This window comes from Cellulosimicrobium sp. NPDC030954, from assembly GCF_055571305.1.
The window spans coordinates 1-112638 of sequence record NZ_JBVIFN010000006.1 but is presented as its reverse complement, the minus strand read 5'-3'; the positions used below and the strand labels follow the sequence as shown (position 1 = coordinate 112638).

Here is a 112638-nt window from a genome sequence, read left to right as displayed (position 1 = left end):
CGCTCGGCGACGAGACCTGCACCGTCGGAGCGCCGTGCAGGCGGCGGGTTGCAGAACCGCCGCGCCGGACTAGAGTCCGGGTCTGAGTCTGGACCTGGCTCACGACCCGCTGAACCACGACGGAGACGACCCATGTCCCTGGAGGATCACGCAACGCTGCACCCGCTGTCCCTCGGCGACGACACGACCCTGGGGCAGTACCGGGTCGACCTCGCGACCGACACCTGGTGGTGGTCGGCCGAGACGTACCGCCTGCACGGCTTCGAGCCGGGCGACGTCGTGCCGACGACGTCGCTCGTGCTCGCCCACAAGCACCCCGACGACCGCGACCGCGTCCGCGACGTGCTGGAGCGCGCACGGCGGGACGGCGCGCCCTTCTCGAGCCTGCACCGCATCATGGACGCGCGCGGCAGGGAGCGTGTGCTCGTCGTCGTCGGCCAGGGCCGGCGCGACCGCGACACGGGGCAGGTCGTCGAGCTGCTCGGGTACTTCGTCGACGTGACGCGACCGGTCCGTGCGCAGGCCGGACGGCAGGCGCAGCGCGACATCGCCGCTGCGGCCGACAGCCGGGGCCCGATCGAGCAGGCGAAGGGGGTCGTGGCCGCGGCGTTCGGCGTCCGGCCGGAGCAGGCGTTCGCGCTCCTCAGGCGCGCGTCGAACGAGCGCAACGTCCGACTGCGCGAGCTCGCGCGGCAGGTCGTCGAGGAGGGCACCCGGGCCGACGACGACCGCGTCGATCGGGTCGCCGTGCTGCTGTCGTAGGCGCGGCCGTCGAGTCGCGGACGCGACGTCCGACGGCCGCCAGACGTCGCGTGCGCCCGCGGCGAGGCTGGGTCCATGACCACCACCTCGGCCCGACCCGCCCCGTCGCACGTCGTGATCGACCCCGGGATCCTGTACTTCGGCACGCCCGTCGCGCTGCGCAGCACGGTCGGTACGGACGGTCGCGCGAACCTCGCCCCGATGTCGTCGGTGTTCTGGCTCGGCCGGACGGCGGTGCTCGGCCTCGGCGCGCGCTCCCAGACGGCGCTCGACCTCCTCGCGACGCGCGAGGTCGTGGTGAAGCTGCCCTCGACGGCCGAGGTCGACGCCGTCGACCGCCTCGCCGTGACGACCGGGCGGGACCCGGTCCCGGAGCGCAAGGCGTCCGTCGGCTACACCTACGAGCCGGACAAGTTCGCGCGCGCGCGGGGCTGACGCCCGTCGCGTCGGACACCGTCGAGCCGCCACGCGCCGGTACGCGAGATCGGCCCGAGCGTCCGAGATCGACCCTCAGGAGGTCGACGTCGTGACGGACGGGTCGATCTCGCGGAGGGGACGCCGGCCGAGCGCCCGCACCACCGCTGCGACGTCGGCCGGGGACTCCTCGGCCATGAAGTGCCCGGCCGTCGTCGTGAGGTGCTCCAGGTCTGGTGCCCAGCGGCGCCAGACGCCCGCGGCGTCGTACCCGAGCTGCGCGCCCCAGTCCTGCTGGACCACGGTGACGGGCATGGCGAGCCGGTCGCCGGCGTCGAGCGACGCCTGGTCGTGCACGACGTCGATCGTGGCGGTCGCGCGGTAGTCGGCCACGATCGAGTCGACGGCGTCCCGGCTCGCCTCCAGGTAGTGGGCCCTGACGTCGGCGGGGATTGACGCGGGGTTCCGGGTCCACGCGTCGAGGAAGTGCCCGAAGAACGCGTCGGCGCTGCGGCGGATCATCGCCTCGGGCAGGCCCGGCGGCTGGGCCATGAGGTAGAGGTGGAACGCGACCGCCGCGTCCACGCCGTGGAGCACGCCCCACGTGTCGAGCGTGGGCACCACGTCGAGGACGCCGAGGTGGCTCACGCGGTCCGGGTGGTCGAGCGCGGCACGGAACGCGACGAGCGCGCCCCGGTCGTGGCCGACGAGGACGAACCGGTCGACGTCCATCGCGTCGGCGAGCGCGACGACGTCGTTCCCCATCGTGCGCTTGGCGTAGACGTCGGGCGTGGTCGCCGCGGGCTTCGCGCTGTCGCCGTAGCCGCGCAGGTCGGGCACGACGACGCGGTGGTCGCGCGCGAGGTCGGCGGCGACGTGCCGCCACATGTGGCGCGTCTGGGGGAAGCCGTGCAGCAGGACGACGGGTGTGCCCTCGCCCGCGGTCTCCGCGCGCAGCGCGACGCCGGGCGCGACCTCGACGGTGCGGGTCTCGAAGCCGGGGATGTGCATGGGGTGGGTCCTCTCTCGGGGCGGTGCGGGCCGCCGCAGGTCGTGCCCGGACGGCTGTGACCATCCTCGGAGCGGCGGATCAGCGTCCGATCAGTGCCGCGGGCCGCCGTTCCGCGCGCACGCGCCGTCGCCTTCGTCGCCGCGGCGCGGCCCAGCGAGAATGGCCGGGTGGTGGAGCTGCGCGTCGAGGTGCTCGGGCCCGTCCGGCTGCTGCGCGATGGCGCGGAGGTCGACCCGGGCGGGCCTCGTCAGCGCGAGCTCCTGGCGCGGCTGGCCGCCGCACGCGGTCGCCCGGTCTCGTTCGAGCGGCTCGCGGCGGACCTGTGGGACGACGACGCGGAGCACGACCCCCGCGCCCGGCGCGGTGCCCTCGCGACGTTCGTCGGCGACCTGCGCCGCCGCCTCGAACCCGAGCGGGCACCGCGCACGCGGCCGCGCGTGCTCGTCACCGAGCACGGCGGCTACGCGTTGCGGCTCCCGGACGGCGCGCTCGACGCGGCGCGGCTGGAGTCGGCCGTCGCCCCGGTGGGTGGACCGACGACGCACGGTCCGGACGCCCCCGCGCCCGGCGCCACGCCGGGGATCGGGGCCGGGGACGCGCCGTCGGGCACGCGTGCTCTGCGCGACGCGGTCGCGGCGTGGCGCGGCGAGCCGTACGCCGACCTGCCGGACAAGGAGTGGGTACGGTCCGAACGGCGGCACCTCGCCGAGGTGCACGCGCGGGCGGTCGAGCTGCTCGCGGAGGCGCTGCTCGCGGACGGACGCCCGGCCGAGGCGGTCGCGGCGCTCGACGCGCACGCCGCCGCGCACCCGTGGCGCGAGCACGCGTGGGCGCTGCTCGCGCTCGCGCTGTACCGCGAGGGGCGCCAGACGGACGCGCTCGCCGTCGTGCGCGGCGCGCGTCGCCGGCTCGCCGACGAGCTCGGCCTCGACCCGGGACCGGAGCTCGCGCGTCTCGAGCGCGACGTGCTCGACCAGGCTCCGTCGCTCGACGGCCCGACGCCGGGGCCCCGCCTCGCGGTGACGGCCCCGACCTCGCGCACGCAGCTGCGGTCCACGGTCGACGTCGCGCGCACGCTCGCGATCGCCGGGGGAGACCACCTCGCGACCGCGCAGCAGCAGCGGGTCGCCGCGGCGCTCGCCGCCGAGGCGACGGGCGACCCGGTGCTCACCGCCCGCACGGTCACGGCGTACGACGTCCCCGCCGTCTGGACGCGCAGCGACGACCCCGAGGCGGCCGGCGCGCTCGTCGGCGTCGCGCGGCGCACGCTGCGCCGCCTGGGCCCCGACGCGGCGCCGGTCCTGCGGGCGCGGCTGCTCGCCGTCGTCGGGATCGAGCACCGGGGGACGCGCGACGCGTGGGCGTGGGCCGCGGCCCAGGACGCGGTGGGCGTCGCGCGCGACGTCGGCGACCCGGGGACGCTCGCGCTCGCGCTCAACGCCCGGTTCCTCCAGTCGTTCCAACGCCCGGGCGCGGGCGCGGAGCGGGAGACGACGGGTGCCGAGCTCGTCGCGCTCGCCGCCGCCCACGACCTGCCGACGTTCGCGATCCTCGGGCACCTCGTCCGGATGCAGGCCGCCGCGGGGGCCGGGCGGTTCGGCGACGCCGACGCCCACGCCGCCGCGGCGGAGGACGTCGCGGCCGGGTACGAGTCGCCCGTGGTTCCCATGCTCACGGCCTGGTACCGGGCGATGCGCGACGCCGAGACCGCGCCGCCCGACGCCGCGGCGCGCGCGTACCGGGCCGCCGACGACCTGCTGGCCGGGGTGCGCATGCCGGGCGTGCGTGACGGGCTGCTCCCGCTCGCGCTGCTCACGGTCCGGCTCCGCCACGGCCGCCCGCTCGCCGGGCTCGGCGACCCGGGGCCGTACGCGCCGTGGGTCGAGCCGCTGCTCGCGCTCGACGCCGGCGACCGTCGCGGCGCCGCCGACCTGGCCCGCGCGGTCCCGGAACCCCCGGCGGACCACCTGTGCGAGCTGCGGTGGACGCTCGTGGCCGAGACCGCCGTTCGGCTCGGGGACGCGGGCCTGGCGGGGCGTGCCCGTCACGCGCTCGCGCGCGTGCCGGACGAGCTCGCCGGGGCGGGCTCGGGGCTCGTGTCCGCGGGCCCGGTCCGGGCGTGGCTCGACCGCCTCGACGGTCGCCGCGCGTAGGGTTGTCATCGCCGCCGGGGGTTCGCCCGATCAACGCTCCGGGAGCAGCCCTGCCACGAGTGCGTCGATGACGTCGTCGGCCGCGACGCCGGGGTCGATCGGGGTCGTGAGCAGGTCGAGGAGCAGCCCGTCGATCGCGTAGTGGAACAGGGCGATCTCGCGGGGCCCTCCAGGCAGGCCGGCCGACCGGTTGAACTCGACGTCGGCCTCGAACCCCGCGCGCAGCCACGGCCCGAGCAGGGCTGCGAGCTCGGGACGGCGGCCGGACTCGAGCCGCAGCTCGAACAGGGCCCGCGTGACGTCGGCGTCCGCCGACAGCCGGCGCACGATGTCGCGGAGGTAGTCCGCGAAGAGCGCGCGGTCCGGCTTCTGGGCGGCGCGTCGCTCCAGGTCGTCCGGTGTGGGCGCGAGGCGTGCGCCGATGCGCTCGAAGAGCCCCGCGACGAGGGCGTCCCGGCTCCGGAAGTAGTTCGACGTCGTGCCCGTCGGGACGCCCGCCTCCTCGTCGACCGCGCGATGCGTCAGGCCGCGCGACCCCTCGCGTGCGAGCACGGCGATGCCCGCGTCCGCCAGGGCGCTCCGCCGTGTGGAGTTCTTCGCCATGCGCTGACGGTATCGCAACCACTGCACCTGTTGTAGTCTCGTACCGACCACTTCACCTGTAGTAGTTGGAGAGATGATGCGAGAACTGACCTACTACGTCGCCGTCAGCCTCGACGGGTACATCGCGGGTCCGGACGGCGAGTTCGACGCGTTCCTCGCCGAGGGCGACCACATGCAGCCGATCTGGGCGCGGTACGGCGGCACCGCGCCGACGGACCTGGCCGCCGCCGCGGGGCTCCCGCTCGTCGACAGCCCCTTCGACACGGTCCTCATGGGGTGGAACACCTATGCCGTCGGGCTCCCCGACCACCACCTGACGAACCCCTACCGCCACCTGCGGCAGGTGGTCTTCACCCGGTCGCACGAGGCGCCGAGCGGGAGCGAGGGGGTCGAGTTCACGGGCTCCGACCCGGTCGAGACGGTGCGAGCGCTGAAGCGCGAGGACGGCAAGGGCATCTGGCTGTGCGGCGGAGGCGCGCTGGCCGCGGTGCTCGTCGACGAGATCGACCGGCTCGCGCTCAAGGTCAACCCGGTGATGCTCGGAGCCGGGATCCCGCTGTTCGGCGAGCGGACCTACGCACCCCTGTCCTGGCGGTCGACGAGCACGCAGACGTTCCGCTCCGGCGTGACGTTCGCGGAGTACGAGCGGGCGTGAGGCCCGGCGTGGTGCGGGCGCGAGGCTAGACGTCGAGCGGTCCCCGCACGACGGAGTCGCCCGAGTGCGCGGGGTCGCCGTCGAAGTGCTCCTCCGAGACGTCGACGACGGGGAACTGCGTGAGGTCCAGGCCGTCGGGCAGGTCGAACCGGCCCTCCGCGCCGTCGAGCACGCCGAGGCTCACGAGGCCGCTGAGGTCCTCGGCGAGGAGCCACACCTCGCGATACGTGCCCTCGGGCACCGGCGCATCGACCGTCACGACGACCTGGCGCCGCCCGTCGGGCTGCTCCTCGACACGCGCGTCGCCGCTCGCGTCCTCCCAGTCGGGCAGCGGGTCGAGCGTCGCGCTGGCCACCGTCGTCTCGGGCGGCTCGGCCTCGCGCCGCTCCCACAGGACGCCGCCCGCGACGCCCACGAGGAGCGCGGCCGAGGCCGCCGCGACCGGTACCCAGACCCGTCGGCGACGCGGTGCGAGCGGCACGACGACGGCCCCCGCGCGCTCGCCGTCCGGCGCGTCGGCACGGGACGGGGTGACGGCGGCGGGCTCGTCGAGGTCCGTGCTCGCCGTAGGCAGGTCGAGCTCGGCACGGATCGCGGACCACACCGCCGGGGGCGGCTCGACGAGCTCGTCGGGCGCGTCGGCGCCGTCGAACGCGTCGGCCACGCGCGCGAGCCGGGCGGCGGCGTCGGCGCACTCCGCGCAGGAGGCGAGGTGCGCGCGCGCGTCGTCGTCGAGCACGTCCTCGCCGAGCGCGAGGAGCGCGAGGGTCTCGTCATCGATGTGCTGCACCGTCCACCTCCAATCGGTCGCGCAGCCGGATCAGGCTCCGTCGTACGTGGCTCTTGACCGTACCCAGCGGGAGGCCGAGCTCCTCGGCGATCTGCACGTGCGTCAGGTCGCGGAAGAACGCGAGCTCGAGGATCGTCCGGCCGGGATCGCCGAGCCGCCGCAGCTCGTCGGAGAGGAGCACGCGGTCGGCGACGCGTCCGACGTCGGCGTCCTCGTCCACGGCGGGCCGCGGCTCCGTCGCGGCCGCCTGCTCGGACCGTCGCACCCGGGCGCGGGCCTCGTGCGCGTCGGCGACGGTGTGCCGCGTGATCCCGACGAGCCACGCGGGCAGCCGCGCGCGGTCGGGGTCGAACCGCGACCGGCCGCGCCAGGCCGCGACGAACACCTGCTGCGTCACGTCCTCCGCGTCGGCGCGCGTGCCGAGCGACCGCAGGGCCAGGGTGTGCACGAGCGCGGACCACCGCCGGTAGGCCTCCGCGAGGGCGCCCTCGTCGCCGTCCGCGAACGCGCGGCCGAGTCGCCACAGGTCCGGGTCGGGCGTCCCGGTCTCGGTCACGTTCAGGGCGGGTCCTCGAGGGTCGGCGCCGACCGCGCGGGCGGCAGCGGCGAGCGGGTAGCAGCGATCGTAGCGCCGGGGCGGTCGTACGCTCGCGGGGCGCCCCGCGGGCGCCTGCCGACGAGGGGCGTCACCGGACGGGCGTCGCCGTCACGACGACGTTGTCCGAGTACGAGCGCCGGTTGCGGTCCCACGCGCCCCCGCACGTCACGAGCACGAGGCGGCGCTCGCCCGTGCGGTCGAAGAGCTCGTCGAGCGGGACGTCGGGCTTGGGGACGCTCCGCACGTCCGTCACTGTGTAGGTGTACGAGGCGCCCGTCGCGTCGACGACGTCGACGCGCGCTCCCGTCGTGATCTCCGCGAGCCGGGCGAACGGCCCGACGCCGTCGGGGTCGTCCACGTGGGCCGCGACGACCGTCGTGCCGGCGGGGCTCGCGGGTGCCGGGCCGAACCGGTACCACGCGGCGACGTCCCCGCTGCCCGGCAGGGCCATCCGGCCCTCGGGGTCGACGCCCGCCGGCTCGACGGGGAGGTCGACGTCGAGGTCGGCGACGACGACGCGCGTGGGCGCGGGCGGCGCGGGGTCGGGCACGTCCTGGGCTGGTCGGACGGGCACGTCCCGGGTGGGCCCGGACGGGCCTGCGGTCCCCGCCCCGCCCCGGCCGGGGGCCGGGACGGGCGGGGTGTCGGCCGTCGGTCCGAGGAGTCCGTCGGCCGGCTCGTCGGCGGACGGCGGGGAACATCCGCCGACGACCGCTGCGGTGACGAGCACCGCCCCCAGGAGGGTCAGGAGCCGGTCCCGCGCACCCCGGGCGGGGCGCACGGGACCGGGGTTCGTGCGCTGCGTCATGCGTCCCGGTCGCTCCGGACGGGGTGCGTGGCGTGCGCGTGCTGCTCGCGCCATGCGCGCGCGAGCATGACGACCGCCGCGACGAGCAGCAGCCCGAACAGGGACGCGCCGAACGCGATCACGATGCCCGTGGCGGTGCTGCTCGGTGCCTCGGCCGCGAGGCCGGAGAGGCCCGCGGGCACGCCGGACGGCGACGAGTGGAGCCCCTCGACCGTCTGCGTGGCGAGCGCGAGGTTGCCCGCCTCGAGGCTGCCCCACGCGTAGGCGATCGTGTTGACGCCCTCGGCGACCGTGAGGTCGGCCGGCCCGAGCACCGGGTCCGTCGTGCCCGCGGCGGCGATCGACGCCGACACCGTGCCGGCCGGCAGGTCGAGCACGGCCTCCTTCGGGTTCTCGAGCCCCGTGACGACCGCGGTGCCGCCCGCGAGCACGTCGACCGCGGGCGCCGCCGCGACGTGGCGCACGGTCAGGCGGCCCTGGCCGGCCGCCGTCGGCTCGGTCGAGTTGGTGAAGAGCGTCGCGGTCGGATCGCCACCCGCGTCGAGGTGCGCGACGGCGGTGTAGCTCGTCCCGGCCGCGAGCTCGAGGTCGACCGGGCCGATGACCGGGGAGCTCGTGTCGGTCGCGTCCGGCGCGGTGATCGCGACGCTGTAGGACCCGGCCGGGAGGTCGAGCGGGCCGGCGAGGTCGCCCGGCTGGAAGTCGTCGAGCGTGAGCTCGTCGTTCACCCAGACGTCGACGGGGGTGTCGGGCACGCCGTGGAGGACGGAGAGGGAGGCGCCGTCGGCGGTGGCGGCGTGGGCCGGGAGCGCGAGAGCTCCCACCCCGGCGAGGGTGGTGACGAGGGTGGCTGCGCCTGCGAGCGCGGCGCTGCGTCGTGCGGTGCGGTGCATGGTGTCCTCCGGTTGCGGGGCCCGGTCGGGACCGGGCGCTCGGGCTGTTGACACCCCCTCTTCCGGCGGGGAGGCCCGCGCGGATGCAGCGTCTCGGCACGAGTTCTCGGACGGCCGCGGGCGCTCGGCAGACCGGTGTCGGGGCAGGGAACCGCGCCCGTCGGGCAGGTGAACTTCGCGGACGGGGTCTTGAGGCGGCCCGGTCCGGCACGTACCGTGGGCGCGGCGAGGCGGAGCAGCCTCGGCACGACCCCCCAAGGAGAGCTTTCGTGGCCAGACCATCTGCCGCGCGTCTTGACAGCGCTGTCGGACGACGCGGGGCCAGCCCGACGTCCGACCCCCACCCCCGACGAGGCCGCCGCAGCCGGCTCGGCGGAGCCCTCGCCGGGGCGCTCGCCGCGGCCCTCGCGGTCGGCGTCCTGCCGCCCGCCGCCGCGGTCGCAGCCCCCGCGGCGCCCTCCGCCGAGAGCGACCTCGCATCGCTCGTCGACGTGTTCGTCGGCACCGAGGGCGACTTCGGCAACGACATGCCCGCCGCGCAGGCACCGAACGGCCTCGCCAAGGTGAACCCGCGCACGACCCCGGGCCGCAACAACACCGGCTACGACTACGCGCAGTCGAAGATCTCGGGCTTCACGCACACCAACCTCGACGGGGTGGGGGGCTCCGGCGGCGGCGGTGACATCCTCGTGGTCCCGACCTCCGGGTCGTACACCGCGCGGCCGGGCACGGGCACCTACGCGCACACCTTCTCGCACGACGACGAGCAGGCCGGCCCGGGCTTCTACTCCGTCGGGCTCGGCAACACCGCGGGCAAGGACGGCGCCATCGCGGCCGCGCCGGGCACCATCGAGGCCGAGGTCGCCGCGACCACGCGCTCGGGCGTGCACCGCTACGCGTTCCCCGAGGGCTCGACGCCGAGCCTCGTCGTCGACCTGGAGACGAACAACACGAGCCGCCGGTCGTCCTCGGTGCAGGTCGAGACGCGCGCGGACGGCACCGTGGAGCTGTCCGGGCAGGTCACGGGCTACTTCTACAACGCCGCGTACACGCTGTACTACACCGCGCGCACGCTCCAGCCCGCGACGGTGCAGACCTGGGGCGACGACGACAAGCTCGTCGACGCCACGGCCCAGGACGGCGTCGACACCGGCGCGGTCCTCACGTTCGACCCGGCCGACGCGGGGGACGTCGGCCTGCAGGTCACGCTGTCGCCGGTGAGCGTCGAGCAGGCGCGGATCGACCAGCAGGTCGAGCTCGGGGAGCTGTCCTTCGACGCGATCCGTGACCGCACGCGGGCCGAGTGGAACGCGACGCTCGGGCGGGTCGCGATCGACGCCTCGACGGCGACGGACCCGACGGGCGAGCTCCAGCAGCTCTTCTACACGCACCTCTACCGCATGTTCGCCATGCCGATGAACGCGACGAGCACGTCGGGCACGTACCGCGGCGTCGACGGCGCGGTGCACGCGGCGCAGGGCTTCACGTACTACGACTCGTGGGCCACGTGGGACGACTTCCGCAAGTTCTCCGTCATCGCCTACATCGACCCGGCGCTGTACCGCGACATGGTGCAGTCGCTCGTCTACCTCTTCGCGGACGCCGAGGCGACCGGCACGGGCAGCGGCCTCGGCGGGTTCGTGCACTCGGTCCCGACCGTCCGCTGGGAGCGGTCGTCCGTCGTGGTCGCCGACGCGATCGCCAAGGGCTTCGACGGGTTCGACCGCCTCGACGAGGCATACCCGGCGCTCAAGCGGCTCGCCGGGCAGTACAGCGCGGACGAGCTCCAGCGCGGCTACGTGGCGGGCAACCCCGGCGCGTCGGTCCAGCGCGGCTACGACCAGTACGGCCTCTCCGTGATCGCGGACGAGCTCGGCCTGACGGACGAGGCGCAGTCGATGCGCGAGCAGGCGTCGTGGCCCATCGAGAAGCTCACCAAGCCGGGCGCGTGGACCGCGGCCGACGGCACGCAGGTCGGCCTGCTCACGCCGCGCGCCGCCGACGGCTCGTGGCAGACCGCGGACTACGCGAAGTTCGAGGCCGCGAGCCTCTACCAGGGCACGCTCTGGCAGTACCACTGGTACGACGCGTACGACATGGACGCGCTGATCGAGGCGATGGGCGGCCCCGAGGCGGCCCGCCTCGCGATGCGCCACATGTTCGGCGAGCACGCGCCGGACGACGGCAAGGCCATGCTCCACTCGAACGCCAACGAGATCGACCTGCAGGCGCCGTACCTGTTCAACTACACGGGCGAGCCGAGCCTCACCCAGAAGTGGGCGCGCGCGATCTACACGAAGGAGACCTGGAACCGGTACATCGCGACCGGCTCCTCCAGCGCGGTCCCGAGCGGCGGCGGCGAGTTCACGCCGCCCGTGAAGACGAAGGTCTACCAGCTCGACCCGCGCGGCATGCTCCCCACGATGGACAACGACGCCGGCACGATGTCGACGATGTTCGTCGCCGCGGCGGTCGGCCTGTTCCCGGTGACCGCCGGGTCGGACGAGTTCCAGATCGGGTCGCCGTTCTTCGACTCCACGACCATCACGTACGACGACGGCAGCGCCTTCACGGTGACGGCCGACGGCGTCTCCGAGGACGCGTTCTACGTCCAGTCCGCGACGCTCGACGGCGCACCGTTCGGCAACACGTGGGTCGACTACGCGACCGTCATCGGTGGCGCGGACCTCGCGTTCCGCATGGGCGAGCAGCCGAGCGACTGGGGCACGGACACCGAGCCCGCGTTCTCGATGAGCACCGCCTCCGACGAGCCCGCCGAGGGGCCGCGCGTCAGCGCCGACCCGACGACCGTGCAGACCGGCGACGGCGGCGCGCTCGACGCGACCGTGACGCTCACGCTCGACGGCGCGCGGTTCGCCGCGTCCGTCGGCACGGACCTCGTCGCGAGCGGGGCGGCGAGCGTCGTCGGGCTGCCCGACGGCGTCACGGCGGCCGTGACGGTCACGTCACCGACCGCGCTCACCGTCTCCCTGACCGGGACGGCGTCTGCCGACGCGCGCTTCTACGTCCACCTGGGCGACGGCGCGCTCGCCGACGGCGTCGCCGCGTCGTCGCTCCGCGGCCAGGGCGTCTCCGTGCTCTCCCCGCTGCGCCTGTCCGCCGCGTCCGCCGAGCGCGACGCGCTCGCCGGTCTCGTCGACGACGCCGTGCTCGTGCGGCACGGGAACTACTCCTCGGTGACGTTCGACCGGTTCTCCACCGCGCTGACCCAGGCGCAGGACGCCCTCGCGGACGAGGCCGCGACGAGCATCGCGCTGCGGTTCGCCGCCGACCGGCTGGGCGCGGCGATCGACGCGCTCGACCTCACGGGCGGCGGCTACCGCACGCTCGAGGCCGAGCAGTCCGAGGCGTGGTCGGGCGGGGAGCTGAAGAACGAGGCGAACAGCTCGTCCGGCAACCTCGGCGGCGTGCGCTCCGGGTCGTGGGTGCAGTACCGCGACATGACCTTCGAGACGGCCGCCGGGGACACCCCGCCGCGCTTCCTCACGGTCCGGTACGACACGAACTTCGCCCCGACGGACACGCCGAGCACCGTGCGCGTGCACGCGGGGGAGGTCGACGGCCCCGTGGTCGCGACCGTGGACCTGAAGGGCACGAGCGGCTGGGGCAAGTACACCGAGGTGACGGCGGAGCTCGGCGACGTGCAGGCGCTCGTCGACGCGAAGGCCGTCACGTTCGAGCTGCTCGCGCCGTCGGGCCGGAGCTGGGTCGGCAACTTCGACTGGTTCCGGTTCAGCACCGAGGACCCGGCGGCCCCGGGCCAGCCGGGCGAGTCGCCGACGGTGACGATCGAGGCCGAGGACTGGACCGCGAACTCCGGTCGCGGGCTCAAGAAGGAGTCCTCGACGTGGACGAGCGGGCCGGTGACGAACGTCGGCGGGACCGCGGACGGCGACTGGATCGCCTACGGCGAGGTCGACCTCGGTGAGCTCCCGCTCGGCGAGCTGTCGGTCCACTACGTGCACAACTCGAACCGGTCCGGGAACAGCTCGGCGCTGTCGGTGTACCTCGACGCGTTCGACCCGGAGAACCCGGGCGAGCCGTTCGTCACCGTGCCGCTGCCGACCACCGGGTCGAGCTGGACCGCCGACGGGACGGCGACCGTCGTCCTGCCGGAGACGGTGCAGGGGACGCACGAGGTGTTCGTGCGCCTGACGACCGAGGCGTACGCCGACCACCCGTACGTCGCGAACCTCGACAGCCTGACGTTCGCGCCGGGCGGCCCGACGTCGGTCGTCGTCGAGTCCGAGGCCTGGACCTCGAACTCGGGCCGCGGGCTCAAGAACGAGAGCTCGACCTGGACGAGCGGGCCGGTGACGAACGTCGGCGGGACCGCGGACGGCGACTGGCTCGCGTACGGCGAGATCGACCTCGGCTCCGCCGCGCTCGACCAGCTCTCCGTGCACTACGTGCACAACTCCAACCGGTCGGGGCGCAACTCCGCGCTGTCGGTGTACCTCGACGCGTTCGACCCGGCGAACCCGGGCGAGCCGTTCGTCACCGTCCCGCTGGCCAACACCGGGTCGAGCTGGACGACGGACGGCACGGCCGTCGTCGACCTGCCGAGCACGGTGCGCGGCACGCACCAGGTATGGGTGCGCCTGTCCACCGAGGCGTACGCCGACCACCCGTACGTCGCGAACCTCGACAGCATGCGGTTCTTCACCGACGCCTACGAGGTCGAGGTCCCGCCGACCGACACGGCCGCGCTCGCGGCGTCGATCGAGGGCGCCGAGGCGTTCGAGGCGGAGATCGAGCGGTACGGCCGCATCGACGCGGGTGTCTTCTCGCGCGAGCTCGCCGCAGCGCGGTCGTTGCTCGCCGACGCCGGTGCCGCCCAGGCGCAGGTCGACGAGCGGGCGCGCCGTCTCGGGCTGGCGACCGACCAGCTCGTGCCGGCCGAGCGTCGTCGGCTCGAGAACCTCGTGACGAGCGCGGAGGCCCTGACCGACGAGGGGTACAGCCCCGAGTCGTGGCAGGCGTTCCGCACGGCGCTCGCCGCGGCGACCGAGACCCGGGACGACGCCGCGGCGTCGGACGCGGCGCTGCGCGACGCACGCCTCGCGCTCCAGGGCGCGATCGACGCCCTGGAGGAGCCGGCCGACGTCGAGCTCGTCGAGGTCACGCTCAGCCCGCGCTGCCTCGCCGGGAAGCCGTACATCGCGGTCCGCGCGGTGAACGTCTCCGACGCCGCGGTGGACGTCGAGCTCGCCTCGGCGCTCGGGGCCAAGACGTTCTCGGACGTCGCGCCCGGGGCGAACGCCTACCAGTCGTTCGCCGCGCGCGGCGCGACCGGTGACCTCGTGGTCACCGTGACCGCCACCGGCCCGGACGGCGAGCAGACGGTCGAGCAGACGGTCACGATCCCGACCTGCTGACCCGCGCCCGACGTGCCCGCGTCACGGCCTCGTGCCGTGACGCGGGCACGCGCGTCTCCGCGGACGGGCGGGTCCTGGCGTGCGGCAGAATGCGCGGAGGTCGGTCCCGGTCCGGGGCCAGGCGACGGGGAGGCGTGCGATGACGGTCGTCGAGGTCAGGACGCCGGGGCTCGCTCCGGTGCGGGTCGGGGAGGGTCGCCCGTGAGCCCGCGCGGAGGACGGTGGCCGTTCGGCGGGCGCGGCGCGCGACGACCCGCCGCCGACGAGTCGCCTGCTGCTGACGCTCAGATGCGTCTGGTGACGGTGCTGGTGCAGGAGCTGGCGGCGGCCCAGACAGAGCATTGGGACGAGCTGTCGTATCGCGCGTCCGTCGTGGCCGACCGGACGCAGGCGCACGTGTCGCTCGTCGGCGGGTGGCCACCGGGTCGCGCGCAGGAGCCGACGTCCCCGGCTTTCCAGGAGGCCCTCGCGAAACTGCGGTCCGCTACCGCGCCGGCCGGCCTGGGCGCCTGGTTCACGATCTCGCTAACGGTGCGCGCCGACGGCGAGGTCGGCGTGTCGTACGACTTCGACACCGAGCCGTGGTTCCTGCCGCCCCCGGGCCCCGAGGACTACGCGAGGGACTTCGAACGGTTCCCGCGGTCGGTCGAGACGCAGCCGTCCTGGCTGCGCGAACGCCTCTCGTGGGCGCGCCTGACGCCAGAGCAGACGGTGCGGGCGAACAGAGGTGCATATGCGCTCCGGCCGTACCCGCCGGCACCGGGGGGCCAGCGGCACATGTTCACCGTCACGGTGACCCCGGAGGACGACGTCGAGGTGTACGACCACGCGTCCGGCGGCCGGGCGTTCGTCGACCGGCACGGCGCCGTCCGGCTCGCCGATCCGGACCGACCGATCCGTCCGGACTGACCGCGCCTACCGCGCGAGTGCCCACACCGCGTCGATCGTGTCGGCCTCGGTGGCGGTCTTGTCGTCGCGGTATCGGAGCACGCGCGCGAACCGGAGCGCGAGGCCGCCGGGGTAGCGGGTGGACCGCTGGAGTCCGTCGAACGCGATCTCGACGACCTGCTCGGGTCGCACGTGCACGACGTATCCGTCGTCGGAGGTCTCCAGCTCCCGGAAGCGGCGTGTCTGCCACTCCAGCATCTCGTCCGTCATGCCCTTGAACGTCTTGCCGAGCATGACGAACCCGCCGTCGGGGTCGCGCGCGCCGAGCCAGATGTTCGACAGCCACCCGCGGCGGCGACCCGAGCCCTGCTCGACCGCGAGCACGACGAGGTCGAGCGTGTGCCGCGGCTTGACCTTGACCCACCCCGCGCCGCGCCGCCCGGCCGCATAGGGGGTGTCGAGCGACTTCACGACGACGCCCTCCTGACCCTCGGCCACGGCGCCCTCGAAGAACGCGGCCGCGTCGGCGGGGTCGTCGGTGACGAGGCGCCGCACGGCGTGGGGGCCCGCGACGTCGTCGAGCACCGCGAGCCGGTCGCGCAGCGGCTCGTCGAGCAGGTCGCGGCCGTCGACGTGCAACACGTCGAAGAAGAACGGCGAGAGCTCGAGCGACGCCGCGAGCTCGGCCTCCTCGGCGGCGCTGCGCTCGCCCTGGGTCGCGGAGCGGGCGGCGGTCTCCTGGAACGGGCGCGGGACGCCGTCGGGCCCGACGACGAGCGCCTCGCCGTCGAGCACGAGCGCCCGGGCCGGGAGGGACCGCGTCGCGGCGACGATCTCCGGGACGCGCTCGGTGATGTCGTCGAGCGAGCGCGTGAAGACGCGCACGTCGTCGCCGTCGCGGTGCACCTGGATGCGGATCCCGTCGAGCTTCACGTCCACGGCCACCGCGGTGCCCGACGGCGGGTGCTCGCCCTCGGCGTCGCCCTCGCCGTCGCCACCGGGTCCCGCGCCGAGCTTCTCGAGCGCGGCGGCGACGTCGGGCGCGGACTGCGCGAGCATCGGCCGCACGGGACGGCCCACCGTGAGCCGGAACGTCGCGAGGGCCTCGGTCGCGGCCTCGGGGCTCCCGGCCGTCAGCGCGGCACGCGCGACCGGCCCCGTCGCGCCCGCGAGCATGACCGCGCGGCGCACCGTGTCGGCGGGCACCCCGGCGGCCTCGGCGACGGCGTCGACCACGACCGAGTCGAGCGCGCCCTGCCGCAGCTCGCCCGAGACGAGCCCCGCGAGGAGCGACTGCTCGCGCGCCGTCGCGGCACCGAACAGCGCCGCGGCCTCGGCCTGGCGGGCCGTCGCCGAGCCAGGGCCGGAGAGGTCGGCCATGCGGGCGAACGCGGCGTCGACCGCGGTCAGGGTGAGGCTCGGCTCCTCGGCCGGGGTGGGCAGGTCGCGCAGCGAGCGCCACCCGAGTCCCGTGCGCCGCTGCCGCAGCTCGCCCGCGAGGTACGCGACGGCGATCTCCACCTCGTCGCGCGCGCTCCGGCCGTCGGTACCGTCGGCGTTGCCGGCGGTGCCGGCCGTGCCGACGTCGGCGGCGACGCGGCGCAGCAGGTCCGCGATGGCCGCGCGCTTGGCGAGGCGCGAGCGGGTGGCGGCGACGGCGTCGGACGTGGCGGCGACCTCGGCGAGCAGCATGCTCCATCCTCACGCCGACCACCCACGCCCGCCCGCGCTCCCTCAGGCGCCGAACCCGGGGTCGCTCCCGACGATCGAGGTCCCGTGGGGAGCAACCCCGGGTTCGGCGGCACCCGGCGCGTGGCCGGTCAGCGAGTGGGCGCCACCACGACGTCGACCGTCCCGACCGACGGCAGTGCGCGTCGCAGCGCCGTGTCGGCGGCGGCCGTGACCTGGTCGGCGGTGGCGACCGGCGTCTGCGGCGGCACGAGGACGCGCGCCTGGACGGCGAGGCGGTGCCCCGACCAGCGCAGCCGGACGTCGTCCACGCCCTCCAGCCCGTCCACGCCGTCGAGCGCGTGGCGCGCGCGGTCCGTGAGGTCCGGGTCGACGCCGTCGAGGAGCCGGCGCCCGACGTCGCGCGCGGTGCCCCACAGGAGCACGAGGATCGCGACGGTGATGAGCAGGCCGACGAGCGGGTCCGCGAGGGGGAGACCCGCGAGGACGCCCAGCGCGCCGAGCACGACCGCGAGGGACGTGATCCCGTCGGTGCGCGCGTGCACGCCGTCCGCGACGAGCGCCGCCGAGCCGATGCGGCGCCCCACCCGGATGCGGTACACGGCGACCGCCTCGTTGCCCGCGAACCCGACGACCCCCGCGGCGATCACCCAGCCGAGGTTGTCCACAGGCTGCGGATCCGCGAGGCGTCGCACCGACTCGACGCCCGCGACGACCGCCGAGAGGGCGATCATCGCGACGATGAACAGGCCCGCGAGGTCCTCGGCCCGGCCGTACCCGTGGGTGTACCGGCGCGTCGCCGCGCGGCGGCCGAGCACGAACGCGATCCACAGCGGCACGGCCGTGAGCGCGTCGGAGAGGTTGTGGACGGTGTCCGCGAGCAGCGCGACCGAACCGCTGACCGCGACGATGCCGAGCTGCGCCAGGGCCGTCGCGCCGAGCACCACGAGCGACACCTTGACCGCCCGGATGCCCTGCCCGCTCGCGACGAGCTCGTCGTCGATCGAGTCGGCCGCGTCGTGCGAGTGCGGCACGAACACCTCGTGCAGCCAGCCGCGCAGCCCACCCGGGTGAGGATGGTCGTGGTCGTGGTCGTGGTCGTGGTCGTGGTCGTGGTCGTGGTCGTGGTCGTGGTCGTGACCGACGACGGCCGGGCGGGTCGTGCTCATCGGTCCGCCGCCGTGGACGTGGCGGCCCCGGCGGCGGGGGAGGACCCGTCGACCGCGTGCGCGTCGTCGGCGTGGTGCGCGGGGTGGTCGTCCACGGCGTGCTGCGCCTGGAAGACGGCCTGGGTCACGAGCGTGCGCGCGTGCTCGTCGACGAGCGAGTAGAAGACACGGTTGCCCTCCTGGCGGGCGCGGACGATGCGACCCCAGCGCAGCTTGGCGAGGTGCTGCGACACGGCCGTCGGCGACTTGCCGACGATCTCCGCGAGCGCGTTGACCGGCAGCTCGGCGTCACGCAGGGCGAGGACGATCCGGACGCGCGTCGCGTCCGCGAGCAGCGAGAACACCTCCGTCGCGAGCTCGACGTACTGGCTCTCCACCCCGAAGGTGCACCCCTTCGTATCTTCACGCATACGCAGATACTAACGGAGCGAGCTCCACCACGGCGCCGAACCGGGGGTTGCTCCCCACAGCCGCCGCGCCCTGAGGAGCAACCCCGGGTTCGGCGGCTCGGGCGCCGGGTGGGTCGGGGGCTGCGGCCGCGGAGAGGTGGTCGTGCTCGGTACAGGGTTTCCTGAATACAGGGGAGCATGTACTGTCGCGCTCATGGTCGAGACGGTCACGCTCACCCACACCGCGGCGCTCGCGCGGCTGGGGCACGCCCTGTCGGACGAGACGCGCACGCGCGTCCTGCTCGCGCTGCGGGAGGCTCCGGCCTACCCGTCCGACCTCGCCGACGCGCTCGGCGTCTCACGCCAGGTCATGTCGAACCAGCTCGCCTGCCTGCGTGGGTGCGGTCTGGTCGAGGCGATCCCGGACGGCCGTCGCACCTGGTACCGCCTGGCCGACCCCCACCTGGCGCCGGCCCTCGACGACCTGCTGCGGCTCGTCGTCCAGGTCGACCCCACGTGCTGCGGCCCCGACGGGTGCACGTGCTCATGACCTCCGTCTCGATCGGCCGCACGCCGCCCGGTCCCGGCGCCCCGACCGCCGCGCGTCGTGCCGTGCTCGAGCGCCGTGTGCGGTGGGTCGTCGCGGCGACGATCTCGTGGAACGTCGTCGAGGCGGTCGTCGCGATCACCGCCGGCCGCGTCGCGTCCTCGGCCGCGCTCGTCGGGTTCGGGCTCGACTCGCTCGTCGAGGTGCTGTCCGCCGCCGCGGTCGCGTGGCAGTTCGCCGCGCCCGACCCGCACCGGCGCGAGCGGTCCGCGCTGCGCGTCATCGCCGTCTCGTTCTTCGGCCTCGCCGTCTTCGTCTCCGTGGACGCCGTCCGGTCGCTCCTCGGCGCGGCGGAGCCCGCGCACTCCGTCGTGGGCATCTGGCTCGCCGCGGTGAGCCTCGCCGTCATGCCGTTCCTGTCCTGGTTCGAGCGCCGCACGGGCCGCGAGCTCGGGTCGGCGTCCGCCGTCGCGGACTCGAAGCAGACGCTCCTGTGCACGTACCTGTCCGCGGTGCTGCTCGTCGGGCTCGTCCTCAACGCGACGCTCGGGTGGTCCTGGGCCGACCCGCTCGCCGCGCTCGTCATCGCGGCCGTCGCGGTGAAGGAGGGTGTCGAGGCCTGGCGCGGGGACGCGTGCTGCGCCCCCGTCTCGGCGCTCGTCGGCGAGGGCGAGGCAGACACCTGCGCCGACGGGTGCTGCGCACCCCAGGATGACGGGCCGACGTCGCACCCCTGAGCGTTCGTGCCCGTGCCGCGGGGCCCCACGATCACGACGTGAACGCCTCGGGAGCACCGGCGCGCCGCCGCGTGCCGCTGTGGCTCGTCGCGGCGGGGGTCGCCGTCGTCGCGCTCGCCTCGCTCGGCCATGACCGGCCGGCGGAACGACGCGCTCGACGAAGCACAGAGGCGCCGCGGCCGTGGCCGGTCCGCAGGCCCCGGGGCCCGGGAGACTCACGTCTCCAGGGCGGCGACGACCGGAGCGGTCTTCGAGTAGCCGGCGGCCTCGACGATCTTGCCGTCGACGACTCGCATGACGTTGACGCCGCGCACCGACTCGTCGGTGCCGGTGCCCCACACGTAGCGCCACCGGACGATCGCCCACTCGTCACCGGTGTGGACGTCCTCGACCACGAAATGGCTGCTCGTGTCGTCGATGAGCGCCTTCCACGAGCTGAACGACGCGTCATAGCCCTCGTCGCGGGTACCGTCCGGCGCTGGCTGGACGCTCTCCATGACGCAGTCAGGGTCGATGATGTCCACGAGGAGCGTGGCGTCCCGTTCTTGGAACGCTCGGTTGAAGCGGTCGATGACCTCGCTGGTCGTCAGTCTCGCGTCGACGGGCTTCGTCATGATGGCCTTCCTTCTCTGGGAGATTCTGGGCACGCTCGTGGCCCCCTTGTGCGTGGCTGTCGGCCGACCGAGGTCACGCCCGGTGAGACCGGACCGCCGCCGCGTTGTCATCGGTCTCGGCACGGACGCTCGTCGGAGATCTCTGCCGGGACCTGTCGGATCCGGGCCGTGGCGTTCGTCGAAGTGGTGAGGCTGCCCACTACCGGAGGCGGCGCCAGGCGAAGGGCCACGGGCATGAAGTTGACGACGACGACGCAGATCACGCTCGACGGTGTGATGCAGGGGAACGGTCACACGACCGAGGACGACCGCAGGAGCGGGTTCGACCGGGGCGGGTGGGCCCGGGGGAAGGGCGACGACGAGACCCGCAGGTTCATCAACGAGACCTACCAGCGCGCCGACGCGTTCCTGCTCGGTCGCCGGACCTACGAGGTGTTCGCCGACTCGTGGGGAACCCTGGGGGAGCACGACGTCCCCGGGTGGGAGCCCGTGAGCCGCGCGCTCCACGGACGACGCAAGTACGTGGCGTCGAGGACGCTCACCGAGGCGACGTGGTCGAACGTCACCGTCCTGTCCGGCGACGTCGTGGACGCCGTCCGTGGGCTGAGGGCCACACCGGGAGGCGAGCTGCAGGTGCACGGCAGCGGCGTGCTCACGCGCTGCCTGCTGGAGAACGACCTGGTCGACGAGATGACGCTGATCACCGTCCCGGTAGTCCTCGGTCAGGGGAGGAGGCTGTTCCCGGACGTCGGGCCGGAGACGTCGCTGGACCTGGTCTGGTCGCGCACGGACACCAAGGGCGTGACGACCCAGGTCTTCCGGCCGGCCGGCCGCCCGCAGCACGTCGTGACCGACGCGCGCGGTCGCGTCGTGCGGAACGGCTGAGCGGCATGCCGCAGAATCTGCAGGACACACACGAGGGAGCGTGCGCATGCGGTACCTGATCTCCGTGATCGACGACTCGACCGAGCCCGGTGCTGCCGACCGGCGGCCCGAGATCAGCGCGTTCAACGAGCGGCTGATGGCCGAGGGGTACTGGGTGTTCGCCGGGGGACTCGCTGAGACCGCCGCGGCCACGGTCGTCGACAACCGGGGCGAGCGGGCGGTCGTCACGGACGGCCCCTACGTGGAGTCGAAGGAGTACCTCGCGGGCGTCTGGGTGTGGGAGGCGCCCGACCTGGACGTGGCGCTACGGCTCGCCGCCGAGGCGTCGAAGATCTGCGACCGAAAGGTCGAAGTGCGGCCGTTCGCGTGACCGGCCTCGACGTCGACGCAGCGATCGTCCGTGCCTACCGAGAGGAATGGGCCCGGGTGGTCGCCTCCCTGACCCGACGGTTCGGCGATCTCGACATCGCGGAAGAGGCCGCCGCGGACGCGTTCGCGACCGCCGTCACGAGCTGGCCGTCGGGAGGCGTGCCTCCTCGCCCCGGGGCCTGGCTCACGACCACCGCGAACCGCAGGGCCGTCGACCGCATCCGCCGCGAGAACAAGCGCGAGGGCAAGCACAGGGAGGCGTTGATGCTGGTCGGCGACGCTCCGCCCGAGCCTCTCGGGGTGATCGACGACGACCGGCTCCGGCTGATCTTCACCTGCTGCCACCCGGCCCTGGCGATGGAGACCCGGGTGGCGCTCACGTTGCGGATGGTCGGCGGTCTGACCATGCCCGAGATCGCCCGCGCCTTCCTCGTCCCGGAGCCCACGATGGGCCGGCGGATCACCCGGGCGAAGGCCAAGATCACGGCTGCGCGGATCCCCTGGCGCGTGCCGGCTGCCGAGGACCTACCCGTCCGCGTCGCCGGCGTTCTCGCCGTCCTCTACCTCATCTTCAACGAGGGCTACCTGGCGACCGGGCCGCATGCTGATCCCGTGCGTCAGGATCTGACCGACGAGGCGATCCGGCTCGCACGCCTGATCCGCACCCTCCTGCCCGAGGACGGCGAGGTGACCGGGCTGCTGGCGTTGATGCTCCTCACCGACGCTCGCCGCCCGGCACGGGTCTCGGCCGACGGGGTGCTGATCTCTCTCGGTGAGCAGGATCGCAGGACGTGGGACGCGGCCCTGATCGCCGAGGGCCACGAGCTGGTGCGTGAGCGTCTCGCCGCCGCCCGCGGCGGGACCCGCCCGGGGCGCTACCAGATCCTCGCCGCGATCAGCGCCGTCCACACCGACGCCCGAGACGCCCGCGACACCGACTGGTCACAGATCCTCGCCCTCTACGACCAGCTGGGTCGGCTCGACCCCTCACCGATCGTCGCCCTCAACCGGGCTGTCGCGGTCGCCGAGCTCGACGGCCCCGACGTGGCACTGGCAGCCGTCGAACGGCTTCACGACGAGCTCGCCGACTATCACGCCTACCACGCCACACGTGCCGACCTGCTTCGTCGGCTCGGCGACGGTCGACGGTCTCGCGAGGCGTACGACAGGGCCGTCGACCTCGCCGGCAACGCCGCAGAGTCGGCAGCCCTCGCCCGTCGCCGCGACGGGCTGGGGTAGCGACGTCCGGTCCGCTGCTCACGTCACAGGCGGTCGAACGGGGCGGCGTAGGTGAACCGGCCCGCGTACTCGTCGCGCCAGGCGCTCAGGGTGCGTGCCTGGAAGTAGTCGCCCCACGCCGGCTCGGGAGCCTCGATCCCCAGGGCGCTCGCGGGCACGAACCCGAACCGGGAGTAGAGGGCCGGCTCCCCGAGCAGCACCACGACGGGCTCGCCCGGCGCGTCCGCCGCACCGAGGATCGTGTGCATCAGCGCGGAAGCGACCCCGCGCTGCTGGTGGTCGCGACGGACGCTGAGGGGCCCGAGCCCGAGCGCAGGCCGGTCCGCGAGCCGCCCACGGGTGGCGACCACGTGTCCGACCACCTGCGGATCGGGGCGCCCGGTCTCGGCGACCAGCGACAGCTCCGGGACCCACCCGCCGTCCTCGCGCAGCCACCCGACCAGGGTGGCCTCGCCGGGCGCGCCGTCCGGCTCGACGGACGGGGCGGCGTGCTCGACCGCGGAGAAGGCGTCCGCGGTGACCGCCCGGATCGCCGGGACGTCGGACGGTCGCTCGCGTCTGATCAGCATGCCGACACTCTCGACGCGTGCGGACCCGGGGGGCAACGTCCGCAGGCTCCGGCTGCTCCGTGAGCTCTCGCACCGGGGGACCATCGCCGCCGTGGCCGAGGCGCTCGCCTACACTCCCTCGGCCGTGTCGCAGCAGCTCTCCGCGCTCGAGCGCGACGCCGGGGTGCCCCTCCTGGAGCGGTCGGGCCGCCGGGTGCGGCTCACCGCGGCCGCGGTGACGCTCGTCGGGCACACGGAGAGGATCCTCGAGGTCCTGCGTGAGGCCGAGGCCGACCTCGCCTCGGCCGCCACGACGCTCCGCGGGACGCTGCGCATCGGCGTCTTCCCGACGGCCGTGCCGACCCTGCTCACGCCCGCCGTCGTGCGCCTGAGCTCCGACCACCCGGGGCTGCGGCTCCTGGTCTCCGAGCTCGACCCCGCCACGGTGCCCGCCGCGCTGCGCGGCGACGCGGTCGACGTCGCGCTGGTCCAGGAGTACGACCACGTCCCGCTCACGGTCGGGCCCGGCGTCGAGACGGAGCCGCTGCTGGAGGAGACGGTCCACCTGGCCGCCCTGGACGCCGGGCCGCTCGCCGAGCGTCGCGCCGCGCCCTGGATCGCCGGCACGCCCGGGACCCTGTGCCACACGCTGACCGTCAGGGCCTGCGAGGCCGCGGGCTACGCTCCGGCGATCCGTCACCACGCGGACGACTTCGGCGCGGTCCTCGCGCTGGTCGCGGCCGGGCAGGGGGTCGCCCTCGTGCCGGACCTCGCGGCCGGGAGCCCTCCCGCCGGCGTGGTGCTCACGCCGCTCGCCATCCGTCGTCGGACCTCGCTGGCCTACCGTCGCGGTTCCCGGACGCACCCGGAGGTCGCCGCCGCACGCGCGGCGCTGCACGCGGCCGTGGCGGCCGCCGGACTCACGCGCACCACCGGGTAGCAGCACGGGGATCGACGGCGCCGGTGCGCACGGCCGCGCCGGGGTGCCGTCAGGTCTCGGGGTCGTCCTGGAACACGCGCACCTCCTGTCGGCACCGGCAGGCGACGGCGATCTTCGCGGCCCACCGGAGCGCCTCGTCGCGCGTGGGCAGCTCCAGCACGGTGTAGCCGCCCTCGATCCGCGCGGTCTGCGGGTACGTGGGTTCCCGGTCCAGTCCATCGTCACGCCGGGAACTCGCTCCGCGCCCACCCTTGACGCCCCGGATGTCCGTCTCGTAACGTCCGTACTGCACGACGCAAGAAGTTGACAGAAGTTCAGCACAAAGCAGTGCACACGCTGCAACTCTCGAATGCCGCCACGGGTCCGACCGGTGACCATCCCTGACGGGTCGTTCGTGGCACCCGGCTGACCGGATCCGACCTCGGGCCCGGTCCCGACCCTGAACCAGCCCTGACCCGACCCACCCGTGACGGTGGCGCGGCGCCGGCACGGTCGCGCCCGCCGTCGGGCACCGTTGCCCGCGGGTGGACGAGCCCGCCCCGGCGGGAGAACGAGGACGTTCATGAGAACCCCCTGGAAGCACACGGTCGTGGCAGGCGCCGCGGTGGCGCTCGTCGCGCCGCTCGGCGTCGTCGCCGTGGCGCACGCCGCGGACGCCACCAACCTGGCGCTCGGCAAGCCGATCGCCGCGTCGTCGGTGACGGAGACGTACGTCGCGGGCAACGCGAACGACGGGAACGCGAGCTCCTACTGGGAGGGCGCGGGCGACCAGTACCCGTCGCACCTCACCGTCGACCTCGGGGCGGAGGCCGAGGTGGACCGCGTCGTCGTCACCCTGCCCCCGCCCTCCGTGTGGTCGTCGCGCACCCAGGCGTTCAGCGTGCTCGGCCGCTCCGACGGCGAGACGGCGTTCCGCACGCTCAAGGCGTCGGCGGCGTACGGGTTCGACCCGGCGAGCGGCAACACGGTCGAGATCCCGCTCGACGCCGAGGTCGACGAGGTGCGCCTCGCCTTCACTGCCAACACCGGCGCGGGCAATGGCCAGGTGTCCGAGCTCCAGGTGTGGGGCACACCCACGGGCGGCACCGACCCGACGAACCCGACCGACCCGACGGACCCGACGGACCCGACCGGCACCAACTACGCGAAGAGCCGCCCCGCGACGGCCTCGTCGACGGAGTGGCAGTTCGTCGCGGCGAACGCGGTCGACGGGAGCGCGACCACGTACTGGGAGGGCGCGGGCGGGCAGTACCCGTCGACGCTCGACGTCGCGCTCGCCGCGCCCACGCAGCTCAGCAGCGTGCGCGTCCGGCTCAACCCCGACGCCGCGTGGGGCCCGCGCACGCAGACGTTCTCCGTGTGGGGGCGCACCGGCACGGGCGCCTGGCAGGAGCTCAAGGCGTCCGCCGGCTACGCGTTCGCGCCGGGCAGCGGCAACCTCGTCGACGTCCCCGTGACCGGGACGGCGACCGACGTGCGCCTGCGCTTCACCGGCAACACGGGCGCGGGCAACGGTCAGGTCGCGGAGCTCGAGGTCTACGGCGCCCCGGCGCCGAACCCCAACCTGACCGTCACCGCGGTGACCGCGTCCCCGGCGTCGCCCACGGCGACGACCCCCGTGACGCTCACGGCGACGGTGAAGAACACGGGCGATCGCGCGTCGTCGGCCACCACGCTCGACGGGAGGCTCGGCGGGTCGACCGCGGGCTCCGCCGCCGTCGCCGCGCTCCAGCCCGGCGCGAGCGCGCAGGTCCAGGTCGCTGCGGGCACGCGGCCCGCGGGCGAGTACACGGTCGGCGCCGTCGTCGACCCGGCGAACACCGTCGTCGAGCAGGACGAGACGGACAACGCGTTCACGGCACCGGCGAAGCTCGTCGTGGGCGAGGCGCCCGGACCGGACCTCGAGGTCGTCTCGGTGTCCTCGAACCCGGCCAACCCGTCCGTCGGCTCGGTCGTGACGTTCTCGGTCCAGGTGCGCAACCGCGGCAACCAGCCGGTCGCGGCCGGGTCCGTGACGCGCGTCGTCGCCGGGTCCACCACGCTGAACGGCACGACGCCCGCCGTCCCCGCGGGCGCGACCGTCACCGTCACGCCGAGCGGCTCGTGGACCGCGACGAACGGTGGGGTCACCGTGACCGCGACGGCCGACGCCACGGGCGTGGTCGCCGAGACGAACGAGGACAACAACACCGGCACGCTCGCCGTGACCGTCGGGCGCGGCGCCGCCGTCCCGTACACGACGTACGAGGCCGAGGACGGTCAGTACACCGGCACGCTGCTCCAGACCGACGCGCTGCGCACGTTCGGCCACACGAACTTCGCGACCGAGTCGTCGGGCCGCGAGTCCGTGCGCCTGACCAGCACGGGCCAGTACGTCCAGTTCACCTCCACCAACGCGACGAACTCGATCGTCGTGCGGAACTCGATCCCCGACGCCCCCGGTGGCGGAGGCCAGGAGAAGACGATCAGCCTCTACGCGGACGGCCAGTTCGTGCAGAAGCTGACGCTCTCGTCGAAGCACGCCTGGCTCTACGGCACGACCGACCAGCCCGAGGGCCTGGTCAACACCCCGGGCGGGGACGCGCGCCGGCTCTTCGACGAGTCGCACGCGCTGCTCGGGCGGTCGTTCCCGGCCGGGACGGTGTTCCGGCTCCAGCGCGACGCGGGCGACGACGCGGCGTTCTACGTCATCGACCTCGTCGAGCTCGAGCAGGTCGCGCCGCCGCTGGCCAAGCCTGCGCAGTGCACGTCGATCACCGAGTACGGCGCGGTGCCGGACGACGGGCTCGAGGACACCGCCGCCATCCAGGCCGCCGTCACCGCGAACCAGAACGGGGAGATCGACTGCGTCTGGATCCCCGCGGGGCAGTGGCGCCAGGAGAAGAAGATCCTCACCGACGACCCGCTCGACCGCGGCATGCACAACCAGGTCGGCATCCGCGACGTGACGATCCGTGGTGCGGGCATGTGGCACTCGCAGCTCTACAGCCTCATCCCGCCGCACCTGGCCCCGGGCGTCATCAACCACCCGCACGAGGGCAACTTCGGGTTCGACATCGACGACAACACCCAGATCTCCGACATCGCGATCTTCGGCTCCGGGACGATCCGCGGCAACAACGCCCAGGAGGAGGGCGGCGTCGGCCTCAACGGCCGGTTCGGCAAGAACACGAAGATCACCAACGTGTGGATCGAGCACGCGAACGTCGGCGTCTGGGTCGGGCGCGACTACTCGAACATCCCGGAGCTGTGGAACCCGGGCGACGGGCTGGTCTTCTCCGGCATGCGGATCCGCAACACCTACGCGGACGGCATCAACTTCAGCAACGGGACGCGCAACTCGCTCGTCGTGAACTCGACGTTCCGCAACACCGGCGACGACGCGCTCGCCGTCTGGGCCAACCCGTACGTGAAGGACCGGGCCGTCGACATCGGCCACTCCAACACGTTCCGCAACAACACCGTCCAGCTCCCGTGGCGCGCCAACGGCATCGCGATCTACGGCGGCTACGACAACTCGATCGAGAACAACCTCGTCTACGACACCATGAACTACCCCGGCATCATGCTGGCGACCGACCACGACCCCCTGCCGTTCTCGGGGACGACGCTCATCGCCAACAACGGGCTCTACCGCACCGGCGGGGCGTTCTGGAACGAGGACCAGGAGTTCGGCGCGATCACGATCTTCCCGCAGACGCACGACATCGTCGGCGTCACCATCCGCGACACGGACATCGTCGACTCCACGTACGACGGCATCCAGTTCAAGAACGGTGGCGGGAACATGCCGGACGTGAAGATCATGAACGTCCGGATCGACCAGTCCAACAACGGCTCCGGCATCCTCGCGATGGGCGGCGCCCGCGGCAACGCGATCCTGTCGAACGTGACCGTCACGAACTCGCGTGACGGCGACGTCGCCAAGGAGCCCGGCTCGCAGTTCACGTTCACGGGCCAGTAAGGCCTCGCCGAACACGAGGTTGGTGTCGTTATCGGCCGGATAACGACACCAACCTCGTTCCCGGCGCGGGGGAAGGTCGTGGTCCCGGGGCCCGGGGCCCGGCGCTCAGCGCAGCGGCAGCTGGTCGGCGACCGGCTCCGGGGGCACCGTGTCCTCCACGAAGCGCGGGCGGCACGCGAACCAGCCGCCGACCACGCCGGGGACGGCGGTCGCGGCGAGCACCAGGAGCGGGACCGACCACGACCCGGTCGCCTCGCGCAGCAGGCCCAGGCCGATCGGGCCGAAGCACGCGAGTGCGTACCCGAGACCCTGGACGAAGCCCGACACGGCCGACGCGGTCTGCGGCGTCCGGGTCCGCCGGTTGATGAGGGTCATGCACAGCGGGAAGGTGCTCACCCCGATCCCCAGCGCGCACATCCAGAGCACGGTGCCGTCGAGCGGGGACAGGAGCAGGCCGAGGTACCCGGTCACGAGCACGACGGCGCACGCGACGACCACGACGAACGGGTTCGCCAGCCGCGTCGCGAGGTGCGGCACGACCAGCGCGGCGGCCATGCCCCAGGCGGAGTAGAGGGCGACCATGGTGCCGCCGAGCGCCGCGCTGCCGCCCGCGTCGGTGAGGACGGCCGGGACCCAGGTGATGATCCCGTAGTTCGACCACGAGATCGCCGCGAACAGGACGACGAGGCCCCACACGGTCGACGACCGGCCGATGCGCGGCCGCGCCCCGGGCGCGGTGGTCGCCGCGGGCGCGTGGTGGTCGGCGGGCATCCGGGTCGCCAGGACGAGCCAGACGACGGCGGCCAGCGCCGCGGGTCCGGCCCAGACCCCGACCGAGAACCGCCAGCTGGTCGCCTCGGCGACGGGGACGGCGAGGAGCGGGGCGACGAACTGCCCCGTCTGCATGAGGATCAGGTAGAGCGACGTCCACAGGGCGATCCGGTCCGGGAACCACGCCTTCACCAGGGGGACGATCACGACGTTCGCCGCGCCGATCCCGGCGAGGGCCAGCACGGTCGACGCCACCAGCCAGGTGGTCGACGGGGAGACGGCGCGCAGCACGAGCGACAGGGCCGTCAGCCCCAGCGCGACCGTGGCGGTGCGCTCGAGCCCGAACCGGCGCGTGACCACGGGGGCGAGGAACCCGAAGAGGCCGAACGACACCGCGGGCACGGTGCCGAGCAGCCCGGCCACGGCCACGCCGTAGCCGAGCTCGGCGCCGATGATCTCCAGGAGCGGGGTGAACCCCGTGACGGCCGTCCGGAGGTTGATCGCCGTCAGCGCGACGGCGATCCCGGCCCACAGGGTGAGGCGGACACGCCCGGCCGGGACGCGGGTGGGGGAGAGTGTGGCCATGTCAAGCTCCGCTGTGAGGTCGGCCGACGATAGGATCATGGGATGAATCCCGAGCAGTCTGACACGCGCGAGCCGCTGCGTCGAGTAGGACTCATCGACCAGGCGGCGGCACGGTTCCGCGACGAGGTGGTCTCCGGGCGCTGGCCGGTCGGCGAACGCATCCCGACCGAGGCCGCCCTGGTGGCGGAGTTCGGCATCGGGCGGAACACGGTCCGCGAGGCGCTCCAGTCGCTGGTGCACGCGGGCCTGCTGCGCCGCGAGCAGGGGCGTGGCACCTTCGTCATCTCCCGCTCCGAGCTGACCGGCACCCTCGAGCGTCAGCTCGCCGGAGGCACCCGCCGCCACTACCTCGAGCTGCGCCTCGCCCTGGACAGCACCGCGGCCTCGCTCGCCGCCGCGAGCCGCACGGACGCCGACGTCGTGCTGCTGCGCGAGCTGCGCGACCGCCGGGAGGCGGCGTGGTCGACCGACGACCCCGACGCACGCGCGAGCGCCGACCTCGACCTGCACCGCGCGATCGTGGAGGCGACGCACAACCCCCTGTACGTGACGCTCTACTCGAGCATGCTCGACGTGTTCGCCGTCCACATGCGCGACGAGGAGAACGAGGACGAGGACGCGGCGCACCGGCACCACCACGAGCTGGTCGAGGCGATCGTCGACGCGGACGCGGACGCTGCCGCCGGCGCGGTGGCTGCGATCATGGACCCGTTCCTGCGCTGAGCCGCGGCGCGGCAGCCGAGCCTGGTCAGTCCAGGTAGAACTCGTTGCCCTCGACGTCCTGCATGACGATGCACGACTCGTCATCCTCGTCCGCGACCATCACGCGCACGCACGTCGCGCCGAGAGCGACGAGCCGGTCCCGCTCGGCCTCGAGCGTGGCGAGGCGCTCGGCGCCCACGAGCCCGGTGCCGACGCGCACGTCGAGGTGCACGCGGTTCTTGACGACCTTGCCCTCCGGGACGCGCTGGAAGAACAGGCGCGGGCCGACACCGTCCGGGTCGCTGCACGCGAACCACGCGTCCCGCCGCTCGGGCGAGAGCGCGGCGTTCGCGTCGTCCCACGTCGCGAAGCCGTCCGGGGGCGACGGTGGGACGTAGCCCAGCACCTCGCACCAGAACCGGGCGACGCGTCCCGGCTGCGCGCAGTCGAAGGTGACCTGGACCTGCCTGACCGTCGTCGTCATCCCGCCAGCCTAGGCGTGCGGGCCCTCCCGGTCGGAGGGCACTTCCGCCCCGGCCGCGTCCGCCCTCGCCGCGTCCGCCCCCGCTGCATCCGCTACCGCCGTGCCCGTCACCGGCGCGTCCGTCACCACCGCCGTCGGCGCCGCAGGGAACGTGCGCCGCGCGACGAGGACCACGACGAGCGCGACGGCGACGATCCCCGCCCCGACGAACGGGACGACGTCGAGCCCGGACCCCGCGAGGACGAGCGCGCCGAGCGCGGCGCCCCCGCCGATGCCGACGTTCGACGACGCGTTGACGAGCGCTCCCGTGAGGTCGGGCGAGGCCCCGTGCGCGCGGACCGCCGCCGCCTGGAACACCGGCGCGACCGCGCCGAACCCCGCGCTCCACACGCCGATCGCGACGAGCACCCCGACGGTCCCGGGGAACGCGAGCCCGGTCGCGAGCATGCCCGCCAGGACCGCGACCAGCGTCACGACCGTCGTCCGGCGCGGCCTGTGGTCGAGGCGCGCGGCGGCGAACGCCGTCCCGACGAGCCCGAGCGCCCCGAGCACGAGGAGCGCGGGGCCGAGCGCCGACTCCTGCAGACCCGCGCCCAGGAGCAGGAGCGACACGAAGGTGTAGACCGTGTACTGGCCCAGGTACGTGAGGGAGTTGGTGGTCGTGGCCACCGCGAGCGCGGAGCGCCGGCTCGCGCTCGACGCGTCCGACGGCGGAGCGCCGCCGCCCGGCACGGGCGGCAGCAGGAACGCGATGAGCACGGTGGCCAGCGCGCACGCGCCCGCGAGGACGCCGAACGCGGGACGCCAGCCGATCGCGGTCCCGAGCGTCGTCGTCAGCGGCACGCCGAGCACGAACCCGACCGCCGCGCCGGCGGTGACGAGCGAGAGCGCACGGCCCGTGAGGTGCGGCAGCACGAGCCGGGTCGCGTACCCGATGCTCACCGAGAAGAAGACCGCGTGCGACGCGCCGCCCAGCGCCCGCGCCGCCGCGACGACGCCGAACGTCGGCGCGACGGCGACGAGCACGTTGCTCACGGTGTAGAGCACGAGCGTCGTCAGCAGCAGGCCCTTGCGCGGGAACCGGGCGGTGCCGAGGGTCAGCGGCACGGCGAGCGCCGCGACCATGACGGCGTACGCCGTGACGAGCAGCCCCGCGACGGACTCGGTGACGTCGAGGTCCGCGCTGAGGAGGGGCAGCAGCCCGACGGGCACGAGCTCGGTCGTGATGGCGACGAACGTCGCGAGGCCCAGGGCGACGATGCCGCCCGTGGCCTCGCGGACCGTGCCCGGCCGGAAGGGTGCGGTCATGCGTCCGTCTCGACCTGCAGGGTCGTGTGGGCGTTCTCCAGGCCCTCGACCATGAGCAGGGGGGCGGGGTCGTTGAGGGCGACGGTGCGCAGCATGCGTCCACCCTAGGAGCCCGACCTGCCGACGTCCCCGGAGACGCCGCCGCGCGATCTGGCATCCTGACGCCGTGCGCGTGGAACCGGTGACCGAGGACGTCCTCGTGGACCGGGTCGTGGACCTCGTCCTCGGGTTCCGGCGCGGCGACCGGGCGACGGTGCCCGACGGCGCGGTGCGGCTCCTCGTCGACGGCCACCCGTCGACGCACCCCGAGGCGCTCGCGGACCGGCTCGTCGCCCCGCTGCGCGCGGCGGGCCGACCCGTCGCGCGGGTCCGCGTGCAGGACTTCTGGCGTCCCGCGTCGCTGCGGCTCGAGCGCGGTCGCGCGGACCCGGACGCGCTGCTCGACGAGTGGGTCGACGTGGCGGGCCTCAACCGCGAGGTGCTCGACGCCGTCGGCCCGGGCGGGACGGGCCGCTACCTGCCGAGCCTGCGCGACCCGGCGACGAGCCGGTCCACGCGCGCGGCGCCCGTCGCCGCGGAGCCGGGGCTCGTCGTCGTGCTCGACGGCGCGCTGGCCCTCGGCCGCGGGCTCGCGGTGGACCTCTCCGTGCACCTCGCGCTGCGCGACGCGACCCTCGCGCGCCGCACCGCGCCCGCGGACGCGTGGACGCTCGACGCGTACGCGCGCTACGAGCGGGAGGTCCGGCCCGCGGAGGCGGCCGACGTCGTCGTGCGGGTCGACGACGCGCGGCACCCCGCCCTCGTCGTGCGCTGACGCCCACGCGAGGTGGCGAGCGCTCAGCGCGGCAGGTGCGCCTCGACGAGGTCGACGATCGCCGGGTCGTCGGGGAGGGTGCGGGGGCGGAAGCGGTGCACCTCGCCGCCGGGGAGGACCACGAACTTCTCGAAGTTCCACGTGACCCGGCCGGCCTTCCCCTCGGCGTCCGGCGCCTTCTTGAGCTCCTCGTAGAGCGGGTGCGCGTGCCGCCCGTTGACGCGCACGCGGTCGACCACGGGGAACGTCACGCCGTACGTCAGCGAGCAGAACTCCTGGATCGCCTCGTTGGTGCCGAGCTCCTGGAGGAACTGGTTGCTCGGGAACCCGATGACGGTGAACCCGCGGTCGCGGTACTTCTCGTGCATCGCCTCGAGCGTCGCGTACTGCGGCGCGAGGCCGCACCGCGACGCGACGTTCACGACGAGCACGACGTCGTCCGCGTGCTCGCGCAGGGTGCGCGTCGTCCCGTCCATGGCGTCGAACGGGATGTCGTACAGGCTCATGCGGGGCGCTCCAGAGGTCGGGCGGAGGTGGCTCGTCTCCCATCCTGCACCCGGCGGCGCCCGAGATGTGAAGATCTCGGGCCGAGGCCGCGCCCGCGGTCGCCGTCCACCACCCGGCCCGTCAGACTCGCGACATGACCACGCCCGACCTGGACGACTCTCGCACGGACGGCACGTCGCGCCTCGGGAGCGCCGTCGTCGGCGTGGTCGTGGGGCTCGTGATCTTCGCCTGCGTGGGCGTCGTGGGGTACTCCCTGTTCGTAGGGATCACCATGAAGCAGTGGGCCGGGTCGTACGACTCGTCCGAGCCCGAGGTCACCGCGACGGCCGAGGACACGACCGCCGTCGGGCAGGAGACCGGGCTCGACGCGTCCAACGAGGCGTACCGGCAGCGGGCGGGTACGCCCGAGGGTGACGCCGAGGCGGCGCTCGCGGTGCCCGCCGTCCAGGCCGCGCTCGACCCGGTCGCCGACGGGTCCGCCGTCGACGGCGCCGAGGTCTCGGCCGCGCTCGTCGCGGCGGGGTTCGACAACGTGCAGGTCGTGGACAGGAACGCCTTCGGCGACGTCGTCCCGGTCGTCGGCGTGGGGGTCGCGGTCCCCGGCGGCTGCGTGTTCGGGGCGGTCGCGCCCGACGCCGTGACGCTCGACTCCGGGGGGCCGATCGCCGACGGCGGGTGCCTGGAGGTGCCGTCGCACTGACGCCCTCGGAGGTGCCGCCGCGAGATCGGCCCGAGCGTCCGAGATCGGCCTTCGGTGGGTCAATCTCGCGACCTGCGGGTCGACCTGGGTACGGTCAGCGGGGCGGGCGACGACGCCCGCGCAGGTGACGGAGGGTGAGACATGCGGATCGAGGGCACGGTCGCCCTGGTGACCGGCGGGGCCTCAGGGCTCGGGCGCGCGACGGCGGAGGGCCTGGTCGCGGCAGGGGCGCGGGTGGTCCTCGCGGACCTCGCGTCGTCCGACGGCGTCGCGGTCGCCGACGCTCTCGGGGACGCCGCGCGGTTCGTCCCCACGGACGTGACGAGCGAGGACGACGTCGCGCGGGCGCTCGACGCGGCGGACGCCCTCGGCGGGGCGCGCGTCGTCGTGAGCTGCGCCGGGATCGTGCTCGCGCAGCGCGTGCTCGGGAAGTCCGGCGTGCACGCCCTGGACGCGTTCCGGCGGGTCATGGACGTCAACCTCGTGGGGACGTTCAACGTCGTCCGGCTCGCGGCCGAGCGCATGCTCGCGCTCGACCCGCTGGGGCCCGACGGGCCGGACCCGCAGGGTGAGGAGCGTGGCGTCGTCGTGCAGACCGCGTCGGTCGCGGCGTTCGACGGGCAGGTCGGGCAGGTCGCCTACGCGGCCTCCAAGGCGGGCGTCGCGGGTCTCACGCTGCCGCTCGCGCGCGACCTCGCGCAGCACCGGATCCGGGTCATGACCATCGCGCCCGGCATCTTCCGCACCCCCATGATGGCGTCGCTCCCCGAGGCGGCGCAGGAGTCGCTCGGCGCGCAGGTGCCGCACCCGAGCCGGCTCGGGCGGCCGGAGGAGTACGCGCACCTGGTGCGCGCGATCGTCGAGAACCCGATGCTCAACGGCGAGGTGGTGCGCCTCGACGGCGCGATCCGCATGGCACCGCGCTGAGCGCACGGGCCGCGCCGCGGCGCGGGACGCACGGACCGCGGGCGACCGCCCGCACGAGAGGAGAAGGACGATGCCGCCGTACACCACGGCGACCGACTTCCGCGCCGACCTGCTCGCGCGCGCGACCGCGGCCCAGCGCCGCGCCTACACGCGGTACTTCCCGGGCGACGACACGCTCGCCGGGGTGCGCATGGGCGACGTGTTCACGCTCGCGAAGGGCGCGCTCGACCTGCCGGTGGACCAGATCGAGCTGCTCCTCGAGGACCGCGTGCACGAGGTGCGGGCCGGCGGCTGCTCGATCATGGGCAAGTCGGCGACGGCCCGCCGCGTCACCGTCGAACGGCACGCGGAGCTCGTCGAGCTGTTCCTGCGCCGTCACGACCGGATCGACACGTGGGACCTCGTCGACCTCACCGCGTACCAGGTGCTCGGGTCGTGGCTCCTCGACCGGCCGCGCGACGTCCTCGACGACCTCGCCCGCGCGCCGGACTGGCCGCGCCGGCGCTCCGCGATCGTCGCGACGGCCGCGTTCCTGCGGCGCGGCCAGGTCGACGACACGTTCCGGCTCTCGGAGCTCCTCGTCGACGACCCCGAGCCCTACGTGCAGAAGGGGGTCGGGTGGATGCTGCGTCACGCGGGCGACGTCGAGCCCGAGCGGCTGCGCACGTTCCTCGAGCAGCACGCCGCGACCATGCCCCGCGACGTGCTGCGGGCCGCGGTGGAGAAGCTGCCGCCCGCGGAGCGCAAGGAGTGGCTCGCGCGCTGACCGGGCACGGCCGGACCCGCGGGCTCAGCCCAGCCGGGTGACGGTCGCGTCGTCTCCGCGGTCCACGCGCAGCAGCCGGCCCTGGACCGCGACGTACCACGACCCGCTCGTCGCACCGCCGCGCCACTCGACGTCACCGTCGCGGAGGTCGAGCGCGACGAGCCGCGCGGTGCCCTCGCCGTCCTCCGACCAGGTCGTCACGACGAGCAGCGCCCGCTCCCCGTCCGTGAACGCCTGCGTGACCATCGACATCGGGGCAGGGGTCGGGGCGTCGTCGGGGTCGGGCGGGGCCAGCACCTCGGCGGTTCGCGTCCAGAGCACGCGCCCGGTCTCGACGTCGACGCCCACGACGACGTCGCCCATCCCCTGGCGGACCACGGCGGTGCCCGCCGCGACGACGTAGGCGGACTCGGCGCCGTTCACCCCGGCGCTCTCCCAGCGTCGCGCGCCCGTCGCGTCGCGGGCGACGAGAGAGGTGACCTCGCGCGTGAGGACGAGGCCGCCCGCGGCGCCGTCCGTGGCCTGCGGGACGAGGACCGTGTCCGGGGGCTCCCAGCGGACCTCGCCCGACGGCTCCAGCACGACCGGGGGTCCGGGCGACGCCGCGCCGTCGGCGACAGATTCCCGTGGGACTGTGCGGGAGAGCGCGCCGTCGGGAAGCCGCGCGAGCACGTCGGCGGGCGCCCCCGGGTCGTCGACCCGCGTCCCGTCGGCCGTGAACCAGGCGTCGACCCCGCACCCCTGGACGACCACGAGCCCTGCGCCCGGGACGAACGTCCCTCCGTCGAGGTCGGCGTAGGTGACGCCCTCGGCGTCGGCGTACTGCGGGCACCACCCCTCCTCGACCACGAACGGGAGCTCGTGCTCCCAGCGGACCTGGCCCGTCCTCGCGTCCTCCAGCGTGACGACGGCGGGGCGGCCGGTGGAGAGGTCGGGGGGCACGCCGGTCGTCTGGTCGACCGTGACGCGCGGGCTGTCGACCGGCGCCTCGCCCGCGCGGCGGAACCGGGCGACGGTCCCGTCCGGGCCGGGCGCGGACCAGCCGCGCGACGCGTCCAGCGTGCGGGTCTCGGCGTTCCCGTCGGCGTCGACCACGGTGACCTCGGCACCCTCGGCGGCGGGGACCGGCTCGTCCGTGAGCGGCGTGAGGATGGTCGTCGCCTCGAGGGGCGACGGGACGTCGTCCGTCACGCACACGAGCTCGTCGTCGGGCACCGGGGCCGACGAGGAGACCACGAGCTCGCCGCCGCACCGCGAGGTGGGCGGGAGCGGTACCGTCCACCGGACCTCGCCGGTGTCGAGGTCGTGGGCCACCGCCTCGTCGTCCCGCACGAGGACGACGAGGCCGGGCAGCGTGGCGGGGGTCCCCGCCGTCTGCGCCGCCGTCGTGCCGCGCCGGTCGGGCGAGGAGCGTCGGGGCCCGCGCTCGCGGAGTCGCCGACCGGGGAGCCCGGGTCTGCCGACGCGCCCGGCGGGTCGCCGTCGGGAGCCGCGTCCGCCGTGCGCGGACCCTCCTCGAGCTCGAACGCGACCCGGCCGTGGTCAGGACGTCGACGTCGAGGCATGAAGTGATCCTAGGTGCGCGCCGCGGCCACGGGGTGGGGCACCGGGCGGGGGAGCGGGCGCACCTGGCCTGCCACGGCGAGCGACAGGACCGTCGCGGCGCAGATGACCAGGAGCATGTGGCGGGCCCCGACCTGGTCGACCATCAGGCCGAGGAGCGGCGGCGCGGTGAGCATGGCGACGGTCGAGAACGACGTCGCGACCGCGACGCGCGGCGCGGCGTGCGCCGGGTCGTCGGAGGCGGCGGCGATGGCGACGGGGTTGGCGAGCGCGGCGCCGCAGCCCCACAGGACGATGCCGACCCACGCGAGCGGCAGGCTCGGCGCGAGGCCGAAGACGAGCAGCCCGACGAGCGCGGAGACGCCCGACGCGCGCAGCACGGCGACGCGCCCGAACCGGTCGATGAGCCCGGTCCCGGCGAACCGGAACACCGTCATCGCGCCGACGAACGTGCCGTACGCGACCGCGCCGAGCGCCTCGCGCACGTCGAACCCGTCGACGACGGCGATGGAGAGCCAGTTGCCCGCCGACCCCTCGGACAGCGACGACGCGAGGAGCACGAGCCCGATGAGGAGCGTGCGCGGCTCGCGCCACGCGGCGAGCGCGGCGCGCACCCCGGCCCCGCGTCGAGGGGCGGGCGCGGGCGGGGTGCCGTCGTCGGCCCCGTCCGCGCTGCCCGCCGGCGCGGACGAGCGGGCCGGTGCGGCCCGGTCGGGGGCGAGGGCCGTCGCGGGGGCGATGAGCAGGGCGCGGGCCGCCGTGACGGCGAGCGTCACCACGACGATCTGCGCGGTGATGCCGACGTGCGCCCACGAGAACGCGGCCGCGACGAGGGCGCCGCACGCGGCGCCGATCGAGAACGCGGCGTGGAAGTGGGGGAGGATCGCCCGCCCCACGTGCTGCTCGACGGACGCTGCGCAGATGTTGATCGGCACGTTGGTCAGGGCGCCGCACACGCCGTTGAGGAAGGCCCCGACCGCGAAGAGGGCGACGCCCCCCGTCCCGGTGCCGAGCGCGACGAGCCCGAACCCGACGACGTTGCCGACGGTCGCGACGACGAGGGTCGTGCGGCTGCCGAACCGCGCCACGACCGCCCCCGCGGAGACCACGGACACGAGCGAGCCCAGGCCCCCGACGACGAGCAGCAGGCCGAGCTGGCTCGCGCTGATCCCGAGCGCCTCGCGGACCGAGGGCAGGCGGCTCATCCAGGACGCGCCGATGACCCCGAACAGCCCGAACTGGACCATGAGCGCCCAGCGGGCGCGCGCGACGACCGCGCGGTCCGTCAGGGCGCGGTCGGACCCGGAAACAGGTGGGGTTCTTGACACTTGCCCCAGTCTACGGAGACCGGGGACCGCCGAGCCCGGGGATGTCGCCGAGCTCGAGCGCCGATCCCGGCGATGCCCCCGGGTTCGCCACCCGGACCTCGGCCCGTCGCCGACGGGTGCTCAGAGGCGGACGGTGCCCGCGACGCAGGTGACGCTCGCGCCGCCGACCCAGACCGTCCCCGACCCGTCGCGCTCGACGCGCACGCGCCCGGCCCGGCCGAGCGCCGCGCCCTGGGCGGCGAGGTAGCGGTCCGGGAGGCGGCCGTCCCGCGTGAGCCACTGCCCGACGACGGCGTTGAGGCTGCCGGTGACCGGGTCCTCGGGGATGCCCATGCCGAGCGCGAACCCGCGGACCTCGACCGCCGCGCCGTCGGGACCGCCGTCGTCCCCGTACAGCCCGACGACGCCCACGGACAGGTTGGGACGCTCGACGCGCAGGCGCGTCCAGTCGGGCGCGAGCCCGGTGACGCGGTCGGCCGAGTCGAGCAGGACGACGCGCCACCCGGGGCCGTTGTCGAGGACGCGGTGGTCGACCACGGCGTCGTCGGGGACGCCCAGCGCGGCGACGATCGCCGCGAGGTCGTCGGCCGGGAGCGGCTCGTCGGCGAGCAGGTCGGGCGCGGCGAACGCGAGCCCGCCCGCGCCGTCCCCGTCGGGCTCCTCGTCCGGCCCGACGGCGCCCCGCGCCTCGCGCCGGATCGTCACCAGGCCGACGCCGCACTCCTGCACGACGACGTCGCTCGCCCGGGGCGCGCCGCCCGCCTCGAGCCACGCGTGGCAGGAGCCGAGCGTCGGGTGCCCGGCGAAGGGCAGCTCGCCGCCGGGGGTGAAGATCCGCAGGCGGTAGTCGGCGCCGCCGGCCGCTCCGTGGTGGCTGGGCGGGAGGAGGAATGTCGTCTCCGAGAGGTTTGTCCAGCGCGCGAAGGCGGCCATCTCCTGGTCCGTGAGCCTGTCGCCGTCGAGCACGACCGCCACGGGGTTGCCGAGGGTCGGGACCTCGGTGAACACGTCCACCTGCGCGAACGGCCGGGACGCGGTGCTGTCGGCGATGTCGCCGTGGCGTGCGCTCATGTCCCCGAGCGTACGTCCGGGCACGTCAGGGCACTTTTGTCGACTGCAAGTCGGAAGTTGTAGACACATCGATAGAACGCGGGCTAGCCTGTCCAGCGTTGTTATCGACGGAGCCGGGCAGGGGTTACGCTCCGTGGACTCGAAGTCCGACCGAGTATTAGGGAGCAACGATGCTCGAACGCACCAGCCTGCCGGTGTCCCGCCGGATCAGGTACCGACGCGGCGCGGCCGCCCTCACCCTCGGCGCCATGGTCGTCGCGGGCTGGGCCGTCCCCGCCGCCGCAGACCTCCCGGAGCAGGAGCCCGGCGTCACGCTGCGCACGTTCCAGCTCGCGCAGAACCCGGGAGCCGTCTGCACCCTCAAGTCCGGCCAGACCCCGAACGTCGACAAGCTCATGCCGACGATCGACTGGTCGACCGCCGAGCAGTTCGGCGCCGAGGACAACTTCATCTCCCAGGCCCTCGCCAACCTGCACGTCCCCGCGGACGGCCAGTACCAGTTCCGCGTGACCAACGACGACGGCGCGCTCGTCTACGTCGACGGCCAGCTCGTCCTCGAGAACGACGGCCCGAACGACTCCACCTCCGTCGAGGGCAGCGCGACCCTCACGGCGGGCGTGCACGACCTCCGGGTCGACTACTACGAGGGCAGCGACAAGCAGCGCCTCACGCTCGCGTGGAAGACGCCGGGCAGCTCGACGTTCGAGGTCATCCCGACGTCGGCGCTCAGCACCGAGGCGGGCGTCGTGCGCGTGACCGCGCCCGGCTACAAGTACTGCGAGGGCGCCACCGACACGGCCGGCGACGGCCTGCGGCTGGACGGCGTCAACCCCAACTACGACCTCGTCGACCTGCGCCCCGAGGGCTTCGAGCCCAAGGTCTCGGGCCTCGCGTTCACGCCCGACGAGAAGCTCGCCGTCGTGACGACGGGCGAGGTCAGCTCCGGCGGCTGGCGCCCCGACCCGGTGTCCGGCGAGGTCTACTTCCTCGACGGCGTCACCACGGCGGACGGCCCCGAGGACGTCACGGCGACCCTGGTCGCGGACGAGCTGCTCAACCCGATGGGTATCGAGGTCGTCGAGGACTCGATCTTCGTCTCGGAGCGGTACCAGCTCACGCAGCTCACCGACCCCGACGGCGACGGCTTCTACGACCAGCACACGAAGATCGCGGGGTGGCCCGACGGCGGCAACTTCCACGAGTTCGCGTTCGGCCTGATCCACGACGAGGACTACTTCTACGTCAACCTCTCCGTGGCCATCGACAACGGCGGCGCGACGACCAACCCGCAGCCCGGCCAGAACCGCGGCACGTCGATCAAGATCGACCGCGAGACGGGTGAGGTCTCGTACGTCGCGGGCGGCCTGCGCACGCCCAACGGCATCGGCTTCGGCCCCGAGGGCGCGATCTTCGGGACGGACAACCAGGGCGCGTGGCTCCCGGCGAACAAGCTCATCCACATCGAGCAGGACAAGTTCTTCAACCACTACACGAACCCGGCGGGGATGTTCGACGCGAACCCCGTCTCGCCGCCGGCCGTGTGGCTCCCGCAGAACGAGATCGCCAACTCCCCGGGCAACCCGCTCCTCGTCCAGGACGGTGAGTTCGCCGGGCAGATGCTCATCGGCGACGTCACCTACGGCGGCATCCAGCGCGCGTTCCTCGAGAAGGTCGACGGCGAGTTCCAGGGTGCGGTCTTCCGCCACACCGCGGGCCTCGAGGTCGGCGTGAACCGTGTCATCTACGGCCCCGACGGCTCGCTGTACGCGGGCGGCACCGGTGAGGGCGGCAACTGGGGCGAGTCCGGCAAGCTCCGGTACGGCCTCCAGAAGCTCGTGCCCGTCAACGAGGACTCCTTCGACATGAAGGAGATGCGCGTCGTCGAGGGCGGCTTCGAGATCGAGTACACCGACCCGGTGTCCGACGAGGTCGTCGAGAAGCTCGCCGACGCCTACCAGGTCAAGCAGTGGCGCTACGTGCCGACGCAGCAGTACGGCGGCCCGAAGGTCGACGAGGAGCCCCTCTTCGTCACCGACGCCACGGTGTCCGAGGACCGCACGACCGTCACGCTGAAGATCGACGGCCTCAAGCCCGGCCACGTCGTCTACATCCGGTCGCCGCGTCCGTTCGCGTCCGCCGACGGCGCCGAGCTCCTCAGCACCGAGGCCTGGTACACGCTCAACTCGCTCCCGGGCTACGTCGCCCCGGCCGACCGTGGCTGGTACGAGGCGGAGCTCGCGCAGCCCCTCGGCAGCTCGAGCATCGGCTCGGACCACAGCAACTACTCGGGCTCCGGCTTCGCCGCGGGCATGACGAACGTCGGCGCGGGCCGCACGTTCTCCGTGACCGCGCCCGAGGCGGGCACCTACGCGGTGAACGTGCGCTACGCCAACGGCACGCACCCGTACCCCGACCTGCGGTCCAAGCGCGTCTCGCTGTACGTGAACGGCGAGGACCTCGGCCAGTGGACGTTCCCGACGACGGGCAGCTGGAAGGACTGGGGCGTGCAGACGCGCGACCTCGAGCTCCAGGCCGGCGCGAACACCATCACGCTCAAGTACGAGGACGGCGACGAGGGCAACATCAACATCGACGTGCTCTCGCTCGGCGACAACCCGGACATCTGCACCCCGGGTGAGGTCGAGGACGGCTACACGGCCCTCTTCGACGGCACCCTCGCGAGCCTGCAGGAGGGCTGGCGCATGGCCGGTCCGGGTGGCTTCGGCCGCCAGGACGACTGCTCGATCCGCGGTGCGGGTGGCATGGGCCTGCTCTGGTACACGGCGCAGGAGCTCGGTGAGAGCTACAGCCTGAAGCTCGACTGGAAGCTCACGAAGGACGACAACGGGGGCGTGTTCGTCGGGTTCCCGAACCCGGGCGACGACCCGTGGGTGGCCGTCAACAAGGGCTACGAGATCCAGATCGACGCGACGGACGCCGACGACCGCACCACCGGCGCGGTCTACACGTTCCAGGGCGCCGACGAGGCAGCCCGGGACGCCGCCCTCAACCCGGTCGGGCAGTGGAACGCGTACGACATCCGCGTCGAGGGCGACCGCATCCGCATCTACCTCAACGACGTGCTGGTCAACGACTTCACGAGCACCGACCCGGCCCGCCTGGTCAACAGCTTCGTCGGGGTCCAGAACCACGGCAGCGGCGAGATGGTCAACTACCGGAACATCCGGTTCAAGGAGCTGACCGACGAGCCGGTCGAGGAGCTCGCGATCTCGACGACGGTCCAGACCCGCTGCATGGCGGGCAAGGTCTACGTCGCGGTCCGTGCCACGAACGACGACACGGTGCCGGCGGACATCACGCTGACGACGCCCTTCGGGACGAAGACGGTGACCGGCGTCCAGCCGGGTGCCTCCGCGTACCAGTCGTTCGCGACGCGCTCGACCTCGGTCGAGGCGGGCACCGCCCAGGTGGCCGCGACGGGCGGCGACCTGACGTTCCAGGCGGACGTCGCCTACGAGGCCGCGAGCTGCGGCTGAGCTGAGACCCCGGGGCGGGCGGCGTGAGCCGTCCGCCCCGGGACGGACCGGGCGGGGGCGGCAGCACGAGCCGTCCCCGCCCGTCCCGTCTCACCCCCCTTCTGCACCCCTCGGTGATCCCGGGGCACGCCCCTCGCACGGGCGGAGCGTGGTCCGACGGCGCTCCCACCCTCGCGTAGGGTGCTGACCTCACCCCACCGTCCGCGCAGGACTCGTACCCCGCTCCTGCGCGACCGACTCTCTCCGCACGACGTCCCTCGACGAGGAGGACTGCCCATGGCGCTCGGACGCCTCCTGCACCGGACCGGACGGTTCGCCGCGCGTCGCCGCGGCGTCGTCCTCGGGGTCTGGGCGGTCCTCCTCGTCCTCGGCGCCGTGCTCGGCGGCGCCGTCTTCGACAAGACCACCGACGTCGAGCCCGCGCCGCCCGGCAGCGCCTCCGCCCTCGCGGCCGAGCGCCTCGACGAGCTCTCGCCCGAGGGCGAGACCGTCGTCGCCGTCCTGTCGGGGCGCGACTACTTCTCCACGGACCTGATCGCCCAGGCGAGCGAGGTCATGCACGGCATCCGCGCGATGCCGGGCGTCGTCGAGCTGTTCGACGCCTACACCGGCGGCGGCCTCATCGCCGACGACGGCCAGGGCTCGCTCGTGATCGTCGAGCTGGACCCCGCGCTGTCCGACGACGACGCGCTGGCCCTCGCGCACCAGGTCGCCGACGCGCTCCACACGATCGACACCCCCGAGGTGCTCGTCGGGGGCGCCCTCCTCGCCGAGGAGGCGTTCGTCGACCAGGCGATCACCGACGCCGCCGTGGGCGAGGGCGTCGCGATCGCCGTCCTCCTCGTCGTGCTCGTCGTCGTGCTCGGCGGCCTGCGCTCGGGCCTGGTCCCGCTGCTGTCCGCGCTCGCCGCCATCGCGGTCGCGCTCCTCGTGCTGAGCGGCCTGCTGGGGGTCGTCCCCGTCAACGAGTTCGCCGTGAACGTCGTGACGCTGCTCGGCCTCGGGCTCACGGTCGACTACTCGTTGCTCGTCCTGGCGCGCTTCCGCGAGGAGCGCGCCGAGAACCCGGGCCTCCCGCTCGACGAGCTCGTCGGGCGCACGCTCGCGACCGCCGGGCGCGCCGTCCTCGCGTCCGGGCTCGCCGTCGCGATCGCCCTCACCGGCCTGCTCCTGCTCGGCGACTCGCTGCTCTCCGGCATGGCCGTCGGCGGCGCCGTCGTCGTGCTCGTCGCGACCGCCGCCGGGCTCACGCTCGTGCCCGCGCTCGTCGCGACGTGGCACCGCGCCATCCCCGCCCCGGGCGCCCGCACCTGGTCCCACCCGTGGACCGGTCGCGGCGGGGCCGGGACGCTCGGGCGCCTCGCGCGCACCGCCCAGCGGCACGCCGTGCTCGTCACGCTCGGCGCGACCGCCCTCCTCGTCGCGCTCGCCGCGCCGCTCGGCTCGATGACGCTCGGCAGCTCCGAGGTCCACTCCCTGCCCGCCGACGCCGAGGCGCGCCTCGCCGCCGACGCGTCGACGTCGCGCTTCGCCGACCTCGGGGTCACCCCGATCACCGTGCTCGTCGAGGCGCCCCGCGGCGACGAGGCCGCGTCCGCCTACCTCGACCGCGTCGCGGCACTGCCGGGCGTCGAGGACGCGATGCAGGACACCGACTACCCGCCCGAGGTCCTCGTCGTCGACGTCACGCCCGACGTCGGCGAGGGCGGCGACGCGACCGCCGCCGAGGCCCAGGACCTGCTGCGCGCGATCCGCGCGATCGACACCGGCGACCTCGACGTGCACGTCGCCGGCCCGGCCGCCGAGGTCGTCGACACCCAGGAGCACCTCGCGCAGCGCCTCCCGCTCGCGGCGGGCGTCGTCGTCCTCGCGACGTTCGTGCTCCTGTTCCTGCTCACCGGCTCGCTCGTCGTGCCGCTCAAGGCGCTCGTGCTCAACCTGCTCACGCTCGCCGCGACGCTCGGCGTGCTCGTCTCCGTTTTCCAGCACGGTGTCGGCGCCTCGCTGCTCGGGTTCGAGCCCTGGGGTGCGCTCGACGTCACGACGCCCCTGCTCATCGGCATGCTCGTGTTCGGCCTGTCCACCGACTACGAGGTGTTCCTCCTCGCGCGCACGGCCGAGGAGTGGCGCGCCCGCACGCCCGGCGAGGACCCGCGCGCCGCGAACGACCGGGCCGTGCTCCGCGGCATCACCGCGACCGGCCCGGTCGTCACGACGGCGGCCGTCGCCATCGGCATCGTGTTCCTCGGCTTCGCGGCGGGCGAGCTCGTCGCGATGAAGGAGGTCGGCGTCGGCATGGCCGTCGCCGTGCTGCTCGACGTGACCGTCGTGCGCGGCCTCCTCCTCCCCGCGACGATGACCCTCCTCGGGCGGTGGAACTGGTGGCCGGGGAGTGGCGGGCGGTCCGACGCCGCGGGGCTGGCTTCCGCCGAGACCTCCGCGGGGGCGGGGCGGGTCTACCATCCGCCCGCTCGTTCCTCGCGGGCTCCCGCCAGACCCGCCACGACCCGCCCCACCCCCGCTCCGGCCTCGGCTCCCGACTCGGCGTCACCGACTCCCGGTGAGGGAAACAGCTCGGGGCTTCCGAGGTAGAGCCCGTGTCCGCCGAGAGAGAGCCGTGGTGCGTCAGGCGTCGCGCATGACCTCGGTGACGAAGCGGGCGGAGCGCTCGCGGAGGCCGTCGACGCGGAGCTCGACGAACAGCTCGCGCATCGACTCGTCGTCGCCGATCTCGGTGCGGGTCGGGGTGCGCCGCACGTTCTGCGAGCAGAGGAACTGCGTGCAGATGAGGGTGCCGACGGTGTTGCCCCGGCGCCCGGCGGCGCCGGCGCGTCGCGCGACGTAGAGGCTGACGTCGTCCGTCACGACGACGTCCTCGCACCACGCGCAGACGGCGCGCTTGCGCATGCCGCCCGTCTTGGCGTCGGTGGAGCGCAGCAGGACGCCGCGCGGCTCGTCGTCGACCACGACGACGGCGTACGCGAGCAGCGGCGCCTTGCGGTCGCGCCACCCGAGGTAGTCGAGGCGGTCCCAGTCGAGCGTGTCGAGGTCGGGGAGGGTCGCCTGCGCGGCCTCCCGCTTGGAGGCGTTGACGAACGACGCGCGGATCTGCTTCTCGGTCAGGGGGATCATGGGTTCACGGCTTCCGTGTCGGTACGGTCCCACCCTGCCCGACGGCGTGCGGCGGCGCAGGCGGTCGGCTCACGGCGACGCGGGGTCGCGGTGGCCGCACGACGACGTCGCTCGTCCGAGGCGGGGAAGGCGGGGAGGACGGCATGCCCGCTACCGCCGTCGCCAAGACCTGCTGTGTGCGGGGGATGTGTCGTCAGGAACGCGTCGTGACGACGAACACCCAGCACTCGACGGGGCGGGCGCCCTGTCGGCGTCCGGAGGCTGGTCTCAGCGGGTGACGGTGCGGGAGGGGAGGGGGCCCGAGCAGGCCGCCATGGCCACCCCGCAACCTGCGGTGCCGTGCATCCGCGTCTCCTCGTCCCGTGCGGTGCGCCGTCCGGCGCGACCTGATCCGTGGTCGTGCCCGTCCGGCACGACGAACGGCTGCCCTCGGCAACCGTCACCCTCGATGGTGCGCCCCGCGCACCGCCCCCGTCAACGTGATTCCGCTCGCGCGGCGCCGTCCGGCCGCCGAGCCCGGGGTTCTTCCCCAGGATTCGCCCCGCGTGGGGAGCGACCCCGGGCTCGGCACGGACGCCACGAAGCCGGTGACCTCCGGCGACCCGGAAGGGACGAAAGACGGCTGGTCCGGACGCTCGCGGGCGCGAGACTCGGAGGCTCCGCCACCCGTCGTCGAGGAGGATCCTCCGTGCCCGTCGCGCCGTCACCGTCCGAGACCGCCGCTCCCGTGGGGGAGCGCCTGGTGTCCGTGGAGGTGGTGGTGCCGTCCGGGGTGTTCTGGTCGGGCCCGGCGCGCAGCGTCACGGTGCCGTCGGTGTCCGGCACGCTCGGGATCCTCGCACGGCACCAGCCGGTCGCGGCGACCCTGAGGGCGGGTCGCGTGCGGCTGCGCACGCCCGACCGTCCGACGGCGGAGCTGCGCATCGGCGGCGGCTTCGTCGTGGTCGACGACGACGAGGTGACGATCCTCGCCGACGACGCGACCTGGGTGCTGGCGCGGTAGCCCTACGCGGGGTCGGCCACCGGGCCGAGCTGCACGACGACGATCCGGTGCCCGTCGGGGTCGTGGACGTGCGCGAACCGGCCCCCGGACTCGGCGTCGGCGTCCGGCCCGACGAACGGCGCGACCCCCACGGCGGCGAGCCGCGCGAGGGTCGCGTCGAGGTCGTCGACGTAGAGCACGAGGTTCGGCAGCCCGTGGCGCACGAGGGGCGCGCCGCCCGCGGGGAGCGGGACGAGCCAGAGCCCGGGCTCGTCGACGCGACCCGGCCCGACGTGCAGCAGCGGGAAGCCGTCCGTCTCGCCGCGGAACAGCGTCCCGAACCCGAACCCGTCCGCCCAGAACGCGGCGCTCGCGTCGAGGTCGTGGCACAGCAGGACGGTGCGGCCGATCGTCGTCGTCATGGGCCCGAGCCTAGGACGTCCCACGTGCCGCCCGACCGCCCGGGCGCGCGTGCGCCGTCGGGCATACCGTGGTGCGCATGACCAGCGACGGCGGCATCCGCAGGACGATCGGCGACCTCGTGGCGCAGGAGCGCGAGCTCCGCGAGCAGTTCGCGCACGGCGAGATCACCGGCGGGCAGGAGCACGAGCGGCTGCGCGCGATCGAGGTGGAGCTCGACCAGTGCTGGGACCTGCTGCGGCAGCGCGACGCGGCCCGCGAGTTCGGGAGCGACCCGGATGCCGCGACCGTGCGCGACCCCGGTACCGTGGAGGGGTACCTGGACTGACCCGCACCGAAGGAGCCCTTGTGAGCACGCAGGACACGCAGCAGATCCCCACCGGCACCGAGGGGCGCGACGTCGCGGACCGCGCGGGCGCCGTCGCCCGGTTCGTCGTCGCCTTCGCGCTGTTCCTGGGCGGGCTCGTGCTCATGGGCTCGGGCATGTCGGGTGTGGACGGCGGCGTGTGGCTGTTCGTCGGCGGCCTCGCCGCCTGCACGCTCGCGTTCGCCCTCCCGATGTCGGGCGCCGCGGAGCGCTGAGCGGACGGCTCCCGCGTGGCGCCGGGTGGCGCCGCGCGGTGGCCTGCGGCGTCCCGACCGCCGCGGTGCGCTCCGGGTCCTCATCGACGCCATGCGTCCAGCAGGTCGTCGGCGCTGAAGGCGAGGTCAGCACCGGTGGGGACCTCGCCCGACGGGCTGACGGCGGCGACGAGCGCGTCAGCCGCCCGCGGGACCCGGCCGCGCACGGCGTGCAGTGCGCTGATCTCCCGGGCCGACACGCCGCGCTCCCGCCGCCACTTGATGGAACCGACCAGCGAAGAGCGGTCGCGAGTCATGGCGACCACGTCGACCTCGACACCGCCGTCCCGGGTCCACCACGGGTGCACCGTCTCGACGTCGGCGAGCCGCTCGTCGTCCCGCGAGAGACGGGTCAGCGCTTCTCGGACCACCGGTTCGATGCTTCGTCCTCGCCAGCTCGCCCAGTCGCGATCGAAGGCGGTGATGGCGAGATCCTCTCGACCGCGCGAGATCTGCTCCACCCTCCGCTCGACGTAGCGGAACCAGAAGCGAAGGTACGGATCCGTGATCCGGTAGCGACGCAGCCGGCCCCCCGGCGCGGCCCAGGCCGGTACCTCGCGTTCGACGAGCGACTTCGTCTCCGTCAGGGTCTTGAGTGCCCGGGTCGTCGCGGTCTCCAGCGCCTTGCGTTCCGAGGAGTCCTGGATCGCGGAGAGCACGTCGCTGAACCCGGGGTTCGCCGTGTCGTCCGAGCCGATCGCCGCGAGCACCCGGTACGCGGCGGGTGCGTCGGGGAACTCGGCGTCGAGCGTGAGCCGCGCCGTCGTGACGAGCGGGCTGTAGGAGTCGGCGAGAGAGGCCCTGACGTACTCCTCGGGGCTCCGCCCTGACCTCGCGAGGTCGGTGAGCAGTCGCGGGTACCCGCCCGTGACGAGGTAGGCGTCGAAGGCGTCGAACGCGCTGCGGCCCGGGAGCGCAGACGCCACCTCGGCCGGGTCGAGCGGTGCGACGGCGCACGGGCGCAGGCGTCCGAAGAGGGGGCGACCGTGCGCCGACAGCTGTTCCATCATCGCGACGTCGGAGCCGATGAGGACCAGCAGGATCGGTAGCTTCTCCAGCGTCCGGTCCCACTGGGCCTGCAGCTCGCCCTCGAGGGCCGGGTCGGCGGCGACCATCCACGGGAACTCGTCGAGAACGGCGATCACAGGTCCGGACCGTGCTGCGACGGACAGGCGGCCGAGCCATTCCCGCCACGAGGCGGCCGGAGCCTGGGTCAGGAGGTCGGCGTCCGGCAGCGGACGGCGAGATTCGACGATCGCTCGGGTGGCGTCGTCGAGCTGGCGCCGCACCGATGACCCGTAGACGCCGGGGACGTAGACAGACGGCACCTCCGCCGACTCGACGAACTGTTCGACCAGGGTGGACTTGCCGACGTGTCGTCGCCCGCGCAGCGCGACGATCTGTCCGGTCCCGTGGCTGACCACGGCATCGAGATGCGACTGGAGAGCGTTCGTGCTCGTCGTACGGCGCACCAGACCTTCATCGAAGGTAGCAGACATGCGATGAAGCATACATCGCATGTCTGCTATCTCCTGGGTCAGGCGAAGGTCGCGCGAACCGCCCTCGCCGCCGCGACGAGGTGCTCGAGCGACGGCACGGTCTCCTCGTAGCGGCGGGTCTTGAGGCCGCAGTCGGGGTTGACCCACACGACCTTCGGGTCGATCGACTTCACAGCGAGCTCCAGCAGCTCCGTGACCTCCTCGGCGGAGGGCACGCGCGGGCTGTGGATGTCGTAGACGCCCGGCCCGATGCCGCGCGCGTACCCGGCGTCGCGCAGCTCCGGCACGATCTCCATGCGCGAGCGCGCCGCCTCGACCGACGTCACGTCGGCGTCGAGGCCGTCGATCGCGCCGATGACCTCGCCGAACTCCGAGTAGCACAGGTGCGTGTGGATCTGCGTCGCCGCCGCCACGCCTGACGTCGCGAGCCGGAACGAGCCGACCGACCAGTCGAGGTACGCAGGCTGGTCGGCCTTGCGCAGCGGGAGCAGCTCGCGCAGCGCGGGCTCGTCGACCTGCACGATCCCGATGCCCGCGGCCTCCAGGTCCGCGATCTCGTCGCGCAGCGCGAGGCCCACCTGGTTCGCGGTGTCGCCCAGTGGCTGGTCGTCGCGCACGAACGACCACGCGAGGATCGTCACCGGCCCGGTGAGCATGCCCTTGACCGGCTTCTCGGTGAGCGACGCCGTGTACGACGACCACTCGACCGTGATCGGCGCCGGGCGCGTCACGTCGCCCCACAGGATCGGCGGGCGCACGCAGCGCGACCCGTACGACTGCACCCAGCCGTTCGCCGTGACCGCGAACCCGTCGAGGTGCTCCGCGAAGTACTGCACCATGTCGTTGCGCTCGGGCTCGCCGTGCACGAGCACGTCGAGGCCCAGCTCCTCCTGGAGCGCGACCACGCGCGCGATCTCCTCGCGCATCGCGGTCGTGTAGTCCGCGTCCGCGAGCTCGCCCTTCGTCCACAGCGCGCGGGCGCGGCGGATCTCCGGGGTCTGCGGGAACGAGCCGATCGTCGTCGTCGGCAGCGGCGGCAGGTTCAGGCGCTCCTGCTGCGCGGCCGCACGCTCGGCGTAGTCGCCGCGCGCAAAGTCCGCCTCGGTGAGCGCGGCGGCGCGCTCGCGCACCGCGGGCACGACGACGCCGCTCGCCGCGGCGCGTGACGCCACCGCTGCGCGGGACGCCTCGATCTCGGCCGCGACGCCGTCGCGACCCTCCGTGAGCGCGCGGGCGAGCGTCGCGACCTCGCCCACCTTCTGGTCCGCGAACGCGAGCCAGTCGCGCAGGCGCGGGTCGAGCGTCGTGCCCGACGCCGCCCCCGCCTCGGCGAACGTCTCGTCCTCCACGTCGTGCGGCACGTGCAGCAGCGACGTCGACGTCCCGACGGCGACCGCGCCCGCCCCGAGGTTGCGTGCGGCATCGAGCACGTCGAGCTTCGCGGAGAGGTCGGCACGCCAGATGTTGTGCCCGTCGATCGCGCCGACGACGATCGTCTTCGACACGAGGTCGTCGTAGGGCGAGTCCGGGAGGTCTGCCCGGACGGCGTCGATCGCGATCGCTTCGACGTCCGTTCCCGCGAGCGTCGCCAGGAAGTCGTGGGTCCCGCCGTCGGCGTCGACCGACGTCTCCAACCCGCCGAACGGCGTCGCGACGAGGATCGCGGGCCGCGCGTCCTGCGCCGAACCCGGGATCTCTCCCGACCCGGCGGCCTCCGTGGGGAGCGACCCCGGGTTCGGCACTGGGCGGAGGTCGGTCGCGAGGGTGCGGTAGGCCGACTCCACCGCTGCCGCGAGCTCCGTGAACGGCACGTCGACCGAGTCGGTGACGAGGATCGGCTCGTCGAGCTGGACCCACGGCGCACCGGCGGCGGCGAGCGCGCGCAGCAGGTCGGCGTAGGCGGCGACGACGTCGTCCAGGCGGTCGAGGGGCGAGTAGCCCGAGGGGGCGTCTTCGGCGGCCTTCGAGAGCGCGAGGAACGTCACCGGCCCGACGACGACGGGCCGCGTCACGACGCCGGCCTCCTTGGCCTCGACGAACTCGCGCACGATGCGGTCGTCGACGAACCGGATCGGGGTGTCCGGGCCGATCTCGGGCACGAGGTAGTGGTAGTTGGTGTCGAACCACTTGGTCATCTCGAGCGGGGCGTCGTCGCCCTGGCCGCGCGCGACGGTGAAGTAGCCCGCGAGGTCGAGGCGGCCGGCGTCGTCGGTGAGCGACGCGAACCGCGACGGGACCGCGCCGAGCGAGGCGGCGACGTCGAGCACCTGGTCGTAGAAGGAGAACGACCCGGGGACCGCCGCGTCGTCGGCACCGAGGCCGAGGTCCACGAGCCGGCGCGCGGTCGCGAGGCGCAGCTCGCGGGCCGTGGCCTCGAGCTCGTCGGCGCTCGTGCGCCCGGCCCAGAACGCCTCGACGGCCTTCTTGAGCTCGCGGCGACGCCCGATGCGGGGGTAGCCGAGCACGGTGCCGGCGGGGAAGCCGGCCTGGATCTGGGTAGGGGAGGGTACGGAAGTGGTCATGATCGAAACCTCTTGCTGGTCCGGAGGACCGGTCAGACGGGCGTGCCGTGCGTGGCGGCGCTCGTCGTGGGCAGGGAGGTGCCGGTGACCCACGGCCCGCTGGCCAGGTCCGGGACGAGCGGGGCGGCGGCAGCGCTGGCGCTGCCTCCCGTCCCGGCCGACCCGCCGCCGAGGCGGACACCCTCGAGCAGGTCAAGAGCGGCGCGGTGCTTGTTGAACGTGTACACGTGCAGACCGGGCGCACCCGCGTCGAGGACGCGCTGCGCGAGGTCGACCGAGTACGCGATCCCGTAGGCGTGCTGCGCCTCCGGGTCGGGCAGGGCGTCGAGCGCGTCCAGCAGGTGCTGGGGCGCGCGCACGCCCGTGAGCTCCTCGACGCGGCGGAGCCGCGCGGGCTCCGTCGTGGGCAGCAGCCCGGCGAGGATGGGGATCGTCACGCCGGCCGCGCGGGCCTCGGCGACGAAGTCGGTGTACGACGACGCGTCGTAGAAGAGCTGCGTGATCGCGAAGCTCGCGCCGGCCTGCTGCTTCTGCCACAGGCGGCGCACCTCCTGCGTGCGCGTCGTGCCGGCGGCGGGGTTGCCGTCGCAGAACGTCGCGACGGCGATCGTCAGCGGCCGGGCCGCGCCGCGCAGCGCCGCGGCCGGGTCGGCCGCGCAGCGCGATGCCTCGACCTCGCGCAGGAGCGCGACGAGCTCGGTCGACGACCGCACGCCGTCGGGCGCCGGCTGCCAGTCCGGCTGGTCGCGCGGCGGGTCGCCCCGCAGCGCGAGGAAGCTGCGCACGCCCTCGTCGAGGAAGTCGGAGATGACCTCCTCGACGTCCTCGCGCGACGCCCCGACGCACGTGAGGTGCGCGATCGGCAGCACGGGCGTGCCCTGGAGCAGCCGCCCGACGACCTGGCGAGCCGTCGCACGGTCGGTGCCCGCCGCCCCGTACGTCACGGACACGAAGTCGGGGTGCGTCGCGACGAGACGGCGTGCCGTCTCCCAGAACTTGGGCGCCGCGTCCGGGCGCCGCGGGGGCATGAGCTCGAACGAGACCGTCGGCCGTGCCGCCCCGCCGTGGGCCTGCCCGACGGCGTCCGCGACGCTCACGACGTCGCCTCGCCCGGGGTGCGTGCGTGCGCGACCGCCGTCGGGCACGTGCTGCCCGGACGGTGCGCGAAGGATGCCTCTGAGACCATTAGTCGCTCCATCGACCCTGGCGTTAGCACCTTTGTCCTCGGGAGGCTTCCGTCGGCGGGTTGCTGCGGTGTCGTCGAGCCAGGACTCTCGACCGCTCTGGATGGTTGGCACGATCCTACGACCCATCCGACATGCGGTCGAGAGTGACCGCTTGCTGAGACGGGCGACATCGGTCCCCGTGTCGGACGGACCGCGCCACCAGGCTCGCTCAGGTGCGATCTCGCTGCCACAGCATCTCGACGCCCAGGACGATCGCGCACACGACACCCAGCGTCCCGGGGACCGCCACGAACGCGACGTGGATCGGGCTGTCCTCGTCCGGAAGGAAGAGATCGATCCAGCCCAGCGAGAGGGCCAGGGCCGTCGAGACCCCGCCCAGGCGCGACGACCACGAGAACAGGTGGCTGTGCCAGGGAGCGTCATCCTGCGTGTCTCGGGTCCGCACGTCGATGCTGAAGAAGATCAGCAGAGCGGCGAGGAAGGAGATGAGCGAGACCATCTCGGCGGAAGGCATCGGCTGCATGCGATCGGACCATACCTCCGTGGTGCGTACTTGGCCCGCCGGCAGTGGTTACGGTGAGCCGACAGCCTCAGACAGCGACGAACCGAGGAGCCCGCGTGTACGCCACCCCGACCCGCCCGATGACCCAGGACGAGCTCGACCGGATCTGCCGGGTGTGGGCCGACTGCGGCAGCGACGACCCCACCGACCGGTGGCTCGAGCTGTGGGACGGCGGCGACGCCGACGACCACCCGGAGCAGCGCGACGCGATCGTCGCGATCGCACGGGAGGTCGGCCTGGAGGCCGCGGTCGAGGACGGCGTCCTGCGCGTGCAGAAGACCCAGCAGCTCCACGACGAGATCGGCGCGCGCTGGATCTGACCAGGTCAGGGCTCCTGCGCTACAGATTTCACGCTTTCCACGCTACAGATCTCAGGCTTCACACCGTCGTCAACGACGCCGGAGCTCCGGCACGTGCAGGCGCCGCAGGAACCTGTCGGTGCGCAGGGGCGGGCCGTGCCGGTCGAGGAGCGACACGACGACGACGGTCGCGGTCGCGAGCGGGATGGTCCACGCCGCGGGCTGGGCGAGCAGGGCACGCACGACGCCGGGGACGCCGTCGGCTGCATCCCCGGTCGGGCCGGCACCGTAGCCCGCGGCGACGAGCGCGGACGAGGCGAGCAGCGCCGTCGCGCACAGGACGGACCCCACGACCATCCCCGCCACCGCGCCGCGTGCGGTGAGGCGGCGCCACCACACGCCGAGCAGGATCACCGGCGACAGCGCGGAGGCGGCGAACACGAACACCGTCCCGACGCTCGTCACGAGCCCCTGCGGGATGGTGACGAGCGCGAACGCGAGCGGGATGAGCGTGCACGCGACCGCCGACCAGCGGAACGAGCGCACGGTCCCGCCGAACAGGTCCTGGCTCACGACGCCCGCGAGCGCCACGACCAGCCCCGACGACGTGCCGAGGAACGCGGCGAACGCCCCGGCGACGACGAGCGCGGCGAGCAGCTCGCCGCCGAGCCCGGGGACGAGGCGGGTCGGCAGGGTGAGCACGACGGTGTCCGCGACGCCGGGCGTCGCGAGGTCGGGCGCGACGACCCGGGCGACGAGCCCGAGCGTGCTGGACACCATGTAGAACACGCTGATCATCACGAGCACGACGACGGTCGTGCGGCGGGCCGAGCCGCCGTCGGGCGAGGTGTAGAAGCGCACGAGGACGTGCGGCAGGCCGGTCGTGCCGAGCAGCAGCGCGAGCAGGAGCGACACGGTCGCGTACGCGTCGAGGCCGCCGGGCCCGGCGTCGTGCGGGAACACGGCGGCGGGGTCGAAGGTCACGCTGGCACCCCCGGGCTCGAACGCGCCGCCGAGCGCCATGAGCACGAACACGAGGGGCAGCGCGAGCGCGGTGAGCTTGACCCAGAACTGGAACGCCTGGACGAACGTGATGGAGCGCATGCCGCCCGCCGCGACGACGGCGCTCACGACGACCGCGATCCCCACCGACCCGACCCACGGCGGGACGGGCGCGACGCTCGTGATGACGAGCGCCGCGCCGTGGAGCTGCGGCACCACGTAGAGCCACCCGATGACGAGCACGAGCACGCTCGTGACGCGGCGCGCGACGACGGAGTCGAGCCGGGCGTGGACGAAGTCGGGGATCGTGTACGCGCCGCTGCGGCGCAGCGGGCCCGCGACGAACAGCAGGACCAGCAGGTAGCCGGCCGCGTACCCGACGGGGAACCAGAACGCCTCGGCGCCCGAGAGCAGGACGAGCCCCGAGAGGCCCAGGAAGGTGCCCGCGGACAGGTACTCGCCGCTGATCGCCGACGCGTTCCACACCGGCCGCACCGTGCGCGACGCGACGAAGAAGTCGCTCGTGGTGCGCGAGATGCGCAGGCCGTAGAACCCGATGAGCCCCGTCGCGAGCAGGAGCAGCCCGATCGCGACGAGGGGCAGCGCGCTCACGGGGCGCCCGCCTCGTCGGGGGCGGGATCCACGGACCCGCCCGATCCCTCGGCGAGCGCGCGGTACCGGCGCTCGTTGCGCGCCGCCGCGACGGCGAACACGACCGCGAACGCGACGATCACGGGGTAGAACCCGTACGCGTGCACGAGCCAGGGGAGCGGGACGCCGAGGAGCACCACGGAGTCCAGCGCGGGCACCGCGCTCATCGTCACCGTGAGCAGCGCGACGACCGCGAGGAACGAGACCACGCACGCGAGCCCGAGCCGGAGCTGGGCCCGCACGAGGCCGCGCGTGTAGTGCGCCGCGGCGGCGTCCGGCTCCTCGGGCCGACGCGGGGTGGCCGTGGACGTGCCCGACGGCGGCCCGCCCGCCGGGACGCCGGCCGCGGGTCCGCCGGCGGGCAGGGGATCGGTCGACCGGACGCGCACGCGCTCGGGTCGACCCTCGCCGGGTGCTGCACCCCGGGCCGGGGGATGCACCTCGGGGTGCGTCTCTCGAGCGGGAGCGCGTCCGTCGTCGGTCGGGGCCGCGCCCGACGACGGGTCCGGGCCGCTCACGACGGGCCCCGGTGCGGGCCGAGCAGCGCCTCCCGCACGGCCGGGACCATGCGGCGGCTCACCGGCACCTCGTGCCCCGCCACGACGAGCGCGGGCTGCGCCCCGCCGAACCGTGCCGCGGTCACGGCGGCCCGGTCCACGAGGTAGGACCGGTGGACGCGCAGGAACCCGGCGGGCGCCCAGCGCTCCTCGAGGTCGGACAGCGGCTCGCGCACGAGGAACTGCTCGGTGTCCGTGACGAGCCGCGAGTAGTCGCCCTGCGCCTGGACCCACCGCACCGCGCTGCGGCGGACGAGGCGCGTCGTCGTCCCGACCGTCACGACGAGCGTCTCGTCCTCCGGCGCCTCGCGCGGCCGGGCGGCCGGCGCGGGAGGGGCCGCGCTCACGGACGGTGAGGCTCCGCCGTCGGGCACGCCGCCGGTCCCGACGCCGGCCCCGGCCCCGACGCCGCGCCCGGCGCGGTCCGCGACGCGCTCCACGACCCGGTCGACGGCGCGGGTCAGGCGCTCGCGGCGCACGGGCTTGAGCACGTAGTCGACTGCCTCGACGTCGAACGCCTCGAGCGCGCGGGCCTCGTCGGCGGTGACGAACACGACCGCGGGGCGGTCGGTGAACCGCGACAGCGCGCGGGCGAGGTCGAGGCCGGTGAGGCCAGGCATGTGGATGTCGAGGAACGCCGCGTCGACCGCGCGCGAGGAGAGCTCGCGCAGCGCCTCGGAGCCGGTCGCGACGCCGAGCACGGTCCGCACGCGCGGGTCGCGCCGCAGCAGGGCGACGAGCTCGTCGAGCACGGGCCGCTCGTCGTCGGCGACGAGCACGTCGAGCCCGACGGCGGCCGGGTCCTGGGGCGCCGGGCCGGGGGTCGGGTCGGTGCCGGTCACGGCACGCTCACCTCCGTCTCGTGCAGGGGCTGGGAGCGGGGCACGCGCAGGCGCACGAGCGTGCCGGAGCCGGGGGCGGTCTCGATGTCGAGCGCGTGGTCGTCGCCGTAGAGCTGGCGCACGCGCCGGTCGACGTTGCGCAGGCCCACGTGCTCGCTCCCGCGCGACGTGAGGAGCTCGCGCACGACGGCCGGGTCCATGCCGACGCCGTCGTCCTCGACCGTGATCTCGGTCTGGGTGCCCTCGTCGCGCGCGGTGATGACGATCGTCCCGCCGCGCTCCTGGGGCTCCAGGCCGTGCCGGACCGCGTTCTCGACGAGCGGCTGCACCGACAGGAAGGGGATGACGGTCGTCAGCGACTCGGGCGCGATCTGCAGGGTCACGGCGAGGCGCTCCCCGAACCGGGCCTGCTCCAGCTCGACGTAGGAGTGGATGGAGCGCAGCTCGTCCGCGAGCGTCGTGAAGTCGCCGCGGCCGCGGAACGAGTAGCGCGTGAAGTCGGCGAAGTCGAGCACGAGGTCGCGCGCCCGCTCCGGGTCCGTGCTGATGAACGACGCGATGGCGCCGAGCGCGTTGTAGACGAAGTGGGGGCTGATCTGGGCGCGCAGCGCACGCAGCTCGGCCTGCGCGAGCGCGGTGCGCGACGCCTCGAGCTCGCCGAGCTCGAGCTGCGCCGAGCACCACTGCGCGACCTCGCCCGTCGCGCGCACGAGCGGCGGGCGGACTGTGCCCGCGAACGCGACGACGACGCCCGCGACGCGACCGCCCGCGACGACCGGGGCCCCGACGGCGTCCGCGACGTCGCCGCCCGCCTCGTCGCCGTTCTTGTGGTCCCGGCTCTCGACGTGCCGTCGACCGGTGGCGAGCACGCGCTCGGCGACTCGGCGCGCGTCGGGCTCCAGCGTCGTGCTGCCGTCGAGCGCGACCGCGCCCTCGGCCGTGACCACGGCGAGCGCGTCCGCGCCGAGGAGCTGGCGCAGCGAGCGGGCCGCGCGCCCGACGTCGTCGCCGTCGAGCCCGCCCCGCAGGTGCGTCGCGGCGCGCGACGCGAGGTGCAGGGTGCGGAACGTCGCGCGGTCCGAGTCGCTCCCGAGCTCGCGCGACCCGCGCGCGAGCCGCCACGCGAGCACGAGCCCGAGGGTGAGCAGCACGCCCACGACGAGACCGGCGACGGCGCCGGCGAACACGGGCCCGGACATGCAGCGATCGTAACCAGCGTCACGTCCCGCCCTGAGGCGTCCTCGCCTCGGCCGTCGACCAGTCGTCCTGGATCAGCGGCGTCGGCCGCTCGGCGGCCAGGCCGTGCTCGACGACGGTCGCGCGCGTGCACGACGTCGGCCCGCGCCTGGTGCGCGTGACCGTCAGGATCTCGGCGCGGACCCGCGCGACGGTGGCGCTCTCCGTCGCGCCCCACGCGCAGAAGCCTGAGGACCGCACGCCCTCCAGGGGTACGTCCTCGCGACGCTCAGACGAGGATCGCGACCAGGACGACGAACAGCACCACGAGGACGAGGAGCGTGCCGAGCCCGACGAGCAGGGCGAGCGCGACCGGGTGGGCCTGCGTCCAGGGCACGAGCCGCCGGTCGAACGCGCGGAGCTGGGCCGGCGTGACCGGCTGGTGCCAGGGTGTGAGCGGGACGCCGCGGCGCGCGAGGTCGAGCGCGACGGTCGAGAGCTGGTCGCGGTCCCACATCTGCCCGACGAGCAGGAGCAGCCGCTTCGTCGGGGCGACGACGATGAGGTGGTGCGTCGCCCCGGCCATCCCGAACGCCATGCGGTCCACGGTGACGACGCGGTCGACGTCCGCGACCGTGAACCGCTTCGTCCGGCCCCAGCCGTGCACGGTGTACGTCCCGTCGCCGAGGACGATCCGCGCGCGGTCGACCATGCGACGCCCGATCGCGTACGTCAGCGGGATCATGGACAGCGCGAAGGCGAGGAACCCGAGGGCGAGCGCCAGGTTGCCGCTCGCGATCGCCGCCGGGAGCTGCGCGAGACCCACGAGCGGCGCGAGGATCGAGATCAGCGCCATGTTGGAGCGCAGCACCTGACGCTTCGCGGCGTCGCCCATGGCCAGCTCGACCAGGGGCGGGACCGTCCCGTGCCCGGCCGTCGCCTCAGCCACGGCGGAAGAGCTGTCGTCCCGTGGCCGGGTGCAGGGGCGACCCGGCGGGGATCTCGACGGCGTTCGCCCAGACCGGGACGTCGTCCGGGTGCAGCACCCCGGCGCGGACGGCACGGTCGCACAGGCCGCGGGCGACGGCGCCGAGGCTCTCGCGGCACGAGAAGGCGCCGTCGACCAGGGACAGGGCGACGGTCGTGGCGGGAGCGTGGCCCGTCCCCGGGTCGAGCGGGCCGACCGTCGCGACGGCCCGGCCGTGCGAGACGAGCGCCGTCGCGCGCGGAGTGATCCAGCGCAGCACGTCGAGGTCGTCGAGGAAGAAGGCGCGACCGGCGCCCCCGATCTCCCACAGGGCGGCGCCCGCCCGGTGGGCGGCGTCCGAGGCGCGGCGCTTCCAGCGCTGGGAGCCGAACGCCTCGGCGACCCAGCCGGCCGCGGTCGAGGGGTCGGTCGCGAGCACGACCGAGACGGTGGGGATCTGGCCCCGCGGCGGGTCGAGCGTGACGGGGACGGGAGTGCGGGCCACGCCCGTCACCGTAGCCGGTCCGGGTCGGGACTCTCGCCGAGGCCGGCGAGCGCCCGGAGCAGGACGGCGTGACCGGACCGTGCGGCCCCGAGCAGCCAGGCGGCGAAGACGGCGCCGAACGCGAGGGGGAGGAGCGCGACGCACCACGCGACACCGTTCTGGTAGACGGCGCCGAGCGTCGCCAGCCCGGCGGCCGCGGCGAGCCAGATCGCGACCAGGAGGAGGTCCAGCCCGCTGGGCGCGACCGCCCCGCGCACCCGGACGCCGTCGGGCTCCTGGGTGAGACGGGCTCGCAGCACGCTGTGGCCGCTCGCGTGCGCACCGCTGGCCCAGCGGCGCGCGACCAGCGCGTCGCCGCGCACGCGCACCCGGACCTCCTGCCCGCGGCGGGGCAGCTCCGCGACGCAGCGCCGGACGTCGGCGGTCGAGACGCGCGGCAGGAGCAGGTCGAGGGGGACGCGGAGCACGGCGCCGAGCGTAGGCCGTCAGCAGCAGCGCGAGCCAGGGTTGGCGTCCTGCTCGGCGTGGCGCATGCGCCAGAACTCGCGCTCGGTCATCACGACCCCGCCCGGGTGCACCGCGCGCTGGTGCGCGGCGTACGTCGCGTACGCGTCGTCGCCCATGACCTGCCGCACGTACCAGCGGACGGCGCGGAGCCCCGCCACGACGGTCGCGCGGACCGTCGTGGCGGGACCCTGCGTGCCCTGCCGCACCGTCACCGGTGCCCCGTCGCGGCAGGACGCTTCTCGGGCGGCAGCGCCGCCCACTCCTTCTGGATCGCCTTCTCGGCCTTCGTCGCGACGAGGTCGGCCGGGGCGAAGCGGCGCGACGCGACGGGCGGGTCCTCGTGGTTCGTGCCGCCGCCGACGCGCAGCGCCTTCGCGGTCACGAGGACCGACGCGACGATGACGACGATCGCGAGGACGACGAACACGATCGACAGCGTGCCCTGGACGAACGTGTTGCGGACGACCGCCTCCATGGCCTCGACCGAGCCGGCCGTGCCGAACGACGTCTCGCCCGCGGCGAGCGCGTCCTTGAACGCGTTGTGGTTGGCCCAGTACCCGACCGCGGGCACGGGGGAGAAGATCTTCTCGATCGACGCCCAGATGGTGATGACCGCGGTGAACGCGAGCGGCGCCGCGACGATCCACAGCCAGCGCTGGTAGCTGCGCCCCCGCTTGGCGACGATCGCCAGCACGACGGCGAGCGCGATGGCCGCGAGGAGCTGGTTCGCGATGCCGAACAGCGGGAAGAACGTGTTGATGCCGCCGAGCGGGTCGGTCACGCCGAGGTAGAGGATGCTGCCCCACCCGGCGACCATGATCGCGGTGCACAACCACACCCCCGGGCGCCACGTCACGTCCCGGAACCTCGGCACGACGTTGCCGATCGTGTCCTGGAGCATGAAGCGCGCGACGCGCGTGCCGGCGTCGACGGCGGTGAGGATGAACAGCGCCTCGAACATGATCGCGAAGTGGTACCAGAAGCCCATCATCGCGGTGCCGCCCACGAGCTGCTGCATGATGTGCGCGAGGCCCAGGGCGAGCGTGGGGGCGCCGCCCGTGCGGGACACGATCGACGGCTCACCGACGGCCTCGGCCGTGGACGTGAGCATGTCCGGCGTGAGGTTGACGCCCATGAGGCCGAGCCCGTTGACGAAGGCCACGGCCCCCTCCACGGTGCCCCCGGTCGCGGCCGCGGACGAGTTCATCGCGAAGTAGATGCCGCGGTCGATCGAGATCGCGGCGACGAGCGCCATGATCGCGACGAACGACTCCATGAGCATGCCGCCGTAGCCGATGAAGCGCGTCTGGCGCTCCTTCTCGACGAGCTTCGGCGTCGTGCCCGACGCGATGAGCGCGTGGAAGCCGGACAGCGCGCCGCACGCGATGGTGACGAAGAGGAACGGGAACAACGCCCCGGACACGACCGGGCCCGTCTCGCCGCTCGCGAACTCGCTGATCGCGGGCACCGTGATCTCCGGCCGCACGACGATCACCGCGACGGCGAGGACGACGATGACGCCGACCTTCATGAACGTCGACAGGTAGTCGCGCGGGGCGAGCAGGAGCCACACGGGAAGGACGGCGGCGACGAAGCCGTAGACGATCACGCCGACGGCGATGGTCGTGCGGTCGAGGGTGAAGAGGTCGGCGCCCCAGGCGGTGTCGGCGATCCAGCCGCCGCCGATGATCGCGGCGAGCAGCAGGACGAAGCCGATGACCGAGACCTCGGTGATCTTGCCCGGGCGCAGGTAGCGCAGGTACACGCCCATGAACAGCGCGATCGGGATCGTCATGGACACGGAGAACACGCCCCACGGGCTCTCGCCGAGCGCGTTGACGACGACGAGCGCGAGGATCGCGACGATGATGATCATGATGAGCAGCGACGCGACGATCGCGGCGGTGCCGCCCACGCGCCCGAGCTCCTGGCGCGCCATCTGGCCGATGGTCCGCCCGCCGCGGCGCATGGAGAAGAACAGGACGAGGTAGTCCTGCACCGCGCCGGCGAGCACGACGCCGACGATGATCCAGATCGTGCCCGGCAGGTAGCCCATCTGCGCGGCGAGCACCGGGCCGACGAGCGGGCCCGCACCGGCGATGGCGGCGAAGTGGTGGCCGAACAGCACGTGGCGGTCGGTCGGGACGTAGTCCTTGCCGTCCTCGCGCGACTCGGCGGGCGTCGCCCGGCGGTCGTCGGGGCGCGTGACGTAGCGCTCGATGACCTTGGAGTAGAAGCGGTACCCGATGAGGTACGTGCACACGGCGGCGAACACGAACCAGATCGCGTTCACCGTCTCGCCGCGGACGACCGCGAGCATGACCCAGGCGATGCCGCCGAGCAGCGAGATCGCGACCCAGAGGGCGACCTTCTGCGGGGTCCAGCGGGTCCGGGTGCGGTCCTCGGGCACCGCCGTGGGGGGCAGCGACGGGTCCGGCACGATCTCCGGCTCGTCGGGGGCGGCGTTCCGCGCCGCGCGGGTGTCTGTCGTCATCGAGCCTCTCCAGGGTCGCGTCGTTGCGTCCGACCTCGGAAGGCTAGGGAGCCCGCGCGGGGGTGATCCAGGTCACGTCGACCGGCGGTCGAGGTGTGCGACGAACGGTGGCCCGCGTGCGACGAACGGCGCCCGCCGCGCGCGAATCCACGGCGCGGGCTACGGTCCTGCCGTGGCCGACGAGGGCGAGCAGGTCGAGCAGGTCCAGCAGGTCCAGCAGGCAGCGGACGGCGAGCAGGCCGAGAACCGCGAGCACGCGGGCCCTTCGTGGCGCGAGACCGTGACCGTCGTGCTGCTCGCGGTGACGGCCGTCCTCACCGCCTGGAGCGGGTTCGAGGCCAGCAAGTGGGGCGGCGAGATGTCGATCGCGTTCTCGCGCGCGTCGACCCAGCGCATCGAGGCGTCGACGCAGCGCGCGCACGCCGACACCGCCCGGTCGATCGACCTCCAGGTGTTCGGCCTGTGGCTCGAGGCGTACGCGACCGGGGACACCGAGCTCGAGGAGTTCACGCGCGCGCGGTTCACGCCCCACTTCCAGCCGGCGTTCGACGAGTGGCTCGCGTCGCGTCCCCTGCAGAACCCCGACGCCGCGCCCAGCCCGTTCGCGCTCGACGTGTACGTCCCGCCGGGCGCGGTCGAGGCGGTCGAGGCCGACGAGCGTGCGGACGCCCTCTTCGCGCAGGCGCTCGTCAACAACCAGCGGGGCGACAACTACACGCTGACGACCGTGCTCTTCGCGCTCGTGCTGTTCTTCGGCGCCTTCGCGGGCCGGTTCCGCTCCGAGCGCGCCTCCTGGGCCATGGTCGGCCTCGCGTGCGTGGTGCTCGTCGTCGGCGTCGTCTTCCTCGCGACCTTCCCCAAGATCGTCTGACGCCGCGGCCCCCGGGCACCTGTGGGCCTCGTAGCCTGGGGCGATGCAGACCTTGACGACGCCCCGGCTCACCCTCCGCCCCTGGCAGCCCGACGACGCCGACGCCGTCCTCGACATCTACTCGCGCTGGGACGTCATGCGGTTCGTCGGCGTGACGCCGCGCGTCCTGGAGCACCGCGACGAGGCGCTGGAGCGGGTCGAGCGCTGGGCGGCCGCCGACGACGGCACGCACGGGGTCTGGGCGGTCGTCCCGCGCGAGGGCGAGGGCACGGGGCTGCCCGACGGCGCGCCCGTGGGGACCATCCTGCTCAAGCCCATCCCGGCGTCCGGCACCGGCGACCCGCTGCAGCCGTCGGGCGACACGGAGATCGGGTGGCACTTCCACCCCGACGTGTGGGGCCGCGGGTACGCGTCGGAGGCGGCGGCCGCCGTCCTGGCGCACGCGTTCGAGCGGGGTCTCGACCGGGTCGTCGCGGTGACGCATCCCGACAACGCGGCGTCCCAGGCGGTGTGCCGGCGGATCGGCATGACCCACCGCGGCACGACCGACGCCTACTACGGCACGACCTGCGAGCTGTTCGACGTGACGACCCCCTGACGGGGTCGCCCGCCGGTCACGGGACCTGCGTGAGGCGCCGGACCGCGCCGAGGACGTCGACGTCGTCGTGCGGCTCGGTGTCCAGCGCGCGGTGGATGGTCATGCCCTCGATGAACGCGTCGAGCACGCGGCACGTCGCGGGGTCGAAGTGGCGGCCGAGCGCGTCGCGGCTGCGGCGCATCCAGTCGTTCCTGAGCGTCCGGTAGGCCGGGTCGCGCGCCGCGAGCGTGTAGAGCTCGTGCGACAGGACGAGGTCGCGCTGCGTCGCGAAGACGTCGTGCGTGATGAGCGTCGTGACCGCCTGCACGGCCTCCTCGGTCGTGCGCGCGTCGCTCATGCGGCGCTCGAACTGGGCGGCGGCGTCGCGCGCGAACCGGCCGAACGCCTCGCGCAGCAGCTCGTCCATCCCGGCGAAGTGGTACGTCATCGACCCGAGCGGGACGTCGGCGGCGGCCGCGACGCGCCGGTGCGACGTGCCCGCGACGCCGTGCTCGGCGACGACGTCGAGGCACGCGTCGATGATGCGGTCGCGGCGCTCGGGGTCGTGGCGGCGGGCGCGGGGGGTCGGCCCGGTCGGGGCCGCGGGGGCGCTCATGGTCAGATGTTCTCGCGGATCACCCGGGCCGGGTTGCCCACCGCGACGACGTTCGCGGGCAGGTCGCGCGTCACGACGGAGCCCGCGCCCACCACGGTGTTGTCGCCGATCGTCACGCCGGGGCACACGATCACGCCGCCGCCGAGCCACACGTTGTCGCCGAGCGTGATGGGCTCGGCGGCCTCGAGCTTGTCGCGCCGGGGCTGCGGGTCGACGGGGTGGGTCGGCGTGAGGAGCTGGACGTTCGGCCCGAGGAGGCAGTCGTCGCCGACGGTGATCGTCGCGACGTCGAGCGCGGTGAGCCCGGAGTTGACGAACGTCCGGTCTCCGAGGTGCACGTTGCTGCCGAAGTCGACCGCGAGCGGCGGCTTGACCCACGAGCCCTCCCCGAGCGACCCGAGCAGGTCGGCGAGGATCTCGCGGGCACGGGTGTCGTCGCCGTCGCCGTCGAGGACGGCGCGGTGGAACGCGTCGACGAGGACCATGCCCCGGTGGACGCCGCGCGCGATCTCGGGGTCGTCGGCGACGTACAGGTCGCCCGCGGCCATGCGCTCGTAGCTCGTGCGGTCGTCGCCGGCGAAGTAGTCGGTGGTCATGCGGTGGTGGCCTCCTCGGGCGCGGTCGTGCGGCGGTCGTGGTCATCATGCCGGTCGTGGCCGGCCGGGCCCGGTCGGCCCGTGGAGCGCCGGCGCGGGGCGAGCACCCCGGCCAGGAGCACGACGACGAGGCCGGCGAGCGGCAGGACGAGCAGCCCGGCGCGCAGGCTCGTGGCGTCGGCGACGAGCCCGACGATCGGCGGGGACAGGAGGAATCCGAGGCGCATGAGCCACGACACGAGCGTGAGCCCCGTGCCCGCGCGCAGTCCCGGGAGCTCGTCGGCCTGCTGCATCGCGGCGGGGACCAGGGTCGCGACGCCGAACCCGGCGGCGGCGAACCCGGTGATCGTGCCCGGGACGGACGGGAACGCGAGCGCGAGCCCCGTGCCGAGCAGCACGAGCCCGCCCCCGGTCCGGGCGACGGCGCGCTGGCCGAAGCGGTCGACGAGGCGGTCGCCGACGAGCCGACCGACGAACTGCGCGCCGACGAGCGCGACGAACCCGGCGGCGGCGAGCGTCGCCGGGGCGCCGAGCGATCCGGAGAGGTAGACCGCCGCCCACGTGCTGCCCGCGTCCTCCACGAGCGTGCCCGCGACGGCGACGAGGACGAGCGCGGCGAGGGCCGCGGCGGTGCGCGTGCGGGACGTCCGCGCGGCGGCGCCCGCCGCGGCGGCCTCGGTGCTGGTCGGGGCGCCCGGGGTGGTGAGCGTCCCGGCCTCGCCCGCGACGCCGTCGGGCACCTCGCCGTCCAGCCCGGGCAGGCACGCGCGCAGGGCGACGAGCGCGACGACGGAGAACAGCGCGCCGGTGATCGCCAGGTGCACGGCGAGCGGGAGGTCGAGCGCGATCGCGGCGGCGGCCATGCCACCGCCGACCACGGCGCCGACCGACCAGAGCGCGTGGAAGCCGTTGATGATCGAGCGGCCGTAGCGGCGCTGCACGCGCAGGCCGTGGGCGTTCTGCGCGACGTCGGTGAACGCGTCCGTCGCGCCCGCCGCGAACAGCGCGACGACGAGAAGCGGCAGGGCGGGCGCCAGGCCTGCGAGCAGCAGCCCGGCCGCGGTGAGCACCGTGCCCGCGACGGCGACGCGCGCCGACCCGAAGCGCCGCACGAGCGCCGCGGCCGCGAGCCCGGCGGTGATCGCCCCCGCGGGGAACGCCGCGACGGCGAGCCCGTACGTGGCGTTTCCCAGGTCGAGCCCGGCCTTGATCTCGGGGTAGCGCGGCACGAGGTTCGCGAACAGCGCGCCGTTCGTGAGGAACAGCGCGGCGACGGCGACCCGCGCCCGCCGGACGTCCGGCGCCGGCCGCACGGGAGGAGGAGACGACATGCGGACGATCGTACGCACGATGCGTACGCTCGTACACATCTGCTCACGATGCCGAACCCGGGGTTGTTCGCCAGATCGGCGTCGAGGTGGGGGGTAACCCCGGGTTCGGCGGAGGGCGGTACCGCATGAACCCGGGTTCGGCGGGGCGGGGGCGGCCTCTGCACCTAGGCTGGCGGGCATGGACACCGAGGAACGCCTGGCCGTCTTCATCGACTACGAGAACCTCGCGCTCGGCGCGCGCGAGCACCTGGGCGGCATGACGTTCGACTTCGGCCCGATCGCCGACGCGCTCGCGGTGCGCGGGCGGGTGGTCGTGCGGCGCGCCTACGCCGACTGGTCGTACTTCGACGAGGACCGGCGCTCGCTCACGCGGCACCAGGTCGAGCTCATCGAGATGCCGCAGCGCATGGGCGCGTCGCGCAAGAACGCGGCCGACATCAAGATGGTCGTCGACGCGATCGAGATGGCGTTCGAGCGCGACTACATCTCGACGTTCGTCATGTGCACGGGGGACAGCGACTTCTCCCCGCTCGTCCACAAGCTGCGCGAGCTCAACAAGCGCGTGATCGGCGTGGGCGTCGAGAAGTCGACGTCGCGCCTCCTGCCGCCGGCGTGCGACGAGTTCCTCTTCTACGACCGGCTCGAGGGCGTCGACGTCCCGGACGAGCCGGAGCCCCGCTCGGTCCGCGGCTCGCGCACGTCCGGTGCGACGGCGTCGGGCGGGGCCAAGGCGAAGCGTTCCGGCGGGCGCACGTCCGGACGTCGCAAGGCGACCGAGATCGCCGAGCCGGAGGTCGAGACCCCGGCCGCGGCGGCGCTCGCGGAGCTCGGCGAGGCCGTCGGGCGCTCGTCCCGGCGGGGCGAGCCCGTCGTGACCGAGAACGCCGAGGTCGACGGCGAGACGACGCCCGTCGAGCAGCCGGCCGACGAGCCCGCGCTCGCCGCGACGACCCCCGAGGGCGACGACGACGCGCCGTCGGGCGAGGACGTCCCCATGGAGGTGCGCGTCGCGCAGACGCTCGCGGACCTCGAGGCGTCCACGAGCGGACCCGTCACCGCGTCGGTGCTCAAGCGCACGCTCCTGCGCAAGGACCCGACGTTCAGCGAGGCCGACTACGGGTTCCGCAACTTCGGCGAGTTCCTGCGGTTCCTCGCCGACCGGAGCTTCGTGGAGCTCGCGCCGGGACCCGCGACGGGCGACCCGGAGGTGTCGCTGCCCGCGCAGGGCGACACCGACCAGGCGTTCGCGCTCGTGCGCGACGTGGTCCGGGAGGAGGGCGGCTCGACCGTCCTGTCCGGCCTGAAGAACGCGATCCGCAAGAAGCGCCCCGACTTCAGCGAGAAGGCGCTCGGGTACCGCGGCTTCCTCCAGTTCTGCAAGGCGGCGCAGGCCGCCGGCGCCGTCGACCTGGCCTGGGACGACGACGCCGACGACTACCGCGTGTCGGTCGCCTGACGCTGAGCCCGACGACGGCCCGGGCGCCGGTCTCCCGGCGCCCGGGCCCCGAGGGCCGCCGCGGTGATCAGCGCCCGACGAAGGCGAGCAGCGCCTCGTTGACCTCGGCCGCGTGGGTGACGAGCAGGCCGTGGGGCGCGCCCTCGACCTCGACGTACTCGGCGTCCGGCACGAGCTCGCGGAAGCGGCGCCCGGTCGCGTCGATCGGGAGGATGTTGTCCTTCGTGCCATGCAGGATGAGCGTCGGCTTGCCGGCCGCGCGGACCGCCTCGACGTCGGCCCGGAAGTCCTCGATCCACGTGGGCACGACGGCGTACGCGGCGACGGGGGCGGACCCGATCGCGGTGATCCAGCTCGCGCGGACGGTGTCCTCGCTGATGCGCTTCCCGAGGTTCTCGTCGAGGTTGTAGAAGTCCTTGTAGAACTGCGTGTACCAGGCGTACCGGTCGGCGCGGGCCGCCTCGGCGATCCCGTCGAACACGGACTGCGGGACGCCCTCGGGGTTGTCGTCGCGCTGGACGAGGAACGGCTCGAGCGACGCGAGGAACGCGAGCTTGGCGACACGCTCGTGCCCGTGGTTGTGGACGTAGCGGGCGAGCTCGCCGGTGCCCATGGAGAACCCGACGAGGATCACGTCGCGCAGGTCGAGCGTCTCGAGGACGGTGCTGAGGTCGGCCGCGAAGGTGTCGTAGTCGTACCCGCTGCCGACCTTGCTCGACGCGCCGAACCCGCGGCGGTCGTAGGTGATGACGCGGTGGCCGGCGGCGATCAGCTCGCGCTTCTGGAGCTCCCAGCTGTGCCCGTCGAGGGGGTAGCCGTGGATGAGGACGACCGGCTGGCCGGTGCCCTGGTCCTCGTAGTAGAGCTCGATGTCGGTGGAGTTCTCCTGCCCGACGGTGATGTACCCCATGGCCGTGCTCCCTTCGCAGAGTCGAGAGAACGATCGTTCTCCCGGTGGTCGCTACACTAGAGAACGATGGTTCTCAGCGCAAGTGGCGCGACGTGAACAGGAGATGACGATGCTCGATGACGCGAGCGCACGCACGGCGGTGGTGGCCGCCGCCGACCGGCTGTTCTACGCCCGCGGCGTCCAGTCCGTGGGGATGGACGCGGTCCGTGCCGAGGCCGGGGTGTCGCTCAAGCGCATCTACTCGCTGTTCCCGTCCAAGGACGACCTCGTGGTCGCCGTGCTGCGGCACCGCACCGAGCAGTGGGACGCGGGGATCACCCGCGCGGCGGCCGGCGCGACCACACCACGCGACCGGCTGCTCGCCGTGTTCGGCTTCCTCGACGCGTGGTTCCGCGAGGAAGGATTCCGCGGGTGCGCGTTCATCAACTCGTTCGGCGAGCTCGGCGCGACGTCGCCCGCCGTCGCCGCGGCCGTGCGCGAGCACAAGGAGTCGTTCCAGCGGTACGCCCGTGACGTCGTGCGCGAGGCGGGGCTGCCCGACGACGTCGCGCTCCAGGTCGTGCTGCTCGCCGAGGGAGCGCAGACGACGGCGGCCATCACGCAGGACGTCGACGTCGCGCGCCAGGCGCGCCGAGCGGCCGAGGCCATCCTCGACGCGGCAGTCCCGGCGACGGCCTGAGCCTGGGGCGCCTGGACCCTGGCCTCGGCGCCTTGCAGTTCACGAGGGGGGATGTGGGAGCGATTCCACGACACGCCGAGAGAGCGCTCGCTCACAAGCCCGACACCCCGTAGGTTCGCGGGCGGAGGGCCGAGGAGCGGCCCCCGCCCCGGTGCAGGGTCGCGCCGAGAGCACGTCGCGCACCGTGGCGAGACGCAGGCGGCAGCCGCCGCCGGACCTGGAGGATCGATGGACCTCGCACGTCAGCGTTCACCCCGTCCCACGCCCCTGCGGGGCGCCCGCCCACGACCCGGCCGGCCGCGACGCCGTCGGGCACCGCGCGTCGGCGAGACCGCGCGCCGCGTCGTCGCGGTCGCGGTCACGGCGCTCACCGTGAGCGCCGCGGCGCTCGTCGCGGCCCCCGCCGCGACCGCTGCGCCGGGTGACGTCATCTGGTCGGACGAGTTCGACGGCGCCGCGGGCTCGGCCCCGAGCTCCGCCCGCTGGAACCACGAGACGGGCGCCGGAGGGTGGGGCAACGCCGAGCTCCAGAACTACACGACGTCGCGCGCGAACTCGGCGCTCGACGGACAGGGCCACCTCGTCATCACCGCGCGCCGCGAGGCCGACGGGTCCTACACCTCCGCCCGCATGACGACGCAGGGGAAGTTCCAGCCGCAGTACGGGCGCGTGGAGGCGCGCATCCAGATCCCGCGCGGCCAGGGGATCTGGCCGGCGTTCTGGATGCTCGGCGGCAACCTGCCGGGGGTCGGCTGGCCGGCGTCGGGCGAGATCGACGTCATGGAGAACGTCGGCTTCGAGCCGCACCGCGTGCACGGCACGGTGCACGGACCGGGGTACTCGGGCGGCGCCGGCATCACGGGCATGTACCAGCACCCGCAGGGCTGGTCGTTCGCCGACGACTTCCACACCTTCGCGGTCGACTGGAAGCCGGGCGAGATCACGTGGTTCGTGGACGGCCAGCAGTTCCACCGCGTCACGCGCGCGAGCGTCGGCGCGAACGCGTGGGTGTTCGACCAGCCGTTCTTCCTCATCCTCAACGTCGCGGTCGGCGGGCAGTGGCCCGGGTACCCCGACGGCACGACCTCGTTCCCCCAGCAGATGAAGGTGGACTACGTCCGGGTCTACGACAACGGCTCGGGAACCTCCAACCCGAACCCCGGTGGCAGCCTCCCGACCGGGACCGGGACGATCCGGATCACGAACGGGTACTGCCTCGACGTCCCGTGGGGCCAGACGCACGACGGCAACCGCGTGCAGATCGTCCCGTGCAACGGCAACGTCGCCCAGTCCTGGACGCGGGGGAGCGACGGGACCATCAGGGCGCTCGGCAAGTGCCTCGACGTGAGCGGCAGCGGCACGGCGAACGGGACGGCGGTCCAGCTCTGGACGTGCAACGGCACGAACGCGCAGAAGTGGACCTACGACGCGGGGGCGAGGACGCTGCGCAACCCGCAGGCGGGGAAGTGCCTCGACGCCGAGGGCGGCAACCCGCTCTACGAGGGCCAGCGGTTCGTGATCTGGGACTGCCACGGCTCGACCAACCAGCAGTGGACCTTCTGACGTCCTGCCCGCTCGCCTGACGGCCCGCGTCGAGCGCTGCACGTGCGCACGAAGGGTGCACCCCGGGGTGCCTCACTCGTGCGTACGTGCACCGCTCGGCGGGTCGCTGGCGTCCGTGGTGTCGGCGGTGGTCGTGGGTCGCGGGCCGAGGCGGCTCGCGACCATCGGGAGCACGATCACCGACAGCACGCCCGCGCCGACGAGCGCCGCGCCCACGCGCGACGTCATCGCCTCCTGCTCGACCGCGATCTCCGTGAGGGCGACGAGCAGCGGCAGCGCGGTCGCGGCGTAGAGCGCGGTCTGGACGCGCTCGACCGTGGGCAGCTCGCGCCGGAACCACAGCAGCACCGGCCCGCCCCGCACGACCACCATGAGCGCGAAGAACGTCAGCGGCAGCAGCGGCGACGCGACGATGGAGTCGATGTCCAGGCCCATGCCGGAGCTGACGAAGAACACCGGAACGAACACGCCCCACGCGACCGCGTCGAGCTTCTTCTCCAGCGCCTCGACGTCGCCGGGCGCCCAGCGGCGCAGCACCATGCCGCCGACGAACGCGCCCAGCACCGCGTCGAACCCGAGCCCCGCGGCGAGCGCGAGCAGCGCGACGAGCAGCAGCACGGTGAGGCGCAGGGTGCTCTGGCCCGTCCCGTGCTCGGCCGCGCTGAAGAGGCGGTCGCCGCCGAGCGCCTTGAGGCGCCCCAGCCGGCCCGGGAGCGCGGACAGCGCGATCGCGACGACGGCGAACAGGACCAGCAGGATCGCCGCGACCCCGCTCTCGCGCGTCCCGAGCAGCACCGCCATCGCGACGATCGGTCCCAGCTCGCCCACCGCCCCGACCACGAGCACGGTGCGCCCGAGCCGCGACCCGAGCTGACCGCCGTCGCGCAGGATCGGGAGCACGACGCCCAGCGCGGTGGTCGTGAGCGCGATCGCCCCGGCCGCGACCGCGTGCGGGGAGTCGTGGCCGACGACGGCGAGGACGAGGGCCGCCCCGACGACGAGCGACGTCAGCCACGCCGCCCCGGCGCGTTTCCCGACGCGCTCGCGCAGGAGGTTCGGCTCGAGCTCGTACCCGGCGAGGAGGAACAGGAACCCCATGCCGAGGTCGGACAGGAGCGTGACGTCGGCGGGCGTCGCGAGGCCGAGCGCGGACGGGCCGATGAGGATGCCGCCGAGCAGGAGCACGACCACCTGCGGCACGCGCGACCGCGCCGGCATGAGCCCTGCGAGCAGCGGCGCCAGCAGCGCGACGACGAACACCGGGACGAGCGGGGCGTAGACGTTCACGGGCGGTTCTCCGGGTGTCGGCGGGCGGCGGGTCCCAGGATCCCGCAGCGCCGCAGGTCGCGCGCGGCGGAGGCCCGCGGCGTCGTCCGCCGGGGTTGACGGTCCGTCGCGGCCCGGCCTACGGTCGGCCCAGCCGCGGGTCCCGCGGCACCTGGATCGGCAGACAGGACCACTGAGCCGGCGCACCGTGGCGCCGGAGCCGCGCCCCGGTGAGCGACGAGCCACCAGGAGGCACCATGACCAGCACCCGCACCTGGGTCCGCGACCCGCTCGGCGTCTTCACCGCCGACGACGCCCCGGACGCGCCGGACGCGCGCGGCGGGGTCGTCGTCGAGGACGGGGTGATCGCCGAGGTCGTCTCGGCGGGAGCGCAGCCGTCGGCGCCGGTCGACGAGACGTTCGACGCGTCGCAGCACGTGCTCACGCCCGGCCTGATCAACACGCACCACCACTTCTACCAGACGCTCACGCGCGCCTGGGGGCCGGTCGCCGACGCCCCGCTCTTCCCCTGGCTGCAGCGCCTGTACCCGGTGTGGGCGCGGCTCACGCCGCGCGACCACGAGCTCGCGACGACCGTCGCGCTCGCCGAGCTGCTGCTCTCCGGCTGCACGACGGCGGCCGACCACCACTACGTCTTCCCGGCCGGCCTGGACGACGCGATCGACCTGCAGGTCGCCGCCGTCAAGCGGCTCGGGATGCGCGCGACCCTCACGCGCGGGTCCATGACGCTCGGTCAGGACGACGGCGGCCTGCCGCCGCAGTCGGTCGTGCAGAGCCTGGACGTGATCCTCGCCGACTCGCAGCGCCTCGTGGAGAGCCACCACGAGCGCGGCGCCGGGGCGCAGGTCCAGATCGCGCTCGCGCCGTGCTCGCCGTTCTCCGTGACGACCGACGCGATGCGCGAGAGCGCGGCGCTCGCGGAGGACCTCGACGTCCGCCTGCACACGCACCTCGCCGAGACGATCGACGAGGAGGACTTCTGCCGCGAGCGGTTCGGGCTGCGCACGGTCGACTACCTCGAGTCGGTCGGCTGGCTCACGGACCGCGCGTGGCTGGGCCACGGCATCCACTTCGACGACGACGAGGTGCGTCGCCTCGGGGCCGCGGGGACCGGCGTCGCGCACTGCCCGACGTCGAACATGCGCCTCGCGTCCGGGATCGCGCGGGCCGTGGAGCTCGAGGACGCGGGCGCGCCCGTCGGGCTCGGGGTGGACGGCTCGGCGTCGAACGACGCCTCGACGATGATCCTGGAGGCGCGCCAGGCGCTCTACCTCCAGCGACTCAGGTACGGGGCCGACATCCCCGTGACGCGCGCGCTCGGCTGGGGCACGCGGGGCTCCGCACGCGTCCTGGGCCGGGACGACGTCGGCGTGCTCGCCGTCGGCAAGCAGGCCGACCTCGCGCTGTGGCGCCTCGACGAGCTGCGCTTCTCCGGCTCCCACGACCCGGTCGCCGCGCTCCTGCTGTGCGGCGCCGACCGCGCGGACCGCGTCATGGTGGGCGGCGAGTGGCGCGTCGTCGACGGCGCGATCCCGGACCTCGACCTCGGCGCCCTGGTCGCCGAGCACTCGGCCGCAGCCCGCCGCCTCGTCGCGGGCTGACGCCCTCGCGAGCTGTCAGCACGTGGTCGCGCTCCAGGACGACGAGGTGCTGACAGCTCGCGGGGGTGTTCGCGCTGGCCACGTGCGAGTTGCCGGAGGGGACTTGACACACGTCACACTCGGCGTTCGAATAGTGGAAGTAGTTTTCCGCCAAGCGGAACGATAGCTGACGAGGAGGTCCGCTATGAACGCGCGAGCCACGAGGGCCACGGACGGCGCAGAACGTCGTCCGGTACGCCCCGAGGACGAGCGGCTGCCCATCGGGTCGACGTTCGGGTACGGGTTCCAGCACGTGCTCACGATGTACGGCGGCATCATCGCCCCACCGCTCATCGTGGGCGGCGCCGCCGGGCTGACCGGGGCCGAGATCGGGACGCTCGTCGCGGCGTCCCTCTTCATGGGCGGCCTCGCGACGATCCTGCAGACGCTCGGCATCCCGTTCTTCGGCTCGCAGCTCCCGCTCGTGCAGGGCGTGTCGTTCGCGGGCGTGTCGACGATGGTCGCGATCGTCAACGGCGGGGGAGGGATCCCCGGGGTGCTGGGCGCGGTGCTCGTCGCGTCGGCGGTCGGCCTGCTCATCACGCCGTTCTTCGCGCAGATCATCCGGTTCTTCCCCCCGGTCGTCACGGGCGTCGTCATCACGACGATCGGGCTGACCCTCATGCCCGTCGCGGCCAACTGGGCGATGGGCGGCAACGCGAGCGCGCCCGACTACGGCTCGGTGAGCAACATCGGCCTCGCCGCGCTGACGTTCGCGATCGTCATCCTGCTGTCGAAGGTGGGCAGCGGCACGATCTCGCGCCTGTCCATCCTCATCGCGATCGTCGTCGGCACCCTCATCGCCCTCGCGCTGGGCAAGGCGGACTTCTCCGGCGTCGGCGACGGCCCGGTCGCCGCCTTCCCGTCGTTCCTCGGCTTCGGCGCCCCGACGTTCGAGATCGCCGCGATCATCTCGATGCTCATCGTCATCCTCGTGACCCTCACCGAGACGACGGCGGACATCATCGCCGTGGGCGAGATCGTCGGCACGAAGGTGGACCGCAAGCGCATCGCGAACGGTCTGCGCGCCGACATGGCGTCGTCCGTCGTCTCGCCGTTCTTCGGCTCGTTCACGCAGTCGGCGTTCGCGCAGAACGTCGGGCTCGTGGCCATCACGGGCGTGAAGTCGCGGTTCGTCGTCGCGGCGGGCGGCGCGATCCTCGTGGTCCTCGGCCTCCTCCCGGTCCTGGGCCGCGTCGTGGCCGCGGTCCCGACGCCGGTCCTCGGCGGTGCGGGCGTCGTGCTGTTCGGCTCGGTGGCCGCCTCGGGTATCCGCACGCTCGCGAAGGTCGACTACTCCCGGCCGATGAACCTCATCATCGTGGCGGCGTCGATCTCGTTCGGCATGATCCCCATCGCCAAGCCCGACTTCTACGACCAGTTCCCCACGTGGTTCGGCATCATCTTCCACTCGGGCATCAGCTCCGCCGCGGTCATGGCGATCCTGCTCAACCTGCTGTTCAACCACGTCAAGCTCGGCAACCCGCCCGACCCGTCCGTGTTCGCCGCGGGCGCGGAGCACGGTGCGAGCGCGGTGGACGAGGACGACCTCGACGACCTCGAGGACGACGGCGTCATCAACGGCTCGACCCGTCGGCCCGCGGCCACCGACACGGTCCCGCCGGCGGAGCCCGCGGCGAACCCCGCGCCCGTCGCGGGCGAGCAGCAGGTCGACGGGGCGCCCTCCCCGGCGCCCGAGGCGGCGCCCGCGGGTGGTGCCGCCGACGGCGAGAGCACGACTCCCCGGCAGCACGCGGTCGCCCCGCTCCCGCGGACCGCGACCCCGTAGACGCACCTGCCGAGCAGGCACAGCGTCGTGCCCGACGCCGCCCCGCACCCGAGCGACCCCCTCGCGCCGGGTGCGGGGCGCCGTCGTGCCCGGCGTGTTTGGTTCGAGGGTGCGCGATCCTGCAGCGAGGTGGCTCAGCGCATCGACGGCATCTGTGTGTGGTCGAACCGGAGCCGGTGCTGCGTCGACTCGGAGCATGCCCAGTAGGGACCCGCTGGGGACGGTGTCAGCGTCAGGGTGCCGGGGCTGTCCGGGCGGCAGTATGGACAGAAGCTGCTCGGAACGTCCGAGCGGACGACCCTTCCGTTCGGGTCGCGTTCGAGCAGCCCGAGCCCGAGCGGAAGACAGTGGAACTTGTTGGCGCGGAGGTCAGCATGAGCACGGACGGCGAGGAACGCGACAGCAAGGAGGCCCAGGCCGACGACGACCAGAGTCATCGACAAGACCGGAACGTCGAACCTTGTGCCGAGGAGCGTGGTTCCGATCCCCAGGGCGCCGGCGACGATTGACAGCAGGTCCGGTGGGAGCAGGAGGGACCGGACAGTTCCGCGCTCGTAGTCGATCGGGACACGAGTGTCCCACTCGGCTCCCGTCTTGACCGTGACATCGCGCCCGGCGCTGACCCCGCCGCCGATGTTGACGCCAGGGCCGTCGTTGCTCTGGCAGATCCGTGCATGTCGGACTGTCGGACTGCCGCATCGGGAACAGAATCGCGCATCGTCAGCGATCGGTGTACCGCAGCTGCACGGCACAGCAGGCTCTGTCATGGTTTTCCCCCTGGTGTTCGCGAGTGCCAACGGAACGGTCAAGCTCATCGGACACGGTAGGGCGGGGGTCCGACACCCGACCCGAGCGGGTGGAACACCGCGTGCACGGACGTGCGCCGACGACGGTGCACAATGAACGGATGACCTACCGCGTCCTGAGGCTCATCCTGTCGCTGCTCGCCTACGTGCTGCTGCGACCACAGGTGACCGGACGCAACAACATCCCGCGCAACGGGGCGGTCATCCTCGCGAGCAACCACCTGTCGTTCATCGACTCGATCCTCATCCCGATCGTCGCGCCGCGGCACGTCACGTTCCTCGCCAAGGCCGAGTACTTCACGGGCCGCGGGCTCAAGGGCCGGCTCTCGCGCTGGTTCTTCACGACGATCGGCATGATCCCCGTCCAGCGCGACGACCCGCGCGCCGGGCAGCGCTCGCTCGAGGACGCGCTCGAGGTGCTGCAGCGCGGCGGCGCGTTCGGCATCTACCCCGAGGGCACGCGCTCGCGCGACGGCAAGCTGCACGCCGGCCGCACCGGTGTCGCCTGGCTGGCGCTCGCGGGGCACGCCCCGGTCGTCCCCGTCGCCGTGCGCGGCACGGACAAGGTGCAGCCGATCGGCAAGCGGATCCCGCGCCTGCACCGCGTCGAGGTGCACTTCGGCAAGCCCATCGACCCGCAGCGCCAGATCACGGCGGGCACCAAGCCCGCGCAGGCACGGCGCGAGCTCACGGACGAGGTCATGGCGTCGATCCACCGCATGAGCGGCCAGGACCTCGCGGCCTGACGCTCAGAGCGAGCTCAGCCCGAACGCCGTCGCGAAGCCCAGCACGGTCACCAGGCCCGTGACCGGGCCGCCGAACTCCGTGGCCTCCGGGATCATCGTGTCGACGAGCATGGTGAGCAGCGCCCCCGCGGCGAACGCCTGCGTGACCGCCACGACCGCGGGCGACGCGCCGTCGAGCGCGACGTAGCCGATCCCGGCCGCGAGCGCCGAGACCAGGGTCGTCGACCCCCACAGCACCCAGAGCCGTGACGGCTTCGTGCCCGCCTTGAGCAGCCCCGACGTCGCGGACATCGCCTCGGGCAGGTTCGAGACGAACACGGCGGCGAGCATCGCGACGCTGACCCCGCCGCCCCCGATGAGGGTCGCGCCGAGCACGACCGACTCGGGGATCCCGTCGAGCACCGTGCCGAGCGCGATCGCCGCGCCGCCCGTGCCGCCCGCCGCCTGGACGGACTCCGCCTGCACGCCGGTGGACCGCTTGCGGCCCTCGCCGCCCATCCGGTCGATGATGCGGTCGCCGACGAAGAACGTCAGCGCGCCGCCCGCGAGGCCCGCGAGCAGCACGAGCCCGCTCGCGTGCGTGGACGCGTCCTCCACGAGGTCGTACGCGACCGCGCTGATGAGGACGCCCGAGCCGAACGCCATGATGAGCCCGACGAGCCGCTGGCCCGGCGGTCGCCAGAAGACCAGCGCCGCGCCGAGGAGCAGCGACGACGCGCCGACGAGGCCCCACCAGAAGCCGACCATGCGCCCATTGGACCAGCGGCCGGGCGCGACCGCGCGGGGACGGGCGGTCGGCTCGTGCGGTTCCCCCGGCCGGGGGAGGCGCGCCCTGCCCGGTCCCGGGAGACTGGGGCCATGACGCCCGACGACGCCCGCCCGACCCGTGCGGCGACCGCACCGGGGCGGGGCGGATGGGGACGGGTCGTCGCACCGTTGCGCAGCGCGACCACCGTCCGGGCGGGCGTCTACCTCGTGGTCGGCGGAGTGGTCGCGGGCGCGTACGTGACGCTGGTCGCCGGGTTCGTGCAGATGTTCGCCTCGCTGCAGACGCCGCGCGTCGCGATCCTCGTCCTGGCGCTCGTCTCCGCGGTCCTCGTGAGCACGCCGCCGTTCCTGGCCACGGTGCGCTCGCTGGAGATCGCGGCGGTCCGGACGTTCCTCGACGTCGACGTGCCGCTGCCCGCACCGGGGGCACCGGCAACCGGTGCGGCCACGCGCTGGCGCGCCGCGGCCTGGTACGGGCTGCACCTCACGCTCGGTGCCGCGGTGCTCGTCGTGGTGCTGTTCCTCGTCCCGGTCGCGACGCAGCTCGTCCTCTCCGCGACGGGCGTGGAGCCGGTCCTCCTCACCGACTGGCGGCCGTGGGAGGCGCTGCCCGCATGGACGTGGCTGGTCACCGCGGTGCTCGCGCTGCTCGCCGTCCCGTACGCCGTCGCGCTCGCGCGCGCGGTGCTGCGGCAGGCGGCGCTCCCGCTCCTCGGCCCCGACCAGACGGAGCGCATCGCGGAGCTCGAGGCGGCGGCCGACCGCGACGCCGAGCGGGGCCGGCTCGCGCGCGAGCTGCACGACTCGGTCGGCCACGCGCTGACCGTCACGACCCTGCAGGCCGCCGCGGCCGCCCGTCTCCTCGACCGCGACCCGGTCGCCGCGCGTGCCGCGCTCGCCGCGATCGAGGAGACGGGGCGCACCGCCATGGCGGACCTCGACCACGTGCTCGGCCTGCTCCGCGCGGACGTCGCCGCGGCCACGGGCGACGGCTCGCGCGCGCCCGTGCGAAGCCCGGCGCGCACGCTCGCCGACCTCGACGCCCTGCTCGACGACGCGCGCCGCACCGGGGCGGACGTGCGGCGCACGGGCGGTGACGCGCGGGCCGACGTCCCGCGCGCCGTCTCGCAGGAGGCGTACCGCGTCGTGCAGGAGGCGCTCACGAACGCGCTCCGGCACGCCCCGGGCGAGCCGGTCGCCGTCGGCGTGGCGGGGGGTCCCGGCGGCGCGCTGGTCGTCGAGGTGCGCAACCCGCTGGGTCCGGGTGCACCGCGCCGGGCCGCCGAGGACCCCGAGCGCGAGCGCCGTGGTCTCGCGGGGATGCGGGAGCGGGCCCACCTGCTGCGCGGGGAGGTCTCGGCGGGTCCCGCGCCCGACGGCGGCGCGTGGGTCGTGCGCGCGACGTTCCCCCTGGCAGGATCGGGCGGATGACCGACGGGACGACGCGCGTGGTGCTCGTGGACGACGAGCCCCTGGTGCGCGCGGGGTTGCGCGTCATCCTCGGCGCGGAGCCGGACCTCGAGGTCGTCGGCGAGGCGGGGGACGGCGCGGAGGTGCCGGGCGTCGTCGCGCGGGCGCGACCCGACGTCGTGCTCATGGACGTGCGCATGCCGCGCGTCGACGGGATCGCGGCGACGCGGGCGCTCCTCGCGCGCGACGACGCGCCGCGCGTGCTGGTCCTCACGACGTTCGAGAACGACGACCACGTGCTCGACGCGCTGCGCGCGGGCGCGCACGGTTTCCTGCTCAAGCGCGCGCGGCCCGAGGAGGTCGCGCAGGCCGTGCGGGTCGTCGCGCGGGGCGAGTCGCTCCTGTTCCCCGACGCGGTGCGGCGCCTCGCGACGGCCCGCCCGCCCGCGGGCGACGAGCTGCGCGCCGCGCAGCTCACCGAGCGCGAGGGCGAGGTGCTGCGGCTCGTCGCGCAGGGGCTGTCGAACGCGGAGATCGCGGGCGAGCTCTACCTCGGCGTCGAGACGGTGCGCACCCACGTCGGCAACGTCCTCGCGAAGCTCGGGGTGCGCGACCGCACGCAGGCCGTCGTGCGCGCCTACGAGTCGGGCTTCGTCCGGGTGGGCTGACCGGCCGCGAGCGTTCCCCCGCACGGGGGAGCGACGTCGTCGCCGCGGGTGATCCGTCGCGGCCCGCCGGGCGCGAGGGTCGAGTCATGAGCACACGAACCCCGCCCCCGTCCTCCGTCACCACGCCGTCGGGCCCGCGCACGGTCGTCGTCGGGTCCCTCGCCGGTGCGCCGCCCGGTCCTGGGGCGCACGCGGCCCGCGGGCGGTGGATCGCCCCGACAGCCGCCGCGTGGTGGGCGGTCGGGGGCGTCGCGGCCCTCGTCGTCACCCTGACCGGCGGCACGCTCGCGGTGGGTGACGCGAACGACCTGTCGTTCGGTGCCCTGAGCGGGGTCGCGGGCTCGACGCTCACGCCCTGGGTCGCGGTCCTCGCGCTCGTCGGCGCGGCGACCGCGCTGCGGGCGTGGCTCGGGGCCCGGCACGGCACCGTCGGCCGGGCCGACCGCGCGCTGACGGTCGCGGCCACCGCGGTCGTCTCGGCCGGGGTCCTCGCGCTCACCGACGCGTCGATCCTGGCGCGGCTCGGGTACCTGCCGGTCACGCTCGTCATGGCGCCGTTCGACCCGGTGATCCGGGCGGCGTTCCAGGACTTCCTCGGCGCGGGCCCGCTGACGCAGCTCGCGCTCCTGGCCGGCGCGGCGCTGCTCGTCGCCTCGACGTGGCGGTTCGTGCGCCGGGGGGTCGGTGCGTGCGCGTCGTGCGGACGGCGGCACGACGGCCACGACCCGGCCTGGACGACGCCCGCGGCCGCGGCGCGCTGGGGCCGGACGGCCGCGCTCGTCGCCGCCGCGATCCCGACGTTCTACGCGGTGACGCGTATCGCCTGGGTCCTCGGCATCCCGCTCGGCTTCTCGGCGGAGAACGTCGCCGACCTCGCCGGGGAGGACGGCCTGGTCGCGGCGCTCGGGCTCGGCGGCTTCGCGCTCGTCGGCGCCGTGCTCACCCTCGGCCTGTTCCAGCGCTGGGGCGAGGTCTTCCCCCGGTGGATGGTCGGGCTCGCGGGCCGCAGGGTCCCGGTCGGGCTGGCGGTCGTCCCCGCGACGATCGTGGCGGTCGCCGTGCTCCCCGCGGGGCTCTCGCTCATCGTCATCGGGCTCGGCGAGAGCCGGCTGGCGCTCACCGCGGACTCGTGGGGCGCCGTCGGCCCGACGTTCCTGTGGCCGCTGTGGTCCCTCGCCCTCGGCGCGGCCACCTACGCCTACTGGCTCCGCCGCCGCGGCACCTGCCGCGCCTGCGGCCGCGGGTAGCGCCGACCCCCGCACGTCGCTCGCCGTCGAGCACGACACCGCACGCGGTCGAGCACGACATGAGGGTCGCTATCCGACGGTTGACGGCCCTCATGTCGTGCTCGGCGGCTACTGGGGCTCGACCGGGCCGTCCTGGCCGGCGACGAGGTCGCCGCAGCTCGTTGCCTGCGCCGTGGTGACGACCGGGTCGTCCGGGGCCGCGTCCTGCGCGACCGTCTCCTCCTCGCCGTTCGTGGCGGTCTTCGCGCCCGCGTCGAGGTCGACGAAGGTGCGGGACACGGTGAAGGACGCGCCGTCGTCGGACACGGCGTTCAGGCCCGCGAGGTGCAGCTCGCCGTCGACCTCGGTGCAGCCGACGCCCGTGCCGAACCCGGTGAACCCCTTGTCGAACGTGTACTGCTCGCCCTGGGCGTTCTGCGTCGGGGTCACCGCGCAGTCGGCGGCGGAGAACAGCAGGACCTCGCGCCCGGTGTCGACGAGCGCGATCGGGGCCGTCGCGTCGCCCGCAGCGACGAGCTGGGCGATCGCGCTCGCCGCGACGGGGCTCGCGGACTCGATCGGCGCGGAGAACGTCGCGCCCGACGCCGTCGTGATCCCGAACGCGCGGTCCGCGCCGCCGGTCAGCCACGCGGTGTCCGGGCGGCCGTCGCCGTCCACGTCGACGATCTCGTGCGTGCCCGCCCCCGCCGGGACGCCGTCGCCCGCCGCGGGGCACCCCTCGGCGGCGGGCGTCGACGTGTCGTCGCTCGGCGTGCCCGGGTCCGTCGGCGACGGGTTCGGGGACTCCGTCGCGGTCGGGGTCTCCGCCGCGGGCGCGTCCTGCGTCGGGCGGTTGACGAGCCACACGACCAGGGCGATCACCAGCACCGCCACGATAGTGAGCACGATCCACGGCCAGGTCCGCCGCGGCTGCTCGGGTTCGGGCTCGGGCGTGGGGAAGGGCAGCTCCGGCGTCGTCATCCCCTCAGGCAATCACCCGCGAGGACGCGCAGCATCCCGGCGCGCCGGGCGGCCCGGCGCGCGAGGACTCGTCGGCGCGTCCTAGCGGCCCAGAGCCCGGGCGAGGGCGCGGGTGAGGGCGTCGCCGTCGGGGCCGTGCGCCGTCGGGACGCCGCGCACCTCGCCGGGCAGGCTGCCGGGTGCGGGCAGCGGCGAGCCGTGGGCGAGGACCTGCTGCGCGGGCGTGAGCTCGCGGATCGCGACGGCCGCGACGTGGTCGGGGTGCCGGCGCGCGGCGCGCGCGTAGATGTCCGGGTCGTGCTGGCCGTCGTCGCCCACGAGCAGCCAGTCGACGTCGGGCAGCTCCCGGAAGAGGCGGTCGAGCGACGTGTCCTTGTGCTCCGGGCCGCTGCGGAACCAGCCGGTGTTCGTCGGGCCCCAGTCCGTGAGCAGGAGCGGGCCGGGCGGGAACCCGTGGCGCTGCAGGAACCGGCGCAGGTTCGCGGCCGTGTTCCAGGCGCCCGTGGACAGGTAGACGAACGGGGTGCCGGGGCGCTCGGTCGCGATCCCGCGGTAGAGGGCCGCCATGCCCGGCACGGGCACGCGCGCGCTCGAGTGCCGGACGAACGTGTTCCACGCGGCGATGAGGGGGCGCGGGACGGCGGTCACCATCGCGGTGTCGTCGATGTCGGACACGACGCCGAGCCGGCGCCCGTCGGCCACGACGAACACGCGGCCCGTCGCGACCGCGCCCGAGGACGGGCGGAACGTGACGTCGTGCCAGCCGGGGGCGAGCGCGACGTCGATCGTCGCGTCGAGGTAGCCGCTGCGGTCGGAGACGAGGTCGACGGTCGCGTCGCCGACGTGCACGCGGACCTCCTCGCGCGGGGCGGGCGCGGTGAAGAAGTAGCGCCAGCCGCGCCGGTCGGCGGACTCGCGCTCGTGCAGCGCGGGGTCGAACGCGGGGCTCGCGAGGAGCACGCGCGCCAGCACGCGCACGCGCCGCGGGGTGCCGTACCCCGCGAACGGCTCGACGCGGGGGCGCCACCCGCGCGCCTTCTGGAAGCGGGAGACGACGGCGCGCCACCGGTCCTCGATCCGCGCCGCCCGGTGGGGTCGCTGGGTCACGGCGTGCTCGGTCGGGGTCGAGGTCATGGGGGCGCGGCGGTCTCCGGTCGACGTCGGGGGCTGGTCCCCACTGTGTCACACCCCGGTGACGTCGCACCGTCGGGACGCAGGCGCGTCCCGCGCGTCGGGCACCGATGAGATCCGGGCGCGGCCACGGTCCACCCCGACGTCCGACGAGCCTCGACAGGAGCACCCCATGACCGAGACGCCCGCCCCGACCGTCGACCACGGCGACCTGCTCGCCGCCTACAGCACGCCCGAGGCGCCACGGGTGCCGTGGTCAGCCGTCCGGGAGGCGCTCGAGCGTGCGGGGGTGTCGTGGGTGTCGACGGTGCGGCCCGACGGGCGGCCCCACGTCACGCCCCTGCTCACCGTGACGGCCGACGGCGCTCTGTTCTTCTGCACGGGGCGCGACGAGCGCAAGGCGCGCAACCTCGCGGCGAACCCGCACGTCGTCCTCACGACCGGGGCCAACCGGTACGAGGAGGGCATGGACGTCGTGGTGGAGGGCGACGCGGTGCGCGTCACCGACGACGCGACGCTGCACCGCCTCGCGGAGCGGTGGCGCTGCAAGTACGACTGGCACTTCGAGGTCCGCGACGGCGCGTTCTGGGACACGGCGGGCGGCGGCGGGGAGGCGTACGTGTTCGCCGTGCGGCCGGACGTCGTCTTCGCGTACGCGCGCGGGGCCGAGCACACGGCGATGCGGTGGCGGTTCGGCGACGGCGCGCCGTCGACCGGCCTGGGCGCGGCGCGCGCACCGCAGCCCGCCCCGTGAGGCGGGCTGCGGCGTCGATCGGGTGCGGACGGACGTCAGTTGCGCGTGATGGTGAAGGTCGACGTCGTGTTCTCGATGTCCCGGAAGTTGCCCGAGAACGTGAGGTTGGTGAACGTCGCCGTGCCGACCGCCGGGCCCTGGCCCGCCTCCGGCATCGGGTTGGCCCAGATGCCGTAGCCCGACTTGGCGTCGTACCGGTCACCGCTCTTCTTCGCCCCCGTGATGGTGACGTTGGTGAAGGTCGGGTTCTGGAACGTGTTCTGCGGCTGCCCGCCGACGTAGTTCGTCTGGAACATGATCCCGGAGTACGTCGGGTCGATGACGTCGAGGTTGTTCACCTGGATGTTCCCGAACGACTTGGACGCCGAGAACATCCACACGGCCCCGAACACCTGGTCGCCCCAGAAGTGCCCGCCGGAGCGCACCACGGTGAGCCCGTCGAACACGGTGGGCGCCGGGCCGAAGCCCTCCATCGGGTACCCGAAGTCGAGCGAGCTGATCGTGACGCCCGAGTAGACGAGGGTGTCCGCGATGTAGATGTTGCGGAACGTGTTGTCCTGGCCGCCGTAGACCGCGAGGCCTGCCGCACGCCACGTGTTGGTCGACGTGAGGTTCTCGAACACGTTGCCGCGCTGCCCGCTGCCGCCGTTGTCGGTGGCCGCGAAGAGCGCGAACGAGTCGTCGCCCGTGCCGCGCGCCTGGTTGTTGTGCACGTGGTTGTTCGCGCTGCCGTTGGTCATGTTGATCGCGTCCGCGAACGTGTTGCGGATGCGGGAGTTCGTGACCTCCGAGTCGTCCATGTTGGACGCCCAGAACATGCAGATCATGTGCTCGACCCAGATGTTGTCGATCGTCATGTCCTTCACGTTGGCGAAGTCGAAGACCTTGCCCGGGCCGTCGATGCGCGACGTGTAGTTCCCGAAGTACGCGAAGTCGCGGAACGTGGAGCCGTTCGCGCTCGCCTCGGCACGGAAGCCGACGTCGGTGTTCTCCTGGCCCTGCGGCGCGAAGAACCGCGTGAACCACGGCCCGGCACCGACGACGTCGACGCCCTTGCCGTAGACCTGGAACTTGCTCGACGTCTGGTAGTCGCCGGCTGGCAGGTAGACGCCCTTGAGCGTGCCCGTCGTGTCCATCCGGACCTTGTCGAGCGCCGCCTGGACGTCCTGGTGCGTGAAGCCGGCGGGCTGCGTGTACTGCGCCGGGTTCGGGTTCGCCTGCGGCGTCGCGAGCTCGAGGTCGACGAAGTCGATCGCGTACTGGCTCGTGTTGCTCGCCGTCTTCTGGAGGCGGATCGTCGAGCCCGCCGGGACGGTCGTGCCGAGCAGCGTGCTCGCCTCGTCGTAGACGTGCCGTGGCGCGCCCTGGCCCGGCTGGTTGCCCGGGTTGGTCTCGTTGCCGTAGAGCCACGCGTAGCGCGAGGTGAGGTCGATGTTCTTGAGGAACTGCCCGTCGACGTAGATCGCGAGGGTCGCGGTCGTCCCGCCGCCGCCCGCCGAGTCGGGGATGGAGAAGCGGGTCAGCAGGGTGTTCGTCGGGGCCTTGGTGGTCCACTCGACGTACGCGCCGGTCTGGTTGAGCGTCACCGCGCGCCGGCCGGAGGCCTCGCCCGCGAGGTCGCCGACGACGCGGTTGGGCGCCAGCACGGTCGCGCCGCCGCCCGTGACGCCGTCCTCGGCCTCGTAGGTGTCGAACGGCAGGTTGGCGCCGCGCCCGACGAAGAGCGGTCGGGTGGCGGTGTTGTTGGCCTGCTTCGCGGCGACCTCGGTCGAGTCCGGCGCGGCGACGACCTTGACGTCGTAGTTGCCGTTCGCGGCGGTCCACGGGCCGAGGTCGACGCTCGCGCTGCTCGCGCCCGCGGCGATCGCTCCGCTCGCGGAGCCCGTGAGGGTGCGCACGACGGCGCCGGTCGCCTTGTTCGTCACGGTCACGGTCAGGCCGTGCGCGGCCGTCGACGTCGCGACGTTGCCCTGGTTCGCGATCGTCGCCGAGAACGTCACCGTGCCGCCCGCGGACGGGTTGCTGGGCGACCACGTGAGCGTCGGGACGAGGTCCGAGCTCGGGACGGCGGTGACGACGAGCGGGGTCGGGTTCGCGTACGCGTTGTTGCCCTCGTTCTGCTCGGCGACCGTGCCGCCCGCGTCGGCGACCGCGCCGATCGCGTAGCTCGCGGCGGGACGGGCGCCGACGTCGGCCGTGACGGTCACCTGGGCGCCGGCCGCGAGGCCGCCGACCGGCTTGGTCGCGACGGTCTGGCCGTTCAGCGTGAACGCGACGTCCGTCGCGGCGGACGCCTGCGTACCGATGTTCTTCACGACCGCCGACAGCGTGATCGCCTGCGACTCGAGCGGCGAGGCGGGCGTCGCGGTGACGCTCGTGACGACGAGGTCCGGGTTGGGCGCGGCGGTGCCGAACACCTGGAGCTCGGCGACCTGGCCGTTGCCGGAGCCGGTGTTGCCGGTGAAGCGCAGGCGCACGTCCTTGGCCGTGCCCGTGACGGGGACCGTCACGGTGTTCCCCGTGCTCGGCGAGAACGCGTAGCCCGCCGACGGCCTGAGCGTCTGCCACGCACCGGTCGCGGTCGCGCGGCCCTGGACCTCGAAGGTCTGGGTGCGCGGGCCCCACACGGAGGCGGGCGGGAGCTTGACGACGACGTCCGTGAGCTGCGCGGCGGCGTCGAGCGAGACCGTGAGCGTGCTCGGGTACTGGCCGCCCGCGCCCTCCCAGTAGGTCGAGGTGCTGTCGTCGTTCGCGTTCTTCGCCACGAACTGCCACTCGGTCGACGACGCCTCGATCGGCTTGTTCAGCGCGAGGTTGGTGCCGGTCGGAGGCTCCGGGTCGCCGGGGCCGCCCGGGTCGGTGCCGCCGGCCGTGCCGCGCACCTCGAGCTCGGAGAGCTGGCCCGCGGGCCAACCCGTGTTCGCGGTGATCTGCACGCGCACGTAGCGGGCGGACGTGTCCGGCACGTCGATCGTCACGGTGTTCCCCGACGCGGGGTCGAACGCGTACGCCTGCGACGCCTTGATCGTGGAGAAGGTCGAGCCGTCGGTGCTGGACTGCACGCTGAGGGTCTGGTTGCGCGTCTCCCAGCCCGTCGGGAGCTTGAGCACGAGGTCCTCGACCGTGGCGGCCGCGCCGAGGTCGACCTGCGCCCACTGCGGGAACGTGTTGTTGGTCGACTCCCAGTAGGTGCCCTGGTTGCCGTCGGTGAGGTTGCCGGACAGGTACGGCGAGTTGTTGCTGCTCGCCGCCGTCGGCTTGCCGGCGGACAGCACGGTGGGCGCCGCCGTCGCGGTGGTCGTCAGGCCGAGCGGGACGAGCAGGGCCGTCGCCGCCGCGGTCGCGGCGAGCAGGCGGAGCCGGCGCTGCGGCGCCCCGGCGGGTGTGCGGTTCGACGTGCTGGGTCGATGTCTCATCGATGTCCTCGATCTCCCGTCGTCGTCGACGGGCGTCAGGCCGCGCCGAGCGCGACCCCGCGCCGGACCGGACGCCCGGGTCGGAGGACGGGCCACGGCGCACGTCCGGCCGGGGGCCGGCTGGCTCGGGTCAGTACCTTCGAGAATTGCGGTACCGCTGTGCCGCACCGCACAACGGAGTGTTGATTTCTTGCGTCAACACGCAAGAACGCTACTGCCGGGTGAAGGACACGTCAAGAGATGTCGCAAGCACCCGATGCGCCCGGTTCGTCGCCGTCTGTCGAGACAGGGCCCTGGCCTGCGAGGTACAGCCGAGGTCCGACCGAGGCTCTACCTCGGTGGACCACGGGTCTACGTCGGTGGACCGGGGGCACGCCGGGGGAGTCAGTGGCGAGGGTCGCGGATCGCCGCGGTGAAGAGCTGCCAGCCGGTGTCGGTGTGGGAGACGGAGAAGAGATAGGGGCGGTCGACGCGGAAGCTGAGCGGGACGATCTCCGCCTCCGACGACATCGCCAGCGCGCCGATCTCCGTCACGGCCGCCGCGACGGTGCCTTCGGCGTCGACCTGGAGCATCGCCTGCTGCTTCGCCTGCGACACGAACAGGTCCTCGTTGCTGATGCCCCTGAGGTCCGGTGGGTCGACGGGGTCGAACAACCCGCCCAGCCCGGCGGCGGTGAGCGCGGGGAGCAGGTCCGTCGCGCGCTCGACCGGGATGTCGAGGGTCGGCATCGTCAGCGCCACCCGCTGCGGCGTCGCTGCGTCGAGCGCCACGCGCAGCGCGGTCGTGCGTGCCGGCGTGATCGTCGCAGGGTCGGTCCCCTCCGGAGGCAGGACGACGTCCGCGTGGAACCCGTCGACGTAGGGGAGGCGCACGCCGCGCCAGCCGTCGTGCTCGGCGTACGCCCACGACTCGGTGAGCGACAGCGACTCGACGTCCACCTGCTCGGCGGTCGAGAGCCGGAACGGTGCCGGCCGGGTCTCGCCCTCGTCGAACGGCGCCTCCCACCGCGCCGCGAAGAGCACCGCGTTCTGCAGCACGAGGCGGAGGTCGACGTCCGGTTCGACCGCGCTCTTCTCGATGAGCCCGCCCGTGTGGAACCGGACCCAGTCGCTCAGCGGGGCGATGCCCGACGCCGTCCCGAGGTCCCCCGTGTGCAGGACCCCGGCGCCGTAGCCGGTCGCGAGCGCCTCGAGGTAGGTGTCGTGGACCTGTGCCTGGTCGTCGAGCACGACCTGGTTCGCGACGTGCACGAGCGGGGTCTTCGGCAGCTCGTCCTTCTGCACGAGGGCGGGGTCGCCGTCGTAGTCCTGGAGCGCGGCGAGCAGGGCGTTGACGGCGTCGGTCCGGTCCTGCCCGCTCGCGCCGAGCGCGGCGTCGAGCGAAGCGGCGGTCTCGCCGCGCGCGCCCTCCGCGAGCATGGACAGGGCGACGACGGTGCTCGCCGGCGAGACGACGACGTTGCCCTCGCGCGGGGCCGCACCGAGCATCGTCAGGCCGAGCGTCTCGGTCGCGCCGACCACGTCGGGCGTGGCGTCCGCGTCGGAGACCGTCACGACGTGACGTGCCGCATCGGCGGTCGCGAGGGGCAGATCGGGCCCGGCAGGGACGCCGGTCGCGCACGCGGTGACCAGCCCGACGGCGGCTGCCGCCGCCGCGACGGCGGCGCCGGTCCGGACTCTGCTCGTCTGCGGAGCCATGGTGCTCTCGCCGTCCTCTCGTCAGTGGCGGGGGTCGCGGATCGCGGCGGTGAACAGCGGCCACCCCGTGTCCGTGTGCGACACGGAGAACACGTACGGCCGGTCGACGCGCAGCTCGACGACGTCCTCGATCATGGGCGCGGACTCGACGCCGACGACGACCTCCGTCACCGCCGCCGCGACGGTGCCGTCCTCGTCCACGCGCAGCACGGCCTGCTGCCACGCCTGCGTCACCTTCAGACCCGACTCGTCGCTGATGCCGGTCAGGTCGGGCGTCTCCAGCAGGTCGCCGAGCCCGGCTGCAGCGAGCGCGGGCTTCAGGTCGAGCGGTGCCTCGGCGTCGACGTCGAGCGTCGGGAGGGTGAGCGCGACGCTGCGGCGCGAGGTGGCGTCGAGCGCCGCGCGCAGGGCAGCGCTCGTCTCCGGCGTGAGCGTCGCCGGGTCGACACCGTCCGGCGGGAGCACGACGTCGGCGTGGAAGCCTTCGGTGTACGGGAGCCGGACGGCCTGCCACCCGTCCACCTCGGCGTACCGCCAGTCGTGCTCCTGGTGCATCGCCTCGGCGTCGACGTCGGCCCCGTCCGCCAGGACGAACGGGCTCGGGCGCGTCGCCTGCTCCTCGAACGGCGACGACCAGCGCGCCGCGAGCAGCGCGGCGTTCTGGAGCGCGAGGCGGGAGTCGGTGTCGGGCTCGACGGCGGACTCCTCGATCAGCCCGCCCGTGTGGTGCCGGACCCACCGGCCCAGCGGCTCCAGGCCTGCCTCCGAGCCGAGGTCGGTCTCGAGCACCCCCGCGTCGTACCCGGCGGCGAGCGCTTCGAGGTAGGTGTCGTGGACCTGGGCCTGGTCGTCGAGCACGACCTGGTTCGCGACGTGCACGAGCGGGGTCTTCGGGAGCTCGTCCTTCTGCACGAGGGCGGGGTCGCCGTCGTAGTCCTGGAGCGCGGCGAGCAGGGCGTTGACGGCGTCGGTCCGGTCCTGCCCGCTCGCGCCGAGCGCGGCGTCGAGCGACGCGGCGGTCTCGCCGCGCGCGCCCTCCGCGAGCATCGAGAGGGCGACGACGGCGCTCGCCGGCGACACGACGACGTTGCCCTCGCGCGGGGCCGCGTCGAGCATGGTCAGGCCGAGCCGCTCGGTCGCCTCGACGACGGAGGCCGTCGCGGGAGCGTCGGCGACGGTCACGACCCGGCGCTCCACGTCCGCGGTCGTGACCGCGGGCGGCTCGCTCGACGGCGTCGCGCACGCCCCGAGCACCAGGGTCGCGACGGCCACGACCCCGGTCAGAGCGGTCTTGCGCCGCCTGCCGGGCCGATGTGTCGTCCAGGTCGTCATGCCGCCCCCTCGTGGAACTGCCATGGCGCACGCGCCACGCTCACGACCTGACTATGTCGCACGGCGGGCCAGGCTTGCGCACAGGTAGGGCCCCGGGGACGTCCGTCAGTCTCCGGCGGGACCGAAGCGCTCGGTCTTGACCCGCGCCGGGTCGTGGCCGAGCGCGACGAGCTGGCGGGCGACGGCCTCGACGAACCCCGTCGGCCCGCACACGAAGCACGCGGGCTCGATCTCGGCGGGCCAGCCCCACGCCGCGAGGTCGCGTCGTTCGAGGCGACCCGGCCCGCGCATCGATCCCAGCGGCACCGAGCGCGTGTAGACGACCTGGACGTCGAGCCCGTCGTGCGCGGCGGCGAGCCGGTCGAGGTCCGCGACGTACAGCCGGTCCTCGGGGCGGCGGACGGAGTACACGAGCCGGAACGGGGTCCGGTCGCCCGCGTCGCGGCGCGTGCGGAGCATCGCCATGAGAGGGACGAGCCCCGACCCGCCCGCGGAGAGCAGGACGGGCGTCCCGCCGTCGCGCTCGGGCGACCACACGAACCAGCCGCCGACCGGCCCGCGCAGCTCGATCGCGTCGCCCACCGCGAACACGTCGGTGAGGTAGGTCGAGACCTCCCCGCCGGGGACGCGCTGCACGGTGACCTCGACGCGCGCGGGGGAGCCGGCGTCGGGCAGGGACGCGCGCGTCGCCGTGCTGCCGATCGAGTAGCTGCGCTCGGCGGTGTAGCCGTCGGGCGCGGTGAGGCGCAGGTCGACGTGCTGACCCGCCAGGTGCCCGGGCCAGGCGGGGACCTCGAGGACGAGCGTCCGTGCGGACGGGCTCTCCGCCCACGCGTCGACGAGCGTCGCGATCTGCCAGCGCGACGGCGTCGCGTACCGGGCACCGAGGCGGACGGGCGCCTCGGTCATCGCGCGACCGCGATCGTCCCGCGGGCGCTAGTCACCCTGGTACCTCTGCTCGCGCCACGGGTCGCCGAGGTCGTGGTAGCCCAGGCGCTCCCAGAAGCCCTGCCGGTCCATGGGCATGAGCGTGATGCTGTTGACCCACTTGGCCGACTTCCAGAAGTACAGGTGCGGCACGAGCAGCCGCGCCGGGCCGCCGTGCACGGGGTGCAGCGGGGCGCCGTCGAACGTGTGCACGACCCACGCCTTGCCGCCCAGCAGCTCGGCGACGGGAAGGTTCGTCGTGTACCCGCCGTAGCAGCCGATCATCGCGAAGTCGGCGGTCGACTCGACGTCGGCGAGGAGAGTGTCGAGCGAGACGCCGCGCCACGACGTCCCGAACTTCGACCACCGGGTGACGCAGTGGATGTCGACGGTCGGCTCGTCCTGGGGGAGCGCCATGAGGTCCGACCACGACCACGCGTGCGTCGTGCCGGTCTCGGTCGTGACGTCGAGCCGCCAGGTCGCGGTGTCGACGCGCGGTGTGGGCCCCGCCGAGAGCACGGGGAACCCGGTCTCGACGTACTGGCCCGGCGGGAGCGCCACGCCCTGCGGGCGCGGCCGGCCGTGAAAGCCGGGGGTGAGCGTGCTCATGGCACACGGTAGGCGCGGTGCCCGACGGCGCGCCAGGGCTCAGGCGTCGGCGTCGTCCTCCGGGGGCGCCGCGACGAGGCGCACGACGCCGTCGCGCAGCCAGGCGCGGTACCGCTCGCCCGACCAGCCGGCGCCCGCGACGAAGTGCGTCCAGCCCTCGGGTGCGAGGAGGTAGGACAGCGACTCGGCCGCCTCGTCCCGCGGTGCCCGGGGGCGGAACCCGTGCGCGGCGAGCACGTCGACGCTCGCGCGCAGGTCTGCGCGGCGGCGTTCGAGGAGCGCGTCGAGCTCTGCGGTGACGGCGTCGTCGGAGCGCGCCGCCGAGGTGAAGGCGGACCACAGGCCGGCGACGCGCTCGTTCGCCGCCGCGACGAGCGCGACGAGGCCGTCGAGGAACTCCTCGGGGTCGGTGGTGCCGGCCACCGAGCGTCCCTCGGGCCGCTCGCCCAGGGACTCCTGGCCCTCCGACCCGGCGAACGTGAGCTCGAACGCGGCGAGCAGCAGGGCGCGCTTGGGGCCGTGCGCCTTCACCGTCTCGAGCGAGACGCCTGCGCGCGCGGCGACGCGCGCGAGCGTCGTGCGCTCGTAGCCGTGCTCGGTCAGCTCGTGCGCGGCGGCGCGCACGACCCGTTCGCGCGTGCGCGCGGCCTGCTCGGTGCGGAGGTCGGACGTATAGGCACGAGGCACCACTATTGACTACCCCTTGAAGGTGATGAATACTCCTGACGGTTGATCGATCTTCTCACACGCCGTCTCCCCACCGGCGTCCCTCGCGCAGACGGCCCGGTCCTGCGCCTTCCCGTCCGACCGGCGCGACGCGCGCCGCCACGAGAGAGGCCCCACCGATGGCCACCGTCCTGCTCTGCTCCACCCCGGTGCACGCCCACGTCACCCCGCTGCTCGCCGTCACCCGAGCGCTCGTCGCCCGCGGGCACGACGTCCGGTTCCTCACCGGCGCCCGGTTCGGCGCCGCCGTCGAGGCCGCCGGCGCCGAGCACGTCCCGCTCCCGGCCGCGGCCGACTTCGACGACCGCGACCTCGCCGCCGCGTTCCCCGGCCGCGCGGGGCGCACCGGGCTCGACGCGATCCGCCACGACATGCTCGAGATCTTCGTGACGCCCGGCGCGGCGCAGCACCGGGCGGTGCTCGCGTCCCTCGCCGAGCGCCCGGCGGACGTCGTGCTCGTCGAGCCCCTGTTCCTCGGCGCGATGCCGCTCGTCTCGGTGCCCGCCGACCGTCGACCACCGGTGCTCGCGCTCGGGATCTTCCCGCTCGGGCTGAAGAGCGACCACACCGCGCCGTTCGGCCTCGGGGTGCTGCCCGCGCGGGGCCCCCTCGGTGTCCTGCGCAACCGTGCGCTCCACGCCTTCGTCGAGCGGGTCGCGTTCGCCGCCCCGCAGCGCGCGGCGCAGGACATGGTCCGAGCGGCGGGCGGGGAGCCGAGCGGCACGTTCTTCCTCGGCTGGCCCGCCGACGCCGACGCCGTCGTGCAGCTCACCGTCCCCGAGCTCGAGTACCCCCGGCCCGACGTCGCGGCCCCCGTCCGGTTCGTCGGCCCGCCGCGCCCGGCGGCGGGGAACGGCGACCTCCCCGCGTGGTGGGGCGACCTCGACACCCGCCGGCCGGTCGTGCACGTCACGCAGGGGACCGTCGCGAACGAGGACCCGACCCAGCTCCTCGTCCCCACGCTGCGCGCGCTCGCGGGCGAGGACGTGCTGGTCGTCGCGGCGACCGGCGGACGGCCCGTCGGGTCGCTCGGGCCGCTCCCGGCGAACGCGCGCGCGGCCGAGTACCTCCCGTACGACGCGCTGCTCCCGCGCACCTCGGTCCTCGTCACGAACGGCGGCTACGGCGGGGTGCACCACGCGCTGCGGCACGGCGTCCCCGTGGTCGTCGCGGGCAAGACCGAGGACAAGGCGGAGGTCGCCGCACGCGTCGCGTGGACCGGCGCGGGCGTGCGGCTGCGGACGAGCACCCCGCGCCCCGGCCAGGTCCGACGCGCGGTGCGGCGCCTGCTCGCCGACCCGTCGTACGCCCGCGCGAGCCAGCGCCTCGGCGAGCACATCGCCGCCTCGCCGGGCGAGGCCGGCGTGGCCGACGTCGTCGAGGAGGTCGTCGCCGCCCGCGAGGCGTCGCGCGCCGTCCGCTGACCCGGAGGCAGGATCGGGGGATGCCCAGCGACCTGCTCATGCGCATCCACGGCCCCGAGTTCCGCGCCATGTCCGAGAGGGTGCTGCGGGCCACCGAGCTCACCTCCCGGCTCAACGTCCTGCCGTTCGACGACGAGGACGGCCGGGCGCGGCTGCTCGCGCAGATCCTCGGCCGCCCGCTGCCCCCGAGCGTGACGATCTACCCGCCGTTCTTCACCGACCACGGGCTGAACCTCGACCTGGGGGAGCGGGTCTTCGTCAACCAGAACTGCACGTTCCTCGACTACGCCGGCATCCGGCTGGCCGAGCGCGTCATGGTCGCGCCGAAGGTCACGTTCGTCACCGTCGGGCACCCGGTCGACACCGACGACCGCAAGGTCTGGCTCACCGGCGGGCCCATCGACGTGCACGAGAACGTGTGGATCGGCGCCGGGGCGACGATCCTGCCCGGCGTGACCATCGGCCGCGACGCGGTCGTCGCAGCCGGCGCGGTCGTGGCGGACGACGTCCCGGCGCGCAGCCTCGTGACCGGCACCAAGGCGTCCGTGCGCCGCACCTGGTGATTCGCGCTCCGGCTCGGCACTCGGGCTGTCGGTCGTGCTGGAGCCTGTGCTTGCTCCGCTGCGCTCCGGCTCGGCACGCGGGCTGTCGGTCGTGCTGGAGCCTGCGCTTGCTTCGCTGCGCTCCGGCTCAGCACTCGATGACGTTGACGGCGAGGCCCCCCGTCGAGGTCTCCTTGTACTTGGTCGACATGTCGACGCCGGTCTGGCGCATCGTCTCGATGACGGTGTCGAGCGAGACGACGTGCGAGCCGTCGCCCTGGAGGGCGAGGCGCGCCGCGGAGACGGCCGTGCACGCGGCGATGGCGTTGCGCTCGATGCACGGGACCTGGACGAGCCCGCCGACGGGGTCGCACGTGAGCCCGAGGTTGTGCTCCATCGCGATCTCGGCCGCGTTCTCCACCTGGGCGGGCGTCCCGCCGAGCACGGCGCAGATCGCGCCCGCCGCCATGGAGCACGCCGAGCCGACCTCGCCCTGGCAGCCGGCCTCCGCGCCGGAGATGGACGCGTTGCGCTTGTAGAGCGCGCCGATCGCGGCGGCGGTGAGGAGGTAGGTGCGCATGGCCCGACGTCGGCGCGCGGGGTCCGCGGCGACGTCGGGGTGGGTGCGCAGGAAGTGGCGTCCGACGGCGGGGATGATGCCGGCGGCGCCGTTCGTCGGGGCGGTCACGACGCGGCGCCCGTCGGCGTTCTCCTCGTTGACGGCCATGGCGAACGCCTGGAGCCACTCGATCGTCGTGTCGGCGCCGCGCTCGTCGGCCAGCTCGAGACGCTCGCGCTGCGCCCGCGCCCGACGGCGGACCTGGAGGCGGCCGGGCAGCACCCCGTCGCGCTCGAGCCCGGCGTCCACGCACGCGCTCATGGTGTCCCAGATCCGGTCGACGCCCGCCTCGACCTCGGTGGCGGGGCGCAGTGCGGACTCGTTCGCCCACGCGAGCGCCGCGATCGAGGTGCGCTCGCGCTCGCACAGCGCGAGGAGCTCGGCGGCGTTGGCAAAGGGGAACGGCACGCCCGTCGGCTCCGTCCCGGGGTCGATCGCCTCGCCCGCGAGCTCGGCGCCGACCTGCGCCGCCTCGTTCGCGGCCGCGGACTCGAGCGCCGCGGCGGTGAGCACGAACCCGCCGCCCACCGAGTAGTACGCCTCCTCCGCGAGCGGCGCCCCGCTTGCGTCGAGCGCGGTGAACCGCATGCCGTTGGGGTGGCCGGGCATGCGGGTCAGCGGCGCGAGGCGCACGTCGTCGCTCGTCATCGTGATGCGGTGCCGGCCCAGCAGCGTGACGGGCGCCCCGTCGCCCAGCTTCTCCCACGAGCCGGGGACGCGCGCCGGGTCGCACGTCTCGGGGTCGAGGCCGAGCAGCCCCGCGACGACGGCGTCCGGCGTGCCGTGGCCGACGCCCGTCGCCCCGAGCGACCCGCACAGCACGACCTGCAGGCCGGCGACCTCGCCCAGCGCGCCGCGGTCGTCCAGGGCCGCGACGAACGCCTTCGCGGCCCGCATCGGCCCGACGGTGTGCGAGCTCGACGGACCTACGCCGACGGAGAAGAGGTCGAGGACGGACACGTACGCGCTCATGAGGCCATCGTCGCACCTCGTCTCACCATGTGGTCGGCGCCAGCGAGGGCCGCGCACGGAGATGCCCGACGGGTCTGCTCGCCCTGCCGGCACCGGAGTCGCGGGCCGTCCCCCGGGGAGGAGGGCGGACCGCGGTGCGGCTCGCCGCTGCTCACGGCCGGTGCAGCACGACGGGGCAGGTGGCGAGGTGGTCGTCCACGAGGCCGCACGCCTGCATCGCGGCGTAGGCCGTCGTCGGCCCGACGAACCGGAAGCCCAGCTTCTTGAGCGCCTTCGAGAGCGCGGTCGACTCGGGGGTGAGCCCCGGGACGTCGCCCCAGGTCGCGGGGCGCTCGCGGCGGGCCGGTGGTGCGAACGACCAGATCAGCTCGTCCAGCGTGCGCCCGCTCTCCTGGAGCACCAGGAGGGCGCGCGCGTTGTCGATCGTCGCGGTGATCTTCTGCCGGTTGCGGATGATGCGGGCGTCGCCGAGCAGGCGCTCGACGTCGGGCTCGTCGAACGTGGCGACGGCCTCCGGGTCGAACCCTGCGAACACCTCGCGGAAGGCGGGGCGCTTGCGCAGCACGGTGATCCAGGACAGGCCGGACTGGAACCCCTCGAGCGCCAGGCGCTCGAACAGTGCCGTGTCCCCGTGCACCGGGACCGCCCACTCGGTGTCGTGGTACTCCTCGTAGAGCGGGTCCCCGTCGCCGAAGCAGCGGGCGCCGGGACCGGGGGCGTCGGCGGGCGCGTCGTCGGGCACCGCGAGGGGTGTCGACGCGGTCGTGTCGGTCGTCATGCGTCCACTCTGCCCGGTCCCGCCGACACGGAGGCGCCGTCCGGCGCCCGCTGTGGACGGGGGCCGCGGTGTCCGGGCCTGTGCACGGTCAGGCTCCCGGGGACGGCGCCGGAGGCAGCCGGAGGTCCGCGATGGCACGCAGCGCGTCGAGGTGCGCGGCGAGCGCGTCGCGCCCGGTGCTCGTCAGCCGGACCCACGTGCGCGCGCGACGACCCGAGCGCTCCTTGGAGATCTCCACGTACCCCGCGGCCTCCAGCACCGTGAGCTGCTTGGACAGCGTCGGGTCGGAGAGCTCGATGGTGTCGCGCAGGGTCTTGAAGTCCGCCTTCTCGACGCCGGACAGCGCCGCGACGACCGACAGGCGCACGGGGGAGTGGATCACCTCGTCGAGCGTGTGGCGGGGGTGGTGCTCGACGGCGTCGTCGGCGGCGCCGCGTCCGGCGGTCACGCGGACGCCGCCGCGTCGCGCGGTGCGGGCAGCCAGGCCGCGAGGAGGAGCGGGACCGCGCTGACGAGGGCGGCGGGGACCCAGAACGCGACGTCGCCCGCGAACCGGTCGAGCCCGACGAAGAGCGTCGCGCCGTAGACGACGGCCCACGAGCCGGCGCCGAGGACCAGGCGGCGGCGCGTGCCGGCGGCCATGCTGCCCTGGCGCGCGGCCCACGTGACACCCGCCGTGACGATCACGGCCCAGGCGCTCATGCCCACGACGAACCCGATCCGCCCGCCGAGGCCCAGGGCGAGCACGAGGCCGACGCTCGCCGCCGCCCAGCCCGAGAGGTAGAGGCGGACCCAGCGCCAGCCGCGGGTCCGTGTCGAGGCGGCGAGCCGTGCGGCGTGCTCCAGCGCGGAGGTGGCCTCGGCCGGGCTGGGGGCGGGGCGGGCGGTCGTGTCGTCGGTGCTCATGGATGCCATCCAAGCATCTACTTTCCATTGCGGCAAGCAGTTGCCTCGGGGAGTTGTGCCGATGGTCGGCGTCACCGGTCCGGGGCACACTGTTCCCGGCCGGCCGCTCTCACGGGTGCACCGGCGTCGTCGTCCCCGCCCGACCCGAGGAGCACCCATGTCCGACGCCCTGGCCGCGCTCGCCGCCGCGGTGGCGGCCGCGCCGTCGAGCGCCCCGCTGCGCGTCCACTACGCGAGCCTCCTGCTGGCGGCGGGGCGTCCGGTCGAGGCGCTCGAGCAGGCGAGCGCCGCGCTGCGGATCGACCCGTCGGACGGCGAGGCGCTGCGCCTCGTCCAGGACTCGGCCGTCGCCGCGGCGACGGGAAGCAGCCCCGTGGCCGACCGGCCCGCGACGGCACCCGCCACGCCGCCGGCCCCGGTCGCCGGGCTGCACGCGCCGGCGTCCGCCCCCGGCGGCCTCGACGACGGGATCATCACGGGCGTCCCGTCCGACACGACCGTCCCGCGCGCCCCCGGTGCGCCCGCGAACCCGACCACGGGGATCCCCGCCGAGCCCGTGCAGCCTGCCGTGCGCGGCACCCCCGCGGCCCCGGGCCCCGCGGCGCCGTCGGGCATCGACTGGGACCGGCTGGAGCACGAGGTGGGCGTCCACGTCCCGGCCCCGTTCGTCGAGCCACCGGCCGTCGAGTCACCGGCCGGCGAGGTGCCGCCCCGCGAGGGGCCGCCCCACGAGGACGGCGGCGGCGTCCCGGCCCCGGGCGGCCAGCCGTTCCTCGTCCCTGCGCGCGACGACGCCCCCGACGACGGGTCCGGGCTGCTCGAGGTCTCGCGCGAGACGGTGACGCTCGCGGACGTCGGCGGCCTGGAGCCGGTGAAGCAGCGCATCCGTGAGGCGTTCCTGGAGCCGATGCGCAACCAGGCGATCGCGAAGGCGTTCGGCAAGTCCCTGCGCGGCGGGCTCCTGCTCTACGGGCCGCCCGGGACCGGCAAGACGTACATGGCGCGGGCCGTCGCCGGCGAGCTCGGCGCACGGTTCCTCACCGTGACGCTCGCGGACATCCTCGACAAGTACATCGGGGAGAGCGAGCAGAACCTCCACGCCCTGTTCCAGCGGGCGCGACAGCTCGCGCCCGCCGTGCTGTTCCTCGACGAGGTCGACGCGATCGGCGGCAAGCGCGCGCAGTACTCCGGGTCGTCGGGCATGCGGACCGTGGTCAACCAGCTCCTGCAGGAGATGGACGGCATCGGCTCCGACAACGACGGGCTGTTCGTCCTCGGCGCCACGAACCACCCGTGGGACGTCGACACGGCGCTCCTGCGGCCGGGGCGGTTCGACCGTGTCGTGCTCGTGCTGCCGCCCGACGAGCCCGCGCGCGAGGCGATCCTGCGCCACCACCTCGCGGGCCGCCCGGTCGCGGGGATCGACCTGCGCGCGGTCGTCCGGCGCACCGAGGGCTTCTCCGGCGCCGACCTGGAGCACCTCGCGGCGACGGCCGCGGAGAAGGCGATGATGGACTCCATCGCGACCGGGCAGGTGCGCCCGATCACCATGGCGGACCTGGAGGCGGCGCTCGCGGACGTGCGCCCCTCGACGACGGCGTGGCTCCAGTCCGCGCGCAACGTCGTCACGTTCGCGAACAACGACGGCCGCTACGACGACCTCGCCGCGTACCTGCGCGCGCGGCGCATGCTCTGAGCCGCGGAGGCACCCGACCGTGACCACCACGACCGACCCGCGCGCCGTCGCCTCGCGCGCGGAGCTGCTCGTCCAGATGGGGCGACCCGAGCGCGCGCTCGACGAGGTCGACGACGCGCTCGCGAGCGTGCCCGACGACCCGCGGCTGCTCCTGGCCGCCGCCTGGGTGCGGCTGCACCTGCAGCGGTCGGCCGAGGCGCTGCCGCTCCTGGAGCAGGTCGTCGGCGCGCAGCCCGCGGCCGACGGCGCGCTGCACCTGCTGTCGGTCGCGCGCCAGAACACGGGCGACGTGCAGGGTGCGCGCGAGGCCGCGGCGAAGGCGCTCGAGCTCGACCCCGACGACGCGCGGTACCACCTGCAGCTCGCCGACACCCACCTGTCGGGCCGGGTTCGCGGTGCCGACCGGAGGCTCGCGCGCGAGCGCATCGACGGTGCGCTCGCGCTCGCGCCCGAGGACCCCGACCGGCTCGCGCAGGCGGCACGGCTGTGGTCGCGGCTCGGGGACGACGACCGGGCGCGCACCCTCGTGCGTCAGGGCCTCGCCGTCGCCCCGGAGCACGAGGACCTGCTCTACCTCGACGCGGCGCTCGCCCTCGACACCGGGCGCAGCGCGAAGGGGTACAGCAGCGTCCTCGCGATGAACCCGGAGCACGCCGAGGCCGGCTACCTGCTGCACCTCAGCGTGTGGCAGCAGGTGCTGCGCCTCGTCGAGATGCCGGTGCTGCTCGTCGGGGCGGTCGCGCTCGTCGTCACGTTCTCGATGGGCGACGCCTCCGTCGGCAGCGTGCCGCTGTGGGGGATCGTCGTCCTGCTGTGGACGGCGATCACGGCCCTGCGCGTGCTCCCCGTGCTCCTCCAGGTCCCGCGCGGGCTGCTGCGCCGCACGCTGCGCCAGACGCCGTTCCGGGGCGGGACCGTCGCGGCGGTCGTCGTGGGCTGGGTGGGCGTGCTCGCCGGGCTCGCGCTGCTCTACGTGGTGCGCGACGCCGTCGTCGTGCGCGGGTTCCTCGTCGCCCTGGGCGCGGTGCTCGCGGTGACGACCGTGACGTCCGCCGTCCTGCACGCGGCCATGCTCAGGCAGACGCGCGACCTGGGGTACCTCCCGCCCGGCCCGGCGGGCGCGGCGCGGATCGCCGGGCTGCGCTCGGGTCTGCGGGGGGCCGCGGTGCGTCGCACGGTCGTGCTGGGGATCGTCGCGGTCGTCGTCGCGGCGATCGGGCCGGGGGCGCTCGCGCGCGAGGACGCGCGTCCGGTCGCGGCGCTGGCCGCCGTGGCGTTCGTGCTCCCCGTGCTGGTCGGGCTGTGGGTCGCGTGGCGGGTGGCGGCGCAGCAGCGTGCGACGTCGGACGAGCGCCCGTCCGTGAGCGCCGCCGCGGCGGTCCGCGCCGGGCTGGGCGCAGCGGTCCTCCTCGTCCTGACGGCGCTCCTCGCCCTCGGCGGCGTCGCGGCCGTCGTCGCGCTGCCCGTCACGCCGAACGCGCACGACGCCGACGGCCGCTACGTCCAGTCGCCGAAGGCCCCGCGCGACCCGGACTCGGAGGTCCAGGAGTGCGGCGGCCGTCCCGCGACCCGTCTCTCCTGCATCCAGGAGAACAACCGCATCCGCCAGGAGGAGCTGCGCGACCGGATGGAGGGCATCGACATCCCGAGCATCGACGTCCCGACGCTCGACCTGCCGGACCTGCCCGACGTCCAGGTGCCCGACGCCCCGGTCCAGCCGACCCCCTGACCGGCCCTGTGACCGGCCCCTCGACCGGCCCCTCGACCGGCCCATTGACCGGCCCTTTGACCGGCCCTGCGCATCGACGACGTCTCGCCCTCGGACCCGGCAGCGTGGCCGGTCAGTCGCGGTCGGCGGCCCCGCGCGCGGCGGCGCGCCGGGCGACGAAGGCCTCGATCCCGTCGAGGAGGATGTCGAGGCCGAATCCGATGTCGCTCTCCCAGTCGTCGGGCTGGACGGCCGTCGGCGTCCAGGTGGAGAGCGCCCCGGTGAGCGCGGGGTAGGTCTCGGGGTCGACGAGCCGCGTGAGCACGAGCTCGTAGTCGGCGTACGGGTTGGCGGCGGCGACCGCGTCCGCGTCGAGGTCGGCCTCGGGGGTGTCGGCGGGGAGGCCCTGGGCGCGGCGCACGGCCTCCGCGGCCGCGCGCCGGGTCTCGACCTGGACGCGGCCCTCGCCGAGCACGTGCTGGGCGAGGAGCCCGACGACCTGCAGCTTCTCGTCCACCGTCAGGTCGAGCGGTGCGAGGATCGCGAACGCGCGATCGATCCAGCGCAGCCGGTTCGGGCCGACCTGCGCCGTCGTCAGGGGCAGGTCGAGGAACCACGGCCGCGCGAGGACGCCCGCGATCTGGGCGCGCGTCCAGGCCTCGAGACCGGCGCGCCAGTCGCCCTCGTCGTACGGGGGCAGTGCGAGAACGTCGGCGGCGGCGTCGGCCATGAGGACGAGGAGCTCGTCCTTGCTCTCGACGTACCGGTAGAGCGCCATCGGCGTGTAGCCGAGAGCCTCCGCGACGCGAGCCATGGAGACCGCGGGCAGGCCCTCGGCGTCGGCGAGGTCGACGGCGGCCTGCACCACCTGCTCGACGGTCAGCGCGGGCTTGGGGCCGCGTCGCGGCCCCGGGACGCGACCCCAGAGGCGTGCGAGCACGGGCGGGAGGTCGTTCGCCGCGACCTGCTCCTCGGGGGATGCGAGGGCGCGTCGCTCGGCGGGGTCGGTCGGGGTCATCGCGCCATCCTCCCGCGGGCCTTGACCGCCCGCGAAACCGTGTCTACCGTACACAGAAACAGTAGATCGCATAAACAGTTTCGATCTCACGCGGTTCTGCCGCCCGAACCCTGGAGGCCACATGCCCGCACCGGACGTGCTCGTGCACGCCGACGGCCTGCGCAAGAGCTACGGGACCCCACGTCGGCCCGTGCGCGTGCTCGACGGCGTCGACCTCACGCTGCACCGCGGCGAGGTCCTCGCCCTGCTCGGCCCCAACGGGGCGGGGAAGACCACCACGGTCCGCATCCTCGCCACGCTCCTGCGCCCCGACGGTGGCACGGCGACGGTCGCGGGCCACGACGTCGTACGCGACGCCGCGCGCGTGCGCGGGCTCATCAGCCTCACCGGCCAGTACGCGGCGGTCGACGAGAAGCAGACGGGCCGCGAGAACCTCACGATGATGGGTCGCCTCGCGCACCTGCCCCGCCGGGCCGCGCGCGGCCGGGTCGACGGGCTGCTCGACGCGTTCGACCTCGCCGCGGCCGCCGACCGTCGGGTCGGCACCTACTCCGGCGGCATGCGCCGTCGGCTCGACCTCGCGGCCGGGCTCCTCACCCGCCCCCAGGTCATGTTCCTCGACGAGCCGACGACGGGCCTCGACCCGCGCAGCCGCCAGACGATGTGGGAGGTGATCCGCGGCGTCGTCGCCGACGGCACGAGCCTGTTCCTCACGACGCAGTACCTCGAGGAGGCCGACCAGCTCGCCGACCGTGTCGCGCTCGTCGACGACGGCCGCGTCGTCGCCGAGGGGTCCCCGTCCGACCTCAAGCGCCGCGTCGGCGACGCGAGCGTCGAGCTCACGTTCACCACGCCTGAGGAGGCCGCGCGGGTCGGTTCCGCGCAGACCGTGGTGGCCTCGGCGCCTTCGCAGCCCCCCACCCCCGGTCCCGACCGCGCGGACTCTCGTCCGACCGCCCTGCGCGTCCCGACCGACGGGTCGGTCGAGCACGTGCGCGACGTCCTCGCCGCGGTGGCGGCGACCGGCGTCGAGCCCGTGCGGTGGGAGGTGCGCGAGCCGACGCTCGACGACGTGTTCCTCACCCTGACGGGCCACGCTGCGCGGACCCGAGACCGGGACCGCGGCACGACCGAGGCTGACCACGAGGCCGATCGCGAGGAGACCGCAGCATGACCGCCCAGACCGCCGCTGCGCCGTCGGGCACGACGCCGCGCCTCCCCGCCCCCTCGGCCCGGCCGGGCCGCCACGTGCTCGCCGACGCCGGGACGATGGTGGCGCGCTCGCTGCGGCTCGTGCGCCGCGAGCCGGACGAGCTGGTCCTCGCGCTCGTGCTGCCCGTGATGCTCATGATCCTGTTCGTGTACGTGTTCGGCGGCGCGATGAGCGTCGGCACGGACTACGTCACGTACGCGACACCGGGGATCATCCTGCTCTGCGCGGGGTACGGGGCGTCGAACACGGCGATCGCCGTGGAGCAGGACATGTCCGGCGGCATCATGGACCGCTTCCGGTCGATGCCGATCGCGAGCTGGACGGTGCTCGTGGGGCACGTCGTGGCGAGCGTCGTGAAGAACCTCGTGACGACGGCCGTCGTGCTGGGCGTCGCGTTCCTCATCGGCTTCCGGCCCGACGCGGACGCGCTCGAGTGGCTCGGTGCGGTCGGGGTCGTCGCCGCGTACGTGCTCGCGATCACGAGCGTCGCGGCCGTCGTGGGCGTGCTCGTGCGCTCGCCCGCGGCGGCCGGGGGGTTCAGCTTCTTCATGCTGTTCCTGCCGTACGTGTCGAGCGCGTTCGTGCCGCCGGAGACCATGCCGTCGTGGCTGCGCGGGTTCGCGGAGCACCAGCCCGTCACGCCGGTGATCGAGACGATCCGCGGCCTGCTCGTCGGCATGGACTCGACGGGCGCACCGGTCACGGACCTGGGGCCGACGGCGGTCCTCGCCCTCGCGTGGTGCGCCGGCCTGGTCCTGGTGTTCCTCGGCGGGGCGGCGGTCGTGTTCGCCCGGCGGCGTCGGCAGTAGGCGTGGGCCGACGGTCGTCGCGGCGGTGCCGCGCAGGACGGTAGGGTCGGCGACCGACCGGTGGAGGAAGCCCTGGGGGCTGAGGGGAGGCCCGCGGTGACGGACGGACGGACGGAGCGCGCGGCGCTCTGCGGGACGGTCCTCCGGTGAGCGGGGAGACCGACCTGGGCGGCATCCCGCCGGTCGTCCTGGTGGTGGCGGTCGCGGTCGTCACGCTCGTGCTCTGGGTCCTCGTGCTCGTGTTCTTCCTGTACCGGAGCAGGGTCGCGGGGACGTACCGCCGCGGTCTGCGCGGCACGGCGGTCGTCGTGCAGGTCGTGCCCACGCCCCTGCTCAACCGACGCTCGGTCGTCGAGCACCCCACCGAGATGATCGTCCTGGCGACCCGCGACCGTCCACGCGGCGTGCGTCCCGAGCAGAAGGTGCCCGCGGGGCAGTACCGGCCGGGTCAGGTCGTCCCGGTCGTCCAGCGCGCGGGCGACCCCGACTCGGTCCGGCTCGACCGCCCCGACCTGGAGTCGTCCGACCTCTCGCGGTGGGGGCTCGGCGCGATGCTCGTGGCCCTGCCGGTGATCGCCGTCCGGGGCGTGCTGGGCGTGCTGGGCGGCAGCTAGCGGCGACCCGTCCGCGCCGGGTCACGGGAACCGTCGTCCGGCGTGGTCGACGCGTGCTCGTCGTCGACGTGCCGTGCTGCCGAGGGTGCGGCGAGCCGCACGGCGAGCGGGACGACGGCCTGCACGGCGACGCTCGTGGCGAGGGCGATCCCGAAGGCGGGGGCGACGCCGAGCCGGTCCACGAGCAGCGCGACGAGGAGGCAGAACACCGCGAACCCGGTGAGCCCGGCCAGCAGCCCGCGCAGGAGGCGGACGGTCTCGGCCGACCCGCGCTGCGCCAGGGCGAAGGCCGCGACCACGCTCGACGCGATCGGGAACGGCGCGAGCACGCCCGTCGTCGCCGGCCCGAGCGCGCCCGACGCGGTGGTGACGGCGAGGACGAGCGCCGCCGTCGTCGCAGCGCGGGCGGGAAGGTCCCACCAGGGCGACGGGACGGACGACGGCGGAGGGCCCGGCGCGTCGGGCGGCATGACGCGGGACGCGCCCCAGAACGTCGCGAGCGCCACCACGAACGCGATCCCGGCGGGCAGCGTCAGCCGGGCGAGCGCGACGTCCGCCGCGAGGCACGCGGCCCACGACGCCGCGAGCGCACCGAGCCAGCCCGTCCGGCGCGAGCACCAGCCGAACACCACGGCGAACAGCGCGAGGGACGTGAGGCCGAGGAGCGCCGAGGAGGCGGCGGCGGCGCCGAACGCGGTGCCGTGGTCGAGCGTGGTGATGAGCAGGATCGGTCCGGCCACGACGGGCAGCCCGACGAGCACGCCGGTGAGCCGGGATCCCCAGCGCCGCCCGGCGAGCGTGGACGCGACCACCAGGGCGGGCGCCAGCACGAGCTTGAGGAGCAGCGTCACGCGGTCACGGTAGCCCGTGCGCGTCGGGTGACCCGTGCCGGTCCGGTGGCCCGTGGCGGTCCGGTGGCCCGTGGCGGTCCGGTGGCTCGCGCCGGGTCCGCGGCGGGAGATCGACCCGGGTCCGCGGTCGGTGCGCACGAAGAAGGGCGGCGGTCCCGGAGTCCTGTCCACCGGGACCGCCGCCCGCGAGGGCGACACCGTCGACGTGAAGCCGCCCTCGAGCCGAGGGCCGCGCGGTGAGGAGGGGCCGCCCGGCCGTGCGCGACGGTCGGTCAGACCGCCGCGAGCCGACGGCGCAGCCCGAGCCCGACGCCCGCGACGCCCGCGAGCACGGACCCGCCGACGAGCGCCGACATGCCGAGCGATACCCGTCCGACGGGGCTGTTCTCGACGCTGTCCCTGAGCTCCGTCGTGCCGTCGGAGAGGGTCACCGTGCCGTCGGAGAGCGCCGCCGCGCCGTCCGCGATGCGGGTGCTGCCGTCGTGCAGGTCCGACGCCCCGGCGGAGAGCGTCGTCGTCCCGGCGTGCAGGGTCGCCGAGCCCTCCGCGAGCGCGGCGTTGCCCGCCGCGAGGGTCGTCGCGCCGGTGGACAGCGTCGTGAGCCCGTCCTGCAGGCGCAGCGTCCCGTCCTCCAGGCGGGTCGTCCCGGCGAACAGGTCGCCCGCGCCCGTGCGCAGCCGTACTGTTCCGGCGGAGAGGTCGGCGGCGCCCGTGGCGGCCTTGGTCGTCCCGGCCCGGAGGTCGGCGGCGCCGGTGGCGAGGTCGGACGTGCCGGTCGCGAGCTCGGAGGTCTTCGTCGCGAGGAACGCGCTGCCGCCGCTCACGCGCGCGGCGCCCGCGGCGAGGTCGGCGTTGCCGTCCGCGACCTGCGAGGCGCCGGCGCTGAGCTCGCCGACCTTCCCGTGGAGCGTCGCGGCACCCGTCTCGAGCTCGCCGATCTTGCCGTCCAGGGTCGTCGCGCCGGTGGCCAGCGCGTCGATGCCGCCCGCGAGCTGGACGTCGATGCCGGTCCGGAGCTGCTGGACCCCCGCTGCGAGGCCCGGCTGCGCGGGGGTGCCCTCGCCGAGTCCCGCGCGGAGCCGCGCGAGCCCCGTGGTGAGCCCGGGCCGTTCCGGGGTGCCGGCCCCGAGGCCGGCGGAGAGCCGGTCGATGCCGGCGGTGACGTCGGCCGCGCCCGCGGAGAGCCCGCCCGCGCCCGACGCCAGTCGTCCCGCGCCGCCCGCGATCTGCGCGGACGCGCCGGGAGCCGACTCGGTGCCGTTGCCCAGCGCGCGGAGGTTCGCGGCGATCGTCCCCAGGGTCTCCGGGGTCGCCGCGACCTCTCCGCGCGCGATCTTGTCCAGCTGTGCCGCCAGGCCGTCCAGGTTGGTCCCGACGGTCACGGCCGAGCGCTGGAGCTCGCCGGCGAAGCCCTGCAGCTCGTCGGCGCCTCCGCCGAGGGCGACCGCACCGCCGCGCACCTGGGCCGCTCCTCCCTGCAGCTGGTCGACCCCGGCCTGGATCGTGCCGACCGCGCCGTCTGCCGCGGCGACCCCACCGGCCAGTCGCGCCGCGCCGCCGGAGAGCTGCGCCTGGCCCTGGTCGAGGGCCTGGACCCCTGCGCCGAGGCTCTCGCGCACACCTGTCCGGAGCTCGGTCGTCCCCGCGGCGAGGGTGCCGGCCCCCGTCGCGAGCCGACCGGCACCGGACGCGAGGTCGGCGGAGCCGTTCGCGGCGCGCGCGGCCCCGGCGCTGAGGTCGCCGGCGCCCGCGCTGAGGTCGCCCGCTCCCGCGGCGATCTGCGACGCGCCGTCGGCGGCGCGCGTGCTGCCCGCCGCGAGGCGCGCAGCCCCGGCGTCGAGGTCCTTGCTGCCCGTGGCGAGGCGCGCAGCCCCGGCGTCGAGGTCCTTGCTGCCCGCGGCGAGGCGGGCCGCTCCGGCGTTCAGCTCGTCCGCACCGGCGGCGAGCTCGGTCGCGCCCTCGAGCGCGGTGGTGCCGCCCGCCGCGAGCCGGGCCGCGCCGTCGGACGCCTGCTGCGCCCCGGCGACGAGGTCGCCGGCGCCGTCCTCCAGGTCGCCGGCCCCGTCGGCGAGGCGCTGGGCGCCGTCCTGCGCCTCGGCGGTGCCGTCGGCGAGCGTCGACGCGCCGTCCGAGAGCTGGGCCGCGCCGTCGTCGAGGCGGGTGGCGCCGTCGGCGACCTTGCCGTTGTACACGAGCAGGAACGCGATCAGGCCGGCCACCGCGAGGGCGAGCACGGCGAGCGCGACGGACGTGAGGACCGTGTGCGTGCGCGACGGTCGGGGAGAGGCGTGCTGTGTCATCGGTCGTCCTTCCTCGCGCCCGGCGTCGTCGCGGGGCGGTCGGCAGTGGGGGAGAAGACAAGCGGGGGAGGGCGTGGCGCGGAGAGAGGCGGGTCGTGTGCTCACCCGGCGTGAGAGTGCGCCGGGGCCGCGCCCGCCAACATTGGTGGGACGTGGAGTAGCAGGTAAATCTCGAAAGACGCTAGCAACCGGCGGGACGGGGTGGACAGCGAGTACTAGGTACTTCCGCCGTCACGATTCGGTCACGGGGCCGAAGTATCAGGTACTCCACCGCGGAACCTGTTGCTCGGGGCACATGGACGGCCTCCGGCGGCCCGCGCGCGCCGGTGCGCACTGTTCATCCACCGGTCACCCGGCGGTCCCGGGACGGTCGTCGTCGCGCCACCGCGGGACACCAGCCTCTGCTCGACCCTCGTCGAAGGAGAGACATGTCCACCATCCCTGAGCGGGCCCCGCAGCGGAAGGTGACGCGCACCCCCGTGCGCGTCCCGGCCCGCCGCACGCGCCTCGCAGCGCTCGTCGCCACGGGCGCGACGCTCACCCTGGGCCTGGGCGCGCTGCCCGCCCTCGCGGCGGCTCCCGCGCACCCGGCCGGGGCGGCATCGGCCCCGACGACGGCGCTCGGCCTCGCGGCGGAAGCCGCCTGGACGGCGCCCGCCGCGGACGAGACGTTCCACCGTCTCGCCACGTACCCCGTGTTCCAGAACCGCCCGGCCGGCGAGGACGCCGCTGCCGAGACGGTCGCCGAGATCTCGGCGGTGAGCGAGGACGGGCGCACGGTCGTCCACACGGACGCGCTCGCGCGCCGCATCGGCTTCCTCGACATCACCGACCCGAGCGCGCCGCAGGGCCTCGGCACGCTGAGCCTCGCCGAGCTCGGCTCGGAGCACGACGAGCCGACGTCGGTCGCGGTCGTCGGCGGGTACGTCCTCGTCGTCGTGGACACGTCGGTGAGCTTCACGGAGCCGAGCGGGCGCCTCGACGTCGTCGACCTCGCGACGCGCGAGCGCGTGCGGTCGCTCGACCTCGGCGGCCAGCCCGACTCGATCGCCGTCACGCCCGACGGCTCGCACGCCGTCGTCGCGATCGAGAACCAGCGTGACGAGGAGGCGACGCCCGAGGGCGGTGCCGGCGGAGGCGACGAGGGCGACCTCCCGCAGCTCCCCGGCGGCTTCCTCCAGATCCTCGACCTGCCGGGCGACGACCCGGCCGCCTGGTCGACCCGCGCCGTCTCCTTCCTCGACGAGGCCGGTGCGCCGCTCCCGGTCGTCGCGGCCGCCAGCCTCGACACCCCGCAGGACCCCGAGCCCGAGTACGTCGCGGTCAACCCCGCGGGCACGAAGGTCGCGGTGACGCTCCAGGAGAACAACGGGGTCGCCGTCGTCGACATCGCCACGGGCGAGGTCGAGAACGTCTTCTCCGCGGGCGCGGTGGCCGTGTCCGGGATCGACGTGAAGAAGGACGGCGTGATCGACCAGACCGGGTCGATCCCGGCGACGCCGCGCGAGCCCGACGCGATCGGCTGGCTCGACGACGCGCACGTCGCGACCGCGAACGAGGGCGACTGGAAGGGCGGGTCGCGCGGCTGGTCGGTGTTCGACGCCGCGTCGGGCGAGGTCGTGTGGGACGCGGGCGCGGAGCTCGAGCGCCTCGCCGTCCGCGTCGGCCTGCACACCGAGGACCGCGCCGCGAAGAAGGGCGTCGAGCCCGAGGGGCTGACCGTCGCGACGCTCGGCGGGACGCGCTACGCGTTCGTCGGCTCGGAGCGCTCGAACTTCGTGGCCGTCTACGACGTCTCCGCCCCGAGCGCCCCGCGGTTCGTCCAGGTGCTCGCGACGACCAACGGCCCCGAGGGCCTGCTCGTCGTCCCGCAGCGCGACCTGCTCGTCGTGTCGAGCGAGGAGGACGACGCCGGGGTGGGCGTGCGGTCGGCCGTCACGGTGTTCGGGCGCGGTGCGCAGTGGGCCGACGGCGCGGGGACGCCGCAGTTCCCGAGCGTCGTCTCCGCGGACGCGACCGAGGGCCCGCAGGCCGGCGCCCCGATCGGCTGGGGCGCGCTCGGCGCGCTGACCGCGGACCCGATCGATCCCCAGCGCCTGTGGACGGCGACCGACGCCGCGTACTCCACGACGCAGCTCCTGTCTCTCGACGTGCGCGGCTTCGGCCAGGGCTCCCCGGCGGTCATCGACCGGACCGTGACCCTCACGCGCGACGGCGCCCCGGTGGGCCTCGACGTCGAGGGCGTCGCGGCGCGCGCCGACGGCGGGTTCTGGCTCGGCGTCGAGGGCGCGAAGGGCGGGGAGAACGCGATCGTGCGCGTCGACGCGGCGGGCGCGGTCGTCGAGTCGGTCGCGCTCCCCGAGGGCGTCGCCGCGGGTCTCGGCAAGCAGGGCATCGAGGGCGTCGCGGTCGCCCCGGCGGTCTCGACGGCCGACGGGACTGCGGGGACGGGCGAGCAGGTGTGGGTCGCGCTCCAGCGCGGCCTGACGACCGACGAGGGCGGCACGGCGGGCACCGCGCGCCTGGGCCGCTACGACGTCGCGTCGGGCACGTGGGACTGGTTCGCGTACCCGCTCGAGCAGACCACGACGGGCGGCGACTGGATGGGCCTGAGCGAGGTGACCGTCGTCGACCACGACACGCTCGCCGTGATCGAGCGCGACAAGCTCAACGGCCCCGCCGCCACGGTCAAGCGCGTCTACGCGGTCGACGTGCCGGACGTCGCCGTCGGGGCCGCGTCCACGACCCCCGTCGCCGTGACCAAGACGCTCGCGTACGACGTCCTGCCCGACCTGCGCGCCACGAACGGCTGGACGCAGGAGAAGCTCGAGGGCCTCACGATCGGCGGCGACGGCACCGTCTGGGCGATCACCGACAACGACGGCCTTGCCGACGCGACGGGCGAGACGGTGCTCCTGCGCCTCGGCGCCGCGAGCGACGTCTTCGAGGGTCACCTCGACGGCGAGAACCCGGGTGGCCCGGGCGAGCCCGGCGAGACGCCCGGCGCGGGCGAGCAGCCGCCGTCGACCCCGCTCCACACGGTCGACGCCGACGACCTCACCGACGCGAACCACGGCGGCGTCACCCTCTCCCCGGCGCGGGTCCGCGCGGGCGAGCAGGTCACCGCGACGGCCGCGGGCTTCGCGCCCGGCGAGTGGGTCTCCGCGACCCTCTTCTCCACGCCGGCGGACCTCGGGATGTACCGTGCCGACGCCTCGGGCACGCTCACGGCGACCGTGACCGTCCCGGCCGACGCCGCGGCGGGCGTGCACCGGTTCGCGGTCGTCGGGCAGGTGGACGGACGCGTCCTGTGGACGGAGCTCGAGGTGCTCGGGGCGGACGGCACGGCCGGAGGGTCCGACGGCGCGGGGTCGGGCCGTCCCGACGGTCTCGCCACGACCGGCGCGCACGTCGGCGCCCTGGTGGGCCTCGCCGTCGTGCTGGTCGCCGGCGGCGCGACGATCGTCGTCGCCCGGCGCCGCATGCGCGGCCTCCCGGGCTGACGGCCCCGGCCCCACGCCGAACCCGGGGTTGGGGGGGGGGGGGGGGGCGCCCCCCCCCCCCCCCCCGGGGGGGGGGGGGGGGGGGGGGGCTGGGGTGGGGGGTGGGGGGGGGGGGGCCGAGGGTGAGGTATGGCACCACCAACGGGCCGGGGGGGCGGG

General features: G+C 74.5%; 101 protein-coding genes, 1 pseudogene and 1 riboswitch. Of the genes and pseudogenes, 44 read left to right on the top strand and 58 right to left on the bottom strand.

Translation table 11 applies throughout. The features are described from left to right. Positions 1 to 132: 132 nt before the first annotated feature. Together ACZ402_RS13480 and ACZ402_RS13475 are read left to right on the top strand one after the other, a co-directional pair. Positions 133 to 762, top strand: a complete 630-nt coding sequence (locus ACZ402_RS13480; RefSeq protein ID WP_375823306.1) for a PAS and ANTAR domain-containing protein — start codon at positions 133 to 135, stop codon at positions 760 to 762. A gap of 75 nt (positions 763 to 837) precedes the next feature. Continuing rightward, on the top strand, positions 838 to 1197 hold the full coding sequence (locus ACZ402_RS13475; protein ID WP_375823307.1) for a hypothetical protein: 360 nt from the start codon (positions 838 to 840) through the stop codon (positions 1195 to 1197). A gap of 75 nt (positions 1198 to 1272) precedes the next feature. On the opposite strand, the gene ACZ402_RS13470 is transcribed toward ACZ402_RS13475, so the two are convergent. Then, a complete protein-coding gene (locus tag ACZ402_RS13470) occupies positions 1273 to 2187 on the bottom strand; it encodes an alpha/beta fold hydrolase (protein WP_375823308.1) in 915 nt (304 codons plus the stop codon). A 168-nt stretch (positions 2188 to 2355) separates the two neighbouring features. On the opposite strand from ACZ402_RS13470, the gene ACZ402_RS13465 reads away from it, so the two are divergent. Next, positions 2356 to 4341 (top strand): BTAD domain-containing putative transcriptional regulator, encoded by a 1986-nt coding sequence (locus tag ACZ402_RS13465; RefSeq protein ID WP_375823309.1) that lies wholly within the window; start codon positions 2356 to 2358, stop codon positions 4339 to 4341. Between the two features lie 30 nt (positions 4342 to 4371). Here the strand turns inward: ACZ402_RS13465 and ACZ402_RS13460 are convergent, their stop codons facing one another. Continuing rightward, positions 4372 to 4944 carry a TetR/AcrR family transcriptional regulator gene (locus ACZ402_RS13460; protein WP_047230940.1) on the bottom strand — a complete coding sequence of 191 codons (573 nt, stop codon included), beginning with the start codon at positions 4942 to 4944 and terminating at the stop codon, positions 4372 to 4374. A gap of 76 nt (positions 4945 to 5020) precedes the next feature. Here ACZ402_RS13460 and ACZ402_RS13455 point away from each other — a divergent pair, with 76 nt between their 5' ends. Next, positions 5021 to 5599 carry a dihydrofolate reductase family protein gene (locus ACZ402_RS13455; RefSeq protein ID WP_375823310.1) on the top strand — a complete coding sequence of 193 codons (579 nt, stop codon included), beginning with the start codon at positions 5021 to 5023 and terminating at the stop codon, positions 5597 to 5599. Between the two features lie 25 nt (positions 5600 to 5624). On the opposite strand, the gene ACZ402_RS13450 is transcribed toward ACZ402_RS13455, so the two are convergent. From ACZ402_RS13450 to ACZ402_RS13435, 4 genes are all read right to left on the bottom strand, one after another. Then, positions 5625 to 6389, bottom strand: a complete 765-nt coding sequence (locus ACZ402_RS13450; RefSeq protein WP_375823311.1) for an anti-sigma factor domain-containing protein — start codon at positions 6387 to 6389, stop codon at positions 5625 to 5627. After that, a complete protein-coding gene (locus ACZ402_RS13445; protein WP_375823312.1) occupies positions 6373 to 6945 on the bottom strand; it encodes an RNA polymerase sigma factor in 573 nt (190 codons plus the stop codon). The genes ACZ402_RS13450 and ACZ402_RS13445 overlap by 17 nt, the downstream gene beginning before the upstream one ends. Positions 6946 to 7075: 130 nt before the next feature. Further along, positions 7076 to 7795 (bottom strand): class F sortase, encoded by a 720-nt coding sequence (locus ACZ402_RS13440; protein ID WP_375823313.1) that lies wholly within the window; start codon positions 7793 to 7795, stop codon positions 7076 to 7078. Next, positions 7792 to 8688 carry a DUF4397 domain-containing protein gene (locus ACZ402_RS13435; RefSeq protein ID WP_375823314.1) on the bottom strand — a complete coding sequence of 299 codons (897 nt, stop codon included), beginning with the start codon at positions 8686 to 8688 and terminating at the stop codon, positions 7792 to 7794. Before ACZ402_RS13435 ends, ACZ402_RS13440 begins: the two co-directional genes overlap by 4 nt. A 269-nt stretch (positions 8689 to 8957) precedes the next feature. Here ACZ402_RS13435 and ACZ402_RS13430 point away from each other — a divergent pair, with 269 nt between their 5' ends. Both ACZ402_RS13430 and ACZ402_RS13425 read left to right on the top strand, forming a co-directional pair. Continuing rightward, positions 8958 to 14087 (top strand): glycoside hydrolase domain-containing protein, encoded by a 5130-nt coding sequence (locus ACZ402_RS13430; RefSeq protein ID WP_375823315.1) that lies wholly within the window; start codon positions 8958 to 8960, stop codon positions 14085 to 14087. 288 nt (positions 14088 to 14375) lie between these two features. Next, positions 14376 to 14996, top strand: coding sequence for a hypothetical protein (locus ACZ402_RS13425; RefSeq protein WP_375823316.1), 621 nt, complete (start codon positions 14376 to 14378; stop codon positions 14994 to 14996). A 6-nt stretch (positions 14997 to 15002) separates the two neighbouring features. Here ACZ402_RS13425 and ACZ402_RS13420 read toward each other — a convergent pair whose 3' ends face one another. From ACZ402_RS13420 to ACZ402_RS13410, 3 genes are all read right to left on the bottom strand, one after another. Beyond that, a complete protein-coding gene (locus ACZ402_RS13420; RefSeq protein WP_375823317.1) occupies positions 15003 to 16667 on the bottom strand; it encodes an ATP-dependent DNA ligase in 1665 nt (554 codons plus the stop codon). Positions 16668 to 16795: 128 nt separating this feature from the next. Then, complete coding sequence (locus ACZ402_RS13415; RefSeq protein ID WP_375823318.1) at positions 16796 to 17833, bottom strand: cation diffusion facilitator family transporter; 1038 nt, start codon at positions 17831 to 17833, stop codon at positions 16796 to 16798. Further along, the gene (locus ACZ402_RS13410) at positions 17830 to 18243 is read right to left on the bottom strand and encodes an ArsR/SmtB family transcription factor (RefSeq protein ID WP_375823319.1); all 414 of its coding nucleotides are present in this window, start codon (positions 18241 to 18243) and stop codon (positions 17830 to 17832) included. Before ACZ402_RS13410 ends, ACZ402_RS13415 begins: the two co-directional genes overlap by 4 nt. A gap of 193 nt (positions 18244 to 18436) precedes the next feature. Between ACZ402_RS13410 and ACZ402_RS13405 the strand changes: the two genes are divergently transcribed. After that, a complete protein-coding gene (locus ACZ402_RS13405; RefSeq protein WP_047230949.1) occupies positions 18437 to 18772 on the top strand; it encodes an ArsR/SmtB family transcription factor in 336 nt (111 codons plus the stop codon). Next, on the top strand, positions 18769 to 19506 hold the full coding sequence (locus ACZ402_RS13400; RefSeq protein WP_375823320.1) for a cation efflux transmembrane domain-containing protein: 738 nt from the start codon (positions 18769 to 18771) through the stop codon (positions 19504 to 19506). Before ACZ402_RS13405 ends, ACZ402_RS13400 begins: the two co-directional genes overlap by 4 nt. A gap of 215 nt (positions 19507 to 19721) precedes the next feature. Here ACZ402_RS13400 and ACZ402_RS13395 read toward each other — a convergent pair whose 3' ends face one another. Then, entirely contained in the window at positions 19722 to 20120 is a 399-nt protein-coding gene (locus ACZ402_RS13395) for a nuclear transport factor 2 family protein (protein WP_375823321.1), read from the bottom strand. Between the two features lie 234 nt (positions 20121 to 20354). Here ACZ402_RS13395 and ACZ402_RS13390 point away from each other — a divergent pair, with 234 nt between their 5' ends. Genes ACZ402_RS13390 through ACZ402_RS13380 form a run of 3 tightly spaced genes read left to right on the top strand, consistent with a single transcriptional unit; the run spans position 20355 to position 22613 of the window. Beyond that, positions 20355 to 21005: a dihydrofolate reductase family protein gene (locus ACZ402_RS13390; RefSeq protein ID WP_375823322.1), complete on the top strand. Its 651-nt coding sequence runs from the start codon at positions 20355 to 20357 to the stop codon at positions 21003 to 21005. A 46-nt stretch (positions 21006 to 21051) separates the two neighbouring features. Then, on the top strand, positions 21052 to 21375 hold the full coding sequence (locus ACZ402_RS13385) for a YciI family protein (protein ID WP_375823323.1): 324 nt from the start codon (positions 21052 to 21054) through the stop codon (positions 21373 to 21375). Continuing rightward, positions 21372 to 22613 (top strand): RNA polymerase sigma factor, encoded by a 1242-nt coding sequence (locus ACZ402_RS13380; protein WP_375823324.1) that lies wholly within the window; start codon positions 21372 to 21374, stop codon positions 22611 to 22613. The genes ACZ402_RS13385 and ACZ402_RS13380 overlap by 4 nt, the downstream gene beginning before the upstream one ends. A gap of 23 nt (positions 22614 to 22636) precedes the next feature. On the opposite strand, the gene ACZ402_RS13375 is transcribed toward ACZ402_RS13380, so the two are convergent. Next, positions 22637 to 23182 carry a GNAT family N-acetyltransferase gene (locus ACZ402_RS13375; RefSeq protein ID WP_375823325.1) on the bottom strand — a complete coding sequence of 182 codons (546 nt, stop codon included), beginning with the start codon at positions 23180 to 23182 and terminating at the stop codon, positions 22637 to 22639. On the opposite strand from ACZ402_RS13375, the gene ACZ402_RS13370 reads away from it, so the two are divergent. Then, positions 23181 to 24101, top strand: coding sequence for a LysR family transcriptional regulator (locus ACZ402_RS13370; RefSeq protein ID WP_375823326.1), 921 nt, complete (start codon positions 23181 to 23183; stop codon positions 24099 to 24101). The genes ACZ402_RS13375 and ACZ402_RS13370 overlap by 2 nt on opposite strands. 49 nt (positions 24102 to 24150) lie before the next feature. Here ACZ402_RS13370 and ACZ402_RS13365 read toward each other — a convergent pair whose 3' ends face one another. After that, complete coding sequence (locus ACZ402_RS13365) at positions 24151 to 24393, bottom strand: YciI family protein (RefSeq protein WP_375823327.1); 243 nt, start codon at positions 24391 to 24393, stop codon at positions 24151 to 24153. Between the two features lie 270 nt (positions 24394 to 24663). Here ACZ402_RS13365 and ACZ402_RS13360 point away from each other — a divergent pair, with 270 nt between their 5' ends. Further along, positions 24664 to 28065 (top strand): CARDB domain-containing protein, encoded by a 3402-nt coding sequence (locus ACZ402_RS13360; RefSeq protein WP_375823328.1) that lies wholly within the window; start codon positions 24664 to 24666, stop codon positions 28063 to 28065. 105 nt (positions 28066 to 28170) lie between these two features. Here the strand turns inward: ACZ402_RS13360 and ACZ402_RS13355 are convergent, their stop codons facing one another. After that, positions 28171 to 29421 carry an MFS transporter gene (locus tag ACZ402_RS13355; RefSeq protein WP_375823329.1) on the bottom strand — a complete coding sequence of 417 codons (1251 nt, stop codon included), beginning with the start codon at positions 29419 to 29421 and terminating at the stop codon, positions 28171 to 28173. A 42-nt stretch (positions 29422 to 29463) separates the two neighbouring features. Between ACZ402_RS13355 and ACZ402_RS13350 the strand changes: the two genes are divergently transcribed. Continuing rightward, positions 29464 to 30144, top strand: a complete 681-nt coding sequence (locus tag ACZ402_RS13350) for a FadR/GntR family transcriptional regulator (RefSeq protein ID WP_375823330.1) — start codon at positions 29464 to 29466, stop codon at positions 30142 to 30144. Between the two features lie 25 nt (positions 30145 to 30169). Here the strand turns inward: ACZ402_RS13350 and ACZ402_RS13345 are convergent, their stop codons facing one another. After that, positions 30170 to 30607 carry a VOC family protein gene (locus tag ACZ402_RS13345; RefSeq protein ID WP_375823331.1) on the bottom strand — a complete coding sequence of 146 codons (438 nt, stop codon included), beginning with the start codon at positions 30605 to 30607 and terminating at the stop codon, positions 30170 to 30172. A gap of 9 nt (positions 30608 to 30616) precedes the next feature. Next, entirely contained in the window at positions 30617 to 31915 is a 1299-nt protein-coding gene (locus tag ACZ402_RS13340) for an MFS transporter (RefSeq protein WP_375823332.1), read from the bottom strand. 166 nt (positions 31916 to 32081) lie between these two features. On the opposite strand from ACZ402_RS13340, the gene ACZ402_RS13335 reads away from it, so the two are divergent. Continuing rightward, entirely contained in the window at positions 32082 to 32729 is a 648-nt protein-coding gene (locus tag ACZ402_RS13335; protein ID WP_375823333.1) for a nucleoside/nucleotide kinase family protein, read from the top strand. Positions 32730 to 32752: 23 nt separating this feature from the next. Here the strand turns inward: ACZ402_RS13335 and ACZ402_RS13330 are convergent, their stop codons facing one another. Further along, on the bottom strand, positions 32753 to 33235 hold the full coding sequence (locus ACZ402_RS13330; RefSeq protein ID WP_375823334.1) for a glutathione peroxidase: 483 nt from the start codon (positions 33233 to 33235) through the stop codon (positions 32753 to 32755). 134 nt (positions 33236 to 33369) lie between these two features. Between ACZ402_RS13330 and ACZ402_RS13325 the strand changes: the two genes are divergently transcribed. The 3 genes from ACZ402_RS13325 (at position 33370) to ACZ402_RS13315 (ending at position 35629) form a co-directional block, all read left to right on the top strand. Next, the gene (locus ACZ402_RS13325; RefSeq protein WP_375823335.1) at positions 33370 to 33936 is read left to right on the top strand and encodes a DUF6993 domain-containing protein; all 567 of its coding nucleotides are present in this window, start codon (positions 33370 to 33372) and stop codon (positions 33934 to 33936) included. A gap of 141 nt (positions 33937 to 34077) precedes the next feature. Next, on the top strand, positions 34078 to 34863 hold the full coding sequence (locus ACZ402_RS13320) for an SDR family NAD(P)-dependent oxidoreductase (protein ID WP_375823336.1): 786 nt from the start codon (positions 34078 to 34080) through the stop codon (positions 34861 to 34863). Positions 34864 to 34933: 70 nt separating this feature from the next. After that, the gene (locus ACZ402_RS13315) at positions 34934 to 35629 is read left to right on the top strand and encodes a DNA alkylation repair protein (RefSeq protein ID WP_375823337.1); all 696 of its coding nucleotides are present in this window, start codon (positions 34934 to 34936) and stop codon (positions 35627 to 35629) included. 24 nt (positions 35630 to 35653) lie between these two features. On the opposite strand, the gene ACZ402_RS13310 is transcribed toward ACZ402_RS13315, so the two are convergent. The 4 genes and pseudogenes from ACZ402_RS13310 to ACZ402_RS13295 all read right to left on the bottom strand — a co-directional run bounded on the left by ACZ402_RS13310 (position 35654) and on the right by ACZ402_RS13295 (position 39591). Further along, a complete protein-coding gene (locus ACZ402_RS13310; protein WP_465272269.1) occupies positions 35654 to 36211 on the bottom strand; it encodes an outer membrane protein assembly factor BamB family protein in 558 nt (185 codons plus the stop codon). A gap of 282 nt (positions 36212 to 36493) precedes the next feature. Next, a pseudogene (locus ACZ402_RS13305) lies at positions 36494 to 36991 on the bottom strand (hypothetical protein); the annotation flags it as partial. A 212-nt stretch (positions 36992 to 37203) separates the two neighbouring features. After that, positions 37204 to 38520, bottom strand: a complete 1317-nt coding sequence (locus ACZ402_RS13300) for an MFS transporter (RefSeq protein WP_375823338.1) — start codon at positions 38518 to 38520, stop codon at positions 37204 to 37206. Positions 38521 to 38640: 120 nt separating this feature from the next. Further along, entirely contained in the window at positions 38641 to 39591 is a 951-nt protein-coding gene (locus tag ACZ402_RS13295; RefSeq protein ID WP_375823339.1) for a PhzF family phenazine biosynthesis protein, read from the bottom strand. Positions 39592 to 39761: 170 nt separating this feature from the next. On the opposite strand from ACZ402_RS13295, the gene ACZ402_RS13290 reads away from it, so the two are divergent. Further along, positions 39762 to 43088, top strand: coding sequence for a 3-keto-alpha-glucoside-1,2-lyase-like domain-containing protein (locus ACZ402_RS13290; RefSeq protein ID WP_375823340.1), 3327 nt, complete (start codon positions 39762 to 39764; stop codon positions 43086 to 43088). 276 nt (positions 43089 to 43364) lie between these two features. Continuing rightward, the gene (locus ACZ402_RS13285; RefSeq protein ID WP_375823341.1) at positions 43365 to 45680 is read left to right on the top strand and encodes an MMPL family transporter; all 2316 of its coding nucleotides are present in this window, start codon (positions 43365 to 43367) and stop codon (positions 45678 to 45680) included. A gap of 33 nt (positions 45681 to 45713) precedes the next feature. On the opposite strand, the gene ACZ402_RS13280 is transcribed toward ACZ402_RS13285, so the two are convergent. After that, positions 45714 to 46220 carry an FBP domain-containing protein gene (locus tag ACZ402_RS13280; protein WP_375823342.1) on the bottom strand — a complete coding sequence of 169 codons (507 nt, stop codon included), beginning with the start codon at positions 46218 to 46220 and terminating at the stop codon, positions 45714 to 45716. 688 nt (positions 46221 to 46908) lie between these two features. Here ACZ402_RS13280 and atpC point away from each other — a divergent pair. Further along, positions 46909 to 47223, top strand: coding sequence for an ATP synthase F1 subunit epsilon (gene atpC, locus ACZ402_RS13275; protein WP_375823343.1), 315 nt, complete (start codon positions 46909 to 46911; stop codon positions 47221 to 47223). Between the two features lie 2 nt (positions 47224 to 47225). Here atpC and ACZ402_RS13270 read toward each other — a convergent pair whose 3' ends face one another. Continuing rightward, complete coding sequence (locus ACZ402_RS13270) at positions 47226 to 47624, bottom strand: VOC family protein (RefSeq protein ID WP_375823344.1); 399 nt, start codon at positions 47622 to 47624, stop codon at positions 47226 to 47228. 77 nt (positions 47625 to 47701) lie between these two features. On the opposite strand from ACZ402_RS13270, the gene ACZ402_RS13265 reads away from it, so the two are divergent. Beyond that, positions 47702 to 47950: a DUF2630 family protein gene (locus ACZ402_RS13265; RefSeq protein WP_375823345.1), complete on the top strand. Its 249-nt coding sequence runs from the start codon at positions 47702 to 47704 to the stop codon at positions 47948 to 47950. Positions 47951 to 47970: 20 nt separating this feature from the next. After that, on the top strand, positions 47971 to 48204 hold the full coding sequence (locus tag ACZ402_RS13260; protein WP_375823346.1) for a hypothetical protein: 234 nt from the start codon (positions 47971 to 47973) through the stop codon (positions 48202 to 48204). Between the two features lie 80 nt (positions 48205 to 48284). On the opposite strand, the gene ACZ402_RS13255 is transcribed toward ACZ402_RS13260, so the two are convergent. The 4 genes from ACZ402_RS13255 to ACZ402_RS13240 all read right to left on the bottom strand — a co-directional run bounded on the left by ACZ402_RS13255 (position 48285) and on the right by ACZ402_RS13240 (position 53974). After that, positions 48285 to 49742, bottom strand: a complete 1458-nt coding sequence (locus ACZ402_RS13255; protein ID WP_375823347.1) for an ATP-binding protein — start codon at positions 49740 to 49742, stop codon at positions 48285 to 48287. Between the two features lie 38 nt (positions 49743 to 49780). Continuing rightward, positions 49781 to 52264 (bottom strand): 5-methyltetrahydropteroyltriglutamate--homocysteine S-methyltransferase, encoded by a 2484-nt coding sequence (gene metE / locus ACZ402_RS13250; RefSeq protein ID WP_375823348.1) that lies wholly within the window; start codon positions 52262 to 52264, stop codon positions 49781 to 49783. A gap of 32 nt (positions 52265 to 52296) precedes the next feature. Beyond that, entirely contained in the window at positions 52297 to 53292 is a 996-nt protein-coding gene (locus ACZ402_RS13245) for a methylenetetrahydrofolate reductase (protein WP_375823493.1), read from the bottom strand. A 163-nt stretch (positions 53293 to 53455) separates the two neighbouring features. Beyond that, positions 53456 to 53558, bottom strand: a riboswitch (SAM riboswitch). A 101-nt stretch (positions 53559 to 53659) separates the two neighbouring features. Then, the gene (locus tag ACZ402_RS13240; RefSeq protein ID WP_375823349.1) at positions 53660 to 53974 is read right to left on the bottom strand and encodes a hypothetical protein; all 315 of its coding nucleotides are present in this window, start codon (positions 53972 to 53974) and stop codon (positions 53660 to 53662) included. A gap of 95 nt (positions 53975 to 54069) precedes the next feature. On the opposite strand from ACZ402_RS13240, the gene ACZ402_RS13235 reads away from it, so the two are divergent. After that, complete coding sequence (locus ACZ402_RS13235; RefSeq protein ID WP_087470335.1) at positions 54070 to 54333, top strand: hypothetical protein; 264 nt, start codon at positions 54070 to 54072, stop codon at positions 54331 to 54333. A 69-nt stretch (positions 54334 to 54402) separates the two neighbouring features. Here the strand turns inward: ACZ402_RS13235 and ACZ402_RS13230 are convergent, their stop codons facing one another. The 10 genes from ACZ402_RS13230 to ACZ402_RS13185 form a co-directional block, all read right to left on the bottom strand. Further along, the gene (locus ACZ402_RS13230; RefSeq protein WP_375823350.1) at positions 54403 to 55926 is read right to left on the bottom strand and encodes a sodium/solute symporter; all 1524 of its coding nucleotides are present in this window, start codon (positions 55924 to 55926) and stop codon (positions 54403 to 54405) included. Further along, a complete protein-coding gene (locus tag ACZ402_RS13225) occupies positions 55923 to 56354 on the bottom strand; it encodes a heavy metal transporter (RefSeq protein ID WP_375823351.1) in 432 nt (143 codons plus the stop codon). Before ACZ402_RS13225 ends, ACZ402_RS13230 begins: the two co-directional genes overlap by 4 nt. Before the next feature lie 125 nt (positions 56355 to 56479). Continuing rightward, positions 56480 to 57364, bottom strand: a complete 885-nt coding sequence (locus tag ACZ402_RS13220; RefSeq protein WP_375823352.1) for a LytR/AlgR family response regulator transcription factor — start codon at positions 57362 to 57364, stop codon at positions 56480 to 56482. Next, positions 57361 to 58563 (bottom strand): sensor histidine kinase, encoded by a 1203-nt coding sequence (locus tag ACZ402_RS13215; protein ID WP_375823353.1) that lies wholly within the window; start codon positions 58561 to 58563, stop codon positions 57361 to 57363. Before ACZ402_RS13215 ends, ACZ402_RS13220 begins: the two co-directional genes overlap by 4 nt. Before the next feature lie 19 nt (positions 58564 to 58582). Then, positions 58583 to 58801 (bottom strand): hypothetical protein, encoded by a 219-nt coding sequence (locus ACZ402_RS13210; protein ID WP_375823354.1) that lies wholly within the window; start codon positions 58799 to 58801, stop codon positions 58583 to 58585. A gap of 28 nt (positions 58802 to 58829) precedes the next feature. Beyond that, positions 58830 to 59489, bottom strand: coding sequence for a hypothetical protein (locus tag ACZ402_RS13205; RefSeq protein ID WP_375823355.1), 660 nt, complete (start codon positions 59487 to 59489; stop codon positions 58830 to 58832). After that, the gene (locus ACZ402_RS13200) at positions 59482 to 60012 is read right to left on the bottom strand and encodes a hypothetical protein (protein ID WP_375823356.1); all 531 of its coding nucleotides are present in this window, start codon (positions 60010 to 60012) and stop codon (positions 59482 to 59484) included. Before ACZ402_RS13200 ends, ACZ402_RS13205 begins: the two co-directional genes overlap by 8 nt. A gap of 5 nt (positions 60013 to 60017) precedes the next feature. Continuing rightward, positions 60018 to 60479 (bottom strand): hypothetical protein, encoded by a 462-nt coding sequence (locus ACZ402_RS13195; protein WP_375823357.1) that lies wholly within the window; start codon positions 60477 to 60479, stop codon positions 60018 to 60020. Positions 60480 to 60497: 18 nt separating this feature from the next. Further along, the gene (locus ACZ402_RS13190) at positions 60498 to 60731 is read right to left on the bottom strand and encodes a YbdD/YjiX family protein (RefSeq protein ID WP_375823358.1); all 234 of its coding nucleotides are present in this window, start codon (positions 60729 to 60731) and stop codon (positions 60498 to 60500) included. Then, positions 60728 to 63013, bottom strand: a complete 2286-nt coding sequence (locus tag ACZ402_RS13185) for a carbon starvation CstA family protein (RefSeq protein ID WP_375823359.1) — start codon at positions 63011 to 63013, stop codon at positions 60728 to 60730. The genes ACZ402_RS13190 and ACZ402_RS13185 overlap by 4 nt, the downstream gene beginning before the upstream one ends. A 172-nt stretch (positions 63014 to 63185) precedes the next feature. Here ACZ402_RS13185 and ACZ402_RS13180 point away from each other — a divergent pair, with 172 nt between their 5' ends. Both ACZ402_RS13180 and ACZ402_RS13175 read left to right on the top strand, forming a co-directional pair. Next, entirely contained in the window at positions 63186 to 63884 is a 699-nt protein-coding gene (locus tag ACZ402_RS13180; RefSeq protein WP_375823360.1) for a hypothetical protein, read from the top strand. A 43-nt stretch (positions 63885 to 63927) separates the two neighbouring features. After that, on the top strand, positions 63928 to 64482 hold the full coding sequence (locus ACZ402_RS13175; protein WP_375823361.1) for a GNAT family N-acetyltransferase: 555 nt from the start codon (positions 63928 to 63930) through the stop codon (positions 64480 to 64482). Between the two features lie 16 nt (positions 64483 to 64498). Here the strand turns inward: ACZ402_RS13175 and ACZ402_RS13170 are convergent, their stop codons facing one another. Genes ACZ402_RS13170 through ACZ402_RS13160 form a run of 3 tightly spaced genes read right to left on the bottom strand, consistent with a single transcriptional unit; the run spans position 64499 to position 67004 of the window. Further along, on the bottom strand, positions 64499 to 65077 hold the full coding sequence (locus tag ACZ402_RS13170) for a TetR/AcrR family transcriptional regulator (protein WP_375823362.1): 579 nt from the start codon (positions 65075 to 65077) through the stop codon (positions 64499 to 64501). A 2-nt stretch (positions 65078 to 65079) separates the two neighbouring features. After that, on the bottom strand, positions 65080 to 65673 hold the full coding sequence (locus ACZ402_RS13165; RefSeq protein WP_375823363.1) for a sugar O-acetyltransferase: 594 nt from the start codon (positions 65671 to 65673) through the stop codon (positions 65080 to 65082). Beyond that, positions 65670 to 67004 (bottom strand): MFS transporter, encoded by a 1335-nt coding sequence (locus ACZ402_RS13160; protein ID WP_375823364.1) that lies wholly within the window; start codon positions 67002 to 67004, stop codon positions 65670 to 65672. Before ACZ402_RS13160 ends, ACZ402_RS13165 begins: the two co-directional genes overlap by 4 nt. A gap of 178 nt (positions 67005 to 67182) precedes the next feature. Between ACZ402_RS13160 and ACZ402_RS13155 the strand changes: the two genes are divergently transcribed. Next, positions 67183 to 68460 carry an NYN domain-containing protein gene (locus ACZ402_RS13155; protein WP_375823365.1) on the top strand — a complete coding sequence of 426 codons (1278 nt, stop codon included), beginning with the start codon at positions 67183 to 67185 and terminating at the stop codon, positions 68458 to 68460. Between the two features lie 67 nt (positions 68461 to 68527). Here the strand turns inward: ACZ402_RS13155 and ACZ402_RS13150 are convergent, their stop codons facing one another. Next, entirely contained in the window at positions 68528 to 69370 is an 843-nt protein-coding gene (locus tag ACZ402_RS13150; protein WP_375823366.1) for an alpha/beta fold hydrolase, read from the bottom strand. A 103-nt stretch (positions 69371 to 69473) separates the two neighbouring features. Between ACZ402_RS13150 and ACZ402_RS13145 the strand changes: the two genes are divergently transcribed. Further along, positions 69474 to 70049 (top strand): TetR/AcrR family transcriptional regulator, encoded by a 576-nt coding sequence (locus ACZ402_RS13145; RefSeq protein WP_375823367.1) that lies wholly within the window; start codon positions 69474 to 69476, stop codon positions 70047 to 70049. 228 nt (positions 70050 to 70277) lie between these two features. Further along, entirely contained in the window at positions 70278 to 71612 is a 1335-nt protein-coding gene (locus ACZ402_RS13140; protein ID WP_375823368.1) for a ricin-type beta-trefoil lectin domain protein, read from the top strand. 72 nt (positions 71613 to 71684) lie between these two features. Here ACZ402_RS13140 and ACZ402_RS13135 read toward each other — a convergent pair whose 3' ends face one another. Further along, positions 71685 to 72899: a cation:proton antiporter gene (locus tag ACZ402_RS13135; RefSeq protein ID WP_375823369.1), complete on the bottom strand. Its 1215-nt coding sequence runs from the start codon at positions 72897 to 72899 to the stop codon at positions 71685 to 71687. A gap of 236 nt (positions 72900 to 73135) precedes the next feature. Between ACZ402_RS13135 and ACZ402_RS13130 the strand changes: the two genes are divergently transcribed. Beyond that, entirely contained in the window at positions 73136 to 74500 is a 1365-nt protein-coding gene (locus tag ACZ402_RS13130) for an 8-oxoguanine deaminase (RefSeq protein WP_375823370.1), read from the top strand. A gap of 184 nt (positions 74501 to 74684) precedes the next feature. Next, positions 74685 to 76328 (top strand): nucleobase:cation symporter-2 family protein, encoded by a 1644-nt coding sequence (locus tag ACZ402_RS13125; protein ID WP_375823371.1) that lies wholly within the window; start codon positions 74685 to 74687, stop codon positions 76326 to 76328. Positions 76329 to 76462: 134 nt separating this feature from the next. Here the strand turns inward: ACZ402_RS13125 and ACZ402_RS13120 are convergent, their stop codons facing one another. Next, positions 76463 to 77143, bottom strand: coding sequence for a zinc-ribbon domain-containing protein (locus ACZ402_RS13120; protein ID WP_465272264.1), 681 nt, complete (start codon positions 77141 to 77143; stop codon positions 76463 to 76465). A gap of 92 nt (positions 77144 to 77235) precedes the next feature. Here ACZ402_RS13120 and ACZ402_RS13115 point away from each other — a divergent pair, with 92 nt between their 5' ends. Next, positions 77236 to 77880 (top strand): lysophospholipid acyltransferase family protein, encoded by a 645-nt coding sequence (locus ACZ402_RS13115; protein WP_047230993.1) that lies wholly within the window; start codon positions 77236 to 77238, stop codon positions 77878 to 77880. 3 nt (positions 77881 to 77883) lie between these two features. Here the strand turns inward: ACZ402_RS13115 and ACZ402_RS13110 are convergent, their stop codons facing one another. Beyond that, positions 77884 to 78627, bottom strand: coding sequence for a ZIP family metal transporter (locus ACZ402_RS13110; protein ID WP_375823372.1), 744 nt, complete (start codon positions 78625 to 78627; stop codon positions 77884 to 77886). 111 nt (positions 78628 to 78738) lie between these two features. Between ACZ402_RS13110 and ACZ402_RS13105 the strand changes: the two genes are divergently transcribed. The 3 genes from ACZ402_RS13105 (at position 78739) to ACZ402_RS13095 (ending at position 81973) form a co-directional block, all read left to right on the top strand. After that, entirely contained in the window at positions 78739 to 80079 is a 1341-nt protein-coding gene (locus ACZ402_RS13105; protein ID WP_375823373.1) for a sensor histidine kinase, read from the top strand. Continuing rightward, complete coding sequence (locus ACZ402_RS13100) at positions 80076 to 80726, top strand: response regulator (RefSeq protein ID WP_375823374.1); 651 nt, start codon at positions 80076 to 80078, stop codon at positions 80724 to 80726. The genes ACZ402_RS13105 and ACZ402_RS13100 overlap by 4 nt, the downstream gene beginning before the upstream one ends. Before the next feature lie 86 nt (positions 80727 to 80812). Continuing rightward, positions 80813 to 81973, top strand: a complete 1161-nt coding sequence (locus tag ACZ402_RS13095) for a hypothetical protein (protein WP_375823375.1) — start codon at positions 80813 to 80815, stop codon at positions 81971 to 81973. A 108-nt stretch (positions 81974 to 82081) separates the two neighbouring features. On the opposite strand, the gene ACZ402_RS13090 is transcribed toward ACZ402_RS13095, so the two are convergent. Continuing rightward, positions 82082 to 82933 (bottom strand): hypothetical protein, encoded by an 852-nt coding sequence (locus tag ACZ402_RS13090; protein WP_375823376.1) that lies wholly within the window; start codon positions 82931 to 82933, stop codon positions 82082 to 82084. Between the two features lie 81 nt (positions 82934 to 83014). Further along, the gene (locus tag ACZ402_RS13085; RefSeq protein WP_375823377.1) at positions 83015 to 84040 is read right to left on the bottom strand and encodes an App1 family protein; all 1026 of its coding nucleotides are present in this window, start codon (positions 84038 to 84040) and stop codon (positions 83015 to 83017) included. Positions 84041 to 84236: 196 nt separating this feature from the next. Between ACZ402_RS13085 and ACZ402_RS13080 the strand changes: the two genes are divergently transcribed. After that, positions 84237 to 84818, top strand: coding sequence for a pyridoxamine 5'-phosphate oxidase family protein (locus ACZ402_RS13080; protein ID WP_375823378.1), 582 nt, complete (start codon positions 84237 to 84239; stop codon positions 84816 to 84818). A 35-nt stretch (positions 84819 to 84853) separates the two neighbouring features. On the opposite strand, the gene ACZ402_RS13075 is transcribed toward ACZ402_RS13080, so the two are convergent. From ACZ402_RS13075 to ACZ402_RS13050, 6 genes are all read right to left on the bottom strand, one after another. Next, positions 84854 to 88234, bottom strand: a complete 3381-nt coding sequence (locus ACZ402_RS13075; protein ID WP_375823379.1) for a discoidin domain-containing protein — start codon at positions 88232 to 88234, stop codon at positions 84854 to 84856. Positions 88235 to 88618: 384 nt separating this feature from the next. After that, complete coding sequence (locus ACZ402_RS13070; protein WP_375823380.1) at positions 88619 to 89932, bottom strand: serpin family protein; 1314 nt, start codon at positions 89930 to 89932, stop codon at positions 88619 to 88621. Between the two features lie 21 nt (positions 89933 to 89953). Beyond that, on the bottom strand, positions 89954 to 91264 hold the full coding sequence (locus tag ACZ402_RS13065; protein ID WP_375823381.1) for a serpin family protein: 1311 nt from the start codon (positions 91262 to 91264) through the stop codon (positions 89954 to 89956). Positions 91265 to 91369: 105 nt separating this feature from the next. Then, a complete protein-coding gene (locus ACZ402_RS13060; protein ID WP_375823382.1) occupies positions 91370 to 92173 on the bottom strand; it encodes a ferredoxin reductase in 804 nt (267 codons plus the stop codon). A 27-nt stretch (positions 92174 to 92200) separates the two neighbouring features. Then, the gene (locus ACZ402_RS13055) at positions 92201 to 92800 is read right to left on the bottom strand and encodes a sulfite oxidase-like oxidoreductase (protein ID WP_087470305.1); all 600 of its coding nucleotides are present in this window, start codon (positions 92798 to 92800) and stop codon (positions 92201 to 92203) included. Positions 92801 to 92839: 39 nt separating this feature from the next. After that, the gene (locus tag ACZ402_RS13050) at positions 92840 to 93487 is read right to left on the bottom strand and encodes a TetR/AcrR family transcriptional regulator (RefSeq protein ID WP_375823383.1); all 648 of its coding nucleotides are present in this window, start codon (positions 93485 to 93487) and stop codon (positions 92840 to 92842) included. A 158-nt stretch (positions 93488 to 93645) separates the two neighbouring features. On the opposite strand from ACZ402_RS13050, the gene ACZ402_RS13045 reads away from it, so the two are divergent. Continuing rightward, positions 93646 to 94950, top strand: coding sequence for a glycosyltransferase (locus ACZ402_RS13045; protein ID WP_375823384.1), 1305 nt, complete (start codon positions 93646 to 93648; stop codon positions 94948 to 94950). 20 nt (positions 94951 to 94970) lie between these two features. Further along, positions 94971 to 95513, top strand: coding sequence for a DapH/DapD/GlmU-related protein (locus ACZ402_RS13040; RefSeq protein ID WP_375823385.1), 543 nt, complete (start codon positions 94971 to 94973; stop codon positions 95511 to 95513). Positions 95514 to 95640: 127 nt separating this feature from the next. On the opposite strand, the gene ACZ402_RS13035 is transcribed toward ACZ402_RS13040, so the two are convergent. The 4 genes from ACZ402_RS13035 to ACZ402_RS13020 all read right to left on the bottom strand — a co-directional run bounded on the left by ACZ402_RS13035 (position 95641) and on the right by ACZ402_RS13020 (position 98767). Beyond that, positions 95641 to 97083, bottom strand: a complete 1443-nt coding sequence (locus tag ACZ402_RS13035) for an L-serine ammonia-lyase (protein WP_375823386.1) — start codon at positions 97081 to 97083, stop codon at positions 95641 to 95643. Positions 97084 to 97234: 151 nt separating this feature from the next. Next, entirely contained in the window at positions 97235 to 97861 is a 627-nt protein-coding gene (locus ACZ402_RS13030) for a DNA-3-methyladenine glycosylase I (protein ID WP_375823387.1), read from the bottom strand. Positions 97862 to 97949: 88 nt separating this feature from the next. Continuing rightward, on the bottom strand, positions 97950 to 98309 hold the full coding sequence (locus tag ACZ402_RS13025) for a winged helix-turn-helix domain-containing protein (protein ID WP_375823388.1): 360 nt from the start codon (positions 98307 to 98309) through the stop codon (positions 97950 to 97952). Further along, positions 98306 to 98767 (bottom strand): hypothetical protein, encoded by a 462-nt coding sequence (locus tag ACZ402_RS13020; protein ID WP_375823389.1) that lies wholly within the window; start codon positions 98765 to 98767, stop codon positions 98306 to 98308. The genes ACZ402_RS13025 and ACZ402_RS13020 overlap by 4 nt, the downstream gene beginning before the upstream one ends. 157 nt (positions 98768 to 98924) lie before the next feature. On the opposite strand from ACZ402_RS13020, the gene ACZ402_RS13015 reads away from it, so the two are divergent. Both ACZ402_RS13015 and ACZ402_RS13010 read left to right on the top strand, forming a co-directional pair. Next, positions 98925 to 100463 (top strand): ATP-binding protein, encoded by a 1539-nt coding sequence (locus ACZ402_RS13015; protein WP_375823390.1) that lies wholly within the window; start codon positions 98925 to 98927, stop codon positions 100461 to 100463. 19 nt (positions 100464 to 100482) lie between these two features. Continuing rightward, positions 100483 to 102192, top strand: coding sequence for a CHAT domain-containing protein (locus ACZ402_RS13010; protein ID WP_375823391.1), 1710 nt, complete (start codon positions 100483 to 100485; stop codon positions 102190 to 102192). Between the two features lie 112 nt (positions 102193 to 102304). Here ACZ402_RS13010 and ACZ402_RS13005 read toward each other — a convergent pair whose 3' ends face one another. Further along, positions 102305 to 103189 carry a TetR/AcrR family transcriptional regulator gene (locus ACZ402_RS13005; RefSeq protein ID WP_375823392.1) on the bottom strand — a complete coding sequence of 295 codons (885 nt, stop codon included), beginning with the start codon at positions 103187 to 103189 and terminating at the stop codon, positions 102305 to 102307. A gap of 121 nt (positions 103190 to 103310) precedes the next feature. Between ACZ402_RS13005 and ACZ402_RS13000 the strand changes: the two genes are divergently transcribed. The 3 genes from ACZ402_RS13000 to ACZ402_RS12990 all read left to right on the top strand — a co-directional run bounded on the left by ACZ402_RS13000 (position 103311) and on the right by ACZ402_RS12990 (position 105825). Beyond that, the gene (locus ACZ402_RS13000) at positions 103311 to 104363 is read left to right on the top strand and encodes an ATP-binding cassette domain-containing protein (RefSeq protein WP_375823393.1); all 1053 of its coding nucleotides are present in this window, start codon (positions 103311 to 103313) and stop codon (positions 104361 to 104363) included. After that, complete coding sequence (locus ACZ402_RS12995; protein ID WP_375823394.1) at positions 104360 to 105211, top strand: ABC transporter permease; 852 nt, start codon at positions 104360 to 104362, stop codon at positions 105209 to 105211. Before ACZ402_RS13000 ends, ACZ402_RS12995 begins: the two co-directional genes overlap by 4 nt. 146 nt (positions 105212 to 105357) lie before the next feature. Further along, complete coding sequence (locus ACZ402_RS12990) at positions 105358 to 105825, top strand: hypothetical protein (protein WP_375823395.1); 468 nt, start codon at positions 105358 to 105360, stop codon at positions 105823 to 105825. Here the strand turns inward: ACZ402_RS12990 and ACZ402_RS12985 are convergent. Both ACZ402_RS12985 and ACZ402_RS12980 read right to left on the bottom strand, forming a co-directional pair. Next, complete coding sequence (locus ACZ402_RS12985; RefSeq protein ID WP_375823396.1) at positions 105822 to 106676, bottom strand: hypothetical protein; 855 nt, start codon at positions 106674 to 106676, stop codon at positions 105822 to 105824. The genes ACZ402_RS12990 and ACZ402_RS12985 overlap by 4 nt on opposite strands. Positions 106677 to 106948: 272 nt before the next feature. Then, entirely contained in the window at positions 106949 to 108976 is a 2028-nt protein-coding gene (locus ACZ402_RS12980) for a hypothetical protein (RefSeq protein WP_375823397.1), read from the bottom strand. 428 nt (positions 108977 to 109404) lie between these two features. On the opposite strand from ACZ402_RS12980, the gene ACZ402_RS12975 reads away from it, so the two are divergent. Continuing rightward, entirely contained in the window at positions 109405 to 112479 is a 3075-nt protein-coding gene (locus tag ACZ402_RS12975) for an esterase-like activity of phytase family protein (RefSeq protein ID WP_375823398.1), read from the top strand. Positions 112480 to 112638: the final 159 nt, after the last annotated feature.

Coding starts and splice junctions, on each gene's coding strand:
- ACZ402_RS13480 (WP_375823306.1), top strand. CDS start 133: ATGTCCCTGGAGGATCACGCAACGCTGCACCCGCTGTCCCTCGGCGAC.
- ACZ402_RS13475 (WP_375823307.1), top strand. CDS start 838: ATGACCACCACCTCGGCCCGACCCGCCCCGTCGCACGTCGTGATCGAC.
- ACZ402_RS13470 (WP_375823308.1), bottom strand. CDS start 2,187: ATGCACATCCCCGGCTTCGAGACCCGCACCGTCGAGGTCGCGCCCGGC.
- ACZ402_RS13460 (WP_047230940.1), bottom strand. CDS start 4,944: ATGGCGAAGAACTCCACACGGCGGAGCGCCCTGGCGGACGCGGGCATC.
- ACZ402_RS13455 (WP_375823310.1), top strand. CDS start 5,021: ATGCGAGAACTGACCTACTACGTCGCCGTCAGCCTCGACGGGTACATC.
- ACZ402_RS13440 (WP_375823313.1), bottom strand. CDS start 7,795: ATGACGCAGCGCACGAACCCCGGTCCCGTGCGCCCCGCCCGGGGTGCG.
- ACZ402_RS13435 (WP_375823314.1), bottom strand. CDS start 8,688: ATGCACCGCACCGCACGACGCAGCGCCGCGCTCGCAGGCGCAGCCACC.
- ACZ402_RS13425 (WP_375823316.1), top strand. CDS start 14,376: ATGCGTCTGGTGACGGTGCTGGTGCAGGAGCTGGCGGCGGCCCAGACA.
- ACZ402_RS13420 (WP_375823317.1), bottom strand. CDS start 16,667: ATGCTGCTCGCCGAGGTCGCCGCCACGTCCGACGCCGTCGCCGCCACC.
- ACZ402_RS13415 (WP_375823318.1), bottom strand. CDS start 17,833: ATGAGCACGACCCGCCCGGCCGTCGTCGGTCACGACCACGACCACGAC.
- ACZ402_RS13410 (WP_375823319.1), bottom strand. CDS start 18,243: ATGCGTGAAGATACGAAGGGGTGCACCTTCGGGGTGGAGAGCCAGTAC.
- ACZ402_RS13405 (WP_047230949.1), top strand. CDS start 18,437: ATGGTCGAGACGGTCACGCTCACCCACACCGCGGCGCTCGCGCGGCTG.
- ACZ402_RS13400 (WP_375823320.1), top strand. CDS start 18,769: ATGACCTCCGTCTCGATCGGCCGCACGCCGCCCGGTCCCGGCGCCCCG.
- ACZ402_RS13395 (WP_375823321.1), bottom strand. CDS start 20,120: ATGACGAAGCCCGTCGACGCGAGACTGACGACCAGCGAGGTCATCGAC.
- ACZ402_RS13390 (WP_375823322.1), top strand. CDS start 20,355: ATGAAGTTGACGACGACGACGCAGATCACGCTCGACGGTGTGATGCAG.
- ACZ402_RS13385 (WP_375823323.1), top strand. CDS start 21,052: ATGCGGTACCTGATCTCCGTGATCGACGACTCGACCGAGCCCGGTGCT.
- ACZ402_RS13370 (WP_375823326.1), top strand. CDS start 23,181: ATGCCGACACTCTCGACGCGTGCGGACCCGGGGGGCAACGTCCGCAGG.
- ACZ402_RS13375 (WP_375823325.1), bottom strand. CDS start 23,182: ATGCTGATCAGACGCGAGCGACCGTCCGACGTCCCGGCGATCCGGGCG.
- ACZ402_RS13360 (WP_375823328.1), top strand. CDS start 24,664: ATGAGAACCCCCTGGAAGCACACGGTCGTGGCAGGCGCCGCGGTGGCG.
- ACZ402_RS13355 (WP_375823329.1), bottom strand. CDS start 29,421: ATGGCCACACTCTCCCCCACCCGCGTCCCGGCCGGGCGTGTCCGCCTC.
- ACZ402_RS13350 (WP_375823330.1), top strand. CDS start 29,464: ATGAATCCCGAGCAGTCTGACACGCGCGAGCCGCTGCGTCGAGTAGGA.
- ACZ402_RS13345 (WP_375823331.1), bottom strand. CDS start 30,607: ATGACGACGACGGTCAGGCAGGTCCAGGTCACCTTCGACTGCGCGCAG.
- ACZ402_RS13340 (WP_375823332.1), bottom strand. CDS start 31,915: ATGACCGCACCCTTCCGGCCGGGCACGGTCCGCGAGGCCACGGGCGGC.
- ACZ402_RS13330 (WP_375823334.1), bottom strand. CDS start 33,235: ATGAGCCTGTACGACATCCCGTTCGACGCCATGGACGGGACGACGCGC.
- ACZ402_RS13325 (WP_375823335.1), top strand. CDS start 33,370: ATGACCACGCCCGACCTGGACGACTCTCGCACGGACGGCACGTCGCGC.
- ACZ402_RS13320 (WP_375823336.1), top strand. CDS start 34,078: ATGCGGATCGAGGGCACGGTCGCCCTGGTGACCGGCGGGGCCTCAGGG.
- ACZ402_RS13315 (WP_375823337.1), top strand. CDS start 34,934: ATGCCGCCGTACACCACGGCGACCGACTTCCGCGCCGACCTGCTCGCG.
- ACZ402_RS13295 (WP_375823339.1), bottom strand. CDS start 39,591: ATGAGCGCACGCCACGGCGACATCGCCGACAGCACCGCGTCCCGGCCG.
- ACZ402_RS13290 (WP_375823340.1), top strand. CDS start 39,762: ATGCTCGAACGCACCAGCCTGCCGGTGTCCCGCCGGATCAGGTACCGA.
- ACZ402_RS13285 (WP_375823341.1), top strand. CDS start 43,365: ATGGCGCTCGGACGCCTCCTGCACCGGACCGGACGGTTCGCCGCGCGT.
- ACZ402_RS13280 (WP_375823342.1), bottom strand. CDS start 46,220: ATGATCCCCCTGACCGAGAAGCAGATCCGCGCGTCGTTCGTCAACGCC.
- ACZ402_RS13270 (WP_375823344.1), bottom strand. CDS start 47,624: ATGACGACGACGATCGGCCGCACCGTCCTGCTGTGCCACGACCTCGAC.
- ACZ402_RS13265 (WP_375823345.1), top strand. CDS start 47,702: ATGACCAGCGACGGCGGCATCCGCAGGACGATCGGCGACCTCGTGGCG.
- ACZ402_RS13255 (WP_375823347.1), bottom strand. CDS start 49,742: ATGTCTGCTACCTTCGATGAAGGTCTGGTGCGCCGTACGACGAGCACG.
- metE (WP_375823348.1), bottom strand. CDS start 52,264: ATGACCACTTCCGTACCCTCCCCTACCCAGATCCAGGCCGGCTTCCCC.
- ACZ402_RS13245 (WP_375823493.1), bottom strand. CDS start 53,292: ATGCCCCCGCGGCGCCCGGACGCGGCGCCCAAGTTCTGGGAGACGGCA.
- ACZ402_RS13240 (WP_375823349.1), bottom strand. CDS start 53,974: ATGCAGCCGATGCCTTCCGCCGAGATGGTCTCGCTCATCTCCTTCCTC.
- ACZ402_RS13215 (WP_375823353.1), bottom strand. CDS start 58,563: ATGTCCGGGCCCGTGTTCGCCGGCGCCGTCGCCGGTCTCGTCGTGGGC.
- ACZ402_RS13185 (WP_375823359.1), bottom strand. CDS start 63,013: ATGACGACAGACACCCGCGCGGCGCGGAACGCCGCCCCCGACGAGCCG.
- ACZ402_RS13175 (WP_375823361.1), top strand. CDS start 63,928: ATGCAGACCTTGACGACGCCCCGGCTCACCCTCCGCCCCTGGCAGCCC.
- ACZ402_RS13170 (WP_375823362.1), bottom strand. CDS start 65,077: ATGAGCGCCCCCGCGGCCCCGACCGGGCCGACCCCCCGCGCCCGCCGC.
- ACZ402_RS13165 (WP_375823363.1), bottom strand. CDS start 65,673: ATGACCACCGACTACTTCGCCGGCGACGACCGCACGAGCTACGAGCGC.
- ACZ402_RS13160 (WP_375823364.1), bottom strand. CDS start 67,004: ATGTCGTCTCCTCCTCCCGTGCGGCCGGCGCCGGACGTCCGGCGGGCG.
- ACZ402_RS13155 (WP_375823365.1), top strand. CDS start 67,183: ATGGACACCGAGGAACGCCTGGCCGTCTTCATCGACTACGAGAACCTC.
- ACZ402_RS13150 (WP_375823366.1), bottom strand. CDS start 69,370: ATGGGGTACATCACCGTCGGGCAGGAGAACTCCACCGACATCGAGCTC.
- ACZ402_RS13145 (WP_375823367.1), top strand. CDS start 69,474: ATGACGATGCTCGATGACGCGAGCGCACGCACGGCGGTGGTGGCCGCC.
- ACZ402_RS13140 (WP_375823368.1), top strand. CDS start 70,278: ATGGACCTCGCACGTCAGCGTTCACCCCGTCCCACGCCCCTGCGGGGC.
- ACZ402_RS13130 (WP_375823370.1), top strand. CDS start 73,136: ATGACCAGCACCCGCACCTGGGTCCGCGACCCGCTCGGCGTCTTCACC.
- ACZ402_RS13125 (WP_375823371.1), top strand. CDS start 74,685: ATGAACGCGCGAGCCACGAGGGCCACGGACGGCGCAGAACGTCGTCCG.
- ACZ402_RS13120 (WP_465272264.1), bottom strand. CDS start 77,143: ATGAGCTTGACCGTTCCGTTGGCACTCGCGAACACCAGGGGGAAAACC.
- ACZ402_RS13115 (WP_047230993.1), top strand. CDS start 77,236: ATGACCTACCGCGTCCTGAGGCTCATCCTGTCGCTGCTCGCCTACGTG.
- ACZ402_RS13110 (WP_375823372.1), bottom strand. CDS start 78,627: ATGGTCGGCTTCTGGTGGGGCCTCGTCGGCGCGTCGTCGCTGCTCCTC.
- ACZ402_RS13105 (WP_375823373.1), top strand. CDS start 78,739: ATGACGCCCGACGACGCCCGCCCGACCCGTGCGGCGACCGCACCGGGG.
- ACZ402_RS13100 (WP_375823374.1), top strand. CDS start 80,076: ATGACCGACGGGACGACGCGCGTGGTGCTCGTGGACGACGAGCCCCTG.
- ACZ402_RS13095 (WP_375823375.1), top strand. CDS start 80,813: ATGAGCACACGAACCCCGCCCCCGTCCTCCGTCACCACGCCGTCGGGC.
- ACZ402_RS13090 (WP_375823376.1), bottom strand. CDS start 82,933: ATGACGACGCCGGAGCTGCCCTTCCCCACGCCCGAGCCCGAACCCGAG.
- ACZ402_RS13080 (WP_375823378.1), top strand. CDS start 84,237: ATGACCGAGACGCCCGCCCCGACCGTCGACCACGGCGACCTGCTCGCC.
- ACZ402_RS13075 (WP_375823379.1), bottom strand. CDS start 88,234: ATGAGACATCGACCCAGCACGTCGAACCGCACACCCGCCGGGGCGCCG.
- ACZ402_RS13070 (WP_375823380.1), bottom strand. CDS start 89,932: ATGGCTCCGCAGACGAGCAGAGTCCGGACCGGCGCCGCCGTCGCGGCG.
- ACZ402_RS13065 (WP_375823381.1), bottom strand. CDS start 91,264: ATGACGACCTGGACGACACATCGGCCCGGCAGGCGGCGCAAGACCGCT.
- ACZ402_RS13060 (WP_375823382.1), bottom strand. CDS start 92,173: ATGACCGAGGCGCCCGTCCGCCTCGGTGCCCGGTACGCGACGCCGTCG.
- ACZ402_RS13055 (WP_087470305.1), bottom strand. CDS start 92,800: ATGAGCACGCTCACCCCCGGCTTTCACGGCCGGCCGCGCCCGCAGGGC.
- ACZ402_RS13045 (WP_375823384.1), top strand. CDS start 93,646: ATGGCCACCGTCCTGCTCTGCTCCACCCCGGTGCACGCCCACGTCACC.
- ACZ402_RS13040 (WP_375823385.1), top strand. CDS start 94,971: ATGCCCAGCGACCTGCTCATGCGCATCCACGGCCCCGAGTTCCGCGCC.
- ACZ402_RS13035 (WP_375823386.1), bottom strand. CDS start 97,083: ATGAGCGCGTACGTGTCCGTCCTCGACCTCTTCTCCGTCGGCGTAGGT.
- ACZ402_RS13030 (WP_375823387.1), bottom strand. CDS start 97,861: ATGACGACCGACACGACCGCGTCGACACCCCTCGCGGTGCCCGACGAC.
- ACZ402_RS13020 (WP_375823389.1), bottom strand. CDS start 98,767: ATGAGCACCGACGACACGACCGCCCGCCCCGCCCCCAGCCCGGCCGAG.
- ACZ402_RS13015 (WP_375823390.1), top strand. CDS start 98,925: ATGTCCGACGCCCTGGCCGCGCTCGCCGCCGCGGTGGCGGCCGCGCCG.
- ACZ402_RS13005 (WP_375823392.1), bottom strand. CDS start 103,189: ATGACCCCGACCGACCCCGCCGAGCGACGCGCCCTCGCATCCCCCGAG.
- ACZ402_RS13000 (WP_375823393.1), top strand. CDS start 103,311: ATGCCCGCACCGGACGTGCTCGTGCACGCCGACGGCCTGCGCAAGAGC.
- ACZ402_RS12995 (WP_375823394.1), top strand. CDS start 104,360: ATGACCGCCCAGACCGCCGCTGCGCCGTCGGGCACGACGCCGCGCCTC.
- ACZ402_RS12980 (WP_375823397.1), bottom strand. CDS start 108,976: ATGACACAGCACGCCTCTCCCCGACCGTCGCGCACGCACACGGTCCTC.
- ACZ402_RS12975 (WP_375823398.1), top strand. CDS start 109,405: ATGTCCACCATCCCTGAGCGGGCCCCGCAGCGGAAGGTGACGCGCACC.